Source organism: Bradyrhizobium sp. SZCCHNR1093, assembly GCF_032381175.1.
Classification (GTDB): Bacteria; Pseudomonadota; Alphaproteobacteria; order Rhizobiales; family Xanthobacteraceae; genus Bradyrhizobium.
Genome location: NZ_JAUHJJ010000009.1, coordinates 112243 through 224979, shown reverse-complemented (window position 1 = coordinate 224979; position 112737 = coordinate 112243). Strand labels below are relative to the sequence as shown.

Below are 112737 nucleotides of genomic sequence, written 5' to 3'. Positions count from 1 at the left end.
GGTGCCGTGTCAGGTCGAGCGTCAGCTGGACACCGGGCGAGTACTTCGCGAAGCGCTCGTCGACGCCGAGCTTGAAGAAGAAGGCGCGGTCCTGATGGCGCAACACGACGCCCGCGGCGACGGTGGTGTCGCCCGCCCGGAGGCTGATGATCTCGCAGGCCTCGTGCTGCGCCAGCGCCGGTGCCGCGCGTCGGATGAACGCCGCGTCGCCGTCGTGCTGGATCAGCGCGGTGCCGCGGCGTCCCTTCCAGCCGCTCGCCTCCAGGACCAGAAACGTCTCCAGCGCAGCGGAGACGTCGCCGGGAGAGCGCGCGACCTCGAATCGAACCGCGCCATGCTCGGCCAGCCGATGACGCAGGCGGCGCAACTCCTTCAGCTTCTTGGCGCCGAGCGCGTCATGCAGCACTTGGTCGGCGTCCCCGGTCGCATCGAGAAAGGCTCTTTCATAGCAATGCAGCATGCGCGGGCGCAGGCCGCTGCGACGAAGGGCCGTGTCGAAAGCCTGCATCACGGAGCCTGCCAGCGACATGTCGCGCAGCAGCACGGCGCGAGCGCCTGTTCGTCGCGCTCCGTCGAGCATCTGCGCCGCAGCCGGCTCCGCGCTCCCTGCGTCGAGCAGCGGCGTGCACAAAGTGCCGTAGGGATGGCCACTGGCGAGCGCGGGCAGTGGAAGCCTGCAGGCATGCCATAGGGAAGTCGTGGGCATCAGGCCGATGAGACGCGAGGGCTGATCGTCGTCCCATGCGCACAGCGCCGATGTTCCGGTGCGGCCGCGCGCCGTGGCGTTCACCGCGCGTTCCCAGCCGGGCAGGTAATAGCCGTTCGGCTCGCGCGCACGCTCCGCGAGATCCTGCCATGCTTGCGGTGAAACGGTCTCGAGCGGCACCAGGTGGGCGGCGCGCACGCGCGCGAGCGGATCGGCTTGGTGGTCCCTTGCCGTCGATGAAGCAGTCGCAATCGCGCGATCGATGATCTCGGCCACGTCCCGATGGTCCCCTCGCGGCGCGGACAACCCGCACCGCGCGGGCGACACTAGCGCAAAGCTGAGAAGAGACACTTGACGTTGGCAGACAATTCGAATCGATGCGTTAACGGCCGGTTCAGCCTATCGCCGGCTGCGATCAGCGGATCAGCGCCACCTCGCGGAAGGCGCCGATCAGGGGCTTCTCGAGCTTGCCCTCCATCTCCTGGAGGATCTCATAGGCCTTCTCGCGCGTCATCACCGGCTTGTAGCTGCGATATTCGATCAGCGCAGAGAAGATGTCGGAGATGGTGAGGATGCGTGTCAGATCTGGAATGTTGTCGGCCATCAGCCCATCGGGGTAGCCGCTGCCGTCGAGAAATTCGTGATGGTGGCGCACCGCCTTGAGCACTTCGTCGGTGATCGCTGCGTTGTCCTTCAGCGCTTCGTAGCCGGCCACGGGATGGGTTTCCACCAGCGTGCGTTCCTTGACGTCGAGCCGTCCCGGCTTGTCGAGAATGGTCAGCGGGATTTTGGCCTTGCCGATGTCGTGGAACATCGCGGCCATGTAGAGACGCTCCAGATCGGAACTGTGGACGCCGAGGCTCAAGCCGAAATCCACGGTGATGCCCGTCACGAGCAGGCAGTGTTGATAGGTGCCTTCGTGATGGCGGCGAACGGTGGCGAGCCAATCGGACAGACCGTTTTCCGCTATACAGTCGGCGATCCGCTTGCCCGCCCGCCGGGTCTCCTCGACGTCGATCGCTGCACCGCCCAGCACGGCTGCAAACATCGAGGCGATGCAGGACGCGCCGGCAAATGCGGCCTGTCGGTCGTCGACCGCGATGCTCTTGGCCGCAGAACCGGGGCGCACATCGAGCAGCTTTCCGAGCAACTGATTGCGGCTCGGCATGCTCGACAGCACGCTCGTCGCGCCGAGCGCATAGGCCTGGACCGTCGACAGACGGGATTTGTTGTTGGTCAGGAAGATCCGCCGCGGAATACGCGAGAGCCGGTCGGAGATCTCCTTCAATGCGGTGATGTTGTCGACGTGGCGCAGATCGGCGGCCACGACGATCGCGTCGATGTCTCCGCCTTTGAAGTCGGCGTCACCGATCAGTTCAGATGTGAGCGAGCAGCGCTCGGCCAGCATGCCGCGAAGCAGAGCGAGCTTGGCCGTGTCATCGCCGACGAGGTGAACGTTCATGGAAAGCCGTGTCCAGGGTCATTCCGCGCCTTTTGCGAACCAGATGTTCCGCAGGAATCGTTAAATTTGAGCCATTCGTTCGCTGTGCGGTTGCGGAATTGCGTTAGCTAAGAACTAACAATCCGCAACCGATGCGGTAGCCCGTTCCTGCACGCCAACTGACGTGGCGAGTTCCAGTCGACGTGGCGGATCCAGATCGCCTTCGGGTCAAAATCACTTCGTCGGCAGGACGGCTTTGTAATCTTCAGAAACACAGTCGTCGGCGGACGCCGCGCGTCGCCGGTCGATGATCTCGTTGTGCCTGATCGTGAGCCGATAGGTTTGGCGCCGGAGCGCGGCGCCGCTCACCGAGATGATTCCGGCCCGCACGCAGGCGGTCCATGTATCGCCGGCATCGGTCTGTCGGGCGGATGTGGCCTCGAGATCGCGCGGCAGCGTCGTTGCGACGAAGATCATGTCGAGATTCTTGCGCACCAGAAGTGCGACATCCGGCGCGGCTTCGGGCTGCGGCGGCGCGGGCGCCTTGGCGCGCATGAAGGCCGGCAGGCGCGCATTGCTGTCGGCGGCGCAGCCGGCCAGAAGCAGGGCCGAGAGCAGCCCCACCTGTGACGCAATCCGCCGCATGTCTCATCGCCCCCATTGCGGCGCGCACGCTAGCCAGCGATCGCGGCATTGCTACGGGGATCTCGTGCAGCAACGATGTCCGGCCGCGGGCGGATGCAGCAAGGGCGCGAACGGCGCTGGCCGTGCGGCATCGTGCTCACCGGATTGTGCCCGTCGGGATGAACCGGGTCACGAACCGGCCCGACCAACAGGCACGCCATGAGCAGATTGGAGGTCCCATGTTTCGGCACGCTCTCAGGGCTGCATTGCTCGCCGGCGGCCTGTTTGCTGGCCTCACTCCCGCATTGGCCGAAACCAGCAGGCTGGCGCTGGTGATCGGGCAGTCGGCCTATCGTTCGGTGACGCCGCTGCCGAATCCCGCCAACGACGCCAAGGTCATGGCGCAGATGCTGGGGGAGGCGGGGTTCGAGGTGACGACGGCCGCCGATCTGTCGCAGCGGGACCTCAACAGGGAGGTGGGCGACTTTGCCGCCAAGATTGCGGCCAAGGGACCCGACACGGTCGCGCTGGTGTTCTATGCCGGCCACGGCCTGCAGATCGATGGCGAGAACTATCTCGTGCCCGTCGACGTGGATCCGCGACGTGAAGCCGACATTCCGCTGCAGGCCGTGCGTCTCAACGATCTCCTGAACACGTTGAATTCTGTGCCGAGCCGGATGCGCATCCTGCTGCTCGATGCCTGCCGCAACAATCCGTTTCCTGCCATCAGTCAGAACGCGGGCCGCGGCCTTGCGCTGGTGGACACCAAGACCGGAGCACCGGGCACGTTCCTGTCCTACTCGACCTCGCCTGGCGCAGAAGCCGAGGATGGCACCGGCGCCAACAGCCCCTACACCACGGCGCTGCTGCAGGCGGTGCGGGAACCGGGCCTTCCGATCGAGCAGGCGTTCAAGCGCGTGCGTGTCGCGGTGAACAAGGTCACCGAGGGTCGGCAGACGCCGTGGGATTCGTCGTCCTTGACGGAGGATTTTCGCTTCGTGGTGTCGGCGGATGCGGGCGCTGCCAACGCCGGTCCGCGGCCGGTCGTCGCCAAGCGCAGCGTCGACGAATGGAAGCGCAACCTGCAGGGCAAGCCGATCGAGGCCGCCAACGAAATCATCGTTGGCGACGGCAGCGTCGAGGCGTATGAGGCCTTCGTGGCGCTCTACATCGCGCCGCCCTATGGCCCGCAGGCGCGCGAATGGCTCGACCTCCACAACAGGATGACAGCCTGGAACGAGGCGGTGCTGATCAATACGGTGGCGTCCTATCAGGGCTTTCTCGACCGCTATCCGAACAGCGACCTGACCCCGACCGCGCGCAAGCTGATCGAGCGCTTGCGCAACCGGCCTGTGGTGACGCCGGTGGTGGCGGCCGCCAACGCAGCGATCCCGGCCGCCGCTCCGGCAACCCCGCCGGTCGTGCCGGCCGTTGCCGCGGCTGGTCCCACCTGTCCATGCTCGCAGACGCCTCCGCCGGGCCGGAAGTCCGAGACGCAGAAGCGGGTCGAAGAGAAGCCGGCCCGAAAGCGCGACGAGGATCCGCCCAGGCGCGCCAGCCGCACACCCCGTCGCGACCCAGATGATGTCGTCGTCTATGCGCCGCCGCCTCCGCCGCGCGAGTATTATGGACCGCCGGTGCGCGTGGCGCCGCCGGTCAGTATCGGGATCGGCATCGGCGGTGGCTATGGCGGTGGTTATGGGCGGGCTCCGCAGAGCTATCCGACACGGCGTGGTTACGGCTACTGAAGCTCGCTGACCTCTGCGCATCGATGTGGCCGTCCGCAGGGGCGGCCACTGACGTTTGAGAGGTTCGTTCGGGTCATCCGCTCGGTTCCGCCATCCGTCATCGCCCACCACCACTCGTCCCGCGGATGCCGCCGCCCGTCCCATCCCGCTCGATCCGCCTGCGAAGGCTGCTTTCATGGCCCGGCTGCGTCGCCTCGGATGCAGTTTGCGGGAGGAAGAGGTCCATGTCATTGCGTCGAGCGGGTGTTTGCGCGGTCGTCATCTGGAGCCAACTGATGGTGGTGCCGGCCGTCTCCTGGCAGCACTGGAGCGGCGATGCCGGTGGGACGCGGTTCTCTCCGCTGGCGCAGATCACGCCTTCCAATGTCGATCGGCTCGTGCCTGCCTGGGACTATCACACCGGGGATCTGCAGAGCCGGCCGCCCGCGGCCGCCTTGCGGACCAAGTTCGAGGCGACGCCGATCCTGGTCGAGGACAGCCTGGTGTTCTGCACGCCGTTCAACGAGGTGGTGGCGCTCGATCCCGGCACCGGCGTTCAGCGCTGGCGTTTCGATCCCAAGGTCGGCAACGGACGGCGCCCGGCCAATCGCTATGCCTGCCGCGGCGTTGCCTATTGGGTGGACGAGCGGGCGCCGGCCGGCGTGGCGTGCCGCAGCAGGTTGTTCATGGGCACGGTCGATGCCCGCCTGATCGCCCTCGATGCCCGGACAGGGCAGCCCTGCGCCGGCTTCGGAGCGGACGGTGAAGTGCGGATCGACATCGCCAAGGACCTGCTGTGGCCGGGCGAATTCCAGATCACCTCGGCGCCGGTGGCGAGCAGGGGTGTCGTGGTGGTCGGCTCATCGATCGGCGACAATGTGCGGGTCGATGCGCCCGAAGGCACGGTCCACGGCTTCGATGCGCGCACCGGCGAGCTGCGCTGGCGTTTCGATCCGCTGATCCATGACGGCATCGCGGCGGGACATGCGAACGTCTGGGCGCCGATGTCGGTCGACGAGGTGCGCGGCCTCGTGTTCCTTCCGACATCCTCGCCCAGTCCGGATTTCTTTGGCGGTGCGCGTCCGGGTGACAACAGGCACGCCGATTCCGTGGTCGCTCTGCGGATCGAAAGCGGCGAACTGGCCTGGTCGTTTCAGACCACGCATCACGACGTCTGGGACTACGATCTGCCGGCGCAGCCGACCCTGGCGCGGATCGAGACCGGGCAGGGTGCACGTGACGTCGTGATGCAGCCGACCAAGCAGGGTTTCGTGTTCGTGCTCGACCGCGACACCGGCGCGCCGATCTGGCCGGTGGAGGAGCGCGCGGTGCCGCAGGGCGCCGTCGAAGGTGAGGTTCTGTCGCCGACGCAGCCGTTCCCGACCCATGTGCCGCCGCTGCTGAATCAGCACTTCGAAGTGGGCGACATTTTTAGAGCCGTGCCGCGTGTCGTCGATTCCTCCTGTGACGATCAACTCGCGGCGTTGCGCAATGAGGGTCTCTACACGCCGCCGACGACCCGGGGCGCGTTGCTGTTTCCAATGACCGGAGGCGGCGTGAACTGGGGCGGCGTTGCGTTCGATCCCGTGCGCCAGATCCTCTACGCCAATGTCAGCCGCGCCATCCACATCGTCAGGCTGATCCCGCGCGCCGAAGCTGACCGGATGACGCCGCCGCGCGGTGTCGATTTCGGATTGCAGCGCGGGTCACCGTTCGCGGTGACGCGGGTGGTCGCCATGTCCAGGCTCGGCCTGTTGTGCAACCGACCGCCATGGGGCGAAATGGTCGCGGTCGATCTCAAGGCCGGCAGGATCCTGTGGCGCTCGACGGTCGGCACCACCGAGGATCGCGCGCCGCTCGGGCTGGCGTTCAAGTGGGGCACGCCGCTCGTCAACGGCGTCGTGGTCACGGGCGGCGGCCTCGTCTTCACCGGCGCGATGGATGCCTATCTGCGCGCCTTCGACGCTGTCTCAGGTCAGGAGCTCTGGCAGGGCCGGTTGCCGGCGCCGGGCATCGCCAATCCGATGACCTATGAATGGAAGGGCGAGCAATTCGTGGTGATCGCAGCGGGCGGCCATTCGGAGGCGGGCACATCGCTCGGCGACAGCGTCGTGGCGTTTCGGCTGGCGCGCGATGGCGAAGGGCCCTCGCTGTGGTCACGGACGATTGATCGTCCGGGCGGACGGTTCGCCGCCGGCGTCCTGCTCGCGGTCGGGGTGCTGGTCGGTCTGTTGGTGACGTTGTGGCGATGGCGCCTGCGGCGGGTCTAGCCCGCCGCGCCGCTATCAGTCGAATGCCACGCCGATCCGCTTGTCGTGGCTCCAGACTGCGTGGCAGCGCCGCGTGAACTTGTCGGCCGGGATCACCAGCGTGAAGGCTTCGGGCAGACCGACCGGGCTGACCACCTCGACCCTGGCGCCAGTGTCGGACATGTTGCGGACCATGCAATCGACCGCGCCGCCGCCGTCGAATGCCAGCCTGCCCTGCTTCAGCACCCGATGCCTCGGTGCAATGCGCTTGTCACTCGTCTCGCTCATGGCCTGTAACCCGGTGCCGAATGGCGTCACCTTTCGCGTCAAAAGCACCTAAAATAAATCAGTCTCGCGTTTCGATCAGATGAATCCGGCCTGCGAAGCCCGGGCCGTCGCCTTCATGTTTCGTTAACCCCCCCCGCCGGGCCGCGGATCAGAGAGGCCGCAGATCAGAGCATCGCGAAGGCGCTCGACACCATGGCCACCGGCTTGCCATCGCTGGCGCTGGTCAGTGTGACCCGCCCGAAGCTCATGGTGCGGCCCATCCGCACCACGCGCGCATCCGCCAGGACGTCAGCGGAGGCAACGGCGCGCATGAAATGCGTGGTCTGGTCGACAGTGGTCATCGGCCGGTAGCCGCCACTCGCGGTGACCATCCCGATCACCATCGCGGTATCGGCAAAGGCCATCAGCGCCTGGCCGCAGACGACGCCATTGTCGCGGCAGAGCCGCGGCGAGAACGGCATGCGCAGGATGGCGCCGGCTTCGCCCTGCGCAGACGGCGCGATGTCCTCGACGATCAAGCCAAGATCCTTGATCCAGGGCGCGAACACGTCATCGAGGATGCGCCTCGCGTCGTCGGTGGTGAAGTTCAGGGTCTCGTTCGGCACGCGCGGAGGTCCTTCCATGATCGTGTCATCGATTTGTCTTGGCATCGACTTGCCTCGACGCGATCGGCGGAGCCGCCGGAATGTTGCCGCAGAGCGGCGGCTTGAAAAGGCCGGAGTTGGAAAACTATGATGAGGGCACACCGTGGAACAGACGGCAGGTGCGCGCAGACGATGCGGCCGTGAACATCCCGACCTGTGGTCCACCGTTCCGGCACAGTGCCGCGGGCTTGGCGCATGGCGAAGCGATGGTATAAGGCGCCTATACCGGGGAGTAACCAATGAAGAAGCTGATCGTGACGATGGCGGTCGCCGTGCTGGCCGGCTGGGCGGTTCCCGCAATGGCGCAGATGCCCAACATCAACCTTCTCGCCGACGGTCCCTCCAAGTCGCCCGAGGAGAAAGAGGCCGAAGCGGCGCGGGAGCAGGCCTACAAGGACACCATGCGCAAGATTCCGGACGCCAAGACGAGCGCCGATCCCTGGGGCAACGTCCGGGCGGCGGAGCAGCCCAAGGCGGCGCCTGCCATGAAGACCACCGCGGCCAAGAAGCCGAAGGCTGTCGGCAGCACCAACTGAGATTTATCGCGTTCGGGTCGGCGGGCTCTGATCCTCCCGGGCCCGCTTGCCTGATTGCGGACTCGGATTCCTCGCGGCCCCGTCTATATTGACGGTGTGGCAGCGCGTTGGAGTTCGTCGATGGGGATGCGTCCTCGAGACATGGCCAGCCGGATGGCGGCCCGGCGCCAGAAGAAGAGCGTGGGCCCGGTTCGCGACGGCTACGTTCGTGACACGTTCACGCTGCCGCGCGAGCAAGCGCGCGCCAAGGCCCGCGATTATCTGACCCGCTATCCCAAGGCCGGCTACATGAGCGCCGTCGAAAGCTGGCGCGAGCTTCCCGATGGGGCCATCGAGTTCACGATGCGGCGGCTTCCCAGCGCCGATTGAATCATTCCGGCTAGCGCCTCATTCCTTCTCGCCAAGAAGCTTGCGCGTGTCGCGATTGATGAAATGAAGCCGCGTGCAGGCCTTGCAGACCACGGTTTCATAGGCGTACGCGGGATCGCCGGGCTTCGGCTCTTCCAGCCAATGCTGCACGTTCATCCCCGTTCGCGGACATTTGAAGATCAGATTACCCATACAAATTTAAATGTCTGCCAGGATGCAGACAGGCATTTTGATCTGGATCAAGCTCGGCTGGCGAAATGACGCGCAGTCACCTCGCCGGCCACAGGCTTCGGTTGTGGTTCTCGTCGGTGACGATCTACAAGAGGTGTGGCGAGCCGTCAGGCCTGATCCAGCGACTCGGCGACGATCCGGATGCGGAAGACCGGCTGCCGTGCCTCGTCGAGCAGCTCCATCTGCCATTCGGAGTTTTCGGCGAGCTTGCGCGAGATGCTGCTGGCCATGTCGGCACAGACGGTGGTCATCTCTTTCCAGGCTGCGTTGCGGTCGGCGCACTCGGTCCCATACTCGGACGCGCCTGAGAAGTGGCCGTTACGGATACGAAAGAAATAGAGCGGCATTGCCAAAACCGGTGAGCCCTGACCGCCCCAGGCCGCTGGGTTTGATGTACGCATCGCAAATGGAAGCGCAAAACCCCCTCGGATCAATTCCGGTAAAATACGGTCGGTCGCGCTGTCCGTTGAGCTGATTGCCGTTGAGGATGTGCGGCGCAATCGGACGGATTGCAGGCCAACGAATGAGCCTCGGACCGCCGCGGTCCGAGGCTCGGCGTCAACGTCGTAGCTTCCCAGCGAGGGCAGTTCGGCAATGACGTAGTTAGACTAGTGCGAAACTAGTAGGCGTGCCTTGCGTCAGATCAAGGTTGCCATCTCGATCAATCGCCGTGGGACGCGCGCCTAGCTGTGATCGAAGATCCGTTCCGGCACGACTGTCAGTCGGTAGGCGATCTGCGTCGCGCCGTCGACCATTTCCAAGAGTTCATCGCAAGCCGGACAACGCCTCTCTCCCGCGGCGCCTTGCTGCGAGTGAAGCTCGATCCTTTGAAGGCCGGCCCTGCAGGACGGGCACGTCACGTCATCTCTTGTCATCGCCAATATGAAGCGCAACGCAAGCGATCCGTTCCTCGACATCACGACAATGACGGGGGGATGCATCCCGAGCGGAGCTATCAACGTCGAAAGCCCCGGACGTCGTCCGGGGCTTTCTTTCGGCGCGGATGGTTTCAGGGCCGTGCGCCTACGGGTGACGGAGCCTGCAAATGTTGTAGCAGGCAGGCTGCAAGGGATCGGTCGACGGCACACCACGGGCGATACACCAAAGGCGATACACCACTGACAATGTGCGGCGACCATCATCGCAACGAACAAACAAATCCGGGGCTGATCAAAAATTTGCTCAGACGTACGACAACCATGATTCTATAACGCAACCCAAAGTTTATGACAATGGTTTGTGGCTTGAAGATGTCGTGAGCGCCGCGTGCTGCGTGATGCGGATCACGCCGGCTTCCATTCGGCCCACTCATTCGCCCGGTCATAGGGGGCTGCGCGAACGGCTCTCGTGGCTCCCTCTGGCATGGCACGAGACAGCGTCCTGGCGGGCGCCGTTTCATCTGTCGCTCGTCATATGGCGGCCGTCGAGCTGTTCGCGCGCCGGCCATTGCTCCGGTCGGAACGCAGGGTGCCATTCCGCCTCAGAAAGCCGCGGCAGATCCGCGGACGCTTCTGTTGCGGAACTTCTGGCCGGACACAGCTTGCGCGCGGCCGAGCATTGCATGCGCATCTGCATCGAAACCGTGCGCCTGCACGCACGATGAGCCGAACAAAAGCAGAAGAGGCGAGGGAACTTCGTTCCTGTCAGGAGAACCCCGGAATGTGCGATCTACGCACGCGTGTAGGAGTTTGGTAGTTTCAAGGGAAAGACCTGACAAGCACGATCGGTCCAACGATTGCGGCGTTGAAGTCGGCGAGGTCTTCGCTGGGAATCCAGTGCTCGCGATGCTTGCGGCCGCCGGCCTCGCGCACCTCGTAGGTGTCGATGAAGCCTCGCAGGATCGCAAAGCGCAGCACGTGGCCGGCGCCGCTCGCCGGCACGTTCCAGTCCCGTGCGATCTTCACGGCATAGTCCTCGGTGAGCACCGGGTAGAAGATCGGCTGCTCAGGAAGGCGCGGCGGAAACGCACGCATGCCCGACGCCTCGATCAAGGCAAGCTCCTTTGGGCCGACGGGGCGCCACAACGTGAGGGTCTGTTCCTTGTTGGATCCGGTCATGCTGGTGCCGAAAATTGGAAGCGGTGTGCGAGGCTCATAGAGAACGACCAACAGGATGATGGGGCACGGCCGGGACGACACTAACAACTTATAATTGAGTTGATGTCTGCCGCAGGCGCGGTGGGCGAGGTTGGAGCGCTCGGACAGGCTGGTCATCATCCGCGCGATCGCCGGTCGGCGGCTGCGCCGCTCGCGCACATGGCTTCCGCCTCCAGCCGGATCAGGATCCTTTCGCGGTCGCCGTCATCCAGCACCCCGTACTTCGCTTCTGGGCGCGCTGATCGGGCGGCGCTCCCTCGCTGCTGCTCGGTGGACTGCGCGCCGGCCCCCGAGTGGCAGGCGTGTCCCCGCGGTTGTCAGGGGGGCTGAGAGCGATGATTGTTGGGAAGAACATATTGCGAACAAAGAACGGATGGAGTACATTCACCTCAAGATTGCTGGCCGACCTCGTTAACCGTTTGTCCATCTCGCGAATCCCCGCCATAAGGAGCGCCAATGTCCGCCACCGCCCTGCGTATCGTCGAAGGTTCCTCAATGGATAAGAGTAAGGCGCTCTCTGCTGCGCTGTCCCAGATCGAACGTCAGTTCGGCAAGGGTTCGGTGATGAAGCTGGGCAAGAACGACCGTTCGATGGATGTCGAGACGGTGTCGACCGGCTCGCTCGGGCTCGACATCGCGTTGGGGATCGGCGGGCTGCCAAAAGGGCGGGTGGTCGAGATCTACGGGCCGGAATCATCGGGCAAGACCACCCTGGCGTTGCACACGGTGGCCGAGGCGCAGAAGAAGGGCGGCATCTGCGCCTTCATCGATGCCGAGCACGCGCTCGATCCGGTCTATGCGCGCAAGCTGGGCGTCAACATCGACGAGCTGCTGATCTCGCAGCCGGATACGGGTGAGCAGGCGCTGGAAATCTGCGACACGCTGGTGCGTTCGGGGGCGGTCGACGTGCTGGTCGTCGACTCCGTCGCGGCGCTGGTGCCCAAGGCCGAGCTCGAGGGTGAGATGGGCGAGTCGCTGCCGGGCCTGCAGGCCCGCCTGATGAGCCAAGCGCTGCGCAAGCTGACCGCTTCCATCAACAAATCCCACACCATGGTGATCTTCATCAACCAGATCCGCATGAAGATCGGTGTGATGTATGGCTCGCCGGAAACCACCACGGGCGGCAACGCGCTGAAGTTCTATGCCTCGGTGCGCCTCGACATCCGTCGCATCGGCGCGATCAAGGAGCGCGATGAGGTGATCGGCAACACCACCCGCGTCAAGGTGGTGAAGAACAAGCTGGCGCCGCCGTTCAAGCAGGTCGAGTTCGACATCATGTATGGCGAGGGCGTGTCCAAGATGGGCGAGATCCTCGATCTCGGCGTCAAGGCCGGCATCGTCGAGAAGTCCGGCGCCTGGTTCTCCTACGATAGCCAGCGTCTCGGGCAGGGACGCGAGAATTCGAAATCGTTCCTCAAGGCCAATCCGGACATGACTGCCAAGATCGAAGCCGCGATCCGCCAGAACTCCGGCCTGATCGCCGAGCAGATCCTGGCCGGCAATGCCGAGCGCGACGCCGACGGTGAGGAGCCGGCGGAAGAGTAGGGGTACGGCGGCGGCGGGCGCCGTGGACGTTGAGTTGTCGACGTTCCAGCGCCCGTTTGCAGATGTGTGGTGCTCTACCGAAATCTGCGGCTGCATTCCCGAATGCAGCGAGAATGCGTCTCTGAGCGCCGGATACGATCTTCAACGCGAATAGCTGAAGGCGTGCACGCGGACGAGCGGACCGGATCCGCACGGCGGCACCGAGACTTCCGACGCCGATCCTGGGCGCCGGGAGCCGATCGCGAATATGTTGATAGCGCCTTGAGCCAATCGGGCCGTGCCGGAGCCAACAGCATGACGCGTTTGATTCTAGCGGCCGATGATCCGAGCGCCGGAGCGCTTCGGAGGGGCGGCTTTGCCGACCTGGTGGTGCCAATTCTCCATCGTTTCGTGTGGGGACCGCTGCCATCCGATGCCGAATTATCGGCGTATCTCGTCCAGCGCACCACGCGACGGAAGCGGGGGCATTGGTTGGATTTCGCCTCGCGTAGCGACGTCATGGCGGCCGGCGGGCGGAGTCACAGTTTTCTCGAACTTGTTGACCGCTGCGATAGCGTCGAGCTGTGGATGGGAACCCGTCCGAACGACCAGTTGGTGCTGATCTGGCTCTTGGATTATCTGCGCCATCACGCGGAGATCGCGACGAAGATCGTATTGCGGCATGTCGATGTACCGCTATTCGATGCCCCGGCCGGGCGACTCGCCGGTCGGACCATTGCCGGCGTAGAGCTCGCACGTGAGCATCTCGACCTGGGTCATCTGGCATGGCGGGCGTTTCGGGCGCCGACGCCGCAAGCCTGGTTCGATCTGTTGAAGCAGGATCTCAGTGCACTGCCGCAGCTTCGCCGCTGCGTGCAGGAGATGCTCGATGAGCTTCCCGGTGTTGCGACGGGCCTCGGAGCATCGGAGCTAAGAATCCTCGAATTGCTGTCAGCCGGCTATCAGCACCCATTCGACCTGTTGCCGCATCATCAGGATCGCTTTCAACGGCGCGTCTATGACTATTGGGAAGGAGGCACGTTGCTCGACGGTCTGGCGCTCGCGCCGGTGCCTGCAATTTCGGGCCTCGCCGAATCGCCATTCTCGGTCGAGATGCACGACAGCCGTGAACGCCTCGAGCGCTACAGGGCCAGCACGCTGTCGCTGACACCGCTCGGCAAGGCAATCCTCGCCGGCGAGGAGGATTTCAGCAGCCATAATCCGATCTGGCGCTGGTGGGGCGGCACCGAATTGATCAACGCCAATCTCTGGCGTTGGCATGCGGTGCTCATCGCTCCGGATCATGGCACGCCTCACGTCATTGATTGTCGCGAGCCGTGGCGCCCGATCCCTTGGAGCATGCGTGAGGAGGCTTACTCCGCCGCCTGGGCGTAGTCGGCCACCGGCGGGCATGAGCACACCAGATTGCGGTCGCCGTAGACGTTGTCGACGCGGCCGACCGGGCACCAGTACTTGTCGGTGCGCGAGGTGCCCGCGGGGAAGCAGCCCTCGCTGCGCCGGTAGGCCCTGTTCCAATCGTCGTCGGCGATGTCATGCACCGTGTGCGGCGCGTGGCGGAGCGGCGAGGCCTCGATTCCGAAGCGGCCCTGCTCGACCTCGGCGATCTCCTGGCGGATCGCGATCATAGCGTCGCAGAAGCGGTCGAGCTCCGCCTTGGACTCCGATTCCGTCGGCTCGATCATCAAGGTGCCCGCCACCGGGAAGCTCATGGTCGGCGCATGGAAGCCGTAGTCGATCAGCCGCTTGGCGATGTCGTCGACGGTGACGCCGCTGCTCTGCTTGAGCGGCCGCGGATCGATGATGCATTCATGCGCGACGCGGCCGCGCTCGTTGCGGTAGAGCACCGGAAAATGCGCATCGAGCCGCGCCGCGACGTAGTTGGCATTGAGGATCGCGATCTCGGTGGCGCGGGTCAGGCCGTCGCCGCCCATCAGCAGCATGTAGATGTAGGAGATGGTCAGGATCGAGGCGGAGCCATACGGCGCCGCCGAGACCGGCCCGATCGGATGCGCGCTCGCGCCATCGGTCGCAGGGTGACCGGGCAGGAAGGGCGCCAGATGCGCCTTCACGCCGATCGGCCCCATGCCCGGGCCGCCGCCGCCATGCGGAATGCAGAACGTCTTGTGCAGGTTGAAATGGCTGACATCGGCGCCGTAATCGCCGGGTCTGGAGAGGCCGACCTGCGCATTGAGGTTGGCGCCGTCGAGATAGACCTGTCCGCCGTGGGCATGGACGATGTCGCAGATGTCGCGGATGTGCTCCTCGAACACGCCATGCGTCGAGGGATAGGTGATCATGATGGCGGCGAGCTTGGCGCTATGCGCTTCCGCCTTGGCCTTGAGATCGGCCAGATCGACATTGCCGCCTGCATCGCAGCCGACCACGACCACCTCCATGCCGGCCATGTGCGCCGAGGCCGGGTTGGTGCCGTGGGCGGAGGAAGGTATCAGGCAGATGGTGCGATGGCCCTCGCCGCGGGCGGCGTAGTAGCCGCGGATCGCCAGGAGGCCGGCATATTCGCCCTGCGCGCCCGAGTTCGGCTGCAGCGACACGGCATCATAGCCGGAGATCCGGCACAGCCAGTCGGTCAGATCGGCGAACATCGTGTGATAGCCGGCCGCCTGCGCGCGCGGCACGAACGGGTGCAGGCTGGAAAATTCCGGCCACGTCAGCGGGATCATCTCGGTGGTCGCGTTCAGCTTCATCGTGCAGGAGCCGAGCGGGATCATCGCACGATCGAGCGCGAGATCGCGGTCCGCGAGCTTGCGCAGGTAGCGCAGCATCTCGGTCTCGGAGCGATGCGCGTGGAACACCGGATGGGTCAGGTACGGCCGCTGCCGCTTGAGCTCGGCCGGCAGCGCCTCGCGCGCTTCCGCCTCGATCGCCGTGTAGGAGAGGTCGCCGCCGAATGCGCGCCAGACGGCTTCGACGATATCGGCCGTCGTGGTCTCGTCTAGCGCGATCCGCAGCCTGCTGCCGTCGCGGCCGAGATTGATCCGCTCGCCTTCCGCGAGGGCGATGATCGAATCGGACTTGGCGCCGGCCTCGACGGTGACCGTGTCGAAGAAGGTCTCGCTTTCCGGCGCAAAGCCGAGCTTGCGCAGCCCTGCAGCCAGCACCGCGGTCCGCCAATGCGCGGTGCGGGCGATCGCCTTCAGCCCGTCGGGGCCATGATAGACGGCATACATCGCAGCGATCACCGCCAGCAGCACCTGCGCGGTACAGATGTTCGACGTTGCCTTCTCGCGGCGGATGTGCTGCTCGCGGGTCTGCAGCGCCAGCCGATAGGCGGGGGCACCGCGCGAATCGACGGACAGGCCGACGATGCGGCCGGGCAGCGAGCGCTTCAGCGCATCGCGTACCGCCATGTAGGCGGCATGCGGTCCGCCATAGCCCATCGGCACGCCGAAGCGCTGCGCCGAGCCGATCGCGATGTCGGCACCGAGCTCGCCCGGCGAGGCGATCAATGTCAGCGCCAGCAGGTCGGCAGCGAGGATCGCGAGCGCGCCCTTGTCGTGCAGCCGGGCGATCGCGGGGCGCGGATCGCGCAGCGCGCCCGTCGTATCCGGATATTGCAGCAGGCCGCCGAACACCTCGGCGCTGTCCAGATCCTTGGCCGGGTCGCCGACGATCAGCTGCCAGCCGAGCGGCTCGGCGCGGGTGCGCAGCACCGCCAGCGTCTGCGGGTGGACATCCTGATCGACGAAGAACGCCTTGGTCTTGGTCCGTGCCGACCGCTCGGCCAGCGCCATGGCCTCCGCCGCCGCCGTGGCTTCGTCCAGCAGCGAGGCATTGGCGACGTCGAGCCCGGTGAGATCGCAGATCATGGTCTGGAAGTTGAACAGCGCCTCCAGCCGGCCCTGGCTGATCTCCGGCTGATAGGGCGTATAGGCCGTGTACCAGGCCGGGTTCTCCAGGATGTTGCGCTGGATCACCGCCGGCATCAGCGTGCCGGAATAGCCTTGGCCGATCAGCGAGGTGAAGACCTGATTCCGCGCCGCCAGTGCGCGCATATGCGACAACGCTTCGGGCTCGCTCAGCGCCGGCTCGAGGGTGAGCGGCGCCGTCTGCCGGATCGTGCCGGGTAGCGTCTGCGCCATCAGCTCCGCCACGCTCTTGGCGCCGACGGTCTCCAGCATCGCCGCGACGTCGCGCGGCGAGGGACCGATATGGCGGCGGGCGAAGCTGGTGGCGGCATCATCGAGCGGCTTGAGCGGCGTGGTCATGAGCAAATCCTCTATGCCTCGTCATGCCCCGCGACGGCGGGGCATCCAGTAAACATCGATGGTGAGATCAGGCGGAGAGAGCGCGGCGTAGTGGATCGCCCGGTCGAGCCGGGCGATGACAGTGGTGAGTATCGCCGCACCGCACGTCTCACGCCGTATGCGCCTTGTAGGCGGCCTCATCCATCAGGCCGCCGAGCTCGCCCCGGTCGGCGATCTTGAGCTTGAAGAACCAGGCCTTGCCGCCGGCGTCGGTGTTGACGAGCGCAGGCTCGTCGACGATCGCCTGGTTGACCTCGACCACCTCGCCGCTGATCGGCGCGTAGACGTCGGAGGCGGCCTTGACCGACTCGACCACGGCCGCAGCTTCCGACTTCTCCAGCGCGCGGCCGACCTGCGGCAGCTCCACGAACACGACGTCACCGAGCTGGGCCTGCGCATAGTCGGTGATGCCGATGGTGGCTGTGTCGCCATCGATGCTGAGCCATTCATGGTCGGAGGTGTAGAGCGTGGTCATGGACGTCCTTCAGCGCTTGTAGGTGTTGGGAACGAAGGGCATGGCGGCGACGCGCAGCGGCAGGCGCTGGCCGCGCACATCGGCGAACAGCCGGGTGTCGATTGCGGAGAGGGCGGTCGGCACGTAGCCCATGGCGACCGGCGCATTCAGCGTCGGTCCGAAGCCACCGGAGGTGACCTGGCCGATCGGCTCGGCCGAGTCGGCGCTCGCGAACAGCGGCGCGCCCTCGCGCACCGGTGCGCGGCCCTCGGGCCTGAAGCCAACGCGGCGGCGTGTCGCACCGCCATCGAACTGCACCAGGATCCTGTCGGCGCCGGGGAAGCCGCCAGCACGCGCGCCGCCGGTGCGGCGGACCTTCTGCACCGACCATTCCAGCGCGGCCTCGACCGGCGTCGTCGTCGTGTCGATGTCATGGCCGTAGAGGCAGAGCCCGGCCTCGAGCCGCAGGCTGTCGCGGGCGCCCAGCCCGATCGGCAGCACGTCGTTGTCGGACAGCAGCGCTTCGGCGAGCTGCTCGGCCTTGGCGGCGGGAACGGAGATCTCGTAGCCGTCCTCGCCGGTATAGCCGGAGCGGGAGACGTAGCAGGCGAGCCCGTCGACCATGCGCGGGCCGGCGTCCATGAACCGCATGCCCTCGGCCTCTGCGTAGAATTTCGCCAGCACGCTCGCAGCCTTCGGCCCCTGCAGCGCCAGCAGCGCGCGGTCGGTCAGCGGCTGCACGTCACAAACGTCGGACAGCCCGTCGCGCAGCAGCTTGATGTCAGCGTCCTTGCAGGCGGCGTTGACCACCAGCACCAGGTGCTCGCCGAAATTTGCCACCATCAGGTCGTCGAGAATGCCGCCGTCGGCGTTGGTGAACTGGGCATAGCGCTGCCGGCCTGCCGGGATGCCGATGATGTCCTGCGGCACCAGCCGCTCGAGCGCGGCTGCGGCGTCGGCGACCTTGCCGGATTTCGGCACCAGCGCGACCTGGCCCATGTGGGACACGTCGAAAAGTCCGGCCGCGCTGCGGGTATGGAGGTGTTCCTTGAGCACGCCGGGGGCGTACTGCACCGGCATCTCATAGCCTGCGAAGGGCACCATCTTGCCGCCAAGGCTGACATGCAGCGCATGGAGCGGCGTTCGCTTCAAAGAAAGGGGGGCAGCCGGTTCAGCCATCGATCAGGGGTCCTCGCGCGGTTCCTCGGGACCAGTCCCGAAAAACGCCACCGAAGCCCCATCTGTCGCTGTGCCTGAGAGTATTATCCCGTCGGCGGACGCGGTCCGGTCAAAGCCCGGCCAGCGTCTCTTTCCAGATGCAGTTGCAGTCGCGAGGGTCCTTTTGCCTGAGAGTTTCCGGGGCGGTTGCTCCTTCGGCGCCGACCCTTGAAGTTCAACCAGAACCTCAGAAGACCGGTCTCTCCCGACGCGACTGTCGTCTATGTCCCGGACCAAACACCAGCCCGCGCAGGCTGTCAACGCGTCACTCGGGCTTTCAACCAGCTTTAGGAGCCGTGCAGCAAGCCCATGATGTTTCTGCACAGTTTCTGGACACGCGAAGTCCCCTTGTCTAAAAGCATCACCGCCGAATTCCCGGACTTCTTCGATTGGATTGCTATGAGCGGCGTCAACGAGATCAGGTCGACCTTCCTCAACTTCTTCGCCGCGAACGGCCACGAGATCGTGCCGTCCTCGCCGCTCGTGCCGCGCAACGACCCGACCCTGATGTTCACGAACGCCGGCATGGTGCAGTTCAAGAACGTCTTCACCGGCGTCGAGAAGCGCGCTTACAACCGCGCCACGACGTCGCAGAAATGCGTGCGCGCCGGCGGCAAGCACAACGACCTCGACAATGTCGGCTACACCGCCCGGCATCACACCTTCTTCGAGATGCTCGGCAACTTCTCGTTCGGCGACTATTTCAAGGAGAACGCCATCGAGCTCGCCTGGAAGCTCGTCACCAAGGAGTTCGGCCTCCCGAAGGACAAGCTGACCGCGACCGTCTACATCGATGACGACGAAGCGTTCGGCCTCTGGAAGAAGATTGCCGGTCTGCCGGAATCCCGCATCATCCGGATCGCCGGCTCGGACAATTTCTGGCAGATGGGCGACACCGGCCCGTGCGGCCCGTGCTCGGAGATCTTCTACGACCACGGCGACAAGATCTGGGGCGGCCCGCCCGGCTCGCCGGAGGCCGATGGCGATCGCTTCATCGAGATCTGGAACCTCGTGTTCATGCAATACGAGCAGCTCGAGGGCGGGGTCCGCAATCCGCTGCCGAAGCCGTCGATCGACACCGGGGCGGGCCTGGAGCGCGTTGCCGCCGTGCTGCAGGGCAAGCACGACAATTACGACATCGACCTGTTCGTCGCCCTGATCCGCGCCATCGCCGACCTCACCAATGCCGACCCGCAGGGCCCGCAGAAGGCGTCGCTCCGCGTCATCGCCGATCATCTCCGCGCCTCGTCGTTCCTGATCTCCGACGGCGTGCTGCCGTCGAACGAAGGCCGCGGCTATGTGCTGCGCCGGATCATGCGCCGCGCGATGCGCCACGCCCAGTTGCTCGGCGCCCGCGAGCCCTTGATGCACAAGCTGGTCGGTACGCTCTCCCGCGAGATGGGCCAGGCCTATCCGGAGCTGATCCGCGCCGAGGCGCTCATCAAGGAGACGCTGCGACTCGAAGAGACCCGCTTCCGCAAGACCCTGGAGCGCGGGCTGGCCATCCTCGACGAGAAGTCTGCCACTCTGAAGAAGGGCGACATGTTCGACGGCGACGTCGCCTTCACGCTGTACGACACCTACGGCTTCCCGCTCGATCTCACCCAGGACGCGCTGAAGTCGCGCGGCATCAGCGTCGACCAGGCTTCCTTCACCGACGCCATGGACCGCCAGCGCGCCAAGGCGCGCGCGGCCTGGGCCGGCTCCGGCGAGGCTGCGACCGAGACCGTCTGGTTCCCGCTGCGCGAGAAGCTCGGCGCCACCGAGTTCCTCGGCTATGAGACCGAGACCGCCGAAGGCGCAGTGACCGCGCTGGTCAAGGACGGCGCCGAGGTCGAGAGCCTCAAGTCCGGCGAGAGCGGCGTCATCGTGCTCAACCAGACCCCGTTCTACGGCGAATCCGGCGGCCAGGTCGGCGACACCGGCCTCATGACCGGCGACGGCGTCCGCGTCCGCATCACCGACACCCAGAAGAAGGCCGGCGACCTGTTCGCGCATATCGGCACGGTAGAGCAGGGTACGCTCAAGCTCGGCTCCGCGCTGCAACTCGACGTCGATCACGGCAGGCGCTCGGCGATCCGCGCCAACCATTCGGCGACCCATATCCTGCACGAGGCGCTGCGCCAGGTGCTCGGCGACCACATCGCCCAGCGCGGCTCGCTGGTCTCGCCCGACCGCCTGCGCTTCGACTTCGTCCATCCGAAGCCGATCACCCCGGAGGAGCTCGCCCGCGTCGAGGACATCGCCAACGACGTCGTGCTGGAGAATGCCGAGGTCACGACCCGCCTGATGGGGCTGGACGATGCGCGCGAGGCCGGTGCCCGCGCGCTGTTCGGCGAGAAATATGGCGACGAGGTCCGCGTCGTCTCGATGGGCAACGTCGCGCGCGAGCAGGGCTCGAACGCGATGGGCTGGTCGGTCGAGCTGTGCGGCGGCACCCATGTCAGGCGCACCGGCGACATCGGCCTGATCGCGGTGACCTCCGAGAGCGCGGTGGCGTCCGGCGTCCGCCGCATCGAGGCGCTGACCGCTCGCGGCGCCCGCGCGCATGCCAACCACAATCTGTCGCTCGCCAAGGCCGCCGCGGCCGAGCTGCGCACCACGGTCGAGGACGTACCGGCGCGCATCACCGCGCTGATGGAGGAACGCAAGAAGCTCGAGCGTGAGCTGTCGGATGCGCGCAGGAAGCTCGCGATGGGCGGCGGCCAGGAGACCGGCAACGGCGCTCCCGCCGGGATCCGCGACGTCGGCGGCATCAAGCTGATGGCCCGCGCCGTCTCGGGCATCGAGATGAAGGATCTCAAGTCGCTGGCCGACGAGGCCAAGAAGCAGCTCGGCTCGGGTGTCGCCGCCATCGTCGGCGTCACCGAGGACGGCAAGGCCGGCGTCGTGGTCGGCGTCACCGCCGATCTCACATCGCGTTTCAATGCGGTCGACCTCGTGCGCGCCGCGTCCGAGGCGTTGGGCGGCAAGGGCGGCGGTGGCCGTCCCGACATGGCCCAGGCCGGCGGCCCCGACGGCGGCAAGGCGGAGGCCGCGCTGGCCGCGATCGAGAGCGCGATCGGCAAGGCCGGCTGATGGTGCCGCCGCTCGGGCCGGGCGAGAGCGTTCGCGATCCCGATCTGCGCGACCGGCTGTACGAGCTGCTCGAGCACGACCATCTGCCGAGCACGCACGGCTCGCGCGTCGTCCAGTTCATCGTGCTCGTCATCACGCTCGACGTGCTGGCGGTGGTGCTGGCATCGGACCCGGACATCGCGGCCGCCATTGGCGGACTGCTGCGCGCGATCAAGATCGGCGCGCTGATCGTCTTTGCCGCGGAGTATGTCGCCCGTCTCTGGAGCGTCGCCGGCCACATGCCGCGGCGGCAGTCGCCGCGCCAGGATCGCTTCGCTTACGCCTTCTCCGCGCTCGGCGTCGTCGACCTCCTGTCCTTCGTGCCGGCCGCGATTGCGCTCGTGCTTGGCGACCGCAGCCTGGAAGCGGTGTGCATCGTGCTGCCGTTCCTCAAGCTGGTGCGCTATTCGCCGGCGCTGCGCTCGCTGCTGTCGGCGGTGCAGGCCGAGCGGCGCATCTTGATCGGCTGCCTCGTCATCCTGGCCGGCGCGGTGCTGCTGTTCGCCTCGCTGCTCTATGCGGTCGAGCGCGACGTCCAGCCGGACAAGTTCGGCACCATCCCGCATGCGATGTGGTGGGCGATCGTGACGCTCGGCACCGTCGGCTATGGCGACGTCGTGCCGGTGACGCCGCTCGGCCGCATCATCACGGTGTTCGCGATCATCTGGGGCTTTGCCATGATCGCGCTGCCGGTCGCGATCATCTCGACCGCGTTCGCCGAGGAGATCAAGCGGCGCGACTTCGTCGTCACCTGGGGCATGCTGGCGCGGGTGCCGCTGTTCTCGCATCTTTCGGCGTCCGAAATCGCCGACATCATGCGGCTGCTGCGCGCGCGCACGATCGAGTCCGGCGAGGTGCTGGTGCGGCGCGGCGATGCCGCCTCCTCGATGTATTTCATCACTGCCGGCGAGGTCGAGATCGAGCTGCCGACGCAATGCGTCAAGCTCGCCGACGGCACGTTCTTCGGCGAGATCGCGCTGCTGCATCGGACCAAGCGCTCGGGCACCGTGACGGCGACACGCAAGACCCGGCTGCTGGTGCTCGACGCGCAGGACTTCCACGCCTTGATCGCGCGGATGCCGGCGCTGGCCGCGCATGTCCGGACCATCGCCAAGGCGCGCATGGCCGATTCCGGCGACCTCGCCCTCGCCGAGCTGTCGCAGGCCGAGCACGACGACCAGACGGACGGGTAGGGGCGGCGCGCGGATTCCGTACGTCGTTGGCGACGGCAGGCGCAGAGCAGCCGCGCGTCTCATTCCATCTTCCAACGAGTCAAACAGCCGGGCGCGCGCGCACCATCCCGCGGCGCGATTGCACCCAGGAGATGCGGAAGACGTCCGCCCTCGATAGTGATGAGGGCGCAGGGAATGCCGGGTGAGGGCCTCACCCATGGCCCGCCTGCGAAAAAAATGCAGGCGGCAGGTACCACAGGCAAAGCCGGTTCATCCGGCATTCCCTGCGCGGCGGTTTTAACGCTTATACGCGATCTCCTCGGTGCACCGGGCTTGTTGGCCACCGTGCGCGACGACGCGCTTCTCGCTCGCCGCCGCGGGGACACCAGCTTCGGGGTGTCAGGACCACGCGACTTCACGTCCGCAAGCGCATCATTCGTCCGCGCATGAAGCGCGCTGATGCCCTCACGTCCACCGCATTGCCGGCCCAACGTTTCGTGACGACGCGTACGCCCCTCATCCGGACCGGAACGAAGGGAGAATAGGCATGGTTTGCTGATTTTCGGAAGCGTTTTATTTTTGCGCGAAGCTCTTGAAGCCGGAGATCGTCTTGAACCGGTTCGTGAAATCAGCCTTCAGTGTATCCAATTTTGGACCAGTCTGAAGAGCGATGTCACGCACTCCTGTCTGGCGATGCTGCCCGTCGGCCAACTCGGGGGTGAGAAAATTAGCGCCACCGCGCGCATACAGACAACTCGGGGGCAAGCCAAGCTGGTGCTAGTATACCAAAATTCAGTCGGTCTTGTAGATCAGCTCGCTGTATGTGCCGTAGGCATGGAAGCTCAAAAAATGTTCGATGCTCCTACACATGAGGGAGCTGGCTGGGGCGACTACGGCAAGATGGTGGAGCTACTAGAAGACCTAGTAGACGATGAGCAGTCGGCCATGATGCACGAGGGACACGCACCAGCGTTCGAACTGGTCTTGCAGCATCGCGCAAAGGTGGAGCGGCTTGCAATCGCAGTTTTCGAACGGAAGCGACTCGGAGCAGAAGAACTCTCACGTCTTCTCGAAAAATAAACCAATGTGCTCTCGCCGCCGATCGCCTCACGCAAATTGCGCGAGGCCGTGGCCGACCGACCAGTTCTCCTTGGCGGCGTCGAGGATGGTCATGAACAGGTCCTCCGGCCTGATGCCGGGGCTTTCCCCAAGCAGCTCGGCGATGCGTCGGAACAGCGCCTTCTTCTGCTCTCGCGTGCGGGTGTTGAAGACGGTGATCTGGATGTAGACGAGATCGTCGCTGCGGTTGATGCCGAAGGCGTTGCCATAGCGGAAGTTGGAAGGATCGTGCTCGGTGATGGTCATGAACTGATCGTCCTCCGGCACGTCGAGCGCCTCGCGCATCGCCCGGTAGAGGCTGTCGAAGATCGCCTGCCGGTAGGCCTCCGGCTTGCCCGCGCGCAGCGAGATGTGAAGCAGCGGCATCCCTAGTCCTTTCATCCGTGATGTCGGCTGAGAGGTTAGATGCGGCGGTGCGGTTCGGGTATGCTGGGGATCGAGATATCAGTCATAATGGCTGGAAATGACCGAACACCCGCTCGACCTGGACGAGGTCCAGGCCTTCGTCCGTATCGCCGAGCTCAGCAGCTTCACCCGTGCCGCCGAGGCGATGCAGACGACCCAGGCCGCGATCAGCCTGAAGCTGCGGCGGCTCGAGAACCGGCTGGGGTGCCGGCTGATCGAGCGCACGCCGCGTCATGTGCAGCTCTCGGAGCGAGGCAGGGTCTTCCTCGATCCTGCCCGTCAGCTGCTGGCAGCGCACGACCGCGCGCTCGCGGTGTTCGCCGGTGTGCGGCAGCGTCTGATCATCGGCATCAGCGACCATGTGGCCGGGCCAGAGCTGCCGGCGCTGATCGCGCGCATGAACGACCATGATCCGCATCTCGTGGTCGAGATCCGCATCGGATCGTCGGCCGACCTGCTGCAGAGCTACGACCGGCGCGAGCTCGAGGCGGTGATCGTCCGCCTGCATGCCGGACGCAGCGATGGCGACCTCGTGGCCGAGGAGAAGTTCGGCTGGTTCGCTGGCCCGGATTGGGAGCCGCGCGCGGGCGAGCCGTTGCCGGTCGCGACCATGGCCGAGCCGTGCGGCGTGCGCGCGATGGCCGCGCAGCATCTCGATGCGGCCGGTGTGTCCTGGGCCGAAATCTTCGTCGGCGGCGGCGTTGCGGCGGTCGTCGCGGCCGTCACGGCCGGGCTCGGTGTTGCCGCACTCGCGCCGCGCATGCTGCCATCGGGCGCGGTCGATGTCGGCGCAAGGCTCGGATTGCCGGAGCTGCCCCGGCTGCCGGTCGTGCTGCACACGCGGGTGAGGGATGGCCGGGCGCGCGCGGCGCTCGATGCCCTCGTGGCGGCCTTCCGAAGCGCGGTGCGGGCGTGATGCATGCGGCGCGTGCCGCGGCGCAGGTGACGGAGCTTGGAGCTGAGATCAACTCCGAACGCTATTTCGACGGCCGGATTGATGTCCTGCTCGCGGATGGATCGCGCGTGCCCGCGCGCAGATCTGATCGCTCTTGGAATTGGCTCCTCAGGGGTCGCCGGGGTGGAATTGACGTAAGCCTTATTCCGCAATGCGGGATGTGACACTCATGTCACAGTTACGGTTATACCGACTCCCAAATATAATATGACTATTCAAGGGCGCCCTGGTGCTTGCTAGGATTGCCATCCAATCTCAGGTTGACGAAATCGCTCCTCGAATGAGCGGCGGCCGGGATTGAGCCGTGGGGAAGCGCGTGCCGGGACGGAGGCTCTGGGCCGGACGCGACAGAACAACATCCAGAGCCTGGGGACGCTGCGAGGAGCAGGAAAAATGAGTGGGTTTGCGACGACCGCGCGCATGTGCGGCGTAGGGGTTGCTTTGTCTTGTTTGTTGGGTGGCGGTGGTGCGGTCGCGGCCGATCTGCCGATGAAGGCGCCGCCGATTCCCTATGCGGGTGTCGATGATTTCTGGACGCGGCCGTATCTGTTCGGCGATCTCGGCCGGACCAGGCTGAAGGAGCAGGGCATCTCGCTCGCGCTCACGCTCGGCGACGAAGCCGTCACCAATCTGTCGGGTGGCTCGCGCAACACCGCGGCCAATGCCGGGCAATTGTGGTTCGAAGCCAAGTTCGACATGGCCAAGCTCGCCGGCATCCAGGGCGGCATGATCGGCGTGACGCTGGTCGATCGCTTCGGCAAGAATCTCAACAGCGAGGCCGGCATTCCGGCGCTGCAACTGACCAACGAGGTGTTCGGCCGCGGCAACATCCTGCGCCTCACCGAATTCTACTATCAGCAGAAGCTGTTCGACGACCGCCTCGTGCTCAAGGGCGGCCGGCTGCCGGTCGGCTCCGACTTCTTCTTCGGCCAGTGCGAGTTCATCAACCTGACCTTCTGCGGCGGCCAGCCGGGCAACATCCAGGGCGGCTACATCTACAACTGGCCGGTGAGCCAGTGGGCCGGCGTCGTGCACTACAACTTCACCAAGGAATGGAAGCTGTCGGTCGGCGTCTACGACGCCAATCCGAACTATCTGACGACGTCGGACGCCGGCGTCTACCTCGCGCCGGGCATTCCGCGCTCCACTCCCGCCTCGGGCGTGCTGGTGCCGGTGGAAGTGGTGTGGGAGCCGAGCGGTCCGCTGAACGGCACCTGGCGCTTCGGCGGCTGGTATGACAGCGCGTCGACGATCGATGGCGGCTTGCCCGGCATCGTCGCCGTCGTCCCCGGTGGTCCCGGCGTGGGAGATCAGAACCTCAGCAGCCAGCGCGGCCGCTACGGCTTCTACGAATCGATCCTGCAGCGGCTGACGGTCGAGGGTCCCAAGGCGCAGGGCTGGTACACCTTCCTCAACACCAGCGTCGCCGATCACCGCACCTCGTATCAGGACTACCAGATCTCCTGGGGCGTCAAGCACACCGGCACCTTCTCGTTCCGTCCCGACGATGAGGTCGGCTTCGCGGTCGGCACGACGCATGTCAACTCGGCGGCGCTGACGCCGAATGCCGGCGGCAACGAGGTGCCGATCGAGGCCTGGTATGGCTGGCAGGCGACCGGCTGGATGAACCTGAAGTTCGACGCCCAGTATGTCATCAATCCGGGCGGACGCGGCTTCAACGCCGCCGGCGTGAAGACCGGCAATGCGGTGGTGCTCGGCCTGCGGACGGTCGTGCACTTCTGATCCTGCGATGTGAGCCGACGGGGCGGGTGTGCAGCATCCGCCCCATCTGCGCGAGGCGTCTCGGCTATCCGGCTCGCCGATCCGATGCGGAGCTGGCGCATCCTGCCCATCCGGGTGGGCCGCGATGCGATGACGTCGATTGACTCTTTCGCATTGCGGCACGACATCTCCTGGGTCGCGCCGCCGACCTGCCAGGAGACCGCCATGACCGCAACAGACACCCATCCCGTTGCCGGCCGACGCCTGGGCGACGAGGTCGTGGACTGGCTCACCAACGGCACCCGCGACGAGCGCTTCATCGACAACATCTTCGGGCAGATGTGCAACCGGCTGCAGCGCGCCGGCATTCCGGTGAAGCGGGCCTCGCTGCACGTCCAGATCAATCATCCGCAGTGGCTCGGCGCGCGCATGCTGTGGAGCGACGGCATGCAGGGCGCCGACATTGCCCGCGTCGATTACGACGTCCGGGAGCGCTCCGAATATATCGGCAGTCCCGCCAGCGAAATCCATGAGGGCGTCGAGGAGATCCGCGAGAACCTCGCGCGCGACCCCGAGCTCGGCCGTCGGCACGCGATCTATGACGAGATGCGGGCGCAGGGCCTGACCGACTATGTCGCATGGCCGATGTATCACACGCTCGGCAAGCGCCACATCGTCACCTTCGCGACCGACCGGCGCGGCGGTTTCGACCAGGCGCACATCGACGCGCTGATCAGGCTCGTGCCGGTGCTGGCGCTGGTCAGCGAGATCCGCGTCAAGAACCGCCTGGCGCGGACCCTGCTCGAAACCTATGTCGGGCCGCATGCCGGCGAGATGGTGCTGGCCGGCGCCACCCGGCGCGGCAGCGGCACCACGGTGCGTGCCGCCATCATGATCTGCGACCTCCGGGACTTCACCCGCATCTCCGATAACTGGCCGCGCGACGACGTCATCGATCTGCTCAACAGCTATTTCGATGCCATGGTGGAGCCGATCACACAGCACGGCGGCGAGATCCTGAAGTTCATCGGCGACGGCCTGCTGGCGATCTTTCCGCTCACCGAGCCCGCTGCCTGCGCCAACCTGCTGCACGCCGTGAGCGGCGCCCGCAAGGCGATGACCGAGCTGAACGCGCGCAACGGCGAGACCGGCCGCGCGCCGCTGAACTACGGCATCGGTGTCCATGTCGGCGACGTCATGTACGGCAATATCGGCTCGCGCACGCGGCTGGATTTCACCGTCATTGGCCCCGCGGTCAACATGGCCTCGCGCATGGAGGCGCTGACCAAGCAGGTGGGCCGGCCGGTGCTGCTGTCGCGCGATTTCGCCGAGCTCGTCGAAGGCCCGTTCGCGCTCGAGCGCGTCGGCGAATTCCCGGTGCGCGGATTCAACGACCCGATCGAGCTGTTTTCGTTCGATGGGTAGGGCATTCAGTAGGGTGGGCAAAGGCGCAGCCGCGCTGTCTCCACGTTCGAGATCATCGTGGCGCCGTGCCCACCGTCTTGCTGATGAGTTCGTGGAAAGACGGCGGGCACGCAGCCGCCTGCTGCTTTGCCCACCCTACGCGGACTTCTCCGCCGTTCACGCCTCGTCCAGAAACGGCGCGACGACCTCGCGCGTCTCAGCGCTCGTCACCACCGGCACGATCTCGAACGTCATGCCGGAGTCGCGAGCATTGGAGAGAATCCATTGCTGCAGCAATCGGGCGTCGTCGCATTCCATCAATTGGAAGCAGCGGTCGAAATTGGGTTCGATCCAGCTGCCGAGATATTTCAGCCCATCGGGAAACGTGATGCCGGGATCGCGGACGCGGCGATAGACCGGGATCGGATCGCGGTCCTTGAAACGTTCGATCACCATGAACAGCATGCGCGCCTCCGTCCTGACGTGCACGCATTGTGCGGTGAATCGGTGCGGGGTGCCAGCCCCGGGGGGACATCGTTCGCCTGACGGACGAGGCCTCGATGGCCTCGTGGACGAGACGCCTTTCCCTGGCGCAGTCCTTGCTTCTGCGAGGGAACTCGCATCCAACGGGAAGAGAAACCAATGAAGAAGGCACGTCTCGTCGCGTACGCTCTGGTTGCAGCGGTGCTGGCCGCACCCGCCTTCGCGGAGGAGCCGACCGGCACCTTGCAGAAGATCAAGGAGACCGGCGCGATCACGATCGGCTACCGCGAAACCTCGCTGCCGTTCTCCTACATCGACGACAACCAGAAGCCGCTCGGCTTCGCGCTCGACATCTGCAACAGGATCGTCGACGAGATCAAGGCGACGCTGACGCTCGACAGGCTGGAGGTGAAGCTCACGCCGGTGTCGTCGGCGACCCGCATTCCGCTGATCGCCAACGGCACCATCGATCTCGAATGCGCCTCGACCACCAACAACATCGAGCGCCAGCGGCTGGTGTCGTTCTCGCCGACCTATTTCCTCACCGCCAACCGCTTCGTCGCCAAGGCCGCGAGCGGCCTCAAGACCATCGACGACCTCAAGGGCAAGACCGTCGCCTCGACATCGGGTACCACCAACATCAAGCAGCTCTTCGAGGCCAACACGGCGCGCCAGCTCGGCATGAACGTGCTGACGGCCAAGGACAATGCCGAAGGTTTTCTGATGGTCGAGAACGGTCGCGCCGACGCCTATGTGATGGACGACATCCTGCTCGCGGGCCTGGTGGCCAGCGCGAAGACGCCGTCGGACTTCGTGATCTCGACCGATCAGTTCTCGATGCCGGAGCCCTATGGAATCATGCTGCGCAAGGACGATCCGGCCTTCAAGGCCGTCGTCGACCGCGCCGCCACGAAGCTCTATACGAGCCCGGAGATCGCGGCCTTGTACACCAAATGGTTCATGGCGCCGGTGCCGCCGAAAGGCGTCAACTTCAACTTCCCGATGACATCCGCGCTGCAGAAGGCGTTCGCGCATCCGAGCGACAGCGGCGATCCCAAGGCCTATTAGTATCTTCGGCTTATGTCATACAGCGTATCGACAGGATGGGATGAGGCCGGCGCTCGCGCGGGTCTCGTCGCGCGCTACTGCCCCGAGGGCGTGCGCAGGCCGTGCCAGGCGTCGCGCACCTGGTGGTAGTGAACCTCGGGCAGATAGTCCGGCGTGTTCAGGTTGAGGTTCTTGACGTCGAGCCGGCCGATCGCGCTGAGCAGCGTGTAGGAGGCGATGACGCGGTCGCGCTGGGCGCCGATCAGCCGCGCCTTGGCCTGGATCAGGTCGGCCTGCGAGTTCAGCACGTCGACGGTCGTGCGCTGGCCGCCCTGGGCCTCGCGCGAGACGCCTTGCAGCGCGACGGTGGCGGCCTTCACCTCGGCCTCGGAGGCGCTGACGGCGACCTTGGCGCCTTCATTGGCGACCCAGGCGCTGACCACCGCGGTGCGCGCCTGGTTGCGGACCTGGTCGAGCACGAGGCGGCTCTGCGCCGCGAGCTCCTTGCTCTGGCGGGTCTGCGACGCCGCCGTGCCGCCGTCATAGATCGGCGCGGTGACGCTGCCGACGATCGAGGCCTGGTCGGTGCCGAAGGTGCCCAGCGTCTGATCCGAATCGCGGCTGCGGCTGACACCGCCCTGCAGGGTCACGCTCGGCAGCAGCGCGCCCTCGGCGACCTTGATCGAGGTCGAGGCCGCGTCGACGTCGAAGCTCGCCGCAGCCACGGCCGGATTTTCCTTGTTGCCGAGCGCAATCGCGTCCTCGCGGCTGCGCGGCAGCAGGCGATCGATCGGGTCGGCCGCGCGCAGCTGGCCTGGCGCCATGCCGATGACCTGGGCATAGGTCGCCTGGCTGATGGCGAGGTTGACCTCGGCGGCGTTGAGATCGGACAGGCCGCGCGACAGCCGCGCCTCGGCCTGCGAGGCGTCGGTCGGCGTGACGTCGCCGGCATTGAGGCGGCGCTGCGTGACGGAGAGCGTCTCGCGCAGGAAGGCGACGTTGGAGCGTTGTGCCTCGACCAGCGACTGGTTGGCGAGCACGTTGGTGTAGGCGGTGACGGCGTCGAGCAGCACGCCCTGGCCGACATTGCGCAGCGCCTCGCGGCCGGACTGCACCTGCAGCTCCGCCATGCGCACGCTGTTGGCGGTGCGGAAGCCGTTGAACAGCGTCTGCGTGACGGTCACGCCGATGGTCCAGGGCTTCAATGTCGCGGTCTGGATCGTGTTGTTGGGGAGCAGGTTGCGCACGGCCTGCAGGCCGGCGCCGAGGCTCGCGATCAGTTGCGGACGATAGCCGGCCAGCGCCTGCGGCACGTTCTCGTCGGTGGCGCGCTGGCGCGCGCGCTCGGCATTGAGCGCCGGGTTGGTCTGATAGGCTTTCGCGAGCGCGGCCGCGAGATCCTCGGCGCGCACAGGCGAGCAGACGACGAGGCTGGCCGCGAGGGTCAGGCCGAGGCCGATCCTTCGCGCACGCACCTCGCCGACGCCAAATTCCTTGGCTCGACCCACCATCCGACTCCGCCGCGTCCCACTGTCTTAACCAGTTGTTTACCTGTTTAGGGCGGATGGCGGCCACACACAAACCGCGGATGTGGAATCCGGCAGGCTTTTCCATGGTTTGTTGTGTCGTGCTCGCCACAGACCGTTTGTCGCAGTGCTGCGACATGGCCGCGCGGATACGCGCTCGGTAGGCGGGTGAGGGGCACCCGTGGACATCAGAGGCAGATCGATTCGTTCAGCTGCGAGTGACCCGCAGCAATCTCACCGGTTCTTGTTCACCGGCTTGCGCTTCTCGATGAAGGCAGCCATGCCCTCGGCGCGGTCCTCCAGCGCGAAGGTGGCGTGGAACAGGTTGCGCTCGACATTCATGCCTTCGGAGAGCGGGGTCTCGAAGGCGCGGTTGACGGCCTCCTTGGCCATCGCCGCCGCCGGGCGCGACATCGCCGCGATCTTCTCGGCCGCAGCCATCACCTCGTCCATCAGCCTGTCGGCCGGCACGATGCGGCTGACGAGGCCGGAGCGTTCGGCCTCGGCCGCATCCATCATGCGGCCGGTGAGGCAGAGGTCCATCGCCTTGGCCTTGCCGATCGCGCGCGTCAGGCGCTGGGTGCCGCCGATGCCCGGAATGGTGCCGAGCGTGATCTCGGGCTGGCCGAATTTCGCGGTATCGGCGGCGATGATGAAGTCGCACATCATCGCAAGCTCGCAGCCGCCGCCGAGCGCGTAGCCCGCGACCGCGGCGATGGTCGGCTTGCGGCAGCGCGCGACGCGGTCGCCGCCGATCGCGGTGAAGTCGCTCGAGAACATGTCGATGAAGCTCTTCGGCTGCATCTCCTTGATGTCGGCGCCGGCGGCGAACGCTTTCTCGCTGCCGGTGATCACGATGCAGCCGATGGCGTCGTCGGCCTCGAGATCATCCACGGCGGCGGCGATCTCGCGGAAGACGCCGAACGACAGCGCGTTGAGCATCTTCGGCCGGTTCAGGGTGATGACACCGACCGCGCCTTTGCCTTCGACGATGATGTGTTCGTAGACGCTCATGATGCCAACCCCTAGAAATCAAAACAGCGGGCAATGTGCCCGCTGGATCGATGCGCATCAAGTAGGTGCGGCGCCGCGCGGCGCCTCAGATCATGAACATCCGCGCCGCCGAGCCCAGGGTGAGCAGGGTGCCGCAGGCGATGAAGATCTTGCCGATGATCGAGGCCTTGTCCCAGCCGGAGCTGTCGTCATTGCTGACCGTGACCATGTTCACGGTGACGTCCGAGGCCGCCGGCGCATCGCTCGGCGCGGCGTCGGTCGATTGCGCCGCAGGTGCGGCCTGAGCCTGGGCTTCGGCCGGCAGCGGCGCCGGGAAGCCGTCCTGCTTCGCCGCCGGAGCGCTCTCGGACCCCACCGGCAAGAACGGACTATAGCTCTGCTGTTCGGCCGCGCGCGCGAATCCAGTGCCAACGAGGCCCAGAACGAACGCGGCGGCAATGATCAATGCTGAACGTCCACTGGCTTGGATCGTCATCGTCGGCTTTCTCCCCATCCCGCCAGCCCAAGCCGGAGTGAGACCCCGACAGATGTCGAGAACGGGGCAGAAAATGGGTATCTTCCTGCCGCTCACGGCAAAAGCTGGGCGCCGCCGCACTTTGCGACGCTGCCCATCAAACCTGATCATGCACCTCGCGATTCGGTGCTATGGAGCGGTTCCAAGACTTGCCCGGTGGCGTGCTCTCGGTGTGGCGTAACTCGGATGGTTCCGAGGCCAATGTCATCATCACGAATTAGTGATGAGGATAGAGCGAGAGTAACAAACTGAGTGTTTCGGGCGAATTGCTGGGGGTGGAGCGGAGTTGCGCGAGCGTGACGACGAGTGGACGGGCTGGATGCGCCGGGCCGTCGCCGGTGACGACGAGGCCTATCATCGCCTGCTGAGGGCGATCACGCCCGTGCTGCGCGCGGCATCACGGCGCGGGCTGGCGCGCGCCGGCCAGCCCCCCGACCAGGCCGAGGACATCGTGCAGGAAATTCTGTTGGCGGTTCACCTGAAGCGGCACACCTGGGACGTCGACGCGCCGTTCGCGCCCTGGCTGTTCGCGATCGCGCGCAACAAGCTGATCGACATGCTGCGCCGGCGCGGCCGGCGGGTGTTCGTCGACATCGACGATTTCTCGGAGACGCTGGCCGACGCGCCGCCGGCGCCCACCGTCTCGGCCAGCGAGGTCGAGGCGCAGCTGAAGACCTTGCCGCAGCGTCAGCGCGACGTGCTGCAATCGATCGCGGTCGAGGCCGCCTCGATCAAGCAGACCGCGGAGAAGTTTTCGATGAGCGAGGGCGCGGTGCGGGTGGCGCTGCACCGGGCGCTCGCAAGCCTCACGGCCAAGCTACGGGATACCTGACCATGGACACCGATCAGCTCATCCGCACCCTCGCGGCCGACAATGCGCAGCGCGCGCAGCCGGTCGGCATCGTGCTGGCGCTGGCCCTGATGGCGGCGACGCCGGTATCGACCGCGATGCTGCTCGTCGGCCTCGGCGTCCGGCCGGACATCTGGCTCGCGGTGCGCAATCCATTCTTCGACCTGAAGTTCGTCGTCACCACGGCGCTGGCGATCCCGGCGCTGATCATCGGCCTGCATCTGTCGCGCCCCGAAGCCTCGCTGCAGGGCTGGAGCTGGCTGCTGATCGCGCCGATCGTCGTCCTCATCGGCGGCATGGCGGCGGAGATGATGCTGCCGCAGCGCACGCCGATGATGGCGCGGCTGGTCGGCCACAATTCGATGGTGTGCATGAGCGCCATTCCCGTGCTGTCGCTGCCGCTGCTGGCCGCCGCGCTGTTCGGCCTGCGCCATGGCGCGCCGTCGCGTCCGGCGATGACGGGCGCGATCGCCGGGCTGGTCTCGGCGGGGATCGCGGCGACGCTCTATGCCGCGCATTGCACCGACGACTCGCCGCTGTTCGTGGCGACCTGGTACACGGTGGCCGCGCTGATCGTGGCCGGGCTCGGCGCGCTCATCGGCGCAAGGGTCCTGCGCTACTGAGGGGGCTGCGCGACGAGCGAGGTCGCGACTACGCCTGCATCGGCGCCGCGGCGTCCTGCACGCGGTGGAAGCGCAGCACCTGCTGCGCGGTGGACCGCCGGAGCCGCTCATAGGTCGCCTTGCAGGCATCGAGATCGGCCGGCGCGGTGGTGGCGAGCTCATCGCGCATCAGGATGATCGATTTCACCGTTGGCCAGGACAGCCCTGCGACCTTGGCAAGGATCATCACGCCCTCGGCACGGCTTTCGATCATGATGCTTTCGGCGACCGCGACCGGCACGTTGGCCATGGCCGCGACGGCGGCATTGGCCTCGTCGAACTTGCGCTGCTCGGTGAACTGCACGACGAGACGGTCGTCGAGCCGGCCCTCGGCATGCAGCGAGCGCACCAGCGCGTGCGCGATCTCGGTCTGGCTGGTCAGCGCCACCGCGCTCGATCGCGCCCGCCGGCCCGCCATGCGCACCGCCGAGGAAACCTCCTGCGTGAGCTTCGGATTTGCCGCCTCGAGCCGCGTGCGGACCGTGGCAGACGCCTTGGCGACCAGCTTCAGATAGAGGTGGCGCGGCAGATTGGGCCGCATGGCGAGGCACGCGGCGAGGTTTTCGTCCAGCGCGGCGCGATCGACCAGCGTGTCGAGGCTGGTCCCCGAGACGTCGGCGCCGGGATTGCTGACGGTGCTGTGAACGACCTCGTCGTTGCCGCGCCTGAGCAGGATGTCGGTGACGGCGTGGCTGAGCACGCGCCGGAGCGAGATCGCGAGCAGATGCGCCTGGCTCTTGGTCTCGGCTGTGCGGATCAGCGCGGCCTCATCGATCCGTTCCGACTTCGACAGCACGGGGCCTGCGACATCGATGGCGTCGTCATCGGCCAGCCGGTGCAGCGTCCGCGGCGGCGCCGACGCAAGCGGCGCAAGCCGGCGCGCGAGCAGGGCGCGGGCCGAGATCTCGATGTGGTCGATCAGGCATTCGAATACGTCGTCGAACAGCGCGACCTGCTCATCGGCGAAGTCCGTCGCGCCGTCGACGAACAGGTCCGTCACCTTGCGCAGGGTCTCGACCCGCCGCGCGACGGTGCCGTGCGCGAGCGTGTCCTCGAGCTCGTCGAGCAGGCTTTCGTTCGGCGTGGGTTTCGGGGGCATGCCGGGATGGCTCAGGCGCTGGTGACGCGATTGCGGCCCTGCGCCTTCGAGTCGTAGAGCGCCCGATCGGCCCGGGCGAGCAGCGAATCGGCGGTCTCGTCGCCGCGCGGGGCGGCCACGCCGGCCGAGAACGTGACCTGCAGGCCGGTCGAGAACGCACTCCAGTCGAGGCCGGCGATGATCTGGCGCAATCGTTCGGCGAGCCGCGCGGCGGCGTCCGCCGGCGCGCCCGGCAGCACCAGCAGGAATTCCTCGCCGCCGTAGCGGCCGAAGCGGTCGCTGCCGCGAATGTTGGCGAAGATCGTGATGGCGAAGGTGCGCAGCACGTCGTCGCCGGTCGGATGACCATGCGTATCGTTGATGCGCTTGAACCAGTCGAGATCGATCAGCACGACCGAGCAGGGCTGGCCGCCCTGCCGCGCCTGCGCCATCTCCTCGTCCAGCACATCCATGATCGAGCGCCGGTTCAGCGCGCCGGTGAGCTCGTCGATCTCGGCCAGCTCCTCGATGCGGCGATAGGCTTCCTTTAGCTTCTGTCCGCGCTGGTACAGCGTCTCGCGCAGCGCGCTGGAGAAGATGCCGAGGAACATGCAGCCGGCGATGGTGAGGAGGAAGACCAGGAGCGTCGCGAGCCGCTCGAGGCCGCTGTCGTGCGGCATGCCGAGCGGCTTGTCGGTGAGCAGGAACAATCCCGCCAGCCCGATCGCGAGGAACGTCCAGCAGATCGCGCTCTGGCGCGGCGTCGCGCGCAGCGAGGCGAAGGCGACGACGATGTACAGCGTGCACAGGAACAGGATGCTGACTTCGGGCGCGATGTAGCAGAACGCGACCGTGATCATCATGCTGGCGAGCGATTGCGGCACCACGAGGTAGTGGTCGCGGAAACGGTCGTTGAAGCCGCTCTCCGACAAAGCGGTCCACAGCGCGACGGTGAGAACGCCGATCGCTGCGTAGGCTGGCGCGATCGTGACCGGGACGGTGCCCGCCTTGGCGTAGATCAGCAGGATGACGGCGTCGATCAGGTAGCATCCTGCGACCAGCGCCAGCATCTGCCGGCGCCGCCCGGCACGACGCGCGCGCAGGTCGCTGGACGGAGACGGCTGCGCGTCCCCGGCCTCAGCGACATTCGGACTGGGAAAAGGCGGTGCCGTCGTGCCCATGTGCTCGCGATTCTTCGTCGTTGGCTCAAAATCTACGTGGGAAAGCATTTAACTTTGGTATCTATGGGCATGGACGAAGAGGCCGCCGGCGTCGTGCTGCGACGGGGAATCTACGGCTTTCAGGACGCGCAGTTGGCGGGAACGGGCGGAACATGGTAGGCGGGAACCCGTTGGTCGCGATCGACCTGGGCGCTGCAGCGAAATCTGCAAGTCTGTGCGCCAACTCACATTTCGGGACGTATCTTTCCGGTATTTTGAAGATTTTTGCGGTTGTATTCGAACCGCGACGTCAATCCTCCAGACCAATCTTGCGAGACGGCCATTGAGCGTGACAGCAGCGGCGTCAGATGAAACCCTGATTGCCCGGATCGCTCAAGGCGACCGGCTCGCCATGCAGGTGCTGTACGGACGGCACCATGTCAGGGTGTACCGTTTCGGGCTCCGGCTCGTGCGGGACGAGCAGGTCGCGGAAGACCTCATCAGCGAGGTCTTTCTCGACGTGTGGCGTCAGGCCGGCAAGTTCGAGGGCCGTTCTGCCGTCTCCACCTGGCTTCTGGCGATCACGCGGTTCAAGGCCCTGTCGGCACTTCGGCGCCGGAAGGACGTTGAGCTGGAAGACGAGGCCGCGAACGCGATCGAGGATACGTCCGACGATCCGGAGGTCGCGGTCCAGAAGAAGAATACCGGCGAAGCATTGCGCAAGTGCCTGACGGCGCTTTCGCCTGATCACCGGGAGATCGTCGATCTCGTCTACTACCACGAGAAGTCCGTGGAGGAGGTGGCCGAGATCGTCGGAATTCCGGAAAACACCGTCAAGACGCGCCTGTTCTATGCGCGCAAGAAATTGGCCGAACTCCTGAAAGCGGCCGGCATTGAGAGAGGCTGGCCATGATGGCTTTGAGCAAGATGCTGGAGCAAGAGCCCGGAGAGATCGAACTCCTGCTGCCGTGGTACGCCGCCGGCACGCTGAGCGCGCGCGACATGCGCCGGGTCGAGGAGGTGCTTGCCCACGATGCCGATCTCGCCAGGCAGTATGCAGAGATCCAGAAGGAATATGCCGAGACCATCGCGCTGAACGAAAGCCTCGGCGCGCCCTCGATGCGCGCGATGCAGAAGCTGTTCGCGGCGATCGAGGCGGATCCGATGCAAAAGCCTGCCGCGCCGCGCGGCTTCAGCGCGCGGCTGATGGATTTCTTCGACAGCTTGTCGCCGCAGACCTTGGCGTGGACCGTCAGCCTCGGCGCGCTTCTGGTGCTGGCGCAGGCCGGCGTTATCGGCGCCGTGCTGATGCGCTCGCAGACCGCGACCTATCAGACCGCCTCGGTCGAGGACAAGAACGCAGCTCCCGAGCCCGCGAGCAAACCGATGGCCGCGCCACCGCCGCCGAGCGCTGCTGCGCCGGCCCCGGCGGAGCGGACGCCCGAGAGCATGACGCGTTCGCGGATGGCCGAAGCACCGGCCCCGGCCGCTCCGCTGATCCGCGGCCTTGGACCGCAGGTCGCCGGATCGACCGCGCCCGCCTATGCGCTGGTGCGGTTCGCGCCGGATGCGCGCATGGCCGACATCTCCGCGTTGCTCGACAGCTACCAGGCGTTGATCGTCGAGGGCGCCAGAGGCGGCCTGTTCAAGCTGCAACTCGGCGACCGGCCGCTGTCGAAGGCCGAGGCCGACAGCCTGATCGGCCGTCTGGCGCGAGAGAAGATCGTCAGCCTCGCGGTGGCCGCGCAATAGGCCCGCGCCGTCCGAACGTCATTCGGAGGCTCCATGTCGTCCACTTCGCCGCTACAGTTCGCCAGATCGGTCGCGATACTGATTGTCGTCGCAATGCCTGCTTTCGCGGGTGGCGACCTCAGTGCCCATGCCCAGGCGATGATGCGTTCGCCCAACATCAACATCCCGAGCCGGGTGCCAAGCATCAACCCGGGCACCGCGATGCGTGTGCCGCCGCCGACCGGGATGGCCTTGCGCCCGACCTTGCCCAATGCGCGATTTGCACCGAACCTGCAGGCGTCCTGCAACCCGGCGGATCGCAGCGTGTCGGGTGAATGTCTCGACCGCCGGTCGGTGACGGGGGACGGGCAGGGCCGGCAAGCCCAAGGAAGATTGGACAAAGGCAGGTCCGCCAAGGTGACGCAACGGCGCGAGCCTAAGGCTGCGGCCGCTGGCGATCCGCGGGCCGTCGCCAACGAGATCGTCGCCGAGATCGATGACGGTCTCTCGATCGACCAGGCCGACGCGCTGGCGCGCCGCCATGGCCTGCAGCGCATCAGCTCGCAGCGCTTTCCGCTGATCGGTGCCACCATCGGCCTGTTCAGGATCACCGATCGCCGCTCGGTGCAAGCGGTCAGCCGTGCGCTCGCGGCAGATGCCAGGGTGCGTTCGGTGCAGCCGAACTACCGCTATACGCTGCAGCAGCAGAGTGCGCCGCCTGTCGAGGGCGATCCGGCGCAATACGCGCTGGCGAAGCTGCGGCTGCCGGAAGCGCACAGGCTGGCCGAGGGCGCCAACGTCACCATCGCCGTGATCGACTCCGGGGTCGATCTCAAGCACCCGGAATTCGCCGACGCGTCGTTCGACGCGTTCGACGCGCTCGGCGGTGACGAGGGACCGCATGCGCACGGCACGGGCATCGCCGGCGTGATCGTGTCGCACAAGCGGTTGATGGGCAGCGCGCCCTATGCACGCATCATCGCCATCCGCGCCTTCGGCATGGCCAAGAAAGGCGGCGGGCCGGAGAGCAGCTCCTATGTGATCCTGAAGGCGCTGGACTACGCGGCCCTGCACGGCGCGCAGATCGTCAACATGAGCTTCGCCGGCCCGAAAGATGCGGTGATCGAGCGCGCGATCGCGGCCGTCGCTTCCAAGGGCGTCGTGATGGTCGCCGCGGCCGGCAATGCCGGGGCCAAGTCGCCGCCGCTGTATCCTGCGGGCAATCCGAACGTCATCGCCGTCAGTGCGACCGATGACAGGGATCAGTTGCTGCCGGCGTCGAACCGCGGCAATTACATCGCGCTGGCCGCGCCCGGCGCCGAGATCTTCCTGCCGGCGCCGGACGGAAAATATCAGATCATCTCGGGCACCTCGTTTTCCGCGGCCTATGTCAGCGGGCTTGCGGCGCTGGTGCTGGAGCGCAATCCGGCGTTGAAGCCGGAAACGGTGCGGACCGTGCTGACCGGGACCGCGCGCGATCTCGGGACCCCCGGACGCGACGATCTGTTCGGGGCAGGGGAGGCGGATGCGTTGGCGGCGGTCCAGGCCGTGGTCTCGCCGCAGGATGCGCCCGCTGCTGCTGTGCCTTCCGCGGGGCTGCAAACGGAGCCCGCGGCGGCCCGCGAGTTGCGCCCGGCGCCGGCCGCGGTGACCGAGGCATCTCCAGCCGGCGACACGCTTCGGCCGGCGCAGCAATGACGCCAACGTTTTCGTGAACGTTCCGAAATTCTCCCGCTCGTTTTGAACGTGCAGCGGGGCGGTCACGACAGAAAGCATGTGGGAGCGGTGATCCCCTCCCCAAGGCTATATACGGCGCGAGCGCCCATCCACCCCAAGCGCCCATATGGCTCGACCCGTCCGGTTGTCCCCCCGGACGGGTCTTCCATTTCTGGGCCAGGTCAAATCCCGGCGACATTGATATCCGGCAGTGTTCGCCCGCCCGATGGGCACATCTTCGGGTTGTCAGGCGATGTCGTTGGCCGCGCTCGCGTGGCTGCACTAGGCCGGATTCCGAAAAAACACGGAGAAAATTTCCGCGCGACTACGGTTTGGCCGCCAAACAACATGGCATTAGCTAGACTTTGTTAACCTTTTCCACAAAATATTCACGTCACGTTGCGTTGATTCGTGCCGAGTGCGTCCGTCCCCTTATCTCACGGGCTCCCCCATGACACATCGACCGGACGTGACTTGCAGCCGCGAACTGGCTGCACGCTGGTGCGCGCTTGCCGAAAGGCGCCTGGACCATCTGACCGAGCTGTTCCAGAGCGGCCGCTGGCGCCGCTACTACACCGAGCAGTCGCTCCTCGACGATATCCGGCACGCCAAGGCCGCGGTGCAGACCTGGCAGGCGCTATCCCGCGCCGAACCCGAGCAGGTGAGCATCGTGCCGAGCCAGCGGCCGGCTGCGATGGTGGCTGCGCCGCCCGCTCCCGTGCGCCCCGCCGAGCCGGAGCCGATCAAACTCCGTCTCCACGAGAATCATCCCATCGAGCGGCGCCCCATCGCGCTGCCGCCCTCGCTCGAAACCATCCTTGCGGAGTCCGAGATCATCGTCGAGCCCGAGATCGAGCTGGCCGCGGATGATCTGGAACCGGACGACGTCATCGAACCCGACTATGTGGCCGAAGATGCCATCGCGCCGGAGCCGGCCGTCGCGCCGCCCCGCATCGACATGTTCGCCCTGGAGCAGGCTTTGAGCATCGGCATTCAATCCGACGCCGAGTATGACGAGCCGGTGGTCGATCTCGACGCCATCGAGCGCCGCTATCCCGCGCTGGCGGTCGCGTTCTAGGCGCAGGGCGAGCTCCAGACCCACTCCGCATCGCAGCCAAGGGGGCCGCAAGCCGCCCTCAATCTGGTCACTTGATTTCAAGACCGAATGGTCCATATATCGGTGATGAGCCGCCAGACTCCGATGCAGTTGCCGCGTGGGCGCCCGCGAAGTTTCGACATGGACGCCGCTGTCGAGCGGGCAATGGGTGTGTTTTGGTCGCGTGGCTATCACGCGACGGCGCTGCCTGATCTTCTTCGGGCGACGAAGCTCTCGCGTGGCAGCCTCTACGCCGCGTTCGGTGACAAGCACTCGCTGTTCCTGCTCGCGCTTGACCGTTACATCGCCGATGCCCTGGCCCGGATGGATACCGAGCTCGACCCAAGCAGGGAGCCGGTCGACGGCCTGCGGGCCTATCTTGCCGGCTACGTCGACCGCACGCGCGGGGCCAATGGTCGGCGCGGCTGCCTGCTGGTGGCGACAGCCATGGAGCTTGCTGGCCAGGACGCCGAAGTTGGTCGGCGCATCGCGAGTTTCTTCAAGGCCATGGAGGTCCGGGTGGCGGATGCACTGTCCCGCGCGAAGATGGCGGGCAAGCTGGCCGATGGTGTCGAACCTTCGAGTGCCGCGCGAATTCTCGTCTGTTTCGTTGAGGGGCTGCGCGTGGTCGGCAAGACGGGGCCGACGCCGATCACATCGCAAGCCACCGTTGACGCGCTTCTCGACCGCTTCATTCGATAGAGACCGTTGAGCGCCTTGCTTTCGAGTCGCCTATATCTGGACCGATCAGTCCTTAAATGGAGAATGCCATGACCATGGTCCAGATTCTCTGTTCGGTGGCCGTTCCCTTGCTGTGGGGTTATCAGTTCGTCGTCATCAAAGTGGGGGTGACGGAGTTTCCGCCGCTGTTCTTTCTCGCGCTTCGATTTCTGGCCATCGCGCTGCTGCTCGTTCCGTTCGTCAAAAGGCCGACGCGTCGACAGCTCGGTCACATCGCAGTCATTTCCGTTTTCCTGGGCGGCCTGAACTTCGGGCTGTTCTATGTTGGTCTTGGGCTCGGCTCGGGAAGCATGTCTGCCGTCGCCTATCAACTCGCCACGCCCTTCACCGTCCTGTTGGCGTGGCCGCTGCTGGCGGAGAAGCCGTCCCTCTCCACATGCGCTGGAGTAGGGCTTGCATTCGCCGGCGTGGTCGTGCTGGCGGCCGAGCCGGGTCTGACGGCAAACGTGCTCCCGCTGCTGCTGGTGGTTGGCGCAGCCTTCGCATTCGCGGTGTCCAACGTCCTGACCAAGCGCTACGGCCCTTTTGAACCGCTGATGCTGATGGGATGGTCGTCGCTGCTCACCGTGCCGCAAGTCATGGTCATGTCGTCGTTCCTCGAATATGGCCAGGTGGCGAGCCTTGCCGCGGCGGATGAACGCGGATGGCTGGCGCTCGCCTACACGGTCTTCATCGGCGGAATTGTCGGGTTTGGCGTCTGGTTCTGGTTGATCGCCCGCTACTCCATGAGCCGCGTCGCACCGTTCAGCCTGCTGCTTCCGGTGTTCGCCTTGATCTCGAGCGTATTGTTCCTGGACGAGCGGATGACACCGAAGCTGATTGCGGGCGGGCTGCTGGCGATCACCGGCGTCGCGATCACACAAGTGAGGCCGAGCGCTCGGCCGATTTGAAGCGGCGGCTCAGCTTCGTCGCACCGCGTTGCCGCTGACCAAGAGCTGCGCATAACCTTGCGTCCCGTCGCGCGTCAGGTCCGATGTCACCGGCTTGATGTGATCGAGCCCGATCACCGCGCCGCGCGGGGTGCCGGAGATCATGTTGTTGCTGACGAGCGCCGTGCCCGCGCCCGGAACGACGGACACGCCGACGCCCGCGAGCGCATTGCGAATGACGTTGCCGGAGATCACCACGTCCCTGAGATATCGGCCCCAACCGGCGACAATGCCGTAGGACGGGGCATTCTCGACCACGTTGCCGGTCACCGAGGAGTCCGCCTCGACATAGATCCCGATGCCGGCATCGTCGTCAGGTGCTGTGCCGATCGGCCGCTTCGGGATCAGATTGCGGATGATGTTGCCCTGGACCACCGCGATGCGGCCGCCTTCGTTGAAGTTGCAGACGGAGACGCCGAAGGCGGCACCATCCACCGTATTGCCTGAGATGACGGCGCCCTCGAATGCGAACTCCGAGTAGAGCGCGACCTCGCGCACGTCGCTGACGCTGTTGCCGACGATCTGGATGTTCGAGGCCGAGTTGCCGCGCACTGCCGAGTAGTCGCAATTCCTGATGCGGTTGCCGCTGATGATGACGTTGCCGGCGCGAAAGGCGTTGATGGCGTTGCCGTACTGGCCCGAGCCGCCGGGGCCGGCCTTGATGTCCTCGATCCGATTGTCGAGCACCATCGTGCCGTCGTCGCCGATCGCGGTGCGCAGGATCTCGATGCCGTTGTCGCTTGTGCCGTTGATGGTGTTGCGCGACACGATCAGGCCGAGCGCGTCGAACGACACGATGGCGGTGACCGCGATGTCGGTGATCACGTTGCCGCTGACGTCGCCCGAGACCTGCTCGAGCCAGATGCCGCTGCCGCCGGAGCGGGTGATCTCGCAATCGGAGATACGGGCGTCGCGGCTAGCGGCGACATGGAGCAGGCCGCGGCGCTGGGGCAGGGCGATGCCGCCGCCGTCGAGCGACACGCCAGTGACGCCGATGCCGTCAGCGCCTTCTGCTGACAGCATCGACGGGCCGCCGCCGGTGAACACGAGCTTGGTGGCGCCGCGGATGCCGACCAAGTGGCTGCCCCTGGCGAGGCGCAGCATCGAGGTCCTATAGGTGCCTGGCGGCAGCGCCAGCGGCGCCTGCGCGCGGGCGGCCTCGTCGATCGCACGCTGCAGCGCGCGAGTCTGGTCGTCGGGACTGTTGGGCTTGACGCCATACTGTGTGGCGTCGCGCCCGAGCGCGGAGATCAAGGGGGCGACCTGTGCGGCATCCGCCGGCAGGGCCAATGCCCCGGCGGCGCCGGCAGCCGATCCAGCCAGAATGCGGCGGCGATTGACATCCATGGTCAGCGTCTCGCGCAAAAGATGATGTGCGGCCACGACTTAAGCTGAAAGCCTCAAAGCTGATGCTGAGGATGAGCGCCTGCGCCCGGGATTGTTGGCGGTAGGGTTAAATCTTCACGTCAGATCGCCGCTGGCGTGGGGTTGCCCGTCGAACCGGTGAGCCTCTCCCGAGGGAACCAATGGGACTCGCGGACATTGTTCCGGCAATGGATCGGCGAGGAGAGGGTCATGCATCTGTCCAATGAGAGTCTACTGGTTATTCTGTTCGTCGGCATCGTCGCCGGGTGGCTCGCGGGCCGCGTCATGGAGGGCGGCGGTTTCGGCCTGATCGGCGACCTGGTCGTCGGTCTCGTCGGCGCCTTCATCGGCAACTGGCTGTTGCCGCAGCTCGGCATCCATCTGGGCGTCGGACTGGTCGCCGCGATCATCAACGCCTTCATCGGCGCCGTGGTCCTGCTGCTCCTGCTGCGCCTGATCGGCGGGGGATTTGGCGGTCGGCGCCGTTGGAGCATCTGACACAGCGCTGACGGTCAGCGGTCATACGGTCATACCACTATCGACGTCAGCTCGTGCGACAGGTCGCCTGTCGCACGAGCTTGACCAGCTCCATCAGCATGGCTTCGCCGGCATCGACCAGCCCCTCCAGCGTGATGCGCGAACTGCCGTGCGGCAACGCCGAGCCGGCACGCGGCAAGGGAGGAATGTGGATGAAGGCGGCGACCCGCGGCCCTTCGGCGGCCTTGGTCGCCTCGATCGCGCGCCAGCTCAGATAGTTGCAGAGATAGCTGCCGGCATCGCGCGAGGCCCGGGCATCGATGCCGGTGGCGCGCGCCGCGCGCAGCAGCCGCGCCATGTGCGGACCGAACGTCGCCGGATGTGCGCCCGGCGCGATCACGCCCTTGCGCGCGACGTGGCGATCGGCATCGGGGAAGGTCGTGGTGATCGCATTGCGCGCGCGGGTCTCGATGCGCAGGTATGATGTTCGCCCGGCGAGGCCGAACATCAGGAGCGCATGCGGGCGCCGCTCGGCGATCAGGGCGGGCAGCTCGCGATCCACGGTCGCATAGGTCACGTGAAAAATGTGGCTCGTGATGTCGACGTCGTCCAGCGCCGGCCGCCGCAGCTCCGACAACCGCTTCACCAGCGGCATGGTCGGATTGGACGGCGCGCCGGGAAACGGGCCGAAGCCGGTGATCAGGATGCGCGGCCGCTCGCTCATGTCAGCATCTCCGCGAGCTGCTCGGCGGCGAGCGCCGGCGCGACGCGGCCCTCGGCGACGTCGGTCTCCAGCTTCTTCACTTTCGCGCGGACGGACGGATCGGTGCGCAGCCGCGCCATCAGCCGCTGCTCCAGCATGGTCCACATCCATTTCACCTGCTGGTCGCGCCGCCGCGCGGCGAACTCCCCGGAGGCGATCATCGCCTTGCGATGATCCAGGACCTTCTGCCACAGCTCGGCGATGCCCGTGCCTGATATCGCCGAATAGGTCACGACCGGTGGGTGCCAGTGCTCGGAGCGGGGGCTGAGCAGATGCAATGCGCCGCGATAGTCGGCGGCGGTGATGTTGGCGCGCTTGACGTTGTCGCCATCGGCCTTGTTGATCGCGATCATGTCGGCAAGCTCGACCAGGCCCTTCTTGATGCCCTGCAGCTCGTCGCCGCCGCCGGGCAGCATCAGGGCGAGGAAGAAATCGGTCATGTCGCAGACCGTGGTTTCGGACTGGCCGATGCCGACCGTCTCGACCAGGATCACGTCGAAGCCCGCAGCCTCGCACAGCAGCATCGCCTCGCGCGTCTTGGCGGCGACGCCGCCGAGCGTGCCCGACGATGGCGAGGGGCGGATGAAGGCGTGCTCGTGATGCGACAATCGCGCCATCCGCGTCTTGTCGCCCAGGATCGAACCGCCGGTGCGCGCCGACGAGGGGTCGACCGCGAGCACCGCGACCTTGTGGCCCTGTTCGATCAGATACATGCCGAGCGCATCGATCGTGGTGGACTTGCCGACGCCGGGCGAGCCGGTGATGCCGACCCGGATCGCGTGCCCCGTCCGTGGCAGCAGCGCCTGCACCAGCTCCCGCGCGGCGGCCTGGTGGTCGGCGCGGCGGCTCTCGACCAAGGTGATCGCACGCGCCAGCGCCGCGCGGCTGCCGGCGCTGATATCGTCGGCCAAGGCCGTGGTATTTGGCGAAGGAGAACGAGAGGACATGCGCCCGTTATAGCGGATGCGAGCGGCCCGGCCAGCTAGTTCTCCTCCGCATCCCCCTTCGGCCTCGCGCCGCCGAAGATCGCCTGCCCCTCCGCGCTGAGATAGGGCTTCAGCGTTTCCCAGGGCACGAAGGCGACATAATCGCCCTCCGCGTAGGCGCCGACGGCGTAGGGCGGATAGTGGAAGGTGAGGCCCGAGCTCTTGCCGGCCAGCGTCGAGGGCGCGAGCGTGACGGCGCCAATGCCGAGCAGCTTCGGCTCGACGCTCTTCAACCACCACTCGTCAGTGTCGCCGGCGTCGCGCGCCTTCTTCTCTGCCCGCAGCGAGGCGATGATCGCCTTGCTGATCGCGGTCATGGTCGGACCGTTGTCGGCGGTCTCGTTGAAGAACGGGCGGATCGAGATGCGCTTGGCGGCGGCCTTGTCCCAGAGGATGGTGTCGACCGTCCGGTTGGGATGGGCGCCATGCGTGTCCATGTAGTCGTTGCGCAGCACGCTGACATAGCGATCGGCGACGATCGAACGCACCGAATAGTCGCGGCCATAGGTGTAAGGGCCGTCGCGGAACAGTTCCTTGTCCGCCTTGTAGTCCTTGGCGGCGTCCGCGGCCTGCTTGTCCATCCACTTGCGGCCTTCGGCGAGGCAATTCGCGGCGAGCGCCGGATCGGCCTTGATGTCGGCACTTTGCGTGACGCTGGCCTCGGCGGCCTTGGTCTTGATCGCCGCATCGGGCTTGGCTTCGGCGGCGATCGCCGGCGAGAGGGTGAGCAGGCCGAACAGGGCGGCGACAAGCAGTTTGGTAGAACACATGAGACTTGTGATCCGGGTTTGGTTGTCTGTGCGCGCACGTACCGCAAAGGTTCGATCGTGCCCAGATCGAACGCGCGGCGATTGATTACAGCGCGTCAATAGCTCGACGCTCTCAGGAATGGACGCAAGACAAGGTCGAGATTCCGGGTTCAAGGCCTTTGGCCTTGCCCCGGAATGACGGTGGGGTGTGACGCAGTCGGACTACTCCGCCGCCTCGCTGTGGCCGAGGCGCGCATTGAGCTTTTGGATTAGCTCCTCGGCGGCGTCGGCGATGACGGTGCCCGGCGGGAAGATTGCCTCGGCGCCGGCCTTGTAGAGGGCGTCGTAATCCTGCGGCGGCACGACGCCGCCGACGATGATCATGATGTCCTCGCGGCCCTGCTTCTTGAGCGCGGCCTTCAACTCCGGCACTGCGGTGAGATGCGCGGCCGCCAGCGACGAGACGCCGAGAATGTGCACGTCGTTCTCGACCGCCTGCCGCGCCGCCTCGTCGGCGGTGGCGAACAGCGGCCCGATGTCGACGTCGAAGCCGATGTCGGCGAAGGCCGACGCGATCACCTTCTGGCCGCGGTCGTGGCCGTCCTGTCCGATCTTGGCGACCAGGATGCGTGGCCGGCGGCCCTCGGCCTCCTCGAACGCCTCGATCAGCGCCTGCAGCTTCTCGGCTTTGCCGGACATGGCGGCGATCTCCCGCTTGTAGACGCCGGTGATGGACTTGATCTCGGCGCGATGGCGGCCGAACACCTTTTCCATCGCGTCGGAGATCTCGCCGACGGTGGCCTTGGCGCGCGCCGCGTCGATCGCGAGCGCCAGCAGATTGCCGTTGCCGTCGCCGGCCGAGCGCGTGAGCGCCGACAGCGCCGCATCGACCTCGGCCTGCTTGCGCTCGGATTTGAGCCTGGACAGCTTGTCGATCTGCAGCCGGCGCACGGTGGAATTGTCGACCTTGAGCACGTCGAGCGGCGGCTCGTCGGTTGGCCTGAACTTGTTGACGCCGATCACCGACTGGCGGCCGGTGTCGATGCGGGCCTGCGTCTTGGCCGAGGCCTCCTCGATGCGCAGCTTCGGCACGCCGGCCTCGATCGCCTTGGCCATGCCGCCGAGCTCCTCGATCTCCTGGATGTGGCCCCAGGCCTTTGCGGCGAGGTCGCGGGTCAAGCGCTCGACATAGTACGAGCCGCCCCAGGGATCGATGATGCGCGTGGTGCCGCTCTCCTGCTGCAGGAACAATTGCGTGTTCCGGGCGATGCGGGCGGAGAAGTCGGTCGGCAGCGCCAGCGCTTCGTCGAGCGCGTTGGTGTGCAGCGACTGGGTATGGCCTTGCGTTGCTGCCATCGCCTCGACGGCGGTGCGCACGACGTTGTTGTAGACGTCCTGCGCGGTCAGCGACCAGCCCGACGTCTGGCTGTGGGTGCGCAAGGACAGCGAGCGCGGATCCTTCGGGTTGAACGGCTTCAGCAGCTTGGCCCACAACAGCCGCGCGGCGCGCAGCTTGGCGACCTCCATGAAGAAGTTCATGCCGATCGCCCAGAAGAACGACAGCCGTGGTGCGAAACGGTCGACGTCGAGACCCGCGGCGATGCCGGCGCGCAGATATTCGACGCCGTCGGCGAGCGTGTAGGCGAGCTCGAGATCCTGCGTCGCGCCGGCCTCCTGCATGTGGTAGCCGGAGATCGAGATCGAGTTGAACTTCGGCATCTTCTGCGAGGTGAAGGCGAAGATGTCGGAGATGATCCGCATCGAGGGCGACGGCGGATAGATGTAGGTGTTGCGCACCATGAACTCTTTCAGAATGTCGTTCTGAATGGTGCCCGACAATTTCTCCGGCGGCACGCCTTGCTCCTCGGCGGCGACGACGAACAGCGCGAGGATCGGCAGCACGGCGCCGTTCATGGTCATCGACACGCTCATCTGGTCGAGCGGAATGCCGGCGAACAAGGTTCGCATGTCGTAGATCGAGTCGATCGCGACGCCGGCCATGCCGACATCGCCGCCGACGCGCGGATGGTCGGAATCATAGCCGCGATGGGTGGCGAGATCGAATGCGACCGACAGGCCCTTCTGGCCCGCGGCGAGGTTGCGGCGGTAGAACGCGTTGGAATCCTCCGCCGTGGAGAAGCCGGCATATTGCCGGACCGTCCAGGGCTGGTTGACATACATGGTCGGGTAGGGACCGCGCATAAACGGCGCGATGCCCGGCCAGGTGTCGAGGAAGTCGATGCCGGCGAGATCGGCCTCGCCATAGGCCGGCTTCACCGGAATGCCTTCGGGCGTGAGCCACGGCTCGGCTGGGCCTGCGGGAGCCGGCGTGGCCGTGGGCTCGAACGCGATCGCGGTGAAATCGGGAATGCGGCTCATGGCCCGGCGTCCTCGTCTCAATCGTGGTCCGGATGCTGATGGCTGACGATGGTCGCCATCTTCTCCGGTCCATAGTTCTGTTGTGTCGTCTGGCTCGGCAGATTGGCGATCGCGACCACCCAGCCAAGTCGCGACTCCGAGCCATATTGTCGCGTCGGCACCACCCGGTCCGGCCGGTCGAAGCTGCCGGTCATGATCTCGATCCGCGGCCCATCAATACGCCCGAAGCCGAGCGGCGTGCCGCAGGCGGGACAGAAGAAGCGCTCGGCGATCGTGGATGAACGGAACGCGGCGGGCTGACCGCGCGTCCAGGCGAAGTGCTCGCGGTCGATCTCAGCGAACGAGGCGAACGGCGCGCCGGAGGCTTTCTGGCACATCCGGCAATGACAGATGCTGACCTTGTTCGGCGTGGTCTTGAACGCGAAGCGGACGGCACCGCATTGGCAGCCGCCGGTCAGGAGAGGCTTGGTGTCGTCGGTCATGCTCACTCCAGATGCGTATAGGCGTCTTCGAGCGTCTTCAGGGCATCGCCGCCGGCGGACACGAAGCTGCCGATTCCGGCCTCGCGCAGCGCGGCCTCCTGCTCGCCGCCGCGGCCTGCCAGATAGATATGTCGCGCGCCCGCGGCCTGAAGGGCCTTGGCCGCCGGAACCGCGGCGTCGGCATAGACCTTGTCGGACGAGCAGAGGCAGGCAATGGCGGCGCCGGAGGCGCGGAAGGCGGTAGCCAGCGCGGCCGGATCCGAAGCGCCCGCGCCATCGATCGCCGCGATGCCGCCAGCCTCGAAGAAGCTGCGGGCGAAAGTCGCGCGTGCGGTGAAATCGGCGGCGGTGCCGAGATTGGCGAGGAAGATCGAGGGGCGCTGTCCCTGGCTCTTCAACAGGGCGTCGGAGCGATCACGCAGCGTCTCGAACCCGTCTGCGAGACGGATGGGCGCGAGCGCCGTGAAGGTGAGCGCAGCCTTGGCTGTCGCCTGCGGAGCCAGCGGTGCAACCGCTTCGACCGCGACCTCGGCCTCGTTGAGATTTGGAAACTCGCTGGCGCCGGTCAGCACGTCGCGACGCCTGGCGATGTTGGCATTCCGCGCCGCCTTCACCGCGGCGACCTTGGACTGGATCAGCCCAGCCCGCAAGGCAGCTACGACGCCACCGGCTTTTTCGATCTCCTGGAACAGTGCCCAGGCGGTAACGCACAACTCGCTGGTCAGCGCCTCGATGCCGCCGGCGCCGGCGGAGGGATCGGCGACGCGGGCGAGATTGCTCTCCTCCAGCAGCACCAATTGCGTGTTGCGGGCGACACGGCGCGCGAACGCGTCGGGCAGGCCGAGTGCGGCCGTGTGCGGCAGCACCGTCACGGCGTTGGCGCCGCCCAATCCCGCCGCGAACGTCGCAATGGTTGCGCGCAGCATGTTCACGTAAGGGTCGCGCCGGGTGAGCATGCGCCAGGCTGTCTCGCCCGAGATGAAGAGCGGCTTCGGTGCCAGCCCGCACGCTTCCTCGATGCGCGCCCACAGCCGCCGCAGGCTGCGGAATTTTGCCAGCGTGAGAAACTGATCGGTGTCGGCGGCGAGCCGGCCATAGATCATGCCGCGCGCGGTCTCGAGCGCGATGCCTTCGGCTTCGAGCGCCCGCAGATAGGTGACACCAGAGGCGAGCACGAAAGCGAGCTCCTGCGCCTCCGATCCGCCGGCGTCGTGCACGACCCGGCCGTCCGCGGCGAAGAACGGGCCTTTGAAGCCGGCCTCGTGCAGTTGCTTGACCAGCGCGGCCGAGTTGCCGCCGAGCATCGATGCGTCATGTGAGCTTGCGCCGCGACTGGCAGCATCCCCGATCGGATCGAGGCCGAATCGGATGTCGCAGCCAGCGGCCTCGACGCCGCGCTGCTTGACGTAGTCGGCGAGAAGCGAGGCGGGCGAGACCGATTCACCGAGCTGCAATTCGATTGCAATCGCAGCATCGAGATGCACGCCGTCGAGCGCGCGCGCCACTGCGTCGGCGCTGGCGGCGAGGCCGAAGCCGTGTGCGGCATTCGACCCGGCGAACACCAGCGACAAGCCGGTCGCGCCGTTCTCGAGGTCGATCAGCGCCTGCGCATTGGCCTTGGCCGGATCGGGATGATCGACGCGCTGCATGATCTGCCATGGCGCCGATGCTGAGCGGCCTGCGACCGGCGCGGCATGCTTGGCGCGCGGATAGATCGGCTGGATCTGGAGCCCGTCATAGGTCTTGCCGACCAGCTTCTCGAAAGCCGCGCCCTTCAGCACGCCATCGACCAGCTTGCGCCAGTCCGCTTCGCTGGCCGGAGCAAAATCGGCAGCCAGTCGCAGATCGTCGGTCTCGGTCGTCATGTCGGCACGCGTCTCCCGGGGCGTCTGTTATCGCGATTGTTGTGGCGCAAAATGCCACGTCAGGGGGGCCAAGCCAAACGGTTGTTTGGCCGGAGACGTCAGCTATTCGGCTGGCAGCGGCCGGATTCCGTCGCGCGAAACGGCGCGCAGGGCCTCATCGACGCGGCGGCCGGCAATCTGTCGCGCCGGCACGATCTCGGCCAGCGGCACCAGCACGAAGCCGCGTTCGAACAGCCGGGGGTGTGGCAGCGTGAGATCGGGCGTGTCGATCGCGAAATCGTCATAGGCGATCAGATCGAGATCCAGCGTCCGCGGACCCCACCGCGTCTCCTGCGCGCGATTGCGGCCGAACATGCGCTCGACCTGGTGCAGAATGCCGAGCAGCGGCCGTGGGGGCATCGCGGTCGCGATCTCGATGCAGGCATTGATGAAAGGCGGCTGCTGCTCCTCGCCCCATGGCGGAGTGATGTAGTCGGACGACCGCGCGACAAGCGCCGCCGAGGCGCGCGCACAGATCTCCGGAATGGCGCGCCGGAACGTCGCCCTGACGTCGCCGACATTGCCGCCGAGAGCAATCAGCGCGCTCGCCATTGCCGTCATGGATGCCGCGAGCGCGTCAGCACGACGCCGACATCCTCGAAGATGGCGGCGATCGGCGCATGCGGCTTATGCACCGTGACCTTCACGGCGCGAATGCGGGCGAAGGTCGACAGGATCGCATCGGCCACCGCGCCGGCCGCGCGCTCGAGCAGGCGGTAGTTGACGTCCTTGAACGCCGCGGTCGCGGTCTCCACCACGTCGGAATAGGACACGGTGTCGGCGAGGCGGTCGCTGCGCGAGGAGTCGGACAGATCGGTGTAGAGCTCGAGATCGATGACGAAGCGCTGGCCGACCTCGCTCTCATGCTCCATCACGCCATGACGCGCGTGGATGAGAACGCCCTTGATGAAGATCGTGTCGGTCATCCCAGTGCCTCGATTGCCGCGGCCACGCGCACGGCCTGAACCGTCTCGGCGACGTCATGCGCCCGGATGATTGCAGCACCGCGCCGAGCCGCAATCAAATGCGCCGCGATCGAGCCGCCGAGCCGCTCCTGCGGCTCCGACGCGACCACGGTGCTGATGAAACGTTTTCGCGACGCGCCGACCAGCAGCGGCAGCCCGAAGCGCGCGAATGCGTCGAGTCGCGCCAGCGCGGTCATGCTCTGCTGCGCCGTCTTGCCGAAGCCGATGCCGGGATCGAGCACGATGTTACCAATGGGGATGCCGGCCTTGGCGGCGATGTCGAGCGAGCGCGCGAAGAAGCCCAGCATGTCTTCGATGATGTCGATCTCCGGATCGACGGCAGCGCGGTTGTGCATCACCACGACCGGCGCGCCATGCGCCGCGACGACCGCGGCCATCGCGGGATCGCGCTGCAGACCCCACACATCGTTGGCGATCGCAGCACCATGGTTCAGCGCGTAGTCTACAACTTGAGATTTCATGCTGTCGATCGACACGGGGACGCCGAGTGCGACGATCGCGGGCAGGATCGGCTGCAGGCGCGCCAGTTCCTCCTCGGCCGTGACCGGCACCGCGCCCTTGTAGGGCCGGGTGGACTCGGCACCGATGTCGATGATGTCGGCGCCGGCCGCGATCATGCGCTCGGCCTGCGCGATTGCCCGCTCCGGTGCATCGAAACGGCCGCCATCCGAGAACGAATCCGGCGTGACGTTCAGGATGCCCATCACCGCCGGGAATGGACGCGCCAGCCACGGCCGCAGCAGCGGGTGGCTCGACGTGAGGTCCGAGGCGGAGTGCGGCGAAATGGCGCTCATGGGCGCCGCTTTGCGCGGTTGCCACCGTCAAGTCAAGGTGTCGCGCCGCACAAGCGCGGTCAATCTAGAGGCTGGTCAATAGCTGATCTTCGGCTCCAGCCGGCGCGCCTTTTCGATGAGCTGGCCGACCGACTTCTCCGACGGCAGGATGCGAACCAGCTTCCGCCGGGTGTTCACTTCCTTGATGTTCTGCGCCAGGCGGGCGGGGTTGCGGTGCGCCAGCTCGCGCACGGTGGGCACGCCGGCCGCGCGGACGAGGCAGACCTTGGCCTTGCCCATGCCGGGAATGCGCATGTAGTCGGCGGAATTTGCCCAATCGAGCAGTTGCTGCTCGCTGATGCCGGTCGTGGCGGCAAGCGCCTTGCGCCCTTTCACGGTCCGGGCGGCTTCGAGAAATGCGTCGGTGGTGCGGATGCCTAGAGCTTTCAGCTTGGCAGCATAGAAGGCCGTCATGCCTTCGAGTTCGGTGATCGGATATGTCATGATGCTCGGCGCGCGCGAAGGTGCTTCAGGTGATCTGGCCCAGGCGGTTGGGCTTTGGGCAACCGGCTCAGGCCGGGTGTGCCTGTCGCGATCGTGCCAACTGATCCGCTTCGGTTTGGTCGCGGCCGAATTTGAAAAGTTCACCGGCGGATCGCTGCTGCTCCCGTCGTTGCCGTCCATTGTCGCTGAGGAGGTCGGGCTCGGTGCCGATGATTTCAGCCACGACTCTACCGATGCCGGCCGTTCTGGCCAGCGGCTCAATCAACTCGTTCATGTGAACCCCGTATCATCCGGTCCCCCAAGACCGAACGTCCTCTCGCTGAATTCATCTTGATCGGACGATCCGTGAATTACAAGCGAGGAGCCGGCCCGGTGCGCGAATCGATTCGTGATCGACGATGAACTGTTGCAGCGATGCAAGACCAGATGTTGAATCCACGGCTCAAACCTGCGTATCCCGCAGCACCAATGTTAAGAAGAGTGCGTGTCGTGCGAAGAGGTAAGGCAGCCTGACCCTAGTTCCCATTCGCGAAACTCAACTATGTTACTGCACGAGATGCTCCGCTCCACGTGCGATGCGAAACAATCACTCTCGAAAGATGGATCATCATGGCACCATCCGGAAAATCCCTGGCTGATACCGACGACAAGATCTTCGTGGGAGCCGGTGAGCAGCCGGCCTGGTTGACGCTTGCGCTCGCCAATCGCCACGGCCTGGTCACCGGTGCAACCGGCACCGGCAAGACCGTCTCGCTGCAGGTGATGGCCGAAGGTTTTGCTCGTGCAGGTGTTCCGGTCTTCGCCTCCGACATCAAGGGTGACCTTTCGGGCATCTCGCAAACCGGCGAAGCGAAGGACTTCATCATCAAGCGCGCGACCGAACTCGGGCTCACCTATCAGCCCGATCAGTTCTCGACGGTATTTTGGGATGTGTTCGGCGAGCAGGGCCATCCGGTGCGCGCCACCGTCACCGAGATGGGGCCGCTGCTGCTCGCGCGGATGCTCGACCTCAACGATGTCCAGGAGGGCGTGCTCAACGTCGCGTTCCGCGTGGCCGACGAGAACGGCCTCGCCCTGATCGACATGAAGGATCTGCGCGCGCTGCTCGATGCCATCATTCCGGAGGCCGGCAAGAAAGGCGCTGATGCCGACGCCGATCCGCTGGCGCCGATCCGGAAGGCTGCGCAATCGTTCGGCAACGTCACGCGCGCCACCGTCGGCACCATCCAGCGGCAGTTGCTCGTGCTCGAGAACCAGGGCGGCACGAAGTTCTTCGGCGAGCCGGCGCTGATGCTCACCGACTTCATGAAGACCGACCGCGACGGCCGCGGCATGATCAACATCCTCGTTGCCGACAGGCTGCTGGAGAGCCCGCGACTCTACGCGACGTTCCTGCTGTGGATGCTGTCCGAGCTGTTCGAGGAGCTGCCGGAGGTCGGCGATCTCGCCAAGCCCAAGCTGGTCTTCTTCTTCGACGAGGCGCACCTCTTGTTCAACGATGCGCCGAAGGCGCTGATGGACAAGATCGAGCAGGTGGTGCGGCTGATCCGGTCGAAGGGCGTCGGCGTCTATTTCGTCACGCAGAATCCGCTCGATGTTCCGGACCGGGTGCTCGGGCAATTGGGCAATCGCGTGCAGCACGCGCTGCGCGCCTTCACGCCGCGCGATCAGAAGGCGGTGGCCGCCGCCGCCGACACCTTCCGCCCCAATCCCAAGCTGGACACCGCCAAGGTGATCACCGAGCTCGGCAAGGGCGAGGCGCTGGTTTCGTTCCTGGAGGGCAACGGCACGCCGGCGATGGTGGAGCGCGTCCTGATCCGGCCGCCGTCGGCGCGGATCGGGTCGGTGACCCCGGAGGAGCGCAAGGCGGTCATCGCTGCGAGCCCGGTCAAGGGCAAATACGATACCGCGATCGACGCCGAGTCCGCCTATGAGCTGCTGCAGAAGCGGATCAGCGGAACCGCCGTGACGACGGAAGCCTCGTCCGGCAGCGTGCTCGGCAAGATCGGCGACATCGCCGCGACGATCTTCGGCACCAACGTCAAGCGCGGCCAGCTCTCGACGACACAGGTGATTGCGCGCAACGTCGCCCGCTCGGTCTCCGACAAGGTGGTGGGCGGGATTGCGGCCGATCTCGGCAAGCAGGTCGGCGGCTCCTTGGGCAGTTCGATCGGCCGCTCTTTGGTGCGCGGCGCGCTTGGGGGATTGCTGCGGCGATGATCCAGGCAGCGCTCTCCTTCGGCGCGATGCTCTCGCCGCGGGAGGCTGGCCCGGACCGCGCAACGGAGCTACAAGCGGGCCGATCGTCGTCAATTGCTAAAGGGGTCTCGTGGCCATGGCCAATGCGCAGCTTCAATCCGTTCTCGATCACATCGATGCTGATTTCGACAACAGCCTTGACCGGCTGTTTCAGCTGATCCGCATCAAGTCGATCTCGGCCGATCCGGCCTTCACTGAGGATTGCAAGGCGGCGGCCGACCACCTCGCCAAGGATCTTGCGACGCTCGGCTTTGCGACCGAGGTGCGGCCGACCGCCGGTCATCCCGCCGTGGTCGGCAAGAGCAACGGCCATGGCGCCGCCAGGCCGCATGTCCTGTTCTACGGTCATTACGACGTGCAGCCGGTCGATCCGCTCGAATTGTGGCACCGGCCGCCGTTCGAGCCTGTCGTCGCCGATCACGCCGACGGCCGCAAGATCATCGTCGCGCGCGGCGCCGAGGACGACAAGGGCCAACTGATGACCTTCGTCGAGGCCTGCCGCGCCTGGAAGAAGGTGACGGGCGCGCTACCGCTCGACGTCACCGTGGTGATCGAAGGCGAGGAGGAGGTCGGCTCGAAGAACTTCGTGCCGTTCCTCGAAGCCAACAAGGACGAGTTCAAGGCCGACTTCGCGCTGGTCTGCGACACCGGCATGTGGGACCCGAACACGCCGGCGATCACGACCTCGTTGCGCGGTCTGCTCTATGAAGAGGTGAAGATCAAGGCCGCCAATCGCGACCTGCATTCGGGCGTGTTCGGCGGCGGCGCGCGCAATCCGATCCGGGTGCTGACGGAAATTCTCGGCGGTCTGTTCGACGCCGACGGCCGCATCACCATTCCCGGCTTCTATGACGGCGTGAAGGACGTTCCGCCTGAGGTTCTGGAGCAGTGGAAGAAGCTGAACCTCACTCCCGAAAGTTTCCTCAAGCCGATCGGATTGTCGATCCCCGCAGGCGAGAAGGATCGTCTGCTGATCGAGCAGATCTCGTCGCGGCCGACCTGTGACATCAACGGCATCTGGGGCGGCTATATCGGTGAGGGCTCGAAGACCGTGATCCCGTCGCTGGCCCATGCGAAGGTCTCGTTCCGGCTCGTCGAGGGCCAGGACCCGCTGAAGATCCGCAAGGCGTTCCGCGACTACGTGTCGGCGCGCATCCCCGGCGACTGCTCGGTCGAGTTCGGCGATCATTCCGCAGGTGCCGCGATCGCGCTCGACTGGACCATGAAGCCGCTGGCGGCTGCCAAGCAGGCGCTGACCGAGGAGTGGGGCAAGGAGACCATCCTGATGGGCTCGGGCGCCTCGATCCCGATCGTCACCGACTTCAAGAAGACGCTCGGTCTCGATTCACTGCTGGTCGGCTTCGGTCTCGACGACGACAACATCCATTCGCCGAATGAGAAGTACGACCTCAAGAGCTACCACAAGGGCATCCGCTCCTGGGCCCGCATCCTCGCTGCGCTCGCGGAGATGCCGCGGTAGATCCGCTGGCCCTCGCATGTGTCCGTAGCCGGCATGAGCGAAGCGACATGCGGGAGCAACGCGGCAGCGCGTGAGATCCCGCATGTCGCTTCGCTCATCCGGGCTACGACTGCGACGGCGCTGATTGTTTGCACGACGAGGCTGAACTCACGCTGCGCTGGCGACCGACTTCGCAGCGAGATCGCCGCCGGCGATTTTGCGCAGCGCTGCGAGGTTGGCTTCGGCCGAGGCCAACCGCCAGCAGGATTTCCCGCTCGATTTCGCTTCATACAACGCGGCGTCCGCCGCGAACAGCAGGGCTTCCGGATCGGTGCCGTGCTCGGGCGCGACGGCGATGCCGATACTGATGCCGATCTGGACATGCGCACCACCCGGCATGACCATCGGGGCGGCCATCACCTCGATGATCCGCTCGCCGAGCGCCAGTGCGTGATCGATCGCCGGATCGCCGGCGAGCACCACGAATTCGTCGCCGCCGATCCGGGCGATGACGTCGTCCGGAGAGGCGGTCCGCCGTAGCGTGTTGGCGACGATCTTCAGCAGCTCGTCGCCTGCGGCGTGACCGAAGGTGTCGTTGACCGGCTTGAAGCCATCGAGATCGAGATACAGGACGGCGAAGCTCCGGTCGCCGCCGGCCTGGTCCGTGAGCCTGCTCTGCAGCGCGTCGATCAGGCCGGCGCGGTTGGACAGGCCCGTGAGCGGATCGCGCCGCGCCCGCTCGTCGCTCTCGCGTTTGGACTGCATGACCGCCACCAGCATCTTGTTGAGCCGGAACGCCGCGCCGGTCATCGCGAGGAAGTAGACCGGCATCTGCAGATACATCGCGAACAACAGCGGCTCATGCGACGTCGCGACGCCCGGGATCACCGGGCCGATGCTGAACAGGATCATGGTGCCGACGAGGCGCGGCGCGCTGAAATTACGAAAGCAGATGCCGCCCACCATGGCGGCCGACGAGATGCAGGTGAGTGACGCGGCGACCCAGTCGCCCGACGCCAGGCTGATGCCGACGCCGAAGCCGACGCTGGCGCTCCAGGCCACCGACAGCAGGATGTGGATGTCGGTCGGCGTCGTTAGCCGCTCGCGCGCGCGGCGGTAGGCAATGATCATCACGATCAGCCGCGACAGGCAGATTACGACTTCCATCACGAACCATGTGATGAAGAGGGCGGTCGGCGTGCGCAGCGCAAGCGCCGCGGCGACCGCCACGGTGTTGATGGCGCCGCCGGCGAAAACCGACCAGCAGCCGTACAGCTCACCCGTCAATGCGAGTCGGATATCTGATGACACCGGATATCCCGGGTCGGCCAGCCAGCGCGTCACGCGCCAGCGTGGCAAACTGAACGCCAAACCATCACCCCGCATTTCAATACCTCCGCGGGGTTGCAATAAGCGCGATGGCACTTAACAGGCGTTTAGAGAGGTATCGGCGTCTCGCTGCATGCTTGATGCACGGTAAAAATTTACTCCACGTGGTATGCGCAGCTAACAGCGAAGAGAAGTTGAATTCTCAGCCCGAGGTTCTCGCGCGCGCACGTTCTTCGGTGACTGGCGCGACCTCCACCGTCGCGTTGCCGAGCGCGCGGTCGCGCTCGAATACGAGACGGACGCGCTGCCCGACCGGTGTGAGGCCGATCAGGTTGCGAACCTGCGTGGCGCTGCGCACCGGCATGTCGTTCGCCTTCACGATGATGTCACCCTTGCGCAGTCCCGCGCGTTCGGCCGGCGAGCCCACGGTGACGTCGGCGACGCGCGCGCCCTGAATCCGGCCATCGGCCGGCGCATCCAGGTCGAGCAGGGTCACGCCGATACGCCCGCGGTCGACGCGCCCGTTGGCGACCAGTTGCTCCATCACCCGCCGCGCCATGTTGATCGGCACGGCGAAACCGATGCCGACATTGCCGCCGCCGGGCGAGATGATCGCGGTGTTGATGCCGACCAGCTCGCCGCGCAGATTGATCAGCGCGCCGCCGGAATTGCCGGGATTGATCGCCGCGTCGGTCTGGATGAAATCCTCGTAGCCCTGCTTGCCGAGGCCGGTCCGCCCGAGCGCGCTCACGAGACCCGAGGTGACGGTCTGGCCAAGACCGAACGGGTTGCCGACGGCGATCACGAAGTCGCCGACCTCGAGCGCATCACTGTCGCCAAGCGCGATGGTCTTGAGGTCGAGGGGGTCCCTGATCTGCAGCAGCGCGATATCGGTGGCGGGATCGCGCCCGACCAGGCGGGCGGCGAATTTGCGGCCATCCTTGGTGCGGATCTGCGCTGTCGTGACGTGCTCGACGACGTGATTGGCGGTCATGACGTAGCCGCGCTGCGCATCGACGATGACGCCCGAGCCGGTGGCGCTGATCTGCTTCTCGACCTGCTTGGGGACGTCGAAAAACTCGCGGAAGAGCGGGTCCTGGTAGAGTGGGTTGTCCTGGCGGACCTTGCCTTCGACCGAGATGTTGACGACGGCCGGCGTCACCTCCTTCACCAGCGGCGCGAGCGTCGGCACCCGGCCGAGCTTGAGATCGGGAATTTGGGCCAGGGTGGGCCCGGTCATCAGGCAAAACAGGATGGCAGGCGCCAGGACGGCCCGAAGAGAAGGCGGAAGCTGCATCGTGATCCCCAACAAGCGCGATCAGGTTCTTTTGGCGACGACAGAGCTGGGAAAGCAGCCGGCCCGGTTCAAGAGCCGCACTGGCAATCGTTCCCCGAGAGTGCCAAAAAATTTGCGTGACCCTCTTGAACGAAAAGTTCGGCTTTCCTAGGTCGTTGCTCGCCCGGGGGCCGGATGGACCCGAGGCTTATGACATCGCTGATCTGTAAAGGAGGATGTGCATGCATTTCCGTCCATTGCACGACCGCGTGCTCGTGCGCCGCATCGATGCCGAGGAGAAGACCAAGGGCGGCATCATCATTCCCGACACCGCCAAGGAGAAGCCGCAGGAGGGCGAGATCGTTGCCGCGGGTCCTGGTGCGCGGAATGAGCAGGGGCAGCAGGTCGCCCTCGACGTCAAGCCCGGCGACCGGGTGCTGTTCGGCAAGCCGCGTCATCGATGGACTTCTGATCGCACGAATCCGGGCGGACTGGTCGCAGCCCGGCCCCGGCTGCGCGAAAGAAATATCTACAAACAACTCATCGCTGCCGCGGCCGGTCGTGGATCGGCCACAACGCGCAGCTATCAATCAGGTTGACGATCGCAGTTCGTCCAGAACCGGCCACAATTGCGTTCATGAGCCGGCTGTGAACGGACCGACGGTCGACGGGAGGTGTGGTTGAGCGCTGTCGCGCCGCCCGGTCTCATCAGCAGCGCGAGCTCGCAGGCCCGATCATGCCAGCCTGGCAATACGATCATCCGCCGCCCAACCCGACCTCCGTCATGAGCATGGGCGATCCCCGTCGCTTGACGCGGTTTTTGATCGAGAGCGAGCAACGCGTGGTGGCGCACTGCCAGGCCGTGTTGTCGCGTGGCGACATCGATCAGCGCGAGCGCGACCGGCTGGTTAGCGTGCTCCGAGAGGCGACGATGCGGCTGCAGCGGCTGTCTGCCGTGGCCGCCTGACGGGTGTTGCGCTGCGATAGAGGCTGCGACAAAAAATTCGATTTTTCCTCTTGAAACGGATGTCGGCTGTTCTAAGTCGTCTGCTGCCGCTTCGGCGGCGCCGGGTGCCGTAAGGGCCCGGTCGATATCTGGGCGCTGACCGGTCGTCTGATACTCAGAAGTTTCTGGGACTTTGAAGTTTGCATCGGCTCGGCGCTCCTTCGTATCCATCTTGCTCTTAGGAGGACTTGGCTATGAGGACCTACGACTTCTCTCCGCTGTGGCGTTCGACCATCGGCTTCGACCGTCTGTTCGACCTGCTCGACGAGACCCAGCGCGCGGTCGAGGACAACTATCCCCCGTACAACATCGAGCGGCTCGGCGACGACCGCTACCAGATTTCGCTGGCGCTGGCAGGCTTCGCCCCGGACGAGCTGTCCATCACCGCCGAGCACAACGTGCTCACGGTGGAAGGGCGCAAGGCCGACAAGGAGACCCGCGAATATCTCTATCAGGGCATCTCGTCGCGGCCGTTCAAGCGGCAGTTCAATCTCGCCGACTACGTGCAGGTGACGAACGCGGCGTTCGACAACGGCCTGCTGCGGATCGAGCTGGTACGCGAGATCCCCGAGGCGATGAAGCCCCGCCGCATTGCCATCGGCACGGCACCGGTCGAGCAGATCGCGCAGCAGAAGGCGGCTTGACGCCTTGTTCGAGCTGCGGCGCGGGCGGAATGTCGCCCGCGCCCTTGCATCAACTGTCTCTTGTGAAAGGAGTGGAAGAGGAGAGACGCCATGAGCGAGCACCGTTTTTCGATCACCGCCGGCAGTGCCGGATTCCATCCGGTCTCACACTACGAGTCGCCGGCAGACCTGTTGAATGACCGCAAGCTGTCACTGGCCGAGAAGCGGCTGATCCTGTCGTCCTGGGCGTCGGACATGTATGCCGTCGAGTCGCAGCCTGGCCTGCGCAAGATTCCCGGCATCTCCAGGCCGCTGCATCTGGCCGACGTGCTCGGTGCGCTGCGTCAGCTCGACCGCGAAGATCAGCCACCGCGCCCGCGCGGCGGGGCCGCCATGCGCATCGTTCCGCGCGTCGACGTCGAAGCGGATGGCTCGGCAACGGACGTTGCGTCCGGATCAGACGTCCGGATGCGGCCGGCCGCCCGCGTGCGGTTCTCCCGCGAAGCCAATGTGCGGCGCTATCGCAAGCTGTTGGCCACCCGGCTTGCCGACCATGAGCGCCGCTTTGTCGAGCGTCGGCTGGCCGAGGAGCTGCAGCAGTTGCATCCCCTGCCGGAGCGGCGCGGCTTCGCCCGCGCCGGACGCTGCTGATCCCGATCGACCGGCGCGGATGAGAACAGCCCGCGCATAACGAAAACGCCGCCCGGAATTGGGCGGCGTTTCATTCCAGACAGCGTAGAGGGCGATGGCGGAAATGTAGCACCCTCGGTCGGCGCTGTCCATGACAGCCGACGGCACCTCATTTCGGAACCGCGTGCTCCTCAATCTCACGCGTCGTCCCGTCGCCGTCATGGTAGCCCTTGCTGCCGATCACCTGCGCCAGCGGACTGGCGATGTTGCCGCCGCTTGCGATCCGGGCCAGTACGGCGCGGAAATCATGACGCGGCCGCCAGCCGAGCTCATGGCGGGCCTTGTCGTTGACATAGACGCGGTCGAGGCCCTCGAACATGGTCCAGCCGTGCCGGGCATAGATCGCGGCGTGCTCCGGGATGATGCGGCGGAGCACGTCCGGTGCGCGGCTGCGCAACTCGGCGGCATCGGCGGGCGTGAACGGCGTCGTCGCGCTGATGATGTACTCTGCAAATCCCGCGGGCATGCGCGCCAGCCCACAAAGATGCGCCTCGACCACGTCCTCGATGTCGACCCGGCGCGCCAGGAACTCGTTCAGCTTGATATTGGCGTCGGCGCGCCGCGCACGCGTTGCCGGATCGTCGTCCTGCTCGGGGAAGAAGCGCGAGACGCGCAGGACGGTGACGGGCAGGCCGTCATTGCGCGCGAACAGCTGACAGAGGTCCTCGGCGGCGGCCTTGGTGACGCCGTAGATGTTCTTCGGCACCGACGTGACCTGCTCGGTGATCCAGGCGGCCGGCTGCCCCGGCGGCGGCACCAGCGCGTCGCCGAAGACGCTCGTCGTGCTGGTGTAGACGAAGCCTTCGACCTTCGCAGCTGCCGCCTCTTCGAGCAGGTTCAGCGTGCCCGTGACATTGACATCGATGAAGTCCTGCCGGCTGTGGGTTGCCACATGCGGCTTGTGCAGGGTCGCGGCATGCAGCACCGCCGTCATGCCCGCCATGGCGGCGCGGACGAAGCCGCGGTCGGTGATCGAGCCCACGCGCTGCGTGAAAGCGCCGGGACGGCAATCGACGCCGAGCGCGGCGCGGCCCTGCGCCCGCAAGGTCCGCATCAGCGCTTCGCCAAGATGGCCGGAGCTGCCCGTCACCAGGATCGTCATGCGGCCCGTCCTGCGACCGTCAGGCCCGGTCGTCAGGTCCGGTAGCCGGGGTTGACCCGGTCGAGCTTGCGCAGCAGTGGCGGCCAGACCAGCTGAGTGGAGCGCAGCTCGACGCGATCCTCATTGTCGAACAGCTTCGCGTTCTTGTCGATGACCTCGTCGCGCACCGGATAGGCCGAGGGTCCCAGCGTGCGCGTCCGCACCTGGATCGAGCAGGCGCGCTCAAGGTGATACATCCGCTCGAAGGCGGAGGCCACCGAGCGACCGACAGTCAGCGTGCCGTGATTGCGCAGCAGCATGTGGTTCCTGGTGCCGAGGTCGCGCTGCAGCCGCGGCCGCTCGTCATGGTCCAGCGCCACGCCCTCGTAGTCGTGGTAGGCGAGGTCGTGGGTGACGTATTGCGCGATCTGGTTCAGCGGCAGCAGGCCGTCGGCGCAGCTCGACACCGCGACGCCGTCCAGCGTGTGCAGATGGATGACGCAGCCGGCATCCTCGCGCACCTCGTGGATCGCCGAATGGATGGTGAAGCCGGCGGGATTGATGCTGTACTCGCTCTCGGACAGCTGGTTGCCGTAGAGGTCGACCTTGATCAGGCTGGAGGCGGTGATCTCCTCGAACAGCAGGCCGTAGGGGTTGATCAGGAAGTGATGCTCGGGGCCGGGCACGCGGGCCGAGATGTGAGTGTCCACCAGGTCGTCCCAGCCGAACAGCGCCACCAGGCGGTAGGCGGCGGCGAGATTGACCCGCTGCGACCATTCGGCCTCGGTCATGTTCGACGGCACTTCCTTGAGGCGCGCTTCGGCTGGCGACATGGCATTCTCCGATTTCCAGGGTTGACCGGAGCCTAAGCGGCACGCCGCCGTGCGGCAAGGCGCAGGGCAGGGCAGCAGTCATGTCGTTTGGCTGAGTAGGCCGCTCAGGGCGCCGGGATCGACAGCAGGCTGGAAATGCTGCGGCCGCGGATGTCGTAGACCCGGGCGAACACGACGTCGTCGCGCTTGATCTCGACCATGACAGGGGCAGTCAGTCCCTTGCAGTAGAACTCGCCGAGCGTCATGGCGAAGTCGGCCGCATGGCTGTCCCAGCCGATGGTGAAATCGGGGCCGAGCGCGACCTGGGCGGGACGCTGCGGGCCGCACACCGCGACCTTCCATTTGTGCCCGATCGGCGGCACCTCCTGGCGCTCGTCGAGCTGCTCCTTCAGCCCGTCGGAGGCCTGCTTCAACGCCAGCCCCCAATAGTCGAGCATGAAGCGGGTGTCGGCCTCGCGCACGGTGCCGGCGATGAAGTTGAAGTGGGTGTACTGATAGGGATGCAGCCGGATCATCTCGGCCAGCGGCAGCAGCAGGCCGAAGCAGAAGGCGGCGATCGCCACCGGCTGCCAGCTGCGGCGCTCGTCGGCGTTGAGCCACGACAGCAACCACGAGAAGGCGATGCCGCCGAGCAGCGCCATCGGCGGGATCACGAACACGAAGTGGCGGATGCCGTTGTAGAGCGCCGGGCGTTTGACGATCGCGATCAGGATCGGCAGCGTCGCCGCCAGCGTCAGCATCAACAGGATGCTCTTCTGGCGTGCCGGCACGTCGGGCCGCGACAGCGACATGATGGAGGCCACGACGCCGGCGACGAACAGCGCAATCATCAATTCAGGCAGCTGCAGCGCGAACAGCGTCGGCAGGTACGACCAAGGCATGTCCGGCACTGAGACCAGCGCACCGTCGAACATCTCCTTCCACGGCTTCTCGAAGAAGTGCGAGAAGTAGGTCAGGGCCCGGAACGGGTTGGCCGGCTCGATGATCGACCAGGGCCAGATCAGTCCCATGATCAGGTAGCCCAGGATCAGGCCGGGGATCAGCACATAGAGCACGTGGGCGAAGCGGCGGATCGCCTCGCGCGGCCCTTGCGTGCGGTATTCCTCCATGAACAGCGGCAGGAAGCCGACCATCGCATAGACGACAGCCATGCCGCCCAGGATGCGCGAGCCGATCGCAAAGCCGGCCCCCAGGCCCAGGATCAGGATGGTGCGCGGCGAGGGGTAGGGATACTCATCGGCGAGGCGGACCAGGCCCATCAGCAGCACCACCATCGCCACCGCGAAGGGCGCATCCTTCGGGTTCATGAACATGTGGCCGTAGAAGATCGGGCAGAGCGCCAGCAGCAGCAGGGCGGCAAGGCCGGCCACCGGGCCGCCGATGCGGCGCGCCAGGCGCCAGGTCACGGCAAGGCCGATCAGCCCGACGATGGCGCCGACCAGCCGGCGGGTCTCGAACAGCTCCAGCGGCAGGATCTTGTGCAGCAGGGCTGCAACCATGTCGAAGCCGCCGCCGTACATATAAAGGTTGGCGAACGACAGCGCCGCCTGATCCCTGAAACCGGAACCGTACATGCGCAGCAACAGATCGGCATATTCGGCATGGGTGTAATCATCCCAGCCGAGGCCGTAATCCCGGAATGTGAGCCCGGCCACCACCGCGACCGCGGCAAGCACGAACATGGCAAGATCGTCATACGTCCGCTCAAGGGACCGCCGCGTCGGCGTCTCGAGGACCGAAGTGGTTATCGTTGTCATGGCTGAGTGTAACCCGGCGTCCCCTGGCGACCCCGCTTCCGCGTTTCAGGCCTGTGTTCCCCGCCTCCGTATAGCGCGTCCCGGCTTCCGAGGTGTCGGAATTATGGGAAGGCATGCTTCTCGCAGCGCAGCGGGGACCCGAATTTCGGCTGCTGAGCGCCATATTGGCACAGTCAAATGAACGCCCGCTGAACCACAGGGGCCGGAAGAACCCGGGAGGAACCTCAATGAATGCCGAGGGTTGGCCGATGTATATTGTGGCGGCATCATGACGATGGCTGCACGGCGGACGAGAACTTCAGCAGGATTGGCCGAACTTCCGCTGCAAATTGTCGCGGATTTGGACTAGAAACCGGATTCAAGGACGCGGGCAACCGCAACTATCTAATGTGATTTCGGTCGGGACACCGTCCGGAACCGGCGCATTAGGGGATGAGTTCGATGATGAGTGCAATGTTGGCCGCCGGGGCCCTCGCCGTGTTGGCCGGGCTCGGGGCGATCGCCTGGGGAATTCCAGTCAAGGAGTTCAGCGTCGGTAACACGCTGATCCTGTCGGGGACCCTTGGCGTCTGCAGTGGGCTGATCCTGTTCGGACTGTCGGCCGTCCTGAGCGAGCTGAAGATGATCTCGAGTCGGCTGCGGTCGCGTCCGGGCGCTGAGGCTGAGTCCGAACCCAGGCCTCTTCAGCTCCCGCTCGCCGCCGGCAAGACCGACTTCGAGACCGCCCCGGTGCCGCCGACGGAGGACGTCTGGCGCGAGGGCGGCTCGCCACGTCCGCGTCCCCGCATGCCGGACCTGTCGTCTCCCTTGTCCTCGGGGGTGTCGTCGTCGCCACTGTCCTCGTCTCCCTTGTCGGCCTCGCTGCGCGAGTCGAAGCCGGCCTCGGATGAGCCGCCGGCCGAACCCGCCGAGCGGCCCAAGCGCAACCTGCTGTTTGCGTCTTCGTCGCGCCGCGAGCGGGAGCGCGCCGAGAAGCGCGGCGCCGAGCCGCCGCCGACGGATTTCCGGTCTCCGCCCCTCAGCGACCCGCCGCCCGTGCCGCTGGACGAGCCCGCCGCAACCGAATCGGATTCGTCGTTCGACAATGGCTGGTCGCGACCGGAGCGGACGCGGACGCCGGAGCCTCTGCGCCCGCCCTTCCCGCGACGCTTGGCGCGGGCCGCACCGGCCTTCGTCGAGCCCGAGCCAACCCCGCCGCCGCCCGAGCCGAAGGACCTGGACGCGCCGGCCGTCAGCATCGTCAAGTCGGGCGTGGTGGATGGGATGGCCTATTCGCTCTATTCCGACGGGTCGATCGAGGCGCAGATGCCCGAAGGGATGATGCGCTTCGCGTCGATCGACGAGCTGCGCACCCATCTCGAAGGCCGCTCCTGACGGGCCAGACCACACGGTCAGGTTGAGCGCGTCTGGAATGTGGTACACAGTACTTGGCAGGTGACAGACTTCTCAAGAAGAAGTCCTCACTATCTTGTCATTTTGCCAGTTAATTGCCCATATTGCTTGTAGAATCGCGAGACAACGCTGTCACTCGGCGCGAGTGATACTTGCGATCGACGGTCACAGGCGGAGCGGGATGAGGGGTCGATGACCGAAGCGGCCGGCAAGAGCTTTATCGATCTGACGGCCGACATCGTGTCGGCCTATCTCAGCAACAACCCGACCCCGGCGGCGGAGATTCCCTCGCTGATCAGCCAGGTGCATGCCGCGTTGACCCGGGTCGCGGCGGGACGAAGCGAGCCCGCGCCCGAGCCGGCGCGGCCGGCGGTGCCGGTCAAGAAATCGATCCACCCGGACTATCTGATCTGTCTCGAGGACGGCAAGCGCTTCAAGTCCCTGCGGCGGCATCTGCGCACGCAGTACAGCATGACGCCGGAACAATACCGCGACAAATGGAACCTGCCGCCGGACTACCCGATGGTGGCGCCGAACTACGCGGTCACCCGGTCGCAGCTCGCCAAGAAGATGGGCCTGGGCCAGCAGCGGCCCGAGCGGGAGAAGTAGCCGAACCGATCAGGACGCCGTGGCGAGCGCTTCGCGGGCGTCGGCACGGATGCGCTCGACCATCGAGCGCAGGCCATTGGAGCGCTGTGGCGTCAGGTGCTCGCGGAACCCGAGCTCGTCGAACACGGCGGGCGCATCGATGGTCATGATCTCCTGCGGCGTCCGCCCAGAATACAGCGTGAGCAGAATTGCGATCAGACCGCGAACGATATGGGCGTCGCTGTCGCCGAGATAGTTCAGCACCGGCACGGCGCTGCTGCGATCGACGTGCTTCGACAGCCAGACCTGGCTGGCGCAGCCCTGCACCTTGTTCGCGGCGGAGTGCTCGTCCTCCGGCATCGGCGCCAAGGTGCGGCCGAGCTCGATCACGTAGCGGTAGCGGTCGTCCCAGTCGTCGAGCAGGGCGAAATTGTCGCGGATGTCGTCGATCGTCATGATGCTCTTCGGTCCCGATATCGGCCTTCATATAGGCGTTCGGGACGGCGAAAGCGACAGTCGGTTCCGCCGGTTCAGGGCGTCGGCGGCAGTTGCCATTCGGCGGCGAGATCGTCGGCCGAGAGCGTGTCGGCCGGCGCGTCGCCCGGGGGAACCTCCTCGACCATGGGGGCGTCGATCGAGCCCGTGTGATCGTTGCCGCGCTTGTCGAGACTGGCTGGTTTCACCGGGCCGATGAACTTGTCGGCGCCGGCCGGCTTCTCCGCGGCATCGGCCTTGTCGGTGATGATCTGGTAGATCTTGCGCGCGCCTTCCTGGGCGCGGTGGCCGATGACGGTCGCGGCCTGGCCGCCGACCTCGCAGGCCTGCGGCTGCCGCTTGCAGAACTGGCTCATGTCGGAGACGGCGGCGGTCGCAGCCTGCACGGCTTCGTGCGCATTGATCTGCGGCAGCTTGTCGGCGTCTTGGCTCTTCTCGCGCGGCAGCAGCACCAGCACGAGCCCGAGCCAGAATGCCATCCGAAGCAGAAAGAACATCACGCAACCCCGACCGTGCTGCTGATCTCGCGTGCTCAAATCGCGCAACCGGGATCGCAGCTGATTGTTCTATGTCGCGACTGCTTGCATTGGGCTTAATTGGTTGAGATTTCGCGAAGCCGGAGGCCGGATTTTCTTCGGAGTAAATTTTTCATTGGCGCGGGCCGCATGCGCCGCGCAACCGGCTGTAGATCGCACAGCTTTCGCAACCGCAGGCCCGGCCGGAAACGATGCATTCACCATTCCGGCCGAATGGCGGGCTTACCGCAGTCTGGCCCTTAGCGTTCGCTTAATGCGAGTCTGACACGGTGACTTCCGACGACAGGGGGCGTCCCGGCGCGTTCTCTTTGTGAGAACGACCGACAGGCCGAGGCGCGAGAGCCGTGAGTGTGTTGAGTATCATCCGCGATTGTCTCGATGCGTTATTGCATCCATCGGCTCGAACTGATGCGATGACGCGCGCGCGTCACCGCGCCTTCATCGCGCCGCGCCTGCTGGGCAGCCTCGCCGTCTTCGCCGTGTTTCCTGCCTATCTCGCGATGCGCGGCGCGCCGAGCGCGCTCGAGGTCGGCGCGCTGTCGTGGCTGATCGCGCCCATCCTGCTGTCCTGGTATCTGTCGCGCACCGGCCGCTACGAGAGCGCCTGCGCGCTGTCGTCGCTGGCGTTGTCGGCGCTGATCATGGCGGTCTCGATCGAGACCGGCGGCATCGAATCCTTTGCCGCGGTGTGGCTGATCGTCGTTCCCCTGGAAGCCTCGTTCTCGGCCTCGCGCCGCGTCGTCGTGTTCTCCGCGGGGCTCGCACTGTGCTGCGCGCTGCTGCTCATCCTCATTGGTCATTTCGGCTGGCTGCCGGAGCCCGAGACCACCCCCGCCTTGCGCACCGTGCTGCTCGCCTTCGGCGTCGCCTCCGCGACGCTCTATGCGGCCGTGCTCGCCTTTGCCGCCGACACGCTCGCGCGCACCAGCGTGACGCTGCTGTCGATGGAGGAGGAGCGCTATCGGCTGCTCGCGCGCAACATGAGCGACGTGATCTCCCGTCATCGCCGCAACGGCGCTGTCATGTTCATCTCGCCCGCGGTCGAGACGCTGCTCGGCGCGCCGGTCGCGCAGTTGCACGGCCATGGCCTGTTCGAACGCGTCCATGTTGTCGACCGGCCGGCCTATCTCACGGCGCTGTCGGAGGCGGCAGGCGGCAGCGAAGCCTCGAGCGTCGAGTTCCGCCTGCGCCGCGATGCGCCGGGCGAGGGGCGCGGCTTTCAGCATCCGGTCGATTTCATCTGGGTCGAAATGCGTTGCCGCCCCCTCGACCGCATCGGCGTGGCGCCGGGCGGATCGGAGCAGGAGGTGGTCGCGGTCATGCGCGACGTCACCGACCGCAAGCTGCAGGAGCAGGCGCTCGAATTGGCGCGCGGCGCCGCGGAGCGCGCCGACGCCGCGAAGACGCGATTCCTCGCCACCATGAGCCACGAGCTGCGCACGCCCTTGAATGCCATCATTGGCTTCTCCGAGATGCTGATGCAGGAGCAAATGCTGGTGCTGAACGCCGCGCGGCGCCGCGAATATGCGCAGCTCATCAACGATTCCGGCCAGCATCTGCTGTCGGTCGTGAACGGCATTCTCGACATGTCGAAGATGGAGTCCGGCAATTTCGAGCTGACGCCGGAGCCGTTCGCGCCGCGCGCGGCGCTGATCAATTGCTGCAACCTGCTGGCGCTGCGGGCGCGCGAGAACGGTGTCGATCTGTCGGCCGACGTGCCGCAGGATCTGCCGATGGTCACCGGTGATCCGCGCGCCTTCAAGCAGATCGTGCTCAACCTCGTCTCCAATGCCATCAAGTTCACCGAGCGCGGCGGCCGTGTCACGGTCTCTGCCGGCGTCGACGGCGCGCGCCTGCTGCTGCGAATCACCGACACCGGCGTCGGCATCGCCGCCGATGATCTCAAGCGCATCGGCGATCCGTTCTTCCAGGCCGGCAAGACCTACCAGCGCCGTCACGAGGGAACCGGCCTCGGTCTGTCGATCGTCAAGAGCCTTGTGAACTTGCACGGCGGCGAAATGTCGATAGAAAGCAAGATCGACGAGGGGACCACGGTCACGATCGCGCTGCCGATCAACTTCGTGGCCGAGGCGACCGCGGGCGCCACCATCACGCCGCTGTCGCCCTCGCGCTCCGCCCTGCCAGGGCAGGTCATGCAGGTGAAGAAGAGTGCCTAGACGAGCTGCAGAGGATGATCCGGCGCCGCCGCGCCGTCGCAAGCGCGCTGCCGCGGCTGCGGCCGTCGTCGCGGACGAGCGCGGCTGGCTGCTGCGGGCCATGCTCTACAGCCCCAAGGATCTGTTTGCGGGCCTGCTGGCCTGCGCGGCCGGCAGCGCCATCATCGTCAATGCCGTGTTCCTGCAATCCGGACCGCATCCAGCGCCGATGTTCGGGTCCATCGTGACCATTCCGCCCAATCTGACGAGCTCCAATCCACTGCCGCGGCCCCGGCCGATGGACATCTCGCCGTTGGATCCGAAGGTGATCGAGACGCGGCCCGCTGAAACCAGGGCGGCGGAGCAGAGGGCGGTTGAGCAGCGCGCCACCGAGGCGCGTCCGGATCAGAAATATGCCGATCCGCTGGCCGATCTCGTCCGCTCGGTCAGCGGCGGTCAGGGCAACGTGCCGCGTCCGCAGCCGACGCAGCAGGGCGGCAATGTCCGTCGTGTCGCCGCGGTCCAGCGTGCGCTGACCGAATACGGCTATGGCCAGTTGAAGCCGACGGGAATGGTCGGCTCCGACACCCAGGCCGCGATCCAGAAGTTCGAGCGCGAGCGCAAGCTGCCGGTGACGGGCCAGGTGTCGGACCGCCTGGTGCGCGAGCTTGCGATTGTCATCGGTCACCCGATCGAATAGAGCAGGGGCGGCTGCGACTTGCAGCGCGCTTGCACCTGCATCGAACCATCATGCGATTGAAGAGCAGCATCTGGGTGAGCGCCTATCTGCGGCGTTGCCAGTCGGCCGGCGCGTTCAGCGCGATCCGCCACCGTGGCGCCGAGGAAGCCGGCGCGGTGTTCGTCAAGGTCGCGCTGATGGACGGCACGGCCCAGCTCTATGTTCCCGCGCCGCAGACCGTCTATGACGACAGCCGGCCGATCGACCGCTTCTTCGTACCGATATCGCCGCAGCCGATCGAGGAAGCGCAGATCGAGGAACGCCTGGTCAAGGAGCTGCGCTTCGATCCCGACGCCTGGATCATCGAGACCGAGGACAGGCAGGGCCGTCATTTTCTCGATCTCGTGCGCGAGCGTCCCTGATCATCGCCAAGATTCGGGGCAGCGATCGCGCGTCATCGCTTGAAGCCGTCGGTCCCCGTGCGCACGATCGGCCTCGTCGCGGTGCCGGCCCGCGCCGTGCTGCCACGGACGTGCTGACGTTCGTCGTCATAGAGAGCCGTGCGATGCTTGGCCCTGATCGCGGCCATCCCGGAGCCGCGCCAGGCCGCCAGCATGATCAGCGCCGCGCGCTCGCTGAGGCGCTCGTAGAAACGTGACAGCCGAAACACGGTCTGGACGGACTGGCCCATCTCCGGCTTGAGGAACAGCAGCACCCGCTCGAACACCGGCGCCGGCATGCCGAGCGCCTTTGCGGCGCAGGCCAGCGGCTCGCCGTTCGGGTCGTTGACGACCTCGTGGGTCATGCGTGAGGGCAGGATCAGGCTCTCGCCGAGCTCGATCGTGAACGTCTCGACGTCGGCGTTGAAGGCGGCCATCTCCAGCGCCTCGATCGCATGCACCGCGCGGTGCAATGGCGTCGGCGCGGCAGGTCTCAGCGGCGTGGTGGCGAGGTTCTGCAGGATGGCGATGCGTTCGTGCGAGGCGGCGCGCATGAACATCTCGCTGAGCTCGGCGGCATCCTTCGGCTGCATCGACAATCCGGACGCCGCGTCGTCGCGCGGCGGGATCGGAGACGACGAGCGAAGCGATGCGGGAATGGGGCCGGCGAGCGGCGGCGTCGGCTCGCTCTGCGCCGGGCGCAAGCCCAGCTTGTTCAAAATCTCGATCGGCGTCGCCGGATAGATCGCCAGCCGCGCTCGCACCGCCGCACGGGTCGCATCATCGACGTCGTCGACCAGACGGGAGGCCAATTCGACGAACTGCCGCTCCTCGTCGGCGGAATGCGCGCTCGCCTGGACATAGAGGTCGGTCAGGACGCGCAGCAGAGTGGGCTTGATGTCCACGCCCTCGCGGCGCGAGAGCGTGAGCAACCCGTCGAAGCCGGGGAACAGCGATGATCTTGTCATGTCGGGGTACGCAACTTCGGCAATCGTTGCGCCGATTAGAGCGGAGTTGTTTTAATGCGGCGTTAAGGAAAACAATCGGTGAAGATGGGCCGAAATGACCCGGTGAGACAAAGGCGCAACGCTGGCTTGCCTTCTCTCCCGCCGGTGCACGCGATCCGTGTCGGGCGGCCCGCGCATTAATATCCTCTTAACCACGTCCTGATCTTAATCGATCCGTTCGATGATCTCGCCTTGGCCGCGTCACGCGGCCAGCCTGATCTTCGCCGCGCCGAATGCCAAAGCGCAGCTTCATGCGCCGGCATTCGTGATCGTCAGTTCTGCGTGCCCTCTTGCCTGCGAAGTTCGGGCGACGGGGAGTTTTCAGGGGGTCAGAACTTCGGGCACGAAAGAGAGTCAACATGGCGACCATCATTGAATTCCCGGCGGACGTTGCGCGTCGCGCGCGGCCTGCCGTGACCGGCGCGCCGCAGGAGGGCATGGGAACGATCCTGATTCTTCCCGTCGTTCGGATCGAGCGCGAGACCACGACCGACGATCGCGGGCCCCGCGAGGGCACAGCTCCAAGCCGCCGCCGCCGTCGCCGCTGACAGGTCGGGGGAAACGGGAATGCCGGCCATCGTGAATCCGGTCCGGCGCGCGGTGCCGGTCCTCGCACTCGTTCTCGTCGGCGGACTGCTCGGCGCCTGCAGCGGCGGCGATTTCGGTCGCACCCGCGCCGACATGCGCAATGACGACATGCACAAATGGATCGGGGCGGAAGCCACCGCCAGCGTCGGCGTCAACCCATCGCAATTCCAACTGACCGACAACGAGCGCCAACTGCGCGATCTCGCTTATCCGCTGATCGAGCCGCCGCATTCGCGCCCTGCCTGGAAGAGCGTATTCGGCGACTATCAGCCGTCGGCCTCGCCCTGGCGCCAGAAGGTCGTGTTCGACCGCACCGCCTATGGCCGCGCCCTGATCGACGAGCCGCACCGCTCGCACGCCTCGCGCTACGCCCAGTTGATCGACGACGTGCGCGACGACATCACCCGCTTCGAGCCGTTCTTCGCATCGGCCATCCGCGTCATCGATCTCGACCGCAAGCGCGATGCCAGCATGAGATACATGACCGAGCTCTCGCCGCGCGAGAAGGCCGATGCGGTCGCGCGCATGCAGGAGAACTCGCTGATCGTGCAATGGGTGCAGATCAGCCTGGAGCAGCGCGTCTCGTCCTACCGCTGGGCCTTGGAGCGCCTGGTGCTCCAGGCTCCCGACGGATTGGCCGCCGACGCCGATCGCCTGATCCATGAACTGGCGGCTCAGACCGCCAATCCGCCGGTCGCGGCGCGGCCCCTGATCGAACGGCCGCTGACGACGCGGGGCTAGCCCGGCACGACCTTGCTCCGGCGCCGGCCTCGCTTGGCCGGTGCTCCCTTTTGCCGCCCTGCTGTCGCACGGAGCTTCTGCGGCGCTGCCGCGCGCAGCGTTGCGATCAGGATCTTCAGCGCCTCGGATGGGGCGCGCGAGGCGGAGTAGGCGAGGCCGACCTGGCGCTTCAACGTCATCTCGATCTCGCGGACCGCAACGTCGCTTCGGCCGTGCACGACGCCTTCGGGAACGATCGCGACGCCGACGCCGGCGGCGACCAGCGCCAGGGCCCAATCCTCGGTTTCAGCAATGGCGGCGATCTCGCGCGGTCCGCCGCTGCGTCGCGCCAGTGCGCTGTGCTCGCAATGGCAGCGGTCGATCATGGCGACGTCGGCGAGGTCGGCCGCGCGCAAGCGCGGCTTCAGCGTGAGCGGATGCGCGAGCGGGAGCGCCGCGACATAGCGCTCGCTCCACAGCGGCAGGAAATGCTCGCCGTCGCCGACCAGGCTTTTTGAGACGATGCGTCCGTCGGCCCGCTCGGTCGGACCGACGATGTGAAGCCTGAGATCCTCGCGCGCCGTGAGCGGCTTGAGCAGCGCGGTCACGCGGCGTCCGTCAAGGGTGCGCATGAGCCCGAGCTTGAGCGCCTGCTTCGGCGCGCCGTGCCGGAACAGGTTGCGGGCGGCATCGGCCTCGCCGACGATCCGGCGGGCGATCGGCTGCAGGCGTTCAGCCGCCTCCAGCGGCACGACACCCTTGCGGTGGCGCAGGAACAGCTCGGTGCCGAGCTCGGCCTCGAGATTGGCGATCGCCAGCGAAATCGATGGCTGCGAGACGAAGCAGCGCGCCGCGGCTCTGGTCAGGCTGCGTTCCTCGAACACGGCGGAGAAATAACGGAGCTCGCGGATATCCATAGGAACTGCCTATGATGCGTATCACTGATCAATATTTTACTTATCTCAGGCCGGCACGCAAGGATGCGCCCGATGTCGGCAATGAAGGAGAAGATCGATGCGCGTCCACCACCTCAACACCGGCACGATGTGTCCACGCGGCGGTCGGCTGGTGAGCGGCAGTGGCGGCCTGTTCGCGCGCGCCCGCCTCGTCTGCCACTGCCTGCTGATCGAAAGCGATGACGGCCTGGTCCTCGTCGACACCGGCATCGGCACCGGCGACATCGCCGCGCCCGCACGATTGGGGGCACGCTGGGTGAGGCAGGCCGCGCCGCTTCTCGACGCGTCGGAGACGGCGCTGGAGCAGGTGCGGGCATTGGGCTTCTCGCCCGGTGACGTCAGGCACATCCTGCTCACTCATCTCGACCGTGACCATGCCGGTGGCATCGGCGATTTCCCGAAGGCCAAGGTGCACGTTCATCGCGCGGAGCATGCGATGGCCGTCGAGGGCTCTCCGGCGCCGCCGCGCGGCCGCTACGTCGCCGGCCAATGGCGGCATCGTCCCGACTGGCAGTTCTACGGCGATGACGGCGAGGACTGGTTCGGCTTTCGCGGCGTCCGCGCTGCCGTCGATCGCAGCGGCGACATCCTGATCATTCCTCTGCCGGGCCATACGCGCGGGCATTGTGGCGTCGCCGTGCGTCGCGGCGACAAATGGCTGCTGCACGCCGGCGATGCCTATTTCTTCCACGGCCAGCTCGGTCCGCGGCCACGCATGCCGCTGCTGCTCGGGCTATTCCAGCGCAAGGGCGATCAGGATCGCACGATGCGGATCGCCAACCAGGAGCGGCTGCGGCGCCTGAAACGCGACCATGGCGACCGGGTCACGATCGTGAACAGCCACGATCCCGTTGCCTACGAGACGTGCCGCTGCGGTGATCGGGCCGCAGCGCTCATTCCGGCCTGAGCAGGCGGAACGCCTCCTCGAGCAGATGCGGCGTGTGCTTGCCGGTCGAATCACGGCAGGCGCGTTCGAAATAGTCCGCCAGCGCCGGCCGGAATTTGGGATGCGCCGCCTGGTCGATGATGGCGCGGGCCCGCTGTTTCGGCGACAGGCCGCGCAGATCGGCGAGGCCGCGTTCGGTCACGAGAACCTGTACGTCGTGCTCGGTGTGGTCGACATGGGTGACCATCGGCACGATGCAGGAGATCGTCCCATTCTTTGCCGTCGAGGGCGTCATGAAGATCGATAGATAGGCGTTGCGGGCGAAGTCCCCGGAGCCGCCGATGCCGTTCATGATGCTGCTGCCGCGGACATGGGTCGAATTGACGTTGCCGTAGATGTCGGCCTCGATCATGCCGTTCATGGCGATGACGCCGAGCCGGCGGATCACCTCCGGGTGGTTGGAGATCTCCTGCGGCCGCAGCACGATGCGGTCGCGCAGGAACTCGATCTCGCGGTTGAATTCGATCGCAGCTTCCGAGCTCAGCGACAATGCGGTCGCGGAAGCGAGATCCATCCGGCCCGAGCGGATCAAATTCAGCATGCCGTCCTGCAGCACCTCGGTGTAGGCGGTGAGATGCGGGAACGGCCCGTCGTCGAGCCCGGCCATGACGGCGTTCGCGACATTGCCGACGCCGGATTGCAGCGGCAGCAGATTGCGCGGGAGGCGGCCCTGCTTCACCTCGTGTGCGAAGAACTCCAGGATGTGCCCGGCGATCGCGCCGGAGACATCGTCGGGCGCGGCGAAGCTCGTGTTGCGGTCCGGCGCATGGGTCTCGACGACCGCGATGACCTTGTCCGGATTGCAGCGATAGGTGGTCTCGCCGATGCGGTCGCCGGGCGCCACGATCGGGATCGGTTTGCGATGTGGCGGCAGGCGCGTGCCGTAATAGATGTCGTGCATGCCGAGCAGCGCCGGGTTCATCCACGAATTGACTTCGATGATGACGCGGTCCGCCAGATCGAGCCAGGTCTTGTTGTTGCCGATCGAGGTCGATGGGATCAGCCGCCCGTCTGGCAGGATGCCGGCGCATTCGATCACGGCGACGTCGAGATGGCCGAGAAAACCAAACCACACGAACTGTGCAACATGGCTGAGATGCAGATCGATATAGTCGATGCTGCCGGCGTTGATGCGCTGTCGTGTCGCCGGATCGGACTGATAGGGCAGGCGCAGGTCGATGCCATCAGCCCGGGCGAGCGCGCCGTCGAGCTCGGGCGCGGTGCTTGCCCCGGTCCACACGCCGATGCGGAACGGCTCGCCGCGCGCATGTGCGGCTTCGATCCGGCGCGCCAGCGCGAGCGGCACCGCTTTCGGGTAGCCCGACCCGGTGAAGCCGCTCATGCCGACATGGTTGCCGGGCTCGACCAGCGCGGCCGCCTCGTCCGCCGACATGATCTTGGCGCGCAGCGCCTGTGACATCACCTGCGATGAACTCATCGTGCAAACTCCATGCGCGATCGTTCAGACCGCCAAGTCCGCGCTGTTTAAGGTGGGCCCTCGACGGGTGATTTGACAGGGGTCAAGCCGCAACGGCCCGTGCGTGCATCACAGCCCTGCAAGGCGCGCGCGCCGCAGCTCCCGGACCTTCGCGGCGCGCGAGCGCTCCGTCAGCATGTTGGCCTTGCTGTAGCGCGGGTCGCCGGTGACCTCGTCGCCGACCCAGTCGGGAAGGGGCACGACGGTCGTTTCGGTCGGCAGCTCGATCTCGGCGATCACGACGCCCTCGAGCGCGTCGTGGTAGACGTCGACCTCCCAGACGCCGCTTTCCGCGGGCACGTAGTGACGCGTCTTTTCGAGGATGCGCCCATTGCAATGCGCGAACAGCACCGCGGCGTGGTCCGCGGGGATGTCGTATTCGAATTCATCTCGGGTCAGGCCGCGGCGGCCGCTCTTCACGCACAGCGTCGTCCGGTTGCCATAGCAGCGAACGCGGACCTTGAGGCCGTCCTGACGTGCGACGAGGCCGTCGCGAAGGCGTTCACTGTGCGTCGCCTGATCCCGCCAAGCGTCGGACTTGACGAGAAACTTCCGTTCGATTTCGAGAGCCATGACCTGATGTTGAGCGAAGCGCCGCCGTCCTGATCCATCATAGCAGCGGCGCGCGACAACGACTATGCCACCAAGGGTGAAGAGAGTGTTGTCGAATTCATCCAGGACGTCGTATTGACTTATCGTTTGCCGCGCGGCTTCTCGGCCTTGGCCGGTGCCTCGGTCTGTACGCCGCAGCTTGCCGCTGCAAGGGAGGCCTGCGCCTGCGGCATGAGACCCGGCTCGGCGGCAAGGGCCTTCAGCACGATCAACCCGGTCGTCGTCGGCGAATCGATGATCAGCCGGTCGGCGGCCGTGATCTCCTCGTCCTCGGGCAGGTCTTCATGCTGCGCCTCGGTCATCAGGTTGAGCTCGATCACGCGCTTGCCGGCGGAGCGATCGTTGATGGCGTAGTAGGCGATCTCGTTGCGCGTATAAAACGACACCGACGTATAGGCCTGGCTCACCGGAACCGTGAGCTTCAGTGGTCCGTCGGACAGATCGTAGCGGCAGATCGCCATGGCGAAAGCCGGGTCCATGAACGGCATCGGCGAATTGCCGGGATCGGCGAGCGGCAAGGGCGTCACGGCGTTCAGCTTGGTCATCGGCGTCAGCCGGGAATAGGCGTCCTGGGTCGAGATCCGAGGCAACGCCAGCACGCTGACGAGATGCACCACGCCGCCGAGCAGCACGCCTACGACGACCGTGAACAGCAGCCGGATCATGATGGGCAGCCCACTGTCGTGATCGACGGCATCGGCGCGTCGCGCTGCGTGCGGGTTGCGACACCGACCGGCGTGTCGTAGAGCCGCAGCATCAGCGCGTAGCGCTCGATGCCGCCGGTCGGCAGCCAGTTGCCGGAGCGCGAGCGCGCGGCGACGCGAATCTCGAAGGAGCCATCGGCACCTCGCACCAGCTCCTGGCTGGTGAAGCCGTAGCGCTGCAGCGTGTTGGCGACGAGGTGGCCCTTGCGGTCGTAGAGCGTGAGCGTCCAGAAGCGGGCGGGTGGCGTGACGCCGCTGACGAGGATGTCGCAGCGCCCGTCGAGCGGCTTCCTCTTGTCGTCTCTGGTGGCGGTGAAGGCCACGCCGTCGCCGGTGCCGATCGGCAATTCGCCATTGCGGGTGATGGTCGCGCGCGCATAGGGGTCGACATCGGCCGTGCCGGTTTTCGGACGCGCTGTCCATGCGCCGATCGTCAGCGTACCGAACTCGGTGCCGCGGGTCGTCGTCATCCAGGTCGCGCCGATGCCGACGCCGGTGGCGATCAGGAGCGTAAGCAGGGTGATGAAGAGCAGCCGCACGGGGATCGCTGACGTCAGTTCTTGCGCAGGGCAGGGGTGGTCACGCCGTCGGCCGTTGCCGCGGCGTAGTTCTCAGGGAAGGCCAGCGCGCTCGATGAGACCGGCTTGCCGGGCTTGCGCGGATCGGCAGGCGCGGCCTTCTCGGCGAGGCGCGCCGCATCGTCGAGCATCTTCTCGACCTGGACCAGGACGTCGGCGCCGCGACGGGTCAGGACCGGCGGTGGGCCGGGCTTGATCTCCAGCGTTTTCGGCTGGCCGGCCTGCGCCATCGCGGCGGACGCGGGCTGCGGTGGCAGCTTCTCGCCCATGCCGACTCCGGGCAGCTCCTTGACCTCGATGCCCTGATGCGCGGCGACCATGATGTCGTGCCACGTCTGTGCCGGCAGCGAGCCGCCGGTCATACGGTTGGTCGGCGAATAGTCGTCATTGCCGTACCAGACCGCGCAGGTGAAGTTGCCGGTGTAGCCGACGAACCAGGCGTCCCGATAGGCATTGGTGGTGCCGGTCTTGCCGGCGGTCGGAATGCCGTCGAGTGCGGCGCGGCGTGCGGTGCCTTCGCTGACGACGTGGCTCATCATGCCCGCCATGTCGGCAGCAACCGAGGCCGGGATCGCCTGCTTCGGCTTCGGGCCGTCGCGGTCCCAGCGCCAGACCAGGTCGCCGCCGCCGGTGCGGACCTCGAGCACGGAATGCGGCGTCACCGCCTTGCCCTTGTTCGGGAAGGTCGCATAGGCGACCGCGTGCTCCAGCACCGTGACCTCGTCGGAGCCGATCGGCATCGACGGCGTGTCGGGCAGCGGCGCCTTGAGGCCGAAGCGCCGGGCGACCTCGATGATCTTGGCGCGGCCGGCCTTTGGTCCCTCCCTGCCGCCAAGCGCGATCGACAGCTTCACAGGCACGACGTTGATCGAGCGCGTGATCGCCTGCGTCAGCGTGACCGAGCCGGAATAGGAATGGCCATAATTCTGCGGGCACCAATTGCCGATGCAGACCGGACCGTCGACCACGATCGACGTTGGCTTGAAGCCGTTCAGCAGTGCGGTGGTGTAGACATAGGGCTTGAAAGATGACCCCGGCTGCCGGTAGGCGTCGACGGCGCGGTTGAACTGGCTGGCGCCGTAGTCGCGGCCGCCGACCATGGCGCGGATGCCGCCGTCGAGGTCGGAGACGACAGTCGCCGCCTGGGTCGCATGATAGTCGCGGCCAAACTGGCGCAGCTGGTTCTCGATCGCCTCGTCGGCCGCATGCTGCACGGTCATGTCGATCGAGGTCCGCACCACGAAGACGCGCTCGGTGTAGGACTTCGGGAACGTGTCGACCAGCTTGCGCATCTCGTCGAAGGCGTAGTCGAGGAAGTAGTTCGGCGAGCTCTCATCGCGGCGGTCGACCGCGAAGGCCGGGTTGCGGCGGGCGCCGAACACCTGGCCTTCGGTCATGAAGCCGGCGTCGACCAGATTGTCGAGCACGACGTTGGCGCGGGCGCGGGCGGCGGGCAGGTTGATGTGGGGGGCGAACTTGGTCGGCGCCTTGAACAGGCCGGCCAGCATCGCGGCTTCGGCGAGGTTGATGTCGCGCACCGACTTGTTGAAATAGAAGTGTGCCGCGCCGTCGACGCCGAAGGTGCCGCCGCCCATATAGGCGCGGTCGAGATAGAGCTTGAGGATCTCGTTCTTGGTCAGCCGGGTTTCCAGCCAGATCGCCAGGAACGCCTCGTTGACCTTGCGCTCGATGGTGCGCTCGTTGGACAGGAACAGGTTCTTGGCGAGCTGCTGGCTGATCGAGGAGCCGCCCTGGCGGACGCCGCCGGCCTGGGCGTTGGTGACGAGGGCGCGCGCCGTGCCGGCGATGTCGATGCCGAAATGATCGTAGAAGCGGCGGTCCTCGGTGGCGAGCGTCGCCTTGATCAGATTGTCCGGAAAGTCCTCCAGCGGGATCGAGTCGTTGTGCTTGATGCCGCGGCTGCCGATCGGGTTGCCGTAGCGGTCGAGGAAGGTGACGGCGAGGTCGGACTTCTTCAGCCAGTCCTCATCGGCGGTTTCCCGGAAGGCGGGGATCGCGAGCGCCAGCATCAGCACCAGGCCGCCGAGCCCGATCGTTGCGGCCTCCGAGAACGGCTCGACGAACACCCAGCGCTTCCAGCCGCCGACATAGAAGCGGTCCATGAACGCCGAATAGCGCTCATACAGCTCGCGGGTGCCGCGCAGGGAGGAGAACAGCGCCGAATCGAAGCGGGCGTCGAGATCCAGGCGGAAATTGTTGATCCGCTTCTTCCAATCGTCTGGAATGATCTGCCGCACGGGAACCCTGGTCGTTTCGAAAGCGTGTCAGCTGGCTTCGAAAGCACTCAGCAAGTGGGGCTGGGGGCCATCGAAGGGTCTTGCGCGATTGTTGCGGCAAACCCATGGCACTGCACAGTCAGCCGCCCGAACCCGAGCACCTGACCCCAAGCCGCGTTGCCGGCGCCGCGCCGGAGTGACTCAACCATCTATCTAGCCGAGCGGAGGTCACAAACCAATGGTTCCGCTCACAATTTGATGCACAAAGCTAACGTGCCGCCGTAATCGGCAAAGCCCCTTGCGCGGCTCGGGGCCGGGCACCTAGATGGCGGCCACGCCACGCCCTCCTTGAGAATCGCCCGATGACCGCACCGCTCAAACGTCCCTCGGGCCAGGAGGGAATGTTCTGGAAAACCAAGATCTTGGAAGAGATGTCCGAGGCAGAATGGGAAAGCCTCTGCGATGGCTGCGGGCGCTGCTGCCTGGAGAAGCTCGAAGACGAGGATACCGGCGACATCTACTTCACCCACATCTCGTGCAAGCTCTTGGATGCCGGGCTATGTGCCTGCAAGGACTACCCGAATCGTTCCGAACAAGTGTCGGATTGCGTTCGCCTGACGCCTGAGAACGTCCGCACCCTGACGTGGCTGCCGCCGAGCTGCGGCTACCGACTCGTGGCCGAGGGGCGCGATCTCTACTGGTGGCATCCCTTGATCTCGGGCGATCCTCAGACGGTGCATGAAGCCGGCGTCTCGGTGCGCGGCCGGGTCGAAGGGACCGAGGACGACGTTCCGGACGACCAGCTCGAGGATCACATCGTGCAATGGCCGGTGCTGCTGCCGAAGCGGGCCAAGCTGAAGCGACGGCCGAAATAGGCTCGATCACCTCGCGTTCGCAGCAAATCACGATGATGCGACCGTTCTCGTGCTGTCGGGATGCACCCATGCGCCCGGCCGGCTGCCGCGGGGGAAATTTATGCCTTAAGTAGTTCGCCAGTCAGCGAATCCGCGCGGCGTTGGTCGCGCCCGGCATAGCATTCATCCCATGAACAAGTTCGATCGGCAGAGCCATTGTCCTGCCGCGTCCCCATCCCTGCCCGAAGAGATCGCCGCCGAGCTGCCGGCCATTCCGCCGCAGGTGCAGGCGATCGAGGATGCGCCGCCGCTCGCGCCGCCCGTGCCGCTGACCCAGGCCGAGGTGCGGACCATCCTGATGAGCCTGCTGCTGACGATGTTCCTGGCCGCGCTCGACCAGACCATCGTGGCGACCGCGCTGCCGACCATCGGCCGCGAGTTCCAGGACGTCGCCAATCTCTCCTGGGTGATCACCGCCTACCTGCTGGCATCGACCGCGGTGGCGCCGGTGTTCGGCACGCTCTGCGACATCTATGGCCGCCGCTCGATGATCATCACCGCGCTCAGCCTGTTCGTGGTCGGCTCGGTCGTCTGCGCGCTGGCGCCGAACATGCCGGTGCTGATCCTTGCCCGCGGCCTGCAGGGGCTGGGTGGCGGCGGCATCATGCCGGTGGTCCAGACCGTGATCTCCGACGTCGTCAGCCCGCGCGAGCGCGGCCAGTACCAGGCCTATTTCAGCGGCGTCTGGCTGTTGGCCGGCCTGCTCGGGCCGGTGATCGGCGGATTCTTCGCCGACCATCTGCACTGGTCGATGATCTTCTGGATCAACGTCCCGCTCGCGATCGCCGCTCTCGCCTTGCTGCTGCCCAAGATGGGCCGGCTGCCGGTCTATCACCGGCTGCGCAAGGTCGACTGGGCCGGCGGCCTGCTGCTGATGGCCTCGGCCGTCGTGTTCATGCTGGTGCTGACCTGGGGCGGCCACAAGCTGGCCTGGCTGTCGCCGACCCTGCTGGCGATGATCGGCAGCGCGGTAGCGCTGGGCTTGGCCTTCGTCTGGCACGCCAAGCGGGCCGATGAGCCGTTCCTGCCGCTGTCGCTGATGGGCGGCACGGTGGTGCCCTACGGCATGCTGGCAAGCGGCTGCGCACTCGGCGCGCTGATCGGGCTCACGGTCCATCTGCCGCTCTATTACGAGCTGGTCTATCATTTGACGCCGAGCGAGGCCGGCCTCGGCCTGATTCCGATCGCGGCGATCTCGACCTTCGGCGCCGCGATTGCTGGCCGCACCATGGCCCGGGTCAGGCACTACAAGCGCGTGGCCATCGTGGGCACGATCATCGGCACCATCGCCGCCGCGGTCATGACGGTGACGACGCCCTCGCTCTGGGTGCTGATGGCGCTGCTGTCGATCTACGGCATCGGGCTCGGAACAGCGTTCCCGATCTCAGTGGTGTCGTTGCAGAACGCGGTGGACCGCTCCCAGATCGGCACCATCACCGGCGCGATGAACTTCTTCCGCTCGATGATGTCCTCGTTCACGGTTGCGGCCTTCAGCGCCATCCTGCTGATGGCGCTGGGCGCCGACATTTCGCTGGCAGAGGGCGCCCATGGCGCGGTCAGCGGCGTCGCGGAAGCCGACATGATCCATGCCTTCCGCTTCGTCTATGCCGCGGCCACCGCGATGCTGGCCTGCGCCTCGGTCTGCATGATGCTGATGGAGGAGCGGCCGCTGGCCGGCCCGTCGCGCGCCGAGCCGGTGGAGATGGCGGAATAGGAAAGACAGGTAGGGTGGGCAAAGGCGCCCGGCACAGCCGTTGTTCCAAGGCACCCTGTCGCGCGCGCCGTGCCCACCGTCGTCAAGCACAGCCCGCGGCGAGATGGTGGGCACGGCGCCACCACGATGGGACGTGAGGAGAGAGCACAGCAGCGCCTTTGCCCACCCTACGGTTCGTCAGTTGGGGCCGCTACTCGCGCGGCTGAGGGATCTCGATGTTGTCCTGCCCGCGCGAGCCGTCGTCGAGCGATGACGTCACCAGACCAGCCTCGACGCGTTTCGCAAATTCGGTCGATCGGCCGTTCGCCAGCTCCCTGGCTTGGCTGATCCATCGCTCGCGCTCGATCCGTCCTGCGAACGCCAGATACGAGCCGACCCATTTGGCGTGCTCGGCGGTCCAGGCTGCGATCTGCTCGAAATGCCAGATGCCGAGGCCGTGCAGCCGGGCCTCGTTCTGCTTGCCGATGCCCTTGATGAGCTTGAGATCGTCGGCTTGCCCGCCGCGCGGCGCCGCCAGTCCGAGCGGGCGGGCGCCGCCATGGGTGTCCTCGTTCTCGACGGGCGGCATCAGCGCCGGCAGGTGGGCCAGGAGGTAGCTGGCCTCGTCCTCGCTCAGCGGCGCGTCGGCCTGATCATCGATCGTGATCGCGCCGGACTTCACCGCAGTCGAATGCGCGGTGTCGAGGCCCGCGGCGAGCAGCTTGGCCTGCGCGATCCAATGCTCGCGCTCGATCCGGCCGGGGAAGGCCATGTGATGGCCGACCCAGCTCGCATGGTCAGGCGACCACGCCGCGATCTGGCTGAAATGGTGGATGCCGATGTCGTTGAGGACGCGCTCGTTCTTGGGTCCGATGCCCTTGATCAGCTTGAGATCATCGGCGGCACCGTTGGGCGCAGGCAGGGCCGGCGGCCTGCCGTCGGCCGAGGCCGGGATCTCCGGCGCCGATGATGCGGCAACCTCGGCTGCAAGCCGTTCCGCCTCGGCGTCTGCGGCGAGGTCATCGGCTTCCGCCCTTGCGGCCGCTTCGGCGGCCAGGCGATCGGCCTCGGCCTTGGCGGTCGCTTCGGCCACGAGACGCTGAGCTTCCGCCTCGGCTTTCGCAACGGCCTCCGCCGCAAGACGGTCCGCTTCGGCTTTCGCCGCTGCTTCGGCGGCCAAGCGTTCAGCTTCGGCCTTTTCGGCCGCTTCTGCCGCAACACGATCGGCCTCTGCTTTCGCGGCTGCTTCCGCAGCGAGGCGGTCGGCCTCGGCTTTCGCGGCGGTCTCCGCAGCAAGGCGCTGGGACTCGGCGTTCGCCGCCGCCTCGGCAGCGAGACGTTCGGCTTCGGCCTTCGCTGCGGCTTCAGCCGCCAGACGATCAGCTTCGGCCCTTGCCGTGGCTTCCGCGGCGAGCCGCTCAGCCTCGGCCTTTGCGGCCGTTTCGGCGGCTAGACGCTCGGCCTCCGCCCTTGCAGCGGCTTCGGCCGCAACACGTTCGGCTTCAGCTTTCGCGGCGGCTTCAGTGGCGAGGCGATCGGCCTCGACGCTGGCTGCGGCTTGCGCAGCCGGGGATGGGCTGTCCGCCCAAGGACTGGCCGCCGCCGTTGCGCCGGCGAACGCGACGCTGTGTCCAGGACCGCCCGGCGACATCGCACTGGTGTCACCCAGCCCGACATAGTCCTTGAGCTGTCCGCCGATCAGGCAGCCGAGCACATAGGCGCCGACCATCAGCAGGCCGACCTCGAGCCACAGGCCGGCACGTCCGGGCAGCACGCTCAGCAGCGCCATCACGATCCCGATGACGAGGGCGAGCGTCGCCGGCAGCAGCCAGCTTCTCAGCCAATCCGGCCGCGGCGCGTCCGACCAGGTGCGCCAGCCGACAAAGCCGCCGATGCCGACGGCGAAGATGATCCAGAACGGAAATGTCGCAAGGTCGTACATCATGATGTCAGCGCCTCACTTGACGACGAATTCGATGCGGCGGTTCTGCGCGCGGCCTTCGGCCGTGTCGTTGGAGACGACCGGCTTGGTCTGGCCGTAGCCCTCCGAGGTCATGCGCGAGGTGTCGATGCCGGCGTCGCCGATGTAGCCGACCACCGCCGCCGCCCGGCGCTTGGAGAGGTCCATGTTGTCAGCTTCGTCGCCGACATTGTCGGTGTGGCCTTCGATCGCGATCTCGGCATCCTTGCAGCGCTGCGCAACCTCGATCAGGTGATCGAGCAGCGCCAGCGAGGCGCGGCTCAGCTCGGCGCTGCCGGTGCTGAAGCGGATGCGGCCCTTGGCGAGCAGCCCGTTGAACGCCGGCTGGCACTCCGCGACCGCGAGTGGCGGGCTTTCCGGCTTGACGCCGATCTTGACGTCGTCGAGCTTGAAGCCGCTGCCGACCGCCTCGGCGAGCTCCTTGCGGACCTGCGCGGCCGACTTGTCGTAGATGGCAAGCCCGTCGACCGTGATCGCCGCGTCCTTCGCCGTCAGCGCGCCGGACCACAGCCGCGCCAGCGCCGGGAACGTCGCCTTCAGCGACTGCACGTAATCCTTTGGCGCACCGTCGCCGATCTTCAGACCGTCCTCGACCGTCTCGGTGATGAAGGTCGACGTGGCGGCGTCGACGAGATCGCGGCGGGCGGCGTCATCAGGCACGTAGCCGCTCAGCATGACACGGCCGTCCTGCTTCTGTAGTCCGAACGCGTAAGGCGAGACCGGGCCGTCGCGGACGTCGATGGACGCGAGCGCGAACGGCGCGGGCAGGGCGCCGGCCAGTTGCTCGCGCACGGCTGCGCCGGTGACGTTGGCGAGTCCGACGCCCCTGAGCGAGACCTGGGTGTCGTTGATCTCGGCGCGCCCCTGCGACAGCCTGGCGAGCTGCTGCAGCAGGCGCGCGCTCGCTTTGGCAAGGTCGCCATCCGGAGCGCCGCGGGCGATGCCGATCTGGCTCTTGATCGGCTTGCCGTCGAACTGTCCGCTGGCGGAGCCGAGCATCGCATCGCGGGCCGCTCCGCTCGGCGCGAGACCTGTGAGGCTCAAGCCGGTGCCGTCGAACTCCGCCGACCAGCGATAGGGCTTGATCTCCGGCGGCAGAATGTCGGCCTTCGTCAAGGTCAGCCCGGTCGGCAGCTTGCCGACACCGGCCATCGTTTCGTCATAGGCGGCGGTCGAGGGCGCCTCGCCCGAAATCGTGTAGGTGGCGTCGGAGATGACGACGCGGCCCGTGCTCAGCCTGGTGAGCTCCGTCAGCGCATAGGACGTGTAGGCACCAAAATCGCCAGCAGGCGCGCCACGCGCGATCTGCATGTGATGCATCACCGACGCGCCGGGCCAGGCCTTGATCGCGGCGGCCTCGAGCGCGCGCCTGATGTCGTCATTCGGAACGACGCCGGACATCACCAGCGTGTTGCCCTCGCGAACCGCGCTCCAGATGAACGGTTTTGCCTCCGGCGGCAGGATCGCGACCTTGTCGAGCACGGCGCCGCCCGGCAACTGCCGCGTCGCGGCGATGGCGGCCTCATAGGCGTCCGACGATGCGGCGGCACCTGCGATCGAATAGGCCTTGTCCGCGAGCGCGAACACGCCGCCGTTGAGCTTGGCGGCCTGGACCGATCCGTGGCTCGCGATGGCCGCGAAGTCGGCCGGAGCTCCCAGCGCATAGCCGAGGCGATCGACCGCCTCACCGCCGGACGAACGGACGGCATTGAGCACGGCATTCCGAACGGCGGGCGTCGGCACCGCGCCTTCGAGCACGAGCTGGCCGCCGTTTCGCGTGGCGCGGAAGGCATACGGTTTCGGTGTCGGCAGCTTGTCGTAGGTGCCGTCGACGAGCCGAACGCCGTTGACCGACGCGGCGTCCTCCAGTTTCGTCGACTGATCGGGACTGAACTCCGGCCCTTCGATGCGAACGTCACGCCCCGCGACAGAGACCTTGAGAGCCGCGGCTGTGTCGGGGACGGCGGCGGCAACGGCGGCACGTGCCCGCGGTGCGATATCGTCCTCGACCCCCGCCGTCTTGAAGCTCATGGCCGCGAGCCACAGCACGGCAACAGCGATCAGTCCCGCCCACCATTTCGATGGTTGATGCATGTGAGAGCCCCTCGTTTCCCCACCTGCGCCCGGTTCACCCGGATCGTTCCGTTGTCATGAACCACGTGTCGAGCCTATCAGAACAGCTCTCGGAGACCAGCCGTCGGCACGTTGTGTGTTTCACTATGCACAAGCTGCGAGAGCGTCGCCGTCTGCGAGCTTCGCACCGCACCCGATCGTCCTCAAGGTGCGATCAAAGTGTGACCGTTCGACGACGAACATCGCAGGCGCGCAGCCTTCGCGGCTACGCCGCTCGCATCACTCCTCCAGCGCCCGGCGCAGGCGGCGGATGATGACGCCGCGGGCGCGATCGTCGGCGGCCTGCTCGATCCGCTCGTGGATGTCGAGCAGCAGACCCGACATGTCGTTGTGCCAGTCCAGCCGGGTGACCGCCTCCGGCGCCAGCCGCCGTCGGCGCGCGACGTCGAGCGGCGTCGGCACTGCGCTCGTCAGCTCATAGACGTCGTCGAGCAGGGGCGAGAACACTTTTGCGGCCGGCACGATCCGCTCGGCGACGCGCGTCGCCAGCGCCGCGATCGCAGCGTCCTCGCCGTGGGACAGGAAGAGGCCGCGCGCGATCGGGCGGCGGGCCGCGATCCAGCGCGCGATCTCGGCGCCGTCGGCGTGGCCGGAATAGTCGTCGATCATGCGGATGCGCGCCGCGACCTTGATCTCCTCGCCCTGGATGCGCACCGCCTTGACGCCGTCCTGCAGGAAGCGCCCAAGCGTGCCGTTGGCCTGGTAGCCGACCAGCAGCACGGTGGCGCGGCTGTTCCACAGCCAGCGCTTGAGATGATGGCGGATGCGACCGGCATCGCACATGCCGCTGGCGGCGATGATGATGTGGAAGCCGGTCAGCTTGGCGATCGCCTTGCTTTCATCGACGGTCTCGGTGAAGCGCAGATGCGACGACGACAACAGACGGCCGACATCGCTGCCGCCGTCGAGGCTCTCGGTGTGCGCGCGAAACACCTCGGTGGCGTGGATCGCCAGCGGCGAATCCAGGAACATCGGCGCGGCCGGAATCTCGCCACGCTCCATCAGGCCGACCAGATCGACGATCAGCTCCTGCGTCCGTTCCACCGCGAAGGCCGGGATCAATAGCGCGCCCTGGGCCGCCGCCGCGTCGCGCACCTCGCCGGCCAGACGGCCGCGGCGCAGCTCCGGCGTGGTCGGCTCACGGATGCGGTCGCCATAGGTCGCCTCCGAGATCACGTAGTCGAAGCCCTCGGGCGCTTTCGGGTCCGGCTGCAGCAGCTTGGCGTCGGGCCCGACATCGCCGGAGGCGAGCAGCCGCAGCGGCGCGCCGTCGGCGCCTTGTCCTGCGAATTCGATCTCGATCGAGGCCGAGCCCAGCAGATGCCCGGCATTCCAGTAGCGGGCGCGGACGCCGGGAATGATATCGGTCCAGGTCTCGTAGGGGACGGCTTGGAAGTATTGCAGCGCGGCGATGGCGTCGTCTTGGGTGTAGATCGGGCTGACCTCGCCGCGGCCGCGCGCGGTGTTGCGGCGGTTCAGCGCCAGCACCTCCTGCTCCTGGATGTTGCCGGCATCGGGCAGCATCCAGGAGCAGAGGTCGATGGTGCCGCGCGTCGCGAAGATCTTGCCGTCGAAGCCCATGCGCACCAGTTTCGGCAGCAGGCCGCTATGGTCGATATGCGCATGCGTCAGCAGCACTGCGTCGATATCGGCGGGACGGAATGGGAAGTCGCCGTAATTGAGCTCCTTCAGCGTCTTCTGACCCTGGAACAGGCCGCAGTCGATCAGCATCTGCCCGTTGTCGGTCCGGACCAGATAGCAGGACCCGGTGACGGTGTGCGCGGCACCGCAGAATCGAACGGTCACACTCATGCGGCGGTCTCCCGAGGACGATGGATCGATGCTCGACGACGGTTCATCACGAACGACCGTTCGCGCCGTCGGCGAAGCTATAGCCGTGGTTGGCGGCGGCTGCGGCTGCGGCCAGATCATGCTCCGACGGATCGCAGGTGAACACGCGATAGAGTGGCTCACCCCGGTCGACACGATCGCCGATCTTCCTGAACAGCATGATCCCGGAGCCCTTGTTCACGGGCGCGCCGGCGGTGCGCGCCAGGCGGTTGAGCCGCAGGCAATCGATCGCGGACACGATACCGTCGTGTTCGGCCTTGACGTCGAAGGCGAGATCGCCGAGCTCGCTGCGGCATTCCGGTGGGCCCTGCGCATCGATGATCTTCAGCATCTGCTTGAGCGCCGCGCCGCTGTCGAGCAGCTCGCGCGCCCTGTTATAGCCGGCGCCGCCGCGCAGCTTCGGATCATATTCGAGCAGATGCGCCGCCAGCCGCAGCGATTTCTCGCGCAGGTCAGCCGGGGCCGACGGCTCGTTGCCCAGCACCGCCATCACGTCGCGCGCCTCCAGCACCGGCCCGATGCCGTTGCCGATCGGCTGGCGGCCGTCGGTGGTGATCACCTCGACCTTGAGACCGAACCTGTCGCCGACGAACTCGAACAGCTTGCGCAGGCGCATCGCCTCCGCGCCGCTGGTCAGCTTGGCGGTCGGGCCGACCGGCAGGTCGAGCAGCAGATGCGTCGAGCCGGCAGCGAGCTTCTTCGACATGATCGAGGCGACCATCTGCTCGCGGGTATCGAGGCTGAGCGGGCGCTCGACCGAGATCAGGATGTCATCGGCCGGCGACAGGTTGACGTGGCCGCCCCAGATCACGCAGCCATTGCAGGCGGCGACGATCGATTTCATCTCCTCCGCGCCGACATTGACCCGCGCCAGCACCTCCATCGTGTCGGCGGTGCCGGCCGGCGAGGTGATCGCACGCGAGGAGGTCTTCGGGATGGTCAGGCCGTGGGCGGCGACGATCGGCACCACCACCATCGAGGTGCGGTTGCCGGGGATGCCGCCGATGCAATGCTTGTCGACCACGACCGGGTCCGGCCATTTGAGCTGAGTGCCTGCATTGGCCATGGCGCGCGTCAGCGCCAGCAGCTCACCCGAGGTCATGAAGCTGGCCGACCCGATCAGGAAGGCTGCGATCTCCATGTCCGAATAGCGGTAGTGGGTGAGGTCCTCGATCACGGCAACGATCGCCTGGTCGCTCAAGGTCTCGCCCCGGATCTTGGCCCGGACCGCCTCCATGCTGTCGGGCGGCGTCGCGGGCGACACGGTCGCGAGCGTGCCGGCCGGCTCGGCAAAGCGCCGCAGCGCCGGCTCCGACAGGCCGATCTCGTCGGGCCCGATCAGTGCGTCGTCGTCGGTGATCAGGAGTGTGGCCAGCAGCGTCCGCGAGTTGCAGCGCAGCTCGACGCGGCTGAAGCCGCGGAAGACCTCGGGCCGCAGCGCCTTCGAGCGGCGGGAGATCACGACAACGTTCTCGCGGCCGGTGTCGAGCGCGACGCTGCGGATCTTGAGCTGGGGGCGGGCGGAATCTGTTGTGCTCATGGCGACCAGGATAACCTTTAAGGCGGTCCACGCCATCGCCGTTGACCCAGATCATGACGTGGCATCCGGCGGATAAGCCGAATTTTTTCTGAATGTGTCGGACGAGGATTCAGCGGCTCGGCTTTGCCGCCAACCGGCCAGGGGGCCGCGGACTGAGAATAAAGCGAAGCAAGTTCAGTTGCTTGCACCCCGGTTCGGATCTCGGACGTCGGGTGAGGGCGGGCCTGCGATGGAATGCCGGCTCCGAATCTGGGCCGCGCAGGTACCTCATCGGGTTAACCGATTGTTCAAGCCGATGACGGAGGGTTTCCGGCGGGGCGTCCATCCCGGCCTCGGCGCGCCCTTCCGGCGCGTCAGATGATCGAGCCCGACCGGAGAGGTAGATGCGGCAGTTGATTGCGAGCTTCCTGAAGAATCAGGCTGGCGCGACCTCGATCGAATACGCCATCATTGCCGGCGGATTGAGCATCGTGATCCTGGCGGCCGTCAATGGCCTGGGCTCGGGACTGAGCAGCAAGTTCACCGCGATCAACACCTCGATCAAGTAGCCCGCCGGTCAAATTGCCGCGCGATCAAGTCGGCGCGTGATCAACTCATTGGCCGAATCAACTCATTGGCCGATCAAGTCACAGGCGTCGTGATTGTGCACGACGCCTGCTGCATTGTGCCCCATCCCATTCTGTTGCATGCGACGCGCCGCCAGTCTCCACGAACGAAGCTTCCGGCGGGGGCATCGCCGGAAGCTCGTCGAGCAGTCAGAGGTTCAACAGCCCAGCTTCAAAAGTTGCGCTGGGCGCGCAGCAGCATGCTCACCGTGTCCTGGTCCTTGAGCTGGTAGATCGCGGCCGGCTTCGCCGTGCTCGTGACGGCCGGAGCAATCGCCGTGCCCGAATATTTCTGGTCGAGGTGGCTGTAGGTCACGTCGGCCGAGAAGGTCAGGCCCTTGACCGGCGTCCATCGGGTGATGAGGCCGATCTGTCCGAGATTGAAGTCGGGGTTGCAGGTCGAGCCCGCCGTCAGCATCGCGGTGGCGGCAATGCCGGCACAGATGAGGCTCGATCCCGTCTGGCCATAGCGCACCTGGGCATAGGCGCCGTACAGCGCCGTATTCCAGCGCGGATCCCAATTGTGGGTGAAGGCGCCGCGCATGCCCCAGGTCTGCACGGTCGACAGGCCCGTGCCGGTGCCGAACACCGCGTCGGCGACGCCGGCGAAGCCGATGCTCTGATAGGCGCCGGCTACGTTGGTGCCGCCGTACATCGCGTAGGTCGTGTTGGCGAGGCTCTGGAAGTTGTAGCGGCTCGCGCCGTCGGTGTAGACCGCCTGCAGGTTGACGACGTCGCCCGGACCGGTCGGGATGTTCTTGATCGACAGCGCCAGTTGCGCGGCCCAGCCCCACTTGTCGGAGGGATGACCCGAGGTCTCGGTCGCGCCGTAATAGGCGGCATGATTGTCATGCGCGGCGAACGACGCCTGGAAGATGCCCCACGCCTGGTCGACGCGAACCATGCCGATGATGTCGGGAGACACCGTCCCGCCGAAGCTGCTCGAGCCATAATTGCCGCCGAGCACGCCGGCCGCGGTGATGCCGGAGGTGTTCCAGATGTTGGTGGTGAAGAATTGCGTCTGGTCTTCCAGCGAGACCGCGACGGTGATGCCCTGGCCGAAATCGGCGGTGTAGGTGAACTGGTTGACGCCGTTGTTGGAGCCGCTGCCGCCGACCAGGCCGTCGAAATTGTTGCCGGGATAGTTGGTCCAGGGCGCGTCGAAGGTCGACACCGCCTTGCCCATCGTGAAGCCGGCGAACTGGATGAAGGCGTAGTAGACGCCGACGATGCCGCCCGAGATGGCATCGCCGGTGTAGGAGGTCGCGCCGGCGCCCGCGCCGCCATAGGAGCCCGAGGTCCAGTTCAGCACGGTCTCGAAGTAGGTGCGCACCACGCCATATTCGGTCGCGGTGCGCGTATCGATGTTCAGATCCTGGCGCGAACGGGTCTGATAGCGGTTGCTCAGGCGGTTGTCTGCGCCGGCCTGGCCTGAATAGGCGCCACCGTAGTTGCTGTTGGTCCACAGCGCGGTCTCGGCGCGCAGATAGCCGCCGAGCTTGATGCAGGTGTCGGTGCCGGGAATGTAGTAGAAGCCGGTGCCATACAGCGAGCACACCTTCACATATTCGACGGCCTTGGCCTTCAGCGGAAGATCCGCGGCCTGAGCCGCTGCGGCGGACAGTATCACTGCTCCCGTTCCCAGTAGCAGGCCCCTCAACGTCTTCATTTCCGTTTCTCCGGTTGACGGCGATGCACACGGCCCCCCGCGTGTCGCCTCTGGCTTCGCCAGATTGCTGCTCTCACACATTTGATTCCGGCGACGGCTTGATCGGCGCGACTGGCGGAATGGTTGAATGCAGTGTGCATGAGCCAATTTCGATTTGATGAATGTGCTCTGCTTGTTCGAGGCACACTCGATCGTCGTTAACACGCTGCTCGCACGCACCAGCGTCGACGCAGTCACGCCGCGGTTTTGGCCTCGCTGTGTCGATTTGTTAATGGTGATAATCGTGAATAGGTTAGATGGGAATCCCGAACAATCCCGCTGCACATCGCAGACTGCGCGCATCATGGCGTTTCGCAGCGTCGCTGCCGACGCGCGAATGATCTCTCCGGCCTCGCACGTGATCTCAGCGGCGGTTGGGCTCGACGTGTATCGACGTTCGATGTGACGTCGCTGCTACCAACCCGTGTGCGCCGTAATCCGCCGCGCGCGTCATCGCGTCCAGGGTGACGCCGCTGCGCCAGCGCTTGACGAAGTCGAGAAAGACCTGCAGCGGCATCGGCGGTTGCCGGCGGCTCGGATGGTACAGGAACAGTCCGGGCGTCGCGTAGCTCCAGCCGGGCAGCAGCCGCATTAGCCGTCCTTCGGCCAGATGCGGCTCGATCATCGGCTCGACGAGATAAGCGACGCCGATGCCGTCGAGTGCGGCATTCAGCGCGAGATCGAAGTCGTTGACGATGAGGGAGCCGTCCACAGCAATCTCGGTGCGCTCGCCGCCCTGTTCGAAGATCCAGGGCTGCAGCGTATCGTCGGCAGGGACCCGATGCCGGATGCAATTATGGGCCTGGAGATCCTCGGGAACGGCCGGCGCGGGATGCGCCGCGAGATAGCCGGGGGCGGCAACCGCAACGAAGCTGCACTCGTCGAAGACGCGGATGACCTTCATGTCGCGCTCCACCCGGTGTCCGGATCTGATGCCGGCATCAAAGCGATTGCGCACGATGTCACTGTTGGTGTCGTCGACAGCCAGTTCGATATGGATGTCCGGGTATTCGGCCAGGAATGACCTGATCAGGGGGCCGAGCCCCCTTACGGCGAACACGCGGGATACGGTCAGGCGCAGGGTGCCCATCGGCTTGTCGCGGAACGCGTTGATGCTCTCGATGGCCTGGTCGACCCGTTCGAGAATCGGCTGGATCTCCGCCAGCAGGCGCTCGCCGGCCTCCGTGAGGGCCACGCTGCGTGTCGTCCGGTTGAACAGCCTGACGTCCAGCCGCTCCTCGAGGCTCTTGATGGTCTGGCTGATGGTGGGCAAGGAGCAGCCGAGATAAGCGGCGGCCTTGGTGAAGCTCAACGAATCCGCGACGGCTGCGAAAGCGGAGAGCTCGGACAGCTGAACCCGTGCCATCGCTAGGCGTACTGCGCCCGGCGTTGGTCCGCATCGTGCTGAAACATCCATATCCCCCTGATACGCCGCGTCGTGCGGCTGGGACGACTTCGCCAGCGTCATCCCGACCGACCAGGCACATCGATCTTCCATCAGGAAGCTGTACGCCCGGATCACCATCCCGCGCCGCAGAGCTAGGCGCGACGTGATCATTCCGCAAGCATCGGAGCGATGTCGACACGATCACAAATCCGCGCCTGATCGCTGGATCACCGTCGCAGGATCAACTTACCTGACCAAGGCAGATGTTTCCGCCGTGAATGGGACGGCGGCGATCGATGCGGTGTCCTTGGTGGATGACAGACCCGTGGCGCCACGCGCGGTGTGGCGTGCCCGCTGCAACACCTGGAACTCGCGGCAGTCGCGGCCGAGCGACCGTTATGCAGAGGACCCGTACGACGTGCAGAGATCCGGAGGTCGCTCGCCGTATCGAAGCGTCAACTCGCCTTGCGTGAGCGTGCGGTGGTTCGCACCGGCTTCTCCGACTTCTTCGGCTCCTCGGCCTTCTTCGTCTCGTCCTTGGCCTTCTTGCCGCTGATCGGCAGCAGCATCTCGCGCTGGCCTTCGACGCGCTTCTTCGGCTTCTTGGCCTTGGCCTTCGGCGCGGGGGCGGCCGCGGCGGGCGCCTTGTCACCCTCGCTGGCAAGGCTGCGCTTCAGGGCGTCCATCAGGTTGATGACGTTGCCGCTCGACTTCGGCGCGGCCTTGGCGGCGATCGTCACGCCGCTGCGCTTCTTGTTGATGAGCTCGATCAGCGCGGCCTCGTAGTGATCCTCGAAGTTCTCCGGCTGGAAGTCGGCCGATTTCTTCTCGACGATGTGCTTGGCGAGATCCAGCATGTCGCTGGTGATCTTCACATCCTGGATGTCGTCGAAATATTCTTCCTCGTTGCGCACTTCGTAGGGGTAGCGCAGCAGCGTTCCCATCAGGCCCTTGCCGAGCGGCTCCAGCGCGATGATGTGCTCGCGGTTGGTGAGCACGACACGGCCGATCGCGACCTTGTCCATGCTGCGGATGGTCTCGCGAATGACCGCGAAGGCGTCATGGCCGACCTTGCCGTCAGGGACGAGGTAATAGGGGCGGATCAGATAGCGGCTGTCGATGTCGGTGCGCGGCACGAACTCGTCGATCTCGATCGTGTGCGTCGATTCCAGCGCGATGTCCTCGAGCTCGTCCTTGGTGACCTCGATGTAGGTGTCGGTGTCGACCTTGTAGCCCTTGACGATGTCGTCATTGGCGACTTCCTCGCCGGTCTCGGCATCGACCCTGCTGTATTTGATGCGGTGGCCGGTCTTGCGGTTGATCTGGTTGAAGGAGACCTTCTCGGACTCCGACGTCGCCGGATAGAGCGCGACCGGACAGGTCACGAGCGACAGGCGCAGAAAACCCTTCCAATTGGCGCGCGGGGCCATGACCTACTCCACTTAACTCCGAACTAACGGCTTGCTCCGAACCGGGCTGCTGCGGACGTCGTTCTCGCGGCAGCCGCGAGGATAACACCCGAGGCTGCGGATTCAACAAGCTGGCCGGCAGATTCTCGGATCGGCGTTAACCCGTCGCAGGGGGGCGCCGTACCGGAACATCACCTGGCTGCCGACGTTGCCAACGAGAGTGCGTGACAGAGCGCTTTACCGCTCGAACGCGGATAACAGTCAGCTGAGGGCACCATGGCAGCCAGACGACCGACGCAGATCGTCGAGACCCCCACCGAAGCGCGGCAGGGTGAGCCTGGACCGTCCGTCCTGGCGATCCTGGCCATCTCCACCGGACTGGCGCTGCTGGTCCTTGGCCTGGTCTGGTTCGTGTTCTTCCGCACGTGACACGAGGACCGTTCGACCCGCTCCGTTGCGTGGCTGGGGAGGGGACCGGGGGAGCAACGTCCGTCCGCGTCCCCGCAGGTCCGCGTTCGAGCCCCGCCATCGGTGCGGCGGGTCTTCACATGCCCATCCTCCAGAGCTTATATCCGCCCCAATTCTGTCGGCCCTTGCCGGCGGTCCCGATCGAGATGACCAAAAAGTAACTTGGTCGCTCGGGTTCCGTTCATGCACGGTTCACGGCCTTCCGGTTCATCTTGAGGGCGGAAATCGTGCAGTTCAGCTTTGGAGGCAAGCGTGCGTCTGCTCGTTGTCGAGGACGATCCGGATCTCAACCGTCAGCTCACCACGGCCCTGAGCGACGCCGGCTACGTTGTGGACCGTGCGTTCGATGGTGAGGAAGGGCACTATCTGGGAGACAGCGAGCCCTACGACGCTGTCGTGCTGGACATCGGCCTGCCCAAGATGGACGGCATCTCAGTGCTGGAAGCCTGGCGGCGCAATGGCCGGGCGATGCCCGTGCTGATCCTGACCGCGCGCGACCGCTGGAGCGACAAGGTCCAGGGCTTCGACGCCGGTGCCGACGACTATGTCGCCAAGCCGTTCCATCTCGAGGAAGTCCTGGCGCGCATCCGCGCGCTGCTGCGCCGCTCGGCCGGCCATGCCCAGAGCGAGCTGACCTGCGGGCCGGTCACCCTCGACACCCGCACCGGCAAGGTCAGCGTGTCAGGCAACCCCGTCAAGATGACCTCACACGAATACCGCCTGCTGTCCTATCTGATGCATCATTCCGGTCGCGTCGTCTCGCGCAGCGAGCTGGTCGAGCATCTCTACGACCAGGACTTCGACCGCGATTCGAACACGATCGAGGTGTTCGTCGGCCGCATCAGGAAGAAGCTCGACTGCGACGTCATCCAGACCGTGCGCGGCCTCGGCTACCTGCTGACCCCGCCGCCGGCCGCAGGCGCCTGATCCATTTCCGGAGCCAGCCATTCGAGGTGGCCGGGCGCCGGCCGTTTCGCTAGTTTGCGGTCATGCGCCAGAGTTCACTTGCCACCCGGTTGTTCCTGTCCGCGACCGCGTGGCTCGTGGTCATTCTCGCCATCACCGGCATCGTGCTGTCCTCGGTCTATCGCAACGCGACCGAGCGCGCCTTCGACCGACGGCTCAACCTCTATCTGCGTACCCTGATCGCCGAGGTCGCCACCCCCGACGATCCGCCGGACCGCCAATTCCAGTCATTGGGTGAGCCGCTGTTCGAGCTGCCGCTGTCCGGCTGGTACTGGCAGATCACCCGTACCGACGCCGAGAAGCCGGAGGTACGGGCCTCGCGCTCGCTGTGGGACAAGAAGCTGCCCAAGCTGGAGGAGCAGGGGGTCGAGCTCACGGCGGCCGGGATCCGGATCGGCTATGTCGAGGGGCCGGAGAACCAGGACCTGCGCATGGTCGAGCGCCCGGTGGATCTCGGCTCCGACGGTAAGTTCCTGGTCAGCGTCGCCGGCGATGCCTCGGAGATCTTCGACGAGACCCGCAGCTTCGACTATTACCTCGGCGGCACCTTCACGGCGCTCGGGATCGTGCTGCTGCTCACGACCATCTTCCAGGTCCGCTATGGCCTCGCGCCGCTGAAACGCATCTCCGAATCGATCGCCGACATCCGGTCCGGGCGCGCCGAGCGGCTGGAAGGGGAGTTTCCGGTCGAGATCGCGCCGCTGGCCCGCGAAACCAATGCGCTGATCGATGCCAATCGCGAGATCGTCGAGCGGGCGCGCACGCATGTCGGCAATCTCGCCCATGCCATCAAGACGCCGCTCTCCGTCATCGTGAATGAAGCGGCGACCCATGCGGCGGACCCCTTCGCGGCCAAGGTCATGGAGCAGGCGGACGTCATGCGCGACCAGGTCGCCCACCACCTCGAGCGGGCGCGGATCGCCGCGCGCGTCACCATCGTATCCACCGTGACGGAGGTGGCGCCGGCCATCGAGGCGCTGCGGCGCACCATGGAAAAGATCTACCGCGACCGCAGCATCGTGGTCGAGGCGACCGCCGATCCCGCCGCGAGGTTTCGCGGTGAGCGCCAGGATCTGGAGGAGATGGTCGGCAATCTGGTCGACAATGCCTGCAAATGGGCGGCTTCGCGGGTTTCGGTCGAGCTCACGGTGGAGCCGCCGGCCCAGTCCGGGGCGTCGCCGATGCTGCGGATCGTGGTCGACGACGATGGCCGCGGCCTCTCGGCCGCCGAGCGCGCCCAGGTGCTGCGGCGCGGCCAGCGGCTGGACGAATCCAAGCCGGGATCGGGGCTCGGGCTGTCGATCGTCACCGATCTGGCCGCGCTCTATGGCGGCCGCCTGACCCTGGGCGATGCCCCGACCGGGGGACTGCGGGCGGAGCTGAGATTGCCCGGCGTTTGACGGGGCGGCGAATTTCGCCATCCTAAAGGTGTTCTTAATACCGCGGACGCTATGGTTCGGGCAGGGGTGCGCGATGTGCGCTCTCGCCGTGGAAATTTGCACGCCGGCGCATGGGTCAGACAGCTCACGAGCGGTTAAGGGAATATCTCGGGCAGCTGCCGCCGAACGCGCAGTCGCTCCTGATGCGCGAATTCGAGCGCGCCATCGAGCGCGGCCAGGACGTCGCCGTGGCGACCCTGGTGCTCGAGCAACTGCGCAAGGTGGTGCGTCCCGTCGCGCCGCCGGCTCCCGCGCCAACAGCCGACCCGGCGCGGCCCCAACCCGCCATCGAGATCGCCCGTCCGCAGGCCCGCGAGGAGCGCCGCCAGAGCGGCGATGGCCCGCGTCGGCTGTTCCGGCCGCTCGACCCGTTCCTCACCGATTCCACCGGTCCTCTCCGTCCCGGCCAGATCCGCCGTGCCTCGCTGCTGCCGGTCTGGCAGTGGCTCGGCCGCGAAGGGGCGCCGGAGCGCTACGCCGAATTCGAGGCCGCGATGGCGGTCTCCAGCGACAGTTCGCGCGAGGTCGAGATGGCCGCGCGCAAGCTGCAGCGCGCCGCCGCCGACGCGCTGATGAACCTCGTCGGCCCCAACGCGACCGGCGACCGCCAGCGCGCGCTGGCCCGCATCGGCGCGCCCAGCGTGATCGAGGATCTCCTGCCGATCGGGCTGGTGCTGCAGAATCGCGAGGCGCTCGACGGCCTCAACGGCCGGCTGCCCGGCATCATCCGCGTGCTCGGCGATTCGCAGATTGCTTCCGTCACCGAAGCCATCAACGTGCCGTCGCTGCAGACGCCCTCGATGCTGCCGTTCGCATTGTCGCTGGTGATGCAGCGGCTCGCCGCGCCCTGGCAGATCATCCGGCTCGCCACCAAGATCGCCGCCTCCGATGACGAGATCAGGGTCGCGGCGACCCCGTTCGGCGTCGCCGTCACAATCGCGCTCAACGATCTCGCCGGGCTCGCCTCGGTGCTGCGCGCCGACATCCGGCGCGGTCATTTCTCCAATCTCGGCGATACGCTGAAGACGCTGCATGACGGCGTTCGCGGCCTGCGCACCGAGCTCGACCTGCGCTCGGAATCGAACTGGGGCAAGCAGCTCACCGCGATCCGCGCCGACATCTCCAATGCCCTGCAATCGGAGATCGACAGCGTGCCGGGCCGCGTCCGCCGCATCCTGCGCCAGCGCGCCGACAAGGACATTCCGGCCGGCGCCGGCGTCGACGGCAGCGAGGTCGAGGAGGTGGCGGCGCTGATCGAGTTCGTCGCCGTCTGCCGCAACTATGCCAGCGAGCTCGCGATCAACGAGGTGACGCTGCGGACCTATTCCGACCTGCAGCAATATGTCGAGAAGGCCACCGAAGCGCTGGTGCAGTCGCTGCGCTCGGGCGATGCGCGGGCGCGCGCCTATCGGCAGTCGCAGGTGTCGGCGGCGATCCGCTTCTGTCACGTCCTGTTCGGCAACGACTACGCCCAATTGATGAGCAGGGCGGCCGAGAACGCGATGACCGGCGAGCGAAAATCCTCGCGCGCCGGCTGAGATTTTCTGCTAATCTGTTTACGTTTTTGATTTTGCAATTTCAGGTTGACCCCGCCCCGGGGCCACGCATAGGTTCCCGCCAGGTTCCATCCGTTTTCATCAAGACCATGATTTCCGTCATCAACTTCGTCGAGGTCGAGAACCGCGTCGTTCGCGCGACCTATCGCAACCTCATGATCAAGGCGAAGGTCGTGCTCGTCGACAAGACGAGCGGGGCGCCACTCGCCGATCCCGTCACCACCATCGCGTCTCCGGTCCCGGTCGGGTCGCTGCGGATCAGGCTCACCGACCATGTCAGGCCGGGGACCTATTTCCTGGTGGCCCTGAACGGGCGCGGCAGCTATCTCGCCAAGAGCGCCGAGTTCGAGGTCCCCTAATTACGTAATCCTCCTGAGTTTTTCGGCGCGGACGGCTGGGCTACCACGGCGGCAAATGTGAATTGCCGCCGGGAACGGTGCTGGTTAAAAGCGGCGCGAGGCGCGCCTGCCGGTGGGCGCTGACTGGAACTCTGTCCGATGACTCTCTGGTTCGTGTTCGCCGTGATGACGGCCGCGGCGATCTTCGCCGTCCTGCTGCCGCTCGGCCTGGGCGCGCGGGCCTCGTCGGACGGTCGCGAGGTCGTCGTCTACAAGGACCAGCTGGCCGAGATCGAGCGCGACGTCGAAACCGGGCTGATCGGCAAGGTCGAAGCGGAGGCCGCGCGGGTCGAGATCAGCCGCCGCCTTTTGGCCGCTGCGGACCAGGAGGGCGAGGCCACGGTGAAGCCGAGCCTCGGCCTGCGCCGCGCGTCGGCCGTGCTGGCGCTGATCGGGGTGCCGATCGTGGCGCTCGCGGTCTATTTGCCGCTCGGCTCGCCGCAACTGCCGGATTTCCCGCTCACCGCACGCGCGGCGCCGCCCACCGGGACGCAGCCGCTGGAAACGCTGGTGGCGCAGGTCGAGCAGCATCTGCAGAAGAATCCGACCGACGGCCGCGGCTGGACCGTGCTCGCCCCGGTGCTGGCACGGCTCGGCCGCACCGATGACGCGATTCGCGCCTACCGCAACATGATCACCTATGCCGGCGACGGCGCGGCCAAGCGCGCCGATCTCGGCGAGGTGATCACGGCCGCCGCCGGCGGCGTCGTCACCGCCGAGGCCAAGGCGGAGTTCGAGCGGGCCCATGCGCTCGAGGCCGACGAGCCGAAGTCGAACTACTACCTCGGTCTCGCCGCCGAGCAGGACGGCCGCAAGGACGATGCGGGCGCGATCTGGCGGGCGATGCTGGGCAAGGCGCCGGCGGATGCGCCGTGGCGGCCGCTGGTGACGGCGGCGCTCGGCCGGGTCGGCGGCGGCGAGGTGCCGGCGCTGCCGAGCGAGGCGATGGCCGCGGCCAAGAGCATGAGCGACGGTGACCGCGAGACGATGATCCGCGGCATGGTCGACCGGCTGGCGGCGCGGCTGAAGCAGAATGGCGACGACGTCGAGGGCTGGCTGCGCCTGGTGCGCGCCTATGTCGTGATGGGCGATCTCGACAAGGCCAAGGGGGCGCTGTCGGATGCGCGGCAGGCGGTGTCCGGCGATGCCGAGCGGTTGCGGCAGCTCAACGAGGGCGTGAAGACTTTCGGCTTGGATGGATGAGCGGCGCTTCCGCCGCCAACGGGATGACGGGATGACACGCAAGCAGAGGCGTTTGACGATCATCGGCGGTGCGCTGTTCGTGCTCGCGGTCGCGGCAGGGCTGGTGCTCAACGCGCTGCGCGACTCCATCGTGTTCTTCTCGACCCCGACCATGGTGGCGGAGAAGCATATCGGCCCGGGCAAGCGCTTCCGGCTCGGTGGTCTGGTGCAGCCGGGCTCGCTGAAGCGCGGCGACGATCTCGACATCAGCTTCGAGGTCGCCGACGGCGGCGCCAAGCTGGCGGTCGCCTACAAGGGCATCCTGCCGGATCTGTTCCGCGAAGGGCAGGGCGTCGTCGCCGAGGGCGCGCTCGATGCCAACGGCGTGTTCAAGGCCGACACCGTGCTCGCCAAGCACGACGAGACCTACATGCCCAAGGAAGTCGCCGACAGCCTGAAGAAGCAGGGCCATTGGAAGGACGATTACGGCAAGCCGCAAGCCGGCGCCAAGCCAGCCGGCGCAGCCACACCAAGCCCGGTGTCGATGCGCGAGGGAGCTGACAAGAGCGCGGCAGGAGCGACGCAGTGATTGCAGAGAGCGGACATTATGCCCTGGTGCTGGCGCTCGCGCTGGCGCTGATCCAGTCCACCGTGCCGATGCTCGGCGCCGCCCAGCGCGACGTCGCGCTGATGAATGTCGGCCGCTCGGCGGCGCTGGCGCAATTGCTGTTCGCCGGTCTGTCCTTCATCGCGCTGATCACCCTGCACGTGACCTCGGATTTCTCCGTCGCCAACGTGTTCGAGAACTCGCACTCGATGAAGCCGCTGCTCTACAAGGTCACCGGCGTGTGGGGCAACCACGAAGGCTCGATGCTGCTGTGGGTGTCGATCCTGGCGCTGTTCGGCGCCATGGTCGCGGCCTTCGGCAACAATCTGCCGCTGTCGTTGCGCGCCCGCGTCCTCGCCGTGCAGGCCTGGGTCGCGACCGCGTTCTATCTGTTCATCCTGACCACCTCGAACCCGTTCACGCGCCTCGCCACCCCGCCGATCGAGGGCCGCGACCTCAACCCCGTCTTGCAGGACATCGGGCTCGCCGTGCATCCGCCGATGCTCTATCTCGGCTATGTCGGCTTCTCGATCTCGTTCTCCTTCGCCATCGCCGCGCTGATCGAGGGCCGCATCGATGCCGCCTGGGCGCGCTGGGTGCGGCCGTGGACCCTGATGGCCTGGATCTTCCTGACGCTCGGCATCGCCATGGGCTCGTACTGGGCCTATTACGAGCTCGGCTGGGGCGGCTGGTGGTTCTGGGACCCGGTCGAGAACGCCTCGCTGATGCCCTGGCTCGCCGGCACCGCGCTGCTGCACTCCGCCGTCGTCATGGAGAAGCGCAACGCGCTCAAGGTCTGGACCATCCTGCTGTCGATCCTGACCTTCTCGCTGTCCCTGCTCGGCACCTTCCTGGTGCGCTCCGGCGTCATCACCTCGGTGCACGCTTTCGCCAGCGATCCCACGCGCGGCGTCTTCATCCTCGGCATCCTCGTGCTGTTCATCGGCGGCAGCCTGACGCTGTTCGCCGGCCGCGCCACCGCGCTGAAGCAGGGCGGCCTGTTCGCGCCGATCTCGCGCGAGGGCGCGCTGGTCTTGAACAATCTGCTGCTCACCGTGTCCTGTGCCACCGTGCTGTTCGGCACGCTCTATCCGGTGATCATGGAGGCGCTCGACTTCAAGCTTTCGGTCGGCGCGCCCTTCTACAACATCACCTTCGGCCCCTTGTTCGCGCTGCTCTTGCTGATCGTGCCGTTCGGCCCGATGCTGGCGTGGAAGCGCGGCGATCTCGTCGCCGCGATGCAGCGGCTGCTCGCGGCCGGCATCACCGCGCTGGTGGCGATCGCGATCGTCTGGGCGTGGGCGCGCGGCGGCAGCGCGCTGGCGCCGCTCGGCATCGGCCTCGGCGTGTTCGTGATCACCGGCTCCGTCGTTGATCTGGTCGAGCGCAGCGGCGTGGCCCGCGTGCCGTTCAGGACCGCGCTGCACCGGACCCGCGGCCTGCCGCGCTCGGTGTGGGGCACGGCGTTCGCGCATGCCGGGCTCGGCGTCGCGCTGCTCGGCATCGTCTGCGAGACCACCTGGAACAGCGAGCTGATCAGCACGCTCCGTCCCGGCGACGTCCGCAATCTTGCCGGCTACCAGATCAAGTTCGACGGCATGACCCAGCGCCAGGGCCCGAACTTCAGCGAGGTCGTCAGCACCTTCGTTATCAGCGAGGACGGCAGGCAGCTCAGCGTCCTGACGCCGAGCAAGCGCAGCTTCGCCACCCGCGGCATGTCGACGACTGAAGCGGCGCTGATGACCCGCGGCGTCAGCCAGCTCTACGTCTCGCTCGGCGACGCCACCGCCGACGGCGGCCTCGCCGTGCGCATCTATCACAAGCCGCTGGTGCTGCTGATCTGGTTCGGTCCGGTGCTGATGGCGTTTGGCGGCCTGCTGTCGCTGTCCGATCGTCGTCTCCGTGTCGGTGCGCCGCGGCCGGCGCGTGCCGCGCACGCGCTGCAGCCGGCGGAGTAGGGCGGATGCGACGCATTCTCGGTCTCGCGGCGCTCGCGCTGCTGCTGCTCGCGGCGCCGGTGGCGCATGCGGTGCAGCCCGACGAGGTCATGGCCGACACGGCCAAGGAGCAGCGCGCCCGCGCGCTGTCGCGCGAGCTGCGCTGCATGGTCTGCCAGAACCAGTCGATCGACGATTCCGATGCGCCGCTGGCGCGCGACCTGCGCCTCCTGGTGCGCGAGCGTCTCGCCGCCGGTGATAGTGACAATCAAGTGCTGGATTTCCTGGTCGCGCGCTACGGCCAGTTCGTGCTGCTGAAGCCGCGCTTCGAGCGCCAGACCCTGTTGCTGTGGCTGCTGCCGCCGGTGCTGTTGCTCGGCGGCGGGCTTGCGCTGTGGCTGCAGGTGCGCCGCCGCGGCCAGCGCGGCCCGGAGGTCATGCCGAAGCTGACGGCCGACGAGGAGGCGCGGCTTGCGGCGCTGATGGCCGCGGAAAAGCAGCCGCCGGCGACATGAAGTGCGCGACTCATGGTCGATGCGCCGCGCCGGTTTCGGAGCTCACCCTCATGGTGAGGAGGCGCGCAGCGCCGTCTCGAACCATGAGGCCACAGCGCGGGCCTCGCCCTTCGAGACGCCCGCCTGCGGCGGGCTCCTCAGGGTGAGGAGCGGAAGGCAGAACGTGGCCGGAGTGCTCATGGTCAGCGTCCAGCACACCTTCGATGCTCCATCTTGCTTCGGCCGGTAGCCCGCAAAACCCCGTGCTCGCCCCGCCCCCGTGCTTTCATCTTATTTTACCTTTGTCTGGAAGTGTGCGTTGACATTCCGTCTGACGTACCCGGGCAAAGCCGATGTTCTCCAACAGTAATCTGACGATCCGCTTCCTCGTGGGGGGCGTCGTGGCCTCTCTCCTCATGCTGTTGGCGATCGGCGGCGGCACCGGCTTCATCGCGGTGCTCTATCTCAACAATCAGATCACCAGCCTGTCGTCGGATTTCGCCAGTCTCAGCGGCCCGGCGCGTGATCATGCGATGCTGACCTATCAGCAGGCGCATTCGGCGTTCTCCTACTTCCTCATGGCCTGCGTCGCCATTGCCGTGTTCGCCAGCGCCGTCTGCCTGATGACCTACGCCGCCGTGCAGAACGGCATCCTGCGCCCGCTCGCCGCGATGGTCAGCGCCATGCGCGACGTCGCCGACCAGAAATTCGACACGCGCATTCCCGGCCTCGGCCTCAGCAACGAGATCGGACAGCTCGCCGGCGCGCTGGAGGTGTTCAAGACCAACGGCATCGAGCGCCAGCGCCTCACGGAGCGCGAGCTGCAGGAGGCGCAGCGCCAGGGCGAGCGTTCGCGCTTTCTCGACGGCCGCATCCACTCCTTCAACGAGCTCGTCGCCAGCGTCGTCGGCAGCGTGGCGTCCTCGGCGGTCCGGCTGAAGAGCAATGCCGAGACGCTGTCGCGCGCCGCCAACGACACCTCTGCTAAAGCCAATGCGGTCGAGGCCGCCGCCAACCACGCCAATCGCAGCGTGCAGACGGTGGCCGGCTCGGCCGAGGAGATGTCGAGCTCGATCGGCACCATCAGCCGCCGCGTCTCCGACGCCACCCAGCGCGCCGAGGGCGCGGCGTCGCAGGCCGAGAAGAGCAAGAACACCATCCATTCGCTGTCGGACGCCGCCGAGAAGATCGGCGCCGTCGTCCAGCTGGTGCAGGCGATCGCCTCGCAGACCAACCTGCTGGCGCTGAACGCCACCATCGAGGCCGCCCGCGCCGGCGAGGCCGGCAGGGGCTTCTCGGTCGTGGCGTCGGAGGTGAAGAATCTCGCCAACCAGACCAGCAAGGCGACCGACGAGATCTCGGCGCATGTCGCCAGCATCCAGGGCATCACCGCCGAGACTCGCGGCGCCATCGACGGCATCTCGACCACGCTCTCCGAGATCAGCGCCATCATGTCCGGCATCGAGGTCGACACCTCGCAGCAGCGCAACGCCACCCAGGACATCTCCAAGAGCGTCCAGGAAGCCGCCCGCGGCACCCTCGACGTCTCCAACCACATCGCCCAGATCACCTCCACCTCGGCCGAAACCGGCCGCCTCGCCACCGAGGCCCGCGACGCCGCCGGCGAGCTGTCGCAACAGGCCGAGACGCTGAAGCGCGAGGTGGATGCGTTCATCGTGAGCGTGAAGGCGAGCTAGTAGTTGCGGGCATCTCGCCCGTAGCCCGGATGAGCGCAGCGACATCCTGGGTCTCACGCGCTCTCGAGGCGAATCCGGACATCGCTGCGCTCATCCGGGCGACGCGTTCGGTCGAGTAGGGCGGATTAGCGCAGCGTAATCCGCCACTGCAGACCGAGCTCGGATCGCGGCGGCTTACGCCTGCGGCTAAGCCGCCCTACAAGTTGTCGTCATAACGCGACACCGCTACCCAGCTCTCCACCGTCGTCCCTGCGAACGCAGGGACCCATAACCCCAGGGAGATGTCGTTGCGCGTGATGCCGGACCAGTCTTGTTTCACCACGACCGTCACGGAGTATGGGTCCCTGCGTTCGCAGGGACGACAGCGGCGGGTGTGGTGCCCGCTCGCGTCATAGCGGCGTTCTCGTAGCCCCGGATGAGCGAAAGCGACATCGGGGGTCTCACGCCCTGTCGATATGAATCCGGATATCGCTGCGCTCATCCGGGCGACGCCTGCCGACCTCCACCATCGCCGGCCAGACCAGCCTCCAGGCGCTCAACGCCACCATCGAGGCGGCGCGCGCCGTCGAGGCCGGCCGCGGCTTCGCGGTGGTCGCCGCCGAGGTCAAGGCGCTGGCCGATCAATCCGCAAAGGCCACCGGCGAGATCGCCCAGCAGGTCTCCGGCATCCAGGCCGCCACCGCGGAGTCGGTCGGCTCGATCAAGGAGATCGGCAGCACCATCGGCCGCCTGTCGGAAATCTCGGCCGCCGTCTCCGCCGCCGTGGAAGAGCAGGGCGCCGCGTCTCAGGAAATCTCCCGCAACGTCCAGCACGCCGCGAGCGGCACCCAGCGCGTCTCCCGCAACATCGATGACGTCCAACGCGACGCGTCGGAGACCGGCTCGGCGTCGAGCCAGGTGCTGACGGCGGCAAGGTCGCTGTCGGCGGACAGCAGCCGCCTGAAGCAAGAGGTGAGCCGGTTCCTGGGGTCGTTGCAGGCGGCGCGAGATATGGCTCTCGCGTTTCGACGATCGGAGTGGTGCGCTCGTCCATCTCCACGCCGTCATGGCCGGGCTCGTCCCGGCCATCTACGTCGTCCAGAACGCTGAGAACGACGTAGAGCCCGGGACAAGCCCGGTCCTGTCATATCGAGGAGGATCAGTCAGTATACAATCACCTTGACGCCCCGCCGTTCTAGCGCGCTTACTGCGTCTGAACGCGCAGGAGTTCGCATTATGCGAACCTCTTCTAAAGCAGGAAGATCAACAAGGGGGGTGATGTCCACGACTGGGATGGATGTGAGGGAGATGCTTTTCAGTGCTTGAAGCTTGCGCACTGGTTCTATCGAATTCAATGGCAATTCGTTGAGGTTGAGAGTGGTCAACGACATAAGGCTCCCTAGGAAATCGAAGGTGTCGAGCCGTAGGCTGCCAAGCGTCAATGTGTTCAAGTTCTTCAGTTCGGCGATGGCCTGCGCGTTGACGACTGTTGTTGCGATTTGCTGAAAGCCGAACCCTGATATCTGGAGATCCTTAAGCGCCTTCAGTGGCCGAAGAACGTTTGCGTCGACATGCAGTGGCCCCCACAAAAAAATTCGCTCGAGTGTTACCAACGAGCTAATTGTCGAAAGATCGACGTCGCCCTGTTCGATTACCCGAAGCTGTTTCAAGCCATCCAGATGCGACAAGTTTGTAAGTGAGAGCGTTTGGGCTCCCCCGATTTCCAATTCTCGCAGCGCGAGGCTTTGTCTGAGAGGCCGCAGGTCGGTCACGCGGGTGCCTCTCACGTCAAATGAGACTAATTTTGATAGTGCCGAAACTGCAGAAATATCGGTTACGAGGGTTTCGCCCAAATTGAGCGTTTCCAAATTCACGAGCGACGACGCGAAAGTTACGTCTTTAACTCGCGACGAATTGAGCACGAGTACACGCAAATTCACCAATTTTCCTAGTGGCGACGCATCTAGCACTCCCTTGCCGTTCAACGGTGTTTGAGAAATCACGAGCTTCGTCAAGTTGGTAAAGCCACCAAGTTCAGCTGTGTCTGTAAATTCACTGGCCCCAATGCCTATCTCAGTGCATTGGTGGTTGTCAGAAAGTAGGTGCAAGCCAGCTAGGCTGTTGAGCTGCTGTAGTTGGAGTGTGAACGGGCGGTCCAGCGTATTGAACAGACTAGCCGACAGCGCCATGTCAGGAAGGTTCGGTCCGGTAATGCTAAACTGCAATTTGTCTGGTTGAGGCGTGACAGTCCAACCAAGCTCCGCAAGCCGCTCAATAGGGGCCGTTGCATGGCTGGGCAAACGCGCAAGCGCATCCGATGCGACGTCCTTGGTCAGGGTGGCGCTGTTGGATATTCCGTTGCGAATGACGAGAAATAATGCGGAAGCCGCAAACAGCATCGAGGCTATTAAGCAGATAACGATCCACTGCGTTGATGTCATAGCTATCACTGTTTGGCTTCCATTGAAGGAACACGGAGTTGCTGCGCGATACCTTCTCGGCAATAAACGGCTTTAAATCGGATTTTACCTCCGTCCAGCCGACGAAGTCTCTGTCAACTAATCGTAGTTCATACAGAATTTCTGCATGAGGTGACGTGGGGCGGCCGCCCGCGTAGTGCTGGATCAGCCATTCGCGGGATTCCAGTGGTAGCGATCCGAATGCTCGGTCCACTAGCGCTCTTCGATCGCGGTTGAGCCGGGTCGTGAAAAGCCTGTCCCAATTCAGCAGCAACGCGACTGCTGCTCCTCCTAAAAAGAGCACTCCGAGTCTGACCAAAGGATTGGTTGTCCATGCAGGCGGGTTATTCAGCAATGCCTCGACCACACTCTGCGGCGAGAGCTGATAAGCGGCGAGAAAAACGGTGATCGCGGTTATTACAGTCAGCCGAATGAGGGCCGCGGCGATATTGCTGAAGACGAACCGCATCTGGGTTGCCTATCACGATCTAAAGTCGAAACGTATTAGATCTTAAATGGTCTCTGGGTGTTGGTGATGTCAACTCCGCAACTCTTGCCCGTCGAGGCTGGGCAAGAACTCAGTGTTCACGGTAAGATTTGGGGGCATGACGAATCGGCCGTTCAAGAGCGGCGAGAGCCGCGATCAAAAGAGCCTGCTTCCGCCTCGGATTGAGGATTATGTCGGGCCGGACAATCCGGTTCGTGCGATTGACAGCTACGTCAACGCTCTCGATCTGGCCAAGCTTGGCTTCCGCCACGCCAAGCGGAGGGGATCGGGTGTCGGGCAGCCGCCGTACGATCCGGCGGACCTGCTGAAGCTTTATCTCTATGGTTATCTGAACCAGATCAGATCGTCGCGCCGGCTCGAGCGTGAAGCCGGCCGCAATCTGGAGCTAATCTGGTTGTTGAGGAACCTGAAGCCCGGCTATCGGACGATTGCGAACTTCCGCAAGGAGAACTGGGCTGCCTTGAAGGCGGCGAACCGTAGCTTCGTCCTGTTGCTGCAGGAGATCGGGTTGATCGGCGGGACCCTGGTCGCGGTCGACGGCGCGCTGTTCCACGGCAATGCCAGCAAGGACAGCATCTTCACGCGCGGGAAGCTCGCCAAACAGATCGCCAAGCTCGATGAGGAGATTGAGGCGTACGGCAAGTCTCTCGACACCAACGACGCGGCGGAAGCGAAGCAGCCCGACGACGGCAAGGATGGCAACAAGGATGGCGGCGATGTCGGGGACAAGATCAAGGAGCTGATGGCCAGGCGTGAACGCGCACAGTCCGATCTGGAGAACCTGGACAAGGGCGACAAGGGACAGGTGTCGAAGACCGATTCCGATGCGCGACTGCTGAGCAAGGGCGACCAGACGATCGCAGGCTACAATGTCCAGAGCGTCGTCGACGACAAGCATAAGCTGATCATCGCCAGCGAGGTCGTCAATCGCAGCGATACAGGACACCTTCATATGATGGCGAAGGCGGCCAAGGAGGGCCTCCAGGTCGAGGCGCTGCAGATACTGGCAGATGTCGGCTATTACAACAGCGAGGATATCAAGGCTTGCGAGGATGACGGCGTCACCGCCTATGTCCCGCTGCATCACGGCAATGGCAAGAAGCACGGTCGCTTCACGCGAGGTGACTTCACCTACAATTCCGCGACCGACACCTACCAGTGTCCCGCAGACCAAGCGCTGCATCCAACAAAGAAGCTCTG

102 protein-coding genes, 2 pseudogenes and 1 riboswitch (2 of these 105 cut by a window edge) are annotated in these 112737 nt (G+C 66.1%); of the genes and pseudogenes, 52 read left to right on the top strand and 52 right to left on the bottom strand.

Features of this window, described 5'->3' with window-relative positions; all coding sequences use genetic code 11:
- The 3 genes from QX070_RS25550 to QX070_RS25540 form a co-directional block, all read right to left on the bottom strand.
- Window positions 1-982, bottom strand: the 5' portion of a protein-coding gene (locus tag QX070_RS25550) for a GNAT family N-acetyltransferase (RefSeq protein WP_409999183.1). Its footprint begins 254 nt before the window's first position; the window shows 982 of its 1236 coding nt (coding positions 1-982); the start codon lies at window positions 980-982; the stop codon falls past the left edge of the window.
- A gap of 139 nt (window positions 983-1121) precedes the next feature.
- The gene (locus QX070_RS25545) at window positions 1122-2168 is read right to left on the bottom strand and encodes an HD-GYP domain-containing protein (RefSeq protein WP_315739914.1); all 1047 of its coding nucleotides are present in this window, start codon (window positions 2166-2168) and stop codon (window positions 1122-1124) included.
- Between the two features lie 213 nt (window positions 2169-2381).
- A complete protein-coding gene (locus QX070_RS25540) occupies window positions 2382-2702 on the bottom strand; it encodes a hypothetical protein (protein ID WP_315739913.1) in 321 nt (106 codons plus the stop codon).
- 308 nt (window positions 2703-3010) lie between these two features.
- On the opposite strand from QX070_RS25540, the gene QX070_RS25535 reads away from it, so the two are divergent.
- Window positions 3011-4519: a caspase family protein gene (locus tag QX070_RS25535; protein WP_315739912.1), complete on the top strand. Its 1509-nt coding sequence runs from the start codon at window positions 3011-3013 to the stop codon at window positions 4517-4519.
- Window positions 4520-4794: 275 nt separating this feature from the next.
- A complete protein-coding gene (locus tag QX070_RS25530) occupies window positions 4795-6768 on the top strand; it encodes a pyrroloquinoline quinone-dependent dehydrogenase (protein ID WP_315739940.1) in 1974 nt (657 codons plus the stop codon).
- 15 nt (window positions 6769-6783) lie between these two features.
- On the opposite strand, the gene QX070_RS25525 is transcribed toward QX070_RS25530, so the two are convergent.
- Both QX070_RS25525 and QX070_RS25520 read right to left on the bottom strand, forming a co-directional pair.
- On the bottom strand, window positions 6784-7035 hold the full coding sequence (locus QX070_RS25525) for a PilZ domain-containing protein (protein WP_315716061.1): 252 nt from the start codon (window positions 7033-7035) through the stop codon (window positions 6784-6786).
- A 164-nt stretch (window positions 7036-7199) separates the two neighbouring features.
- Entirely contained in the window at window positions 7200-7658 is a 459-nt protein-coding gene (locus QX070_RS25520) for a PaaI family thioesterase (protein WP_409998826.1), read from the bottom strand.
- 260 nt (window positions 7659-7918) lie between these two features.
- Here QX070_RS25520 and QX070_RS25515 point away from each other — a divergent pair, with 260 nt between their 5' ends.
- Together QX070_RS25515 and QX070_RS25510 are read left to right on the top strand one after the other, a co-directional pair.
- Entirely contained in the window at window positions 7919-8215 is a 297-nt protein-coding gene (locus QX070_RS25515; protein WP_315739911.1) for a hypothetical protein, read from the top strand.
- Window positions 8216-8335: 120 nt separating this feature from the next.
- On the top strand, window positions 8336-8584 hold the full coding sequence (locus QX070_RS25510; RefSeq protein ID WP_315739910.1) for a hypothetical protein: 249 nt from the start codon (window positions 8336-8338) through the stop codon (window positions 8582-8584).
- A gap of 18 nt (window positions 8585-8602) precedes the next feature.
- On the opposite strand, the gene QX070_RS25505 is transcribed toward QX070_RS25510, so the two are convergent.
- The 3 genes from QX070_RS25505 to QX070_RS25495 all read right to left on the bottom strand — a co-directional run bounded on the left by QX070_RS25505 (window position 8603) and on the right by QX070_RS25495 (window position 10806).
- On the bottom strand, window positions 8603-8740 hold the full coding sequence (locus QX070_RS25505; protein WP_315739909.1) for a hypothetical protein: 138 nt from the start codon (window positions 8738-8740) through the stop codon (window positions 8603-8605).
- A gap of 182 nt (window positions 8741-8922) precedes the next feature.
- The gene (locus QX070_RS25500) at window positions 8923-9162 is read right to left on the bottom strand and encodes a DUF6894 family protein (RefSeq protein WP_012045383.1); all 240 of its coding nucleotides are present in this window, start codon (window positions 9160-9162) and stop codon (window positions 8923-8925) included.
- Window positions 9163-10512: 1350 nt separating this feature from the next.
- Window positions 10513-10806: a hypothetical protein gene (locus QX070_RS25495; RefSeq protein WP_315739938.1), complete on the bottom strand. Its 294-nt coding sequence runs from the start codon at window positions 10804-10806 to the stop codon at window positions 10513-10515.
- Between the two features lie 561 nt (window positions 10807-11367).
- On the opposite strand from QX070_RS25495, the gene recA reads away from it, so the two are divergent.
- Both recA and QX070_RS25485 read left to right on the top strand, forming a co-directional pair.
- A complete protein-coding gene (gene recA / locus QX070_RS25490; RefSeq protein ID WP_315739908.1) occupies window positions 11368-12456 on the top strand; it encodes a recombinase RecA in 1089 nt (362 codons plus the stop codon).
- 294 nt (window positions 12457-12750) lie between these two features.
- On the top strand, window positions 12751-13830 hold the full coding sequence (locus QX070_RS25485; RefSeq protein ID WP_315739907.1) for a DUF1835 domain-containing protein: 1080 nt from the start codon (window positions 12751-12753) through the stop codon (window positions 13828-13830).
- Here QX070_RS25485 and gcvP read toward each other — a convergent pair.
- The 3 genes from gcvP to gcvT all read right to left on the bottom strand — a co-directional run bounded on the left by gcvP (window position 13809) and on the right by gcvT (window position 18354).
- On the bottom strand, window positions 13809-16682 hold the full coding sequence (gene gcvP / locus QX070_RS25480) for an aminomethyl-transferring glycine dehydrogenase (protein ID WP_315739906.1): 2874 nt from the start codon (window positions 16680-16682) through the stop codon (window positions 13809-13811). The genes QX070_RS25485 and gcvP overlap by 22 nt on opposite strands.
- 148 nt (window positions 16683-16830) lie before the next feature.
- Entirely contained in the window at window positions 16831-17196 is a 366-nt protein-coding gene (gene gcvH, locus QX070_RS25475) for a glycine cleavage system protein GcvH (protein WP_315739905.1), read from the bottom strand.
- Between the two features lie 9 nt (window positions 17197-17205).
- Window positions 17206-18354 carry a glycine cleavage system aminomethyltransferase GcvT gene (gcvT, locus tag QX070_RS25470; protein ID WP_315739904.1) on the bottom strand — a complete coding sequence of 383 codons (1149 nt, stop codon included), beginning with the start codon at window positions 18352-18354 and terminating at the stop codon, window positions 17206-17208.
- 145 nt (window positions 18355-18499) lie between these two features.
- Window positions 18500-18611: riboswitch (glycine riboswitch) on the bottom strand.
- Between the two features lie 181 nt (window positions 18612-18792).
- Between gcvT and alaS the strand changes: the two genes are divergently transcribed.
- From alaS to QX070_RS25455, 3 genes are all read left to right on the top strand, one after another.
- Entirely contained in the window at window positions 18793-21471 is a 2679-nt protein-coding gene (gene alaS / locus QX070_RS25465) for an alanine--tRNA ligase (protein ID WP_315739937.1), read from the top strand.
- 2 nt (window positions 21472-21473) lie between these two features.
- Window positions 21474-22703, top strand: a complete 1230-nt coding sequence (locus QX070_RS25460; protein WP_315739936.1) for a cyclic nucleotide-gated ion channel — start codon at window positions 21474-21476, stop codon at window positions 22701-22703.
- Window positions 22704-23234: 531 nt separating this feature from the next.
- Window positions 23235-23762, top strand: coding sequence for a hypothetical protein (locus QX070_RS25455; protein WP_315739903.1), 528 nt, complete (start codon window positions 23235-23237; stop codon window positions 23760-23762).
- Between the two features lie 27 nt (window positions 23763-23789).
- On the opposite strand, the gene QX070_RS25450 is transcribed toward QX070_RS25455, so the two are convergent.
- Window positions 23790-24167 (bottom strand): tautomerase family protein, encoded by a 378-nt coding sequence (locus tag QX070_RS25450; protein WP_315739902.1) that lies wholly within the window; start codon window positions 24165-24167, stop codon window positions 23790-23792.
- 97 nt (window positions 24168-24264) lie between these two features.
- On the opposite strand from QX070_RS25450, the gene QX070_RS25445 reads away from it, so the two are divergent.
- From QX070_RS25445 to QX070_RS25435, 3 genes are all read left to right on the top strand, one after another.
- Window positions 24265-25122, top strand: a complete 858-nt coding sequence (locus QX070_RS25445) for a LysR family transcriptional regulator (RefSeq protein WP_315739901.1) — start codon at window positions 24265-24267, stop codon at window positions 25120-25122.
- 432 nt (window positions 25123-25554) lie between these two features.
- Window positions 25555-26904, top strand: a complete 1350-nt coding sequence (locus QX070_RS25440; protein ID WP_315739900.1) for a carbohydrate porin — start codon at window positions 25555-25557, stop codon at window positions 26902-26904.
- A gap of 204 nt (window positions 26905-27108) precedes the next feature.
- Window positions 27109-28308: an adenylate/guanylate cyclase domain-containing protein gene (locus QX070_RS25435; RefSeq protein ID WP_315739899.1), complete on the top strand. Its 1200-nt coding sequence runs from the start codon at window positions 27109-27111 to the stop codon at window positions 28306-28308.
- 156 nt (window positions 28309-28464) lie between these two features.
- Here the strand turns inward: QX070_RS25435 and QX070_RS25430 are convergent, their stop codons facing one another.
- Window positions 28465-28752: a DUF3303 domain-containing protein gene (locus tag QX070_RS25430; protein ID WP_315739898.1), complete on the bottom strand. Its 288-nt coding sequence runs from the start codon at window positions 28750-28752 to the stop codon at window positions 28465-28467.
- A 177-nt stretch (window positions 28753-28929) separates the two neighbouring features.
- Between QX070_RS25430 and QX070_RS25425 the strand changes: the two genes are divergently transcribed.
- Window positions 28930-29838: an amino acid ABC transporter substrate-binding protein gene (locus tag QX070_RS25425; protein ID WP_315739897.1), complete on the top strand. Its 909-nt coding sequence runs from the start codon at window positions 28930-28932 to the stop codon at window positions 29836-29838.
- Window positions 29839-29912: 74 nt separating this feature from the next.
- Here QX070_RS25425 and QX070_RS25420 read toward each other — a convergent pair whose 3' ends face one another.
- The 3 genes from QX070_RS25420 to QX070_RS25410 all read right to left on the bottom strand — a co-directional run bounded on the left by QX070_RS25420 (window position 29913) and on the right by QX070_RS25410 (window position 32832).
- Window positions 29913-31328, bottom strand: a complete 1416-nt coding sequence (locus QX070_RS25420; protein ID WP_315739896.1) for a TolC family outer membrane protein — start codon at window positions 31326-31328, stop codon at window positions 29913-29915.
- A 249-nt stretch (window positions 31329-31577) separates the two neighbouring features.
- Window positions 31578-32357, bottom strand: a complete 780-nt coding sequence (locus tag QX070_RS25415) for an enoyl-CoA hydratase (protein ID WP_315739895.1) — start codon at window positions 32355-32357, stop codon at window positions 31578-31580.
- An 85-nt stretch (window positions 32358-32442) separates the two neighbouring features.
- Window positions 32443-32832, bottom strand: coding sequence for a hypothetical protein (locus tag QX070_RS25410; RefSeq protein WP_315739894.1), 390 nt, complete (start codon window positions 32830-32832; stop codon window positions 32443-32445).
- A gap of 325 nt (window positions 32833-33157) precedes the next feature.
- Here QX070_RS25410 and QX070_RS25405 point away from each other — a divergent pair, with 325 nt between their 5' ends.
- Together QX070_RS25405 and QX070_RS25400 are read left to right on the top strand one after the other, a co-directional pair.
- Window positions 33158-33703, top strand: coding sequence for a sigma-70 family RNA polymerase sigma factor (locus tag QX070_RS25405; protein WP_315739893.1), 546 nt, complete (start codon window positions 33158-33160; stop codon window positions 33701-33703).
- A 2-nt stretch (window positions 33704-33705) separates the two neighbouring features.
- A complete protein-coding gene (locus QX070_RS25400) occupies window positions 33706-34344 on the top strand; it encodes a DUF1109 domain-containing protein (protein ID WP_315739892.1) in 639 nt (212 codons plus the stop codon).
- A gap of 28 nt (window positions 34345-34372) precedes the next feature.
- Here QX070_RS25400 and QX070_RS25395 read toward each other — a convergent pair whose 3' ends face one another.
- Window positions 34373-35482 carry a DUF2336 domain-containing protein gene (locus QX070_RS25395; protein WP_315739891.1) on the bottom strand — a complete coding sequence of 370 codons (1110 nt, stop codon included), beginning with the start codon at window positions 35480-35482 and terminating at the stop codon, window positions 34373-34375.
- 11 nt (window positions 35483-35493) lie between these two features.
- Complete coding sequence (locus tag QX070_RS25390; protein ID WP_315739890.1) at window positions 35494-36642, bottom strand: GGDEF domain-containing protein; 1149 nt, start codon at window positions 36640-36642, stop codon at window positions 35494-35496.
- Window positions 36643-36964: 322 nt separating this feature from the next.
- On the opposite strand from QX070_RS25390, the gene QX070_RS25385 reads away from it, so the two are divergent.
- The 6 genes from QX070_RS25385 to QX070_RS25360 all read left to right on the top strand — a co-directional run bounded on the left by QX070_RS25385 (window position 36965) and on the right by QX070_RS25360 (window position 42795).
- Window positions 36965-37534 (top strand): sigma-70 family RNA polymerase sigma factor, encoded by a 570-nt coding sequence (locus QX070_RS25385; protein ID WP_008961196.1) that lies wholly within the window; start codon window positions 36965-36967, stop codon window positions 37532-37534.
- A complete protein-coding gene (locus tag QX070_RS25380) occupies window positions 37531-38373 on the top strand; it encodes a hypothetical protein (RefSeq protein WP_315739889.1) in 843 nt (280 codons plus the stop codon). The genes QX070_RS25385 and QX070_RS25380 overlap by 4 nt, the downstream gene beginning before the upstream one ends.
- Window positions 38374-38406: 33 nt before the next feature.
- On the top strand, window positions 38407-40050 hold the full coding sequence (locus QX070_RS25375) for a S8 family serine peptidase (protein WP_315739888.1): 1644 nt from the start codon (window positions 38407-38409) through the stop codon (window positions 40048-40050).
- Between the two features lie 469 nt (window positions 40051-40519).
- Window positions 40520-41146 (top strand): TIGR03809 family protein, encoded by a 627-nt coding sequence (locus tag QX070_RS25370; protein WP_315739887.1) that lies wholly within the window; start codon window positions 40520-40522, stop codon window positions 41144-41146.
- A 123-nt stretch (window positions 41147-41269) separates the two neighbouring features.
- Window positions 41270-41866: a TetR/AcrR family transcriptional regulator gene (locus QX070_RS25365; RefSeq protein WP_315739935.1), complete on the top strand. Its 597-nt coding sequence runs from the start codon at window positions 41270-41272 to the stop codon at window positions 41864-41866.
- A gap of 68 nt (window positions 41867-41934) precedes the next feature.
- A complete protein-coding gene (locus QX070_RS25360; RefSeq protein ID WP_315739886.1) occupies window positions 41935-42795 on the top strand; it encodes a DMT family transporter in 861 nt (286 codons plus the stop codon).
- A 9-nt stretch (window positions 42796-42804) separates the two neighbouring features.
- On the opposite strand, the gene QX070_RS25355 is transcribed toward QX070_RS25360, so the two are convergent.
- Window positions 42805-44181, bottom strand: coding sequence for a TIGR03808 family TAT-translocated repetitive protein (locus QX070_RS25355; protein ID WP_315739885.1), 1377 nt, complete (start codon window positions 44179-44181; stop codon window positions 42805-42807).
- A 228-nt stretch (window positions 44182-44409) separates the two neighbouring features.
- Between QX070_RS25355 and QX070_RS25350 the strand changes: the two genes are divergently transcribed.
- Window positions 44410-44697 carry a GlsB/YeaQ/YmgE family stress response membrane protein gene (locus tag QX070_RS25350; protein ID WP_315739884.1) on the top strand — a complete coding sequence of 96 codons (288 nt, stop codon included), beginning with the start codon at window positions 44410-44412 and terminating at the stop codon, window positions 44695-44697.
- 46 nt (window positions 44698-44743) lie between these two features.
- Here QX070_RS25350 and QX070_RS25345 read toward each other — a convergent pair whose 3' ends face one another.
- From QX070_RS25345 to QX070_RS25300, 10 genes are all read right to left on the bottom strand, one after another.
- Window positions 44744-45400, bottom strand: a complete 657-nt coding sequence (locus QX070_RS25345; RefSeq protein ID WP_315739883.1) for a pyroglutamyl-peptidase I — start codon at window positions 45398-45400, stop codon at window positions 44744-44746.
- On the bottom strand, window positions 45397-46386 hold the full coding sequence (meaB, locus tag QX070_RS25340; RefSeq protein ID WP_315739882.1) for a methylmalonyl Co-A mutase-associated GTPase MeaB: 990 nt from the start codon (window positions 46384-46386) through the stop codon (window positions 45397-45399). The genes QX070_RS25345 and meaB overlap by 4 nt, the downstream gene beginning before the upstream one ends.
- A gap of 35 nt (window positions 46387-46421) precedes the next feature.
- On the bottom strand, window positions 46422-47195 hold the full coding sequence (locus tag QX070_RS25335) for an RsiV family protein (RefSeq protein ID WP_315739881.1): 774 nt from the start codon (window positions 47193-47195) through the stop codon (window positions 46422-46424).
- Between the two features lie 201 nt (window positions 47196-47396).
- Window positions 47397-49553: a methylmalonyl-CoA mutase gene (gene scpA / locus QX070_RS25330; RefSeq protein WP_315739880.1), complete on the bottom strand. Its 2157-nt coding sequence runs from the start codon at window positions 49551-49553 to the stop codon at window positions 47397-47399.
- A 17-nt stretch (window positions 49554-49570) separates the two neighbouring features.
- Window positions 49571-50035 carry a GFA family protein gene (locus QX070_RS25325; RefSeq protein ID WP_315716096.1) on the bottom strand — a complete coding sequence of 155 codons (465 nt, stop codon included), beginning with the start codon at window positions 50033-50035 and terminating at the stop codon, window positions 49571-49573.
- Window positions 50036-50037: 2 nt separating this feature from the next.
- Window positions 50038-51900, bottom strand: a complete 1863-nt coding sequence (locus QX070_RS25320) for a methylmalonyl-CoA mutase subunit beta (RefSeq protein ID WP_315739879.1) — start codon at window positions 51898-51900, stop codon at window positions 50038-50040.
- A gap of 102 nt (window positions 51901-52002) precedes the next feature.
- On the bottom strand, window positions 52003-52491 hold the full coding sequence (gene folK / locus QX070_RS25315) for a 2-amino-4-hydroxy-6-hydroxymethyldihydropteridine diphosphokinase (protein ID WP_315739934.1): 489 nt from the start codon (window positions 52489-52491) through the stop codon (window positions 52003-52005).
- Window positions 52492-52496: 5 nt separating this feature from the next.
- Entirely contained in the window at window positions 52497-52865 is a 369-nt protein-coding gene (gene folB, locus QX070_RS25310) for a dihydroneopterin aldolase (RefSeq protein ID WP_009028138.1), read from the bottom strand.
- A complete protein-coding gene (folP, locus tag QX070_RS25305; RefSeq protein ID WP_315739878.1) occupies window positions 52862-53719 on the bottom strand; it encodes a dihydropteroate synthase in 858 nt (285 codons plus the stop codon). The genes folB and folP overlap by 4 nt, the downstream gene beginning before the upstream one ends.
- 75 nt (window positions 53720-53794) lie before the next feature.
- Entirely contained in the window at window positions 53795-54202 is a 408-nt protein-coding gene (locus tag QX070_RS25300; protein ID WP_315739877.1) for a DUF4332 domain-containing protein, read from the bottom strand.
- Between QX070_RS25300 and QX070_RS25295 the strand changes: the two genes are divergently transcribed.
- The 3 genes from QX070_RS25295 (at window position 54201) to QX070_RS25285 (ending at window position 57941) form a co-directional block, all read left to right on the top strand.
- Window positions 54201-54536 (top strand): hypothetical protein, encoded by a 336-nt coding sequence (locus QX070_RS25295; RefSeq protein ID WP_315739876.1) that lies wholly within the window; start codon window positions 54201-54203, stop codon window positions 54534-54536. The two genes, QX070_RS25300 and QX070_RS25295, sit on opposite strands and share 2 nt — an antisense overlap.
- Before the next feature lie 275 nt (window positions 54537-54811).
- On the top strand, window positions 54812-56422 hold the full coding sequence (locus QX070_RS25290; protein ID WP_315739875.1) for a helicase HerA-like domain-containing protein: 1611 nt from the start codon (window positions 54812-54814) through the stop codon (window positions 56420-56422).
- Between the two features lie 115 nt (window positions 56423-56537).
- Window positions 56538-57941, top strand: a complete 1404-nt coding sequence (locus QX070_RS25285; RefSeq protein ID WP_315739874.1) for a M20/M25/M40 family metallo-hydrolase — start codon at window positions 56538-56540, stop codon at window positions 57939-57941.
- 147 nt (window positions 57942-58088) lie between these two features.
- Here the strand turns inward: QX070_RS25285 and QX070_RS25280 are convergent, their stop codons facing one another.
- Window positions 58089-59306 carry a GGDEF domain-containing protein gene (locus QX070_RS25280; RefSeq protein WP_315739873.1) on the bottom strand — a complete coding sequence of 406 codons (1218 nt, stop codon included), beginning with the start codon at window positions 59304-59306 and terminating at the stop codon, window positions 58089-58091.
- A 145-nt stretch (window positions 59307-59451) separates the two neighbouring features.
- The gene (locus QX070_RS25275) at window positions 59452-60546 is read right to left on the bottom strand and encodes a trypsin-like peptidase domain-containing protein (RefSeq protein WP_315739872.1); all 1095 of its coding nucleotides are present in this window, start codon (window positions 60544-60546) and stop codon (window positions 59452-59454) included.
- 221 nt (window positions 60547-60767) lie between these two features.
- On the opposite strand from QX070_RS25275, the pseudogene QX070_RS25270 reads away from it, so the two are divergent.
- The 4 genes and pseudogenes from QX070_RS25270 to QX070_RS25255 form a co-directional block, all read left to right on the top strand.
- Window positions 60768-60974 (top strand): annotated as a pseudogene (locus tag QX070_RS25270) (co-chaperone GroES); the annotation flags it as partial.
- Window positions 60975-61261: 287 nt separating this feature from the next.
- Complete coding sequence (locus tag QX070_RS25265) at window positions 61262-61492, top strand: hypothetical protein (RefSeq protein WP_315716108.1); 231 nt, start codon at window positions 61262-61264, stop codon at window positions 61490-61492.
- 233 nt (window positions 61493-61725) lie between these two features.
- A complete protein-coding gene (locus QX070_RS25260) occupies window positions 61726-62175 on the top strand; it encodes an Hsp20 family protein (protein ID WP_315739871.1) in 450 nt (149 codons plus the stop codon).
- A gap of 90 nt (window positions 62176-62265) precedes the next feature.
- A complete protein-coding gene (locus tag QX070_RS25255; RefSeq protein ID WP_315739870.1) occupies window positions 62266-62805 on the top strand; it encodes a hypothetical protein in 540 nt (179 codons plus the stop codon).
- 148 nt (window positions 62806-62953) lie between these two features.
- On the opposite strand, the gene QX070_RS25250 is transcribed toward QX070_RS25255, so the two are convergent.
- The 3 genes from QX070_RS25250 to QX070_RS25240 form a co-directional block, all read right to left on the bottom strand.
- Window positions 62954-63946, bottom strand: a complete 993-nt coding sequence (locus QX070_RS25250; RefSeq protein WP_315739869.1) for an NAD(P)-dependent oxidoreductase — start codon at window positions 63944-63946, stop codon at window positions 62954-62956.
- Between the two features lie 32 nt (window positions 63947-63978).
- On the bottom strand, window positions 63979-64758 hold the full coding sequence (locus QX070_RS25245) for a class II aldolase/adducin family protein (protein WP_315739868.1): 780 nt from the start codon (window positions 64756-64758) through the stop codon (window positions 63979-63981).
- 104 nt (window positions 64759-64862) lie between these two features.
- A complete protein-coding gene (locus QX070_RS25240; protein ID WP_315739867.1) occupies window positions 64863-66515 on the bottom strand; it encodes a glycosyltransferase family 39 protein in 1653 nt (550 codons plus the stop codon).
- A gap of 441 nt (window positions 66516-66956) precedes the next feature.
- Between QX070_RS25240 and QX070_RS25235 the strand changes: the two genes are divergently transcribed.
- Both QX070_RS25235 and QX070_RS25230 read left to right on the top strand, forming a co-directional pair.
- Window positions 66957-67889: a hypothetical protein gene (locus QX070_RS25235; RefSeq protein ID WP_315739866.1), complete on the top strand. Its 933-nt coding sequence runs from the start codon at window positions 66957-66959 to the stop codon at window positions 67887-67889.
- Between the two features lie 210 nt (window positions 67890-68099).
- Entirely contained in the window at window positions 68100-68516 is a 417-nt protein-coding gene (locus QX070_RS25230) for a MucR family transcriptional regulator (protein ID WP_315739865.1), read from the top strand.
- Between the two features lie 9 nt (window positions 68517-68525).
- On the opposite strand, the gene QX070_RS25225 is transcribed toward QX070_RS25230, so the two are convergent.
- A complete protein-coding gene (locus QX070_RS25225) occupies window positions 68526-68951 on the bottom strand; it encodes a SufE family protein (protein ID WP_315739864.1) in 426 nt (141 codons plus the stop codon).
- Between the two features lie 74 nt (window positions 68952-69025).
- Window positions 69026-69487 (bottom strand): DUF5330 domain-containing protein, encoded by a 462-nt coding sequence (locus tag QX070_RS25220; RefSeq protein WP_315739863.1) that lies wholly within the window; start codon window positions 69485-69487, stop codon window positions 69026-69028.
- A 452-nt stretch (window positions 69488-69939) separates the two neighbouring features.
- Here QX070_RS25220 and QX070_RS25215 point away from each other — a divergent pair, with 452 nt between their 5' ends.
- The 3 genes from QX070_RS25215 to QX070_RS25205 are packed head-to-tail and all read left to right on the top strand — an operon-like array spanning window position 69940 to window position 72783.
- Window positions 69940-71703: a PAS domain-containing sensor histidine kinase gene (locus tag QX070_RS25215; protein ID WP_315739862.1), complete on the top strand. Its 1764-nt coding sequence runs from the start codon at window positions 69940-69942 to the stop codon at window positions 71701-71703.
- Window positions 71696-72382: a peptidoglycan-binding domain-containing protein gene (locus tag QX070_RS25210; protein ID WP_315739861.1), complete on the top strand. Its 687-nt coding sequence runs from the start codon at window positions 71696-71698 to the stop codon at window positions 72380-72382. The genes QX070_RS25215 and QX070_RS25210 overlap by 8 nt, the downstream gene beginning before the upstream one ends.
- A 50-nt stretch (window positions 72383-72432) precedes the next feature.
- Window positions 72433-72783 (top strand): DUF1491 family protein, encoded by a 351-nt coding sequence (locus QX070_RS25205; protein WP_315739860.1) that lies wholly within the window; start codon window positions 72433-72435, stop codon window positions 72781-72783.
- A gap of 32 nt (window positions 72784-72815) precedes the next feature.
- Here QX070_RS25205 and QX070_RS25200 read toward each other — a convergent pair whose 3' ends face one another.
- A complete protein-coding gene (locus QX070_RS25200; protein WP_315739859.1) occupies window positions 72816-73769 on the bottom strand; it encodes a DUF2336 domain-containing protein in 954 nt (317 codons plus the stop codon).
- A gap of 398 nt (window positions 73770-74167) precedes the next feature.
- On the opposite strand from QX070_RS25200, the gene QX070_RS25195 reads away from it, so the two are divergent.
- A complete protein-coding gene (locus QX070_RS25195; protein WP_315739858.1) occupies window positions 74168-74356 on the top strand; it encodes a hypothetical protein in 189 nt (62 codons plus the stop codon).
- Between the two features lie 19 nt (window positions 74357-74375).
- Window positions 74376-75137 carry a hypothetical protein gene (locus QX070_RS25190; protein WP_315739857.1) on the top strand — a complete coding sequence of 254 codons (762 nt, stop codon included), beginning with the start codon at window positions 74376-74378 and terminating at the stop codon, window positions 75135-75137.
- Here QX070_RS25190 and QX070_RS25185 read toward each other — a convergent pair.
- Window positions 75134-76033, bottom strand: a complete 900-nt coding sequence (locus tag QX070_RS25185; RefSeq protein ID WP_315739856.1) for a LysR family transcriptional regulator — start codon at window positions 76031-76033, stop codon at window positions 75134-75136. The genes QX070_RS25190 and QX070_RS25185 overlap by 4 nt on opposite strands.
- Before the next feature lie 97 nt (window positions 76034-76130).
- Between QX070_RS25185 and QX070_RS25180 the strand changes: the two genes are divergently transcribed.
- Window positions 76131-76979: an MBL fold metallo-hydrolase gene (locus tag QX070_RS25180; RefSeq protein WP_315739855.1), complete on the top strand. Its 849-nt coding sequence runs from the start codon at window positions 76131-76133 to the stop codon at window positions 76977-76979.
- On the opposite strand, the gene QX070_RS25175 is transcribed toward QX070_RS25180, so the two are convergent.
- From QX070_RS25175 to QX070_RS25155, 5 genes are all read right to left on the bottom strand, one after another.
- Window positions 76966-78456, bottom strand: coding sequence for an acetyl-CoA hydrolase/transferase family protein (locus QX070_RS25175; protein ID WP_315739854.1), 1491 nt, complete (start codon window positions 78454-78456; stop codon window positions 76966-76968). The genes QX070_RS25180 and QX070_RS25175 overlap by 14 nt on opposite strands.
- A 108-nt stretch (window positions 78457-78564) precedes the next feature.
- Window positions 78565-79068: a CYTH domain-containing protein gene (locus QX070_RS25170; RefSeq protein ID WP_315739853.1), complete on the bottom strand. Its 504-nt coding sequence runs from the start codon at window positions 79066-79068 to the stop codon at window positions 78565-78567.
- Window positions 79069-79187: 119 nt separating this feature from the next.
- Entirely contained in the window at window positions 79188-79772 is a 585-nt protein-coding gene (locus tag QX070_RS25165; RefSeq protein ID WP_315739852.1) for a DUF1254 domain-containing protein, read from the bottom strand.
- Window positions 79769-80350: a DUF1214 domain-containing protein gene (locus tag QX070_RS25160; RefSeq protein WP_315739851.1), complete on the bottom strand. Its 582-nt coding sequence runs from the start codon at window positions 80348-80350 to the stop codon at window positions 79769-79771. Before QX070_RS25160 ends, QX070_RS25165 begins: the two co-directional genes overlap by 4 nt.
- A 14-nt stretch (window positions 80351-80364) precedes the next feature.
- A complete protein-coding gene (locus QX070_RS25155) occupies window positions 80365-82647 on the bottom strand; it encodes a PBP1A family penicillin-binding protein (protein WP_315739850.1) in 2283 nt (760 codons plus the stop codon).
- Window positions 82648-82988: 341 nt separating this feature from the next.
- Here QX070_RS25155 and QX070_RS25150 point away from each other — a divergent pair, with 341 nt between their 5' ends.
- Together QX070_RS25150 and QX070_RS25145 are read left to right on the top strand one after the other, a co-directional pair.
- Window positions 82989-83501: a YcgN family cysteine cluster protein gene (locus tag QX070_RS25150; protein ID WP_315739849.1), complete on the top strand. Its 513-nt coding sequence runs from the start codon at window positions 82989-82991 to the stop codon at window positions 83499-83501.
- Between the two features lie 169 nt (window positions 83502-83670).
- Complete coding sequence (locus QX070_RS25145) at window positions 83671-85254, top strand: MDR family MFS transporter (protein WP_315739848.1); 1584 nt, start codon at window positions 83671-83673, stop codon at window positions 85252-85254.
- Between the two features lie 190 nt (window positions 85255-85444).
- Here the strand turns inward: QX070_RS25145 and QX070_RS25140 are convergent, their stop codons facing one another.
- The 4 genes from QX070_RS25140 to QX070_RS25125 form a co-directional block, all read right to left on the bottom strand.
- Window positions 85445-87178, bottom strand: a complete 1734-nt coding sequence (locus tag QX070_RS25140; protein ID WP_315739847.1) for a cell envelope biogenesis protein TolA — start codon at window positions 87176-87178, stop codon at window positions 85445-85447.
- Window positions 87179-87190: 12 nt separating this feature from the next.
- Entirely contained in the window at window positions 87191-89308 is a 2118-nt protein-coding gene (locus tag QX070_RS25135; protein ID WP_315739846.1) for an OmpA family protein, read from the bottom strand.
- Window positions 89309-89566: 258 nt separating this feature from the next.
- A complete protein-coding gene (locus QX070_RS25130; protein ID WP_315739845.1) occupies window positions 89567-91159 on the bottom strand; it encodes an MBL fold metallo-hydrolase in 1593 nt (530 codons plus the stop codon).
- A 46-nt stretch (window positions 91160-91205) separates the two neighbouring features.
- Window positions 91206-92738 carry a thymidine phosphorylase family protein gene (locus QX070_RS25125; protein ID WP_315739844.1) on the bottom strand — a complete coding sequence of 511 codons (1533 nt, stop codon included), beginning with the start codon at window positions 92736-92738 and terminating at the stop codon, window positions 91206-91208.
- Between the two features lie 383 nt (window positions 92739-93121).
- Here QX070_RS25125 and QX070_RS25120 point away from each other — a divergent pair, with 383 nt between their 5' ends.
- On the top strand, window positions 93122-93286 hold the full coding sequence (locus QX070_RS25120; protein WP_315716136.1) for a Flp family type IVb pilin: 165 nt from the start codon (window positions 93122-93124) through the stop codon (window positions 93284-93286).
- Window positions 93287-93515: 229 nt separating this feature from the next.
- Here QX070_RS25120 and QX070_RS25115 read toward each other — a convergent pair whose 3' ends face one another.
- The 3 genes from QX070_RS25115 to QX070_RS25105 form a co-directional block, all read right to left on the bottom strand.
- Window positions 93516-95012 carry a porin gene (locus QX070_RS25115; RefSeq protein ID WP_315739843.1) on the bottom strand — a complete coding sequence of 499 codons (1497 nt, stop codon included), beginning with the start codon at window positions 95010-95012 and terminating at the stop codon, window positions 93516-93518.
- 403 nt (window positions 95013-95415) lie between these two features.
- Entirely contained in the window at window positions 95416-96417 is a 1002-nt protein-coding gene (locus QX070_RS25110; protein WP_315739933.1) for a LysR family transcriptional regulator, read from the bottom strand.
- A 476-nt stretch (window positions 96418-96893) separates the two neighbouring features.
- On the bottom strand, window positions 96894-97868 hold the full coding sequence (locus QX070_RS25105) for a Ku protein (protein ID WP_315739842.1): 975 nt from the start codon (window positions 97866-97868) through the stop codon (window positions 96894-96896).
- 255 nt (window positions 97869-98123) lie between these two features.
- On the opposite strand from QX070_RS25105, the gene QX070_RS25100 reads away from it, so the two are divergent.
- The 9 genes from QX070_RS25100 to QX070_RS25060 all read left to right on the top strand — a co-directional run bounded on the left by QX070_RS25100 (window position 98124) and on the right by QX070_RS25060 (window position 106915).
- On the top strand, window positions 98124-98276 hold the full coding sequence (locus QX070_RS25100) for a hypothetical protein (RefSeq protein WP_315739841.1): 153 nt from the start codon (window positions 98124-98126) through the stop codon (window positions 98274-98276).
- 291 nt (window positions 98277-98567) lie between these two features.
- Window positions 98568-99242, top strand: coding sequence for a response regulator transcription factor (locus QX070_RS25095; protein WP_006614547.1), 675 nt, complete (start codon window positions 98568-98570; stop codon window positions 99240-99242).
- Between the two features lie 62 nt (window positions 99243-99304).
- Entirely contained in the window at window positions 99305-100681 is a 1377-nt protein-coding gene (locus QX070_RS25090) for a sensor histidine kinase (RefSeq protein ID WP_315739840.1), read from the top strand.
- A gap of 110 nt (window positions 100682-100791) precedes the next feature.
- Window positions 100792-102258: a hypothetical protein gene (locus tag QX070_RS25085; protein WP_315739839.1), complete on the top strand. Its 1467-nt coding sequence runs from the start codon at window positions 100792-100794 to the stop codon at window positions 102256-102258.
- A 107-nt stretch (window positions 102259-102365) separates the two neighbouring features.
- Window positions 102366-102635: a hypothetical protein gene (locus tag QX070_RS25080; RefSeq protein WP_315739838.1), complete on the top strand. Its 270-nt coding sequence runs from the start codon at window positions 102366-102368 to the stop codon at window positions 102633-102635.
- 138 nt (window positions 102636-102773) lie between these two features.
- Window positions 102774-103877: a c-type cytochrome biogenesis protein CcmI gene (gene ccmI / locus QX070_RS25075; RefSeq protein WP_315739837.1), complete on the top strand. Its 1104-nt coding sequence runs from the start codon at window positions 102774-102776 to the stop codon at window positions 103875-103877.
- 31 nt (window positions 103878-103908) lie between these two features.
- Complete coding sequence (gene ccmE / locus QX070_RS25070) at window positions 103909-104445, top strand: cytochrome c maturation protein CcmE (protein ID WP_315739836.1); 537 nt, start codon at window positions 103909-103911, stop codon at window positions 104443-104445.
- Window positions 104442-106421, top strand: coding sequence for a heme lyase CcmF/NrfE family subunit (locus QX070_RS25065; protein WP_315739835.1), 1980 nt, complete (start codon window positions 104442-104444; stop codon window positions 106419-106421). The genes ccmE and QX070_RS25065 overlap by 4 nt, the downstream gene beginning before the upstream one ends.
- Before the next feature lie 5 nt (window positions 106422-106426).
- A complete protein-coding gene (locus tag QX070_RS25060) occupies window positions 106427-106915 on the top strand; it encodes a cytochrome c-type biogenesis protein (protein WP_315739834.1) in 489 nt (162 codons plus the stop codon).
- A gap of 48 nt (window positions 106916-106963) precedes the next feature.
- Here the strand turns inward: QX070_RS25060 and QX070_RS25055 are convergent, their stop codons facing one another.
- A complete protein-coding gene (locus QX070_RS25055; RefSeq protein WP_315739833.1) occupies window positions 106964-107095 on the bottom strand; it encodes a hypothetical protein in 132 nt (43 codons plus the stop codon).
- A 152-nt stretch (window positions 107096-107247) separates the two neighbouring features.
- Between QX070_RS25055 and QX070_RS25050 the strand changes: the two genes are divergently transcribed.
- A complete protein-coding gene (locus tag QX070_RS25050) occupies window positions 107248-108591 on the top strand; it encodes a HAMP domain-containing methyl-accepting chemotaxis protein (protein WP_315739832.1) in 1344 nt (447 codons plus the stop codon).
- Between the two features lie 501 nt (window positions 108592-109092).
- A pseudogene (locus tag QX070_RS25045) lies at window positions 109093-109575 on the top strand (methyl-accepting chemotaxis protein); the annotation flags it as partial.
- 158 nt (window positions 109576-109733) lie between these two features.
- Here QX070_RS25045 and QX070_RS25040 read toward each other — a convergent pair.
- Window positions 109734-110969, bottom strand: coding sequence for a leucine-rich repeat domain-containing protein (locus QX070_RS25040; protein WP_315739831.1), 1236 nt, complete (start codon window positions 110967-110969; stop codon window positions 109734-109736).
- A 665-nt stretch (window positions 110970-111634) separates the two neighbouring features.
- On the opposite strand from QX070_RS25040, the gene QX070_RS25035 reads away from it, so the two are divergent.
- Window positions 111635-112737: the 5' portion of an IS1182 family transposase gene (locus QX070_RS25035; RefSeq protein WP_315739830.1), read on the top strand. Its footprint extends 514 nt past the window's final position; 1103 of the gene's 1617 nt are visible here — the first part of the coding sequence; the start codon lies at window positions 111635-111637; its stop codon lies off the right edge, out of view.

Excerpts from the sequence above, each read along its gene's own strand:
- QX070_RS25320 (WP_315739879.1), bottom strand. The coding sequence starts at position 51,900 with ATGACGACCGAGACCGACGATCTGCGACTGGCTGCCGATTTTGCTCCG.
- QX070_RS25105 (WP_315739842.1), bottom strand. The coding sequence starts at position 97,868 with ATGGCCCCGCGCGCCAATTGGAAGGGTTTTCTGCGCCTGTCGCTCGTG.
- QX070_RS25275 (WP_315739872.1), bottom strand. The coding sequence starts at position 60,546 with ATGCAGCTTCCGCCTTCTCTTCGGGCCGTCCTGGCGCCTGCCATCCTG.
- QX070_RS25195 (WP_315739858.1), top strand. The coding sequence starts at position 74,168 with ATGGCGACCATCATTGAATTCCCGGCGGACGTTGCGCGTCGCGCGCGG.
- QX070_RS25325 (WP_315716096.1), bottom strand. The coding sequence starts at position 50,035 with ATGACCGACGACACCAAGCCTCTCCTGACCGGCGGCTGCCAATGCGGT.
- QX070_RS25545 (WP_315739914.1), bottom strand. The coding sequence starts at position 2,168 with ATGAACGTTCACCTCGTCGGCGATGACACGGCCAAGCTCGCTCTGCTT.
- QX070_RS25425 (WP_315739897.1), top strand. The coding sequence starts at position 28,930 with ATGAAGAAGGCACGTCTCGTCGCGTACGCTCTGGTTGCAGCGGTGCTG.
- QX070_RS25140 (WP_315739847.1), bottom strand. The coding sequence starts at position 87,178 with ATGATGTACGACCTTGCGACATTTCCGTTCTGGATCATCTTCGCCGTC.
- QX070_RS25540 (WP_315739913.1), bottom strand. The coding sequence starts at position 2,702 with ATGCGCGCCAAGGCGCCCGCGCCGCCGCAGCCCGAAGCCGCGCCGGAT.
- QX070_RS25300 (WP_315739877.1), bottom strand. The coding sequence starts at position 54,202 with ATGACATATCCGATCACCGAACTCGAAGGCATGACGGCCTTCTATGCT.
- QX070_RS25510 (WP_315739910.1), top strand. The coding sequence starts at position 8,336 with ATGGGGATGCGTCCTCGAGACATGGCCAGCCGGATGGCGGCCCGGCGC.
- QX070_RS25230 (WP_315739865.1), top strand. The coding sequence starts at position 68,100 with ATGACCGAAGCGGCCGGCAAGAGCTTTATCGATCTGACGGCCGACATC.
- QX070_RS25435 (WP_315739899.1), top strand. The coding sequence starts at position 27,109 with ATGACCGCAACAGACACCCATCCCGTTGCCGGCCGACGCCTGGGCGAC.
- QX070_RS25440 (WP_315739900.1), top strand. The coding sequence starts at position 25,555 with ATGAGTGGGTTTGCGACGACCGCGCGCATGTGCGGCGTAGGGGTTGCT.
- QX070_RS25520 (WP_409998826.1), bottom strand. The coding sequence starts at position 7,658 with ATGGAAGGACCTCCGCGCGTGCCGAACGAGACCCTGAACTTCACCACC.
- folK (WP_315739934.1), bottom strand. The coding sequence starts at position 52,491 with ATGGCGAGCGCGCTGATTGCTCTCGGCGGCAATGTCGGCGACGTCAGG.
- QX070_RS25175 (WP_315739854.1), bottom strand. The coding sequence starts at position 78,456 with ATGAGTTCATCGCAGGTGATGTCACAGGCGCTGCGCGCCAAGATCATG.
- QX070_RS25090 (WP_315739840.1), top strand. The coding sequence starts at position 99,305 with ATGCGCCAGAGTTCACTTGCCACCCGGTTGTTCCTGTCCGCGACCGCG.
- QX070_RS25245 (WP_315739868.1), bottom strand. The coding sequence starts at position 64,758 with ATGTCGCCAGCCGAAGCGCGCCTCAAGGAAGTGCCGTCGAACATGACC.
- QX070_RS25355 (WP_315739885.1), bottom strand. The coding sequence starts at position 44,181 with ATGGATGTCAATCGCCGCCGCATTCTGGCTGGATCGGCTGCCGGCGCC.
- QX070_RS25445 (WP_315739901.1), top strand. The coding sequence starts at position 24,265 with ATGACCGAACACCCGCTCGACCTGGACGAGGTCCAGGCCTTCGTCCGT.
- QX070_RS25400 (WP_315739892.1), top strand. The coding sequence starts at position 33,706 with ATGGACACCGATCAGCTCATCCGCACCCTCGCGGCCGACAATGCGCAG.
- QX070_RS25350 (WP_315739884.1), top strand. The coding sequence starts at position 44,410 with ATGCATCTGTCCAATGAGAGTCTACTGGTTATTCTGTTCGTCGGCATC.
- QX070_RS25285 (WP_315739874.1), top strand. The coding sequence starts at position 56,538 with ATGGCCAATGCGCAGCTTCAATCCGTTCTCGATCACATCGATGCTGAT.
- QX070_RS25250 (WP_315739869.1), bottom strand. The coding sequence starts at position 63,946 with ATGACGATCCTGGTGACGGGCAGCTCCGGCCATCTTGGCGAAGCGCTG.
- QX070_RS25180 (WP_315739855.1), top strand. The coding sequence starts at position 76,131 with ATGCGCGTCCACCACCTCAACACCGGCACGATGTGTCCACGCGGCGGT.
- QX070_RS25530 (WP_315739940.1), top strand. The coding sequence starts at position 4,795 with ATGGTGGTGCCGGCCGTCTCCTGGCAGCACTGGAGCGGCGATGCCGGT.
- QX070_RS25430 (WP_315739898.1), bottom strand. The coding sequence starts at position 28,752 with ATGCTGTTCATGGTGATCGAACGTTTCAAGGACCGCGATCCGATCCCG.
- QX070_RS25215 (WP_315739862.1), top strand. The coding sequence starts at position 69,940 with ATGACGCGCGCGCGTCACCGCGCCTTCATCGCGCCGCGCCTGCTGGGC.
- QX070_RS25280 (WP_315739873.1), bottom strand. The coding sequence starts at position 59,306 with ATGCGGGGTGATGGTTTGGCGTTCAGTTTGCCACGCTGGCGCGTGACG.
- QX070_RS25135 (WP_315739846.1), bottom strand. The coding sequence starts at position 89,308 with ATGCATCAACCATCGAAATGGTGGGCGGGACTGATCGCTGTTGCCGTG.
- scpA (WP_315739880.1), bottom strand. The coding sequence starts at position 49,553 with ATGAGCCGCATTCCCGATTTCACCGCGATCGCGTTCGAGCCCACGGCC.
- alaS (WP_315739937.1), top strand. The coding sequence starts at position 18,793 with ATGAGCGGCGTCAACGAGATCAGGTCGACCTTCCTCAACTTCTTCGCC.
- QX070_RS25060 (WP_315739834.1), top strand. The coding sequence starts at position 106,427 with ATGCGACGCATTCTCGGTCTCGCGGCGCTCGCGCTGCTGCTGCTCGCG.
- folP (WP_315739878.1), bottom strand. The coding sequence starts at position 53,719 with ATGAGCGCCATTTCGCCGCACTCCGCCTCGGACCTCACGTCGAGCCAC.
- QX070_RS25380 (WP_315739889.1), top strand. The coding sequence starts at position 37,531 with ATGATGGCTTTGAGCAAGATGCTGGAGCAAGAGCCCGGAGAGATCGAA.
- QX070_RS25500 (WP_012045383.1), bottom strand. The coding sequence starts at position 9,162 with ATGCCGCTCTATTTCTTTCGTATCCGTAACGGCCACTTCTCAGGCGCG.
- QX070_RS25390 (WP_315739890.1), bottom strand. The coding sequence starts at position 36,642 with ATGGGCACGACGGCACCGCCTTTTCCCAGTCCGAATGTCGCTGAGGCC.
- QX070_RS25190 (WP_315739857.1), top strand. The coding sequence starts at position 74,376 with ATGCCGGCCATCGTGAATCCGGTCCGGCGCGCGGTGCCGGTCCTCGCA.
- QX070_RS25085 (WP_315739839.1), top strand. The coding sequence starts at position 100,792 with ATGGGTCAGACAGCTCACGAGCGGTTAAGGGAATATCTCGGGCAGCTG.
- ccmI (WP_315739837.1), top strand. The coding sequence starts at position 102,774 with ATGACTCTCTGGTTCGTGTTCGCCGTGATGACGGCCGCGGCGATCTTC.
- QX070_RS25055 (WP_315739833.1), bottom strand. The coding sequence starts at position 107,095 with ATGAGCACTCCGGCCACGTTCTGCCTTCCGCTCCTCACCCTGAGGAGC.
- QX070_RS25220 (WP_315739863.1), bottom strand. The coding sequence starts at position 69,487 with ATGTTCTTTCTGCTTCGGATGGCATTCTGGCTCGGGCTCGTGCTGGTG.
- QX070_RS25415 (WP_315739895.1), bottom strand. The coding sequence starts at position 32,357 with ATGAGCGTCTACGAACACATCATCGTCGAAGGCAAAGGCGCGGTCGGT.
- QX070_RS25240 (WP_315739867.1), bottom strand. The coding sequence starts at position 66,515 with ATGACAACGATAACCACTTCGGTCCTCGAGACGCCGACGCGGCGGTCC.
- QX070_RS25125 (WP_315739844.1), bottom strand. The coding sequence starts at position 92,738 with ATGAGCACAACAGATTCCGCCCGCCCCCAGCTCAAGATCCGCAGCGTC.
- QX070_RS25535 (WP_315739912.1), top strand. The coding sequence starts at position 3,011 with ATGTTTCGGCACGCTCTCAGGGCTGCATTGCTCGCCGGCGGCCTGTTT.
- QX070_RS25260 (WP_315739871.1), top strand. The coding sequence starts at position 61,726 with ATGAGGACCTACGACTTCTCTCCGCTGTGGCGTTCGACCATCGGCTTC.
- folB (WP_009028138.1), bottom strand. The coding sequence starts at position 52,865 with ATGACCGACACGATCTTCATCAAGGGCGTTCTCATCCACGCGCGTCAT.
- QX070_RS25395 (WP_315739891.1), bottom strand. The coding sequence starts at position 35,482 with ATGCCCCCGAAACCCACGCCGAACGAAAGCCTGCTCGACGAGCTCGAG.
- QX070_RS25150 (WP_315739849.1), top strand. The coding sequence starts at position 82,989 with ATGACCGCACCGCTCAAACGTCCCTCGGGCCAGGAGGGAATGTTCTGG.
- QX070_RS25100 (WP_315739841.1), top strand. The coding sequence starts at position 98,124 with ATGGCAGCCAGACGACCGACGCAGATCGTCGAGACCCCCACCGAAGCG.
- QX070_RS25375 (WP_315739888.1), top strand. The coding sequence starts at position 38,407 with ATGTCGTCCACTTCGCCGCTACAGTTCGCCAGATCGGTCGCGATACTG.
- QX070_RS25450 (WP_315739902.1), bottom strand. The coding sequence starts at position 24,167 with ATGCCGCTGCTTCACATCTCGCTGCGCGCGGGCAAGCCGGAGGCCTAC.
- QX070_RS25200 (WP_315739859.1), bottom strand. The coding sequence starts at position 73,769 with ATGACAAGATCATCGCTGTTCCCCGGCTTCGACGGGTTGCTCACGCTC.
- QX070_RS25370 (WP_315739887.1), top strand. The coding sequence starts at position 40,520 with ATGACACATCGACCGGACGTGACTTGCAGCCGCGAACTGGCTGCACGC.
- QX070_RS25265 (WP_315716108.1), top strand. The coding sequence starts at position 61,262 with ATGCCAGCCTGGCAATACGATCATCCGCCGCCCAACCCGACCTCCGTC.
- QX070_RS25205 (WP_315739860.1), top strand. The coding sequence starts at position 72,433 with ATGCGATTGAAGAGCAGCATCTGGGTGAGCGCCTATCTGCGGCGTTGC.
- QX070_RS25170 (WP_315739853.1), bottom strand. The coding sequence starts at position 79,068 with ATGGCTCTCGAAATCGAACGGAAGTTTCTCGTCAAGTCCGACGCTTGG.
- QX070_RS25345 (WP_315739883.1), bottom strand. The coding sequence starts at position 45,400 with ATGAGCGAGCGGCCGCGCATCCTGATCACCGGCTTCGGCCCGTTTCCC.
- QX070_RS25505 (WP_315739909.1), bottom strand. The coding sequence starts at position 8,740 with ATGAACGTGCAGCATTGGCTGGAAGAGCCGAAGCCCGGCGATCCCGCG.
- QX070_RS25120 (WP_315716136.1), top strand. The coding sequence starts at position 93,122 with ATGCGGCAGTTGATTGCGAGCTTCCTGAAGAATCAGGCTGGCGCGACC.
- QX070_RS25295 (WP_315739876.1), top strand. The coding sequence starts at position 54,201 with ATGATGCTCGGCGCGCGCGAAGGTGCTTCAGGTGATCTGGCCCAGGCG.
- QX070_RS25420 (WP_315739896.1), bottom strand. The coding sequence starts at position 31,328 with ATGGTGGGTCGAGCCAAGGAATTTGGCGTCGGCGAGGTGCGTGCGCGA.
- QX070_RS25080 (WP_315739838.1), top strand. The coding sequence starts at position 102,366 with ATGATTTCCGTCATCAACTTCGTCGAGGTCGAGAACCGCGTCGTTCGC.
- QX070_RS25050 (WP_315739832.1), top strand. The coding sequence starts at position 107,248 with ATGTTCTCCAACAGTAATCTGACGATCCGCTTCCTCGTGGGGGGCGTC.
- QX070_RS25360 (WP_315739886.1), top strand. The coding sequence starts at position 41,935 with ATGACCATGGTCCAGATTCTCTGTTCGGTGGCCGTTCCCTTGCTGTGG.
- QX070_RS25410 (WP_315739894.1), bottom strand. The coding sequence starts at position 32,832 with ATGACGATCCAAGCCAGTGGACGTTCAGCATTGATCATTGCCGCCGCG.
- QX070_RS25335 (WP_315739881.1), bottom strand. The coding sequence starts at position 47,195 with ATGTGTTCTACCAAACTGCTTGTCGCCGCCCTGTTCGGCCTGCTCACC.
- QX070_RS25515 (WP_315739911.1), top strand. The coding sequence starts at position 7,919 with ATGAAGAAGCTGATCGTGACGATGGCGGTCGCCGTGCTGGCCGGCTGG.
- ccmE (WP_315739836.1), top strand. The coding sequence starts at position 103,909 with ATGACACGCAAGCAGAGGCGTTTGACGATCATCGGCGGTGCGCTGTTC.
- QX070_RS25110 (WP_315739933.1), bottom strand. The coding sequence starts at position 96,417 with ATGGCACGGGTTCAGCTGTCCGAGCTCTCCGCTTTCGCAGCCGTCGCG.
- gcvT (WP_315739904.1), bottom strand. The coding sequence starts at position 18,354 with ATGGCTGAACCGGCTGCCCCCCTTTCTTTGAAGCGAACGCCGCTCCAT.
- QX070_RS25040 (WP_315739831.1), bottom strand. The coding sequence starts at position 110,969 with ATGCTGTTTGCGGCTTCCGCATTATTTCTCGTCATTCGCAACGGAATA.
- QX070_RS25290 (WP_315739875.1), top strand. The coding sequence starts at position 54,812 with ATGGCACCATCCGGAAAATCCCTGGCTGATACCGACGACAAGATCTTC.
- QX070_RS25255 (WP_315739870.1), top strand. The coding sequence starts at position 62,266 with ATGAGCGAGCACCGTTTTTCGATCACCGCCGGCAGTGCCGGATTCCAT.
- QX070_RS25115 (WP_315739843.1), bottom strand. The coding sequence starts at position 95,012 with ATGAAGACGTTGAGGGGCCTGCTACTGGGAACGGGAGCAGTGATACTG.
- gcvP (WP_315739906.1), bottom strand. The coding sequence starts at position 16,682 with ATGACCACGCCGCTCAAGCCGCTCGATGATGCCGCCACCAGCTTCGCC.
- meaB (WP_315739882.1), bottom strand. The coding sequence starts at position 46,386 with ATGTCCTCTCGTTCTCCTTCGCCAAATACCACGGCCTTGGCCGACGAT.
- QX070_RS25485 (WP_315739907.1), top strand. The coding sequence starts at position 12,751 with ATGACGCGTTTGATTCTAGCGGCCGATGATCCGAGCGCCGGAGCGCTT.
- QX070_RS25165 (WP_315739852.1), bottom strand. The coding sequence starts at position 79,772 with ATGATCCGGCTGCTGTTCACGGTCGTCGTAGGCGTGCTGCTCGGCGGC.
- gcvH (WP_315739905.1), bottom strand. The coding sequence starts at position 17,196 with ATGACCACGCTCTACACCTCCGACCATGAATGGCTCAGCATCGATGGC.
- QX070_RS25365 (WP_315739935.1), top strand. The coding sequence starts at position 41,270 with ATGCAGTTGCCGCGTGGGCGCCCGCGAAGTTTCGACATGGACGCCGCT.
- QX070_RS25185 (WP_315739856.1), bottom strand. The coding sequence starts at position 76,033 with ATGGATATCCGCGAGCTCCGTTATTTCTCCGCCGTGTTCGAGGAACGC.
- QX070_RS25225 (WP_315739864.1), bottom strand. The coding sequence starts at position 68,951 with ATGACGATCGACGACATCCGCGACAATTTCGCCCTGCTCGACGACTGG.
- QX070_RS25130 (WP_315739845.1), bottom strand. The coding sequence starts at position 91,159 with ATGAGTGTGACCGTTCGATTCTGCGGTGCCGCGCACACCGTCACCGGG.
- QX070_RS25235 (WP_315739866.1), top strand. The coding sequence starts at position 66,957 with ATGATGAGTGCAATGTTGGCCGCCGGGGCCCTCGCCGTGTTGGCCGGG.
- QX070_RS25145 (WP_315739848.1), top strand. The coding sequence starts at position 83,671 with ATGAACAAGTTCGATCGGCAGAGCCATTGTCCTGCCGCGTCCCCATCC.
- recA (WP_315739908.1), top strand. The coding sequence starts at position 11,368 with ATGTCCGCCACCGCCCTGCGTATCGTCGAAGGTTCCTCAATGGATAAG.
- QX070_RS25525 (WP_315716061.1), bottom strand. The coding sequence starts at position 7,035 with ATGAGCGAGACGAGTGACAAGCGCATTGCACCGAGGCATCGGGTGCTG.